General features: G+C 51.4%; 89 protein-coding genes, 3 tRNA genes and 1 pseudogene. 43 read left to right on the top strand and 50 right to left on the bottom strand.

What is annotated here, in order from left to right:
* The 4 genes from OEW58_03530 to OEW58_03515 all read right to left on the bottom strand — a co-directional run.
* The coding region (locus OEW58_03530) for an argininosuccinate synthase (protein ID MDH5300415.1) at positions 1–516 on the bottom strand (516 nt) is incomplete at its 3' end.
* Between the two features lie 99 nt (positions 517–615).
* On the bottom strand, positions 616–2,187 hold the full coding sequence (locus OEW58_03525; protein MDH5300414.1) for an ATP-binding protein: 1,572 nt from the start codon (positions 2,185–2,187) through the stop codon (positions 616–618).
* A gap of 217 nt (positions 2,188–2,404) precedes the next feature.
* Complete coding sequence (locus OEW58_03520) at positions 2,405–4,171, bottom strand: PAS domain-containing sensor histidine kinase (protein MDH5300413.1); 1,767 nt, start codon at positions 4,169–4,171, stop codon at positions 2,405–2,407.
* Between the two features lie 112 nt (positions 4,172–4,283).
* Positions 4,284–8,096 (bottom strand): glycoside hydrolase family 9 protein, encoded by a 3,813-nt coding sequence (locus OEW58_03515; GenBank protein MDH5300412.1) that lies wholly within the window; start codon positions 8,094–8,096, stop codon positions 4,284–4,286.
* Between the two features lie 226 nt (positions 8,097–8,322).
* On the opposite strand from OEW58_03515, the gene OEW58_03510 reads away from it, so the two are divergent.
* Entirely contained in the window at positions 8,323–9,057 is a 735-nt protein-coding gene (locus OEW58_03510) for a hypothetical protein (GenBank protein MDH5300411.1), read from the top strand.
* A 3-nt stretch (positions 9,058–9,060) separates the two neighbouring features.
* On the opposite strand, the gene OEW58_03505 is transcribed toward OEW58_03510, so the two are convergent.
* Positions 9,061–9,564 carry a heme-binding protein gene (locus tag OEW58_03505; protein MDH5300410.1) on the bottom strand — a complete coding sequence of 168 codons (504 nt, stop codon included), beginning with the start codon at positions 9,562–9,564 and terminating at the stop codon, positions 9,061–9,063.
* A gap of 390 nt (positions 9,565–9,954) precedes the next feature.
* Here OEW58_03505 and OEW58_03500 point away from each other — a divergent pair, with 390 nt between their 5' ends.
* Positions 9,955–10,260 carry a c-type cytochrome gene (locus OEW58_03500; GenBank protein MDH5300409.1) on the top strand — a complete coding sequence of 102 codons (306 nt, stop codon included), beginning with the start codon at positions 9,955–9,957 and terminating at the stop codon, positions 10,258–10,260.
* A gap of 179 nt (positions 10,261–10,439) precedes the next feature.
* Positions 10,440–12,098 carry a hypothetical protein gene (locus OEW58_03495; GenBank protein MDH5300408.1) on the top strand — a complete coding sequence of 553 codons (1,659 nt, stop codon included), beginning with the start codon at positions 10,440–10,442 and terminating at the stop codon, positions 12,096–12,098.
* Between the two features lie 7 nt (positions 12,099–12,105).
* Here the strand turns inward: OEW58_03495 and OEW58_03490 are convergent, their stop codons facing one another.
* Both OEW58_03490 and OEW58_03485 read right to left on the bottom strand, forming a co-directional pair.
* Positions 12,106–12,543, bottom strand: a complete 438-nt coding sequence (locus OEW58_03490) for an NUDIX hydrolase (protein ID MDH5300407.1) — start codon at positions 12,541–12,543, stop codon at positions 12,106–12,108.
* Between the two features lie 29 nt (positions 12,544–12,572).
* Positions 12,573–13,955: a hypothetical protein gene (locus tag OEW58_03485; protein ID MDH5300406.1), complete on the bottom strand. Its 1,383-nt coding sequence runs from the start codon at positions 13,953–13,955 to the stop codon at positions 12,573–12,575.
* Positions 13,956–14,153: 198 nt separating this feature from the next.
* On the opposite strand from OEW58_03485, the gene OEW58_03480 reads away from it, so the two are divergent.
* The 7 genes from OEW58_03480 to OEW58_03450 all read left to right on the top strand — a co-directional run bounded on the left by OEW58_03480 (position 14,154) and on the right by OEW58_03450 (position 22,591).
* Entirely contained in the window at positions 14,154–15,113 is a 960-nt protein-coding gene (locus tag OEW58_03480) for a MoxR family ATPase (GenBank protein MDH5300405.1), read from the top strand.
* Positions 15,110–16,069: a DUF58 domain-containing protein gene (locus tag OEW58_03475; GenBank protein ID MDH5300404.1), complete on the top strand. Its 960-nt coding sequence runs from the start codon at positions 15,110–15,112 to the stop codon at positions 16,067–16,069. Before OEW58_03480 ends, OEW58_03475 begins: the two co-directional genes overlap by 4 nt.
* Positions 16,066–16,545 carry a DUF4381 domain-containing protein gene (locus tag OEW58_03470; GenBank protein ID MDH5300403.1) on the top strand — a complete coding sequence of 160 codons (480 nt, stop codon included), beginning with the start codon at positions 16,066–16,068 and terminating at the stop codon, positions 16,543–16,545. The genes OEW58_03475 and OEW58_03470 overlap by 4 nt, the downstream gene beginning before the upstream one ends.
* A complete protein-coding gene (locus OEW58_03465) occupies positions 16,542–17,537 on the top strand; it encodes a VWA domain-containing protein (protein ID MDH5300402.1) in 996 nt (331 codons plus the stop codon). The genes OEW58_03470 and OEW58_03465 overlap by 4 nt, the downstream gene beginning before the upstream one ends.
* Positions 17,530–19,287 (top strand): VWA domain-containing protein, encoded by a 1,758-nt coding sequence (locus OEW58_03460; protein MDH5300401.1) that lies wholly within the window; start codon positions 17,530–17,532, stop codon positions 19,285–19,287. The genes OEW58_03465 and OEW58_03460 overlap by 8 nt, the downstream gene beginning before the upstream one ends.
* A complete protein-coding gene (locus OEW58_03455) occupies positions 19,281–20,981 on the top strand; it encodes a BatD family protein (GenBank protein ID MDH5300400.1) in 1,701 nt (566 codons plus the stop codon). Before OEW58_03460 ends, OEW58_03455 begins: the two co-directional genes overlap by 7 nt.
* Positions 20,982–21,100: 119 nt before the next feature.
* Positions 21,101–22,591 (top strand): DUF853 domain-containing protein, encoded by a 1,491-nt coding sequence (locus tag OEW58_03450; protein ID MDH5300399.1) that lies wholly within the window; start codon positions 21,101–21,103, stop codon positions 22,589–22,591.
* 47 nt (positions 22,592–22,638) lie between these two features.
* Here the strand turns inward: OEW58_03450 and trxA are convergent, their stop codons facing one another.
* From trxA to OEW58_03425, 5 genes are all read right to left on the bottom strand, one after another.
* On the bottom strand, positions 22,639–23,004 hold the full coding sequence (gene trxA, locus OEW58_03445; GenBank protein MDH5300398.1) for a thioredoxin: 366 nt from the start codon (positions 23,002–23,004) through the stop codon (positions 22,639–22,641).
* A gap of 62 nt (positions 23,005–23,066) precedes the next feature.
* Positions 23,067–23,942, bottom strand: coding sequence for a hypothetical protein (locus tag OEW58_03440; protein ID MDH5300397.1), 876 nt, complete (start codon positions 23,940–23,942; stop codon positions 23,067–23,069).
* A gap of 45 nt (positions 23,943–23,987) precedes the next feature.
* Positions 23,988–26,987 (bottom strand): SBBP repeat-containing protein, encoded by a 3,000-nt coding sequence (locus tag OEW58_03435; GenBank protein ID MDH5300396.1) that lies wholly within the window; start codon positions 26,985–26,987, stop codon positions 23,988–23,990.
* Between the two features lie 229 nt (positions 26,988–27,216).
* Positions 27,217–27,870 carry a thiopurine S-methyltransferase gene (locus tag OEW58_03430; protein MDH5300395.1) on the bottom strand — a complete coding sequence of 218 codons (654 nt, stop codon included), beginning with the start codon at positions 27,868–27,870 and terminating at the stop codon, positions 27,217–27,219.
* 1 nt (position 27,871) lies between these two features.
* Positions 27,872–28,690, bottom strand: a complete 819-nt coding sequence (locus OEW58_03425) for a DUF2797 domain-containing protein (protein MDH5300394.1) — start codon at positions 28,688–28,690, stop codon at positions 27,872–27,874.
* 75 nt (positions 28,691–28,765) lie between these two features.
* On the opposite strand from OEW58_03425, the gene OEW58_03420 reads away from it, so the two are divergent.
* From OEW58_03420 to OEW58_03405, 4 genes are all read left to right on the top strand, one after another.
* Positions 28,766–29,464 (top strand): SDR family oxidoreductase, encoded by a 699-nt coding sequence (locus OEW58_03420; protein MDH5300393.1) that lies wholly within the window; start codon positions 28,766–28,768, stop codon positions 29,462–29,464.
* Between the two features lie 87 nt (positions 29,465–29,551).
* Positions 29,552–30,049, top strand: a complete 498-nt coding sequence (locus OEW58_03415; GenBank protein ID MDH5300392.1) for a hypothetical protein — start codon at positions 29,552–29,554, stop codon at positions 30,047–30,049.
* Positions 30,050–30,302: 253 nt separating this feature from the next.
* A complete protein-coding gene (locus OEW58_03410; protein ID MDH5300391.1) occupies positions 30,303–31,217 on the top strand; it encodes a GGDEF domain-containing protein in 915 nt (304 codons plus the stop codon).
* A 126-nt stretch (positions 31,218–31,343) separates the two neighbouring features.
* Positions 31,344–31,940 (top strand): CBS domain-containing protein, encoded by a 597-nt coding sequence (locus OEW58_03405; GenBank protein ID MDH5300390.1) that lies wholly within the window; start codon positions 31,344–31,346, stop codon positions 31,938–31,940.
* Between the two features lie 52 nt (positions 31,941–31,992).
* Here OEW58_03405 and OEW58_03400 read toward each other — a convergent pair whose 3' ends face one another.
* The 3 genes from OEW58_03400 to djlA form a co-directional block, all read right to left on the bottom strand.
* A complete protein-coding gene (locus tag OEW58_03400) occupies positions 31,993–32,421 on the bottom strand; it encodes an Rrf2 family transcriptional regulator (protein MDH5300389.1) in 429 nt (142 codons plus the stop codon).
* Between the two features lie 240 nt (positions 32,422–32,661).
* On the bottom strand, positions 32,662–33,096 hold the full coding sequence (locus OEW58_03395) for an Rrf2 family transcriptional regulator (GenBank protein MDH5300388.1): 435 nt from the start codon (positions 33,094–33,096) through the stop codon (positions 32,662–32,664).
* Positions 33,097–33,379: 283 nt separating this feature from the next.
* On the bottom strand, positions 33,380–34,162 hold the full coding sequence (gene djlA / locus OEW58_03390; protein MDH5300387.1) for a co-chaperone DjlA: 783 nt from the start codon (positions 34,160–34,162) through the stop codon (positions 33,380–33,382).
* Between the two features lie 121 nt (positions 34,163–34,283).
* Here djlA and rimO point away from each other — a divergent pair, with 121 nt between their 5' ends.
* Positions 34,284–35,603, top strand: a complete 1,320-nt coding sequence (rimO, locus tag OEW58_03385) for a 30S ribosomal protein S12 methylthiotransferase RimO (protein MDH5300386.1) — start codon at positions 34,284–34,286, stop codon at positions 35,601–35,603.
* Positions 35,604–35,612: 9 nt separating this feature from the next.
* On the opposite strand, the gene OEW58_03380 is transcribed toward rimO, so the two are convergent.
* The 6 genes from OEW58_03380 to OEW58_03355 form a co-directional block, all read right to left on the bottom strand.
* Positions 35,613–36,848, bottom strand: a complete 1,236-nt coding sequence (locus OEW58_03380; protein MDH5300385.1) for a methyl-accepting chemotaxis protein — start codon at positions 36,846–36,848, stop codon at positions 35,613–35,615.
* 88 nt (positions 36,849–36,936) lie between these two features.
* The gene (locus OEW58_03375; GenBank protein MDH5300384.1) at positions 36,937–37,500 is read right to left on the bottom strand and encodes an LEA type 2 family protein; all 564 of its coding nucleotides are present in this window, start codon (positions 37,498–37,500) and stop codon (positions 36,937–36,939) included.
* Positions 37,501–37,522: 22 nt separating this feature from the next.
* Positions 37,523–38,476 carry a prolyl aminopeptidase gene (pip, locus tag OEW58_03370; GenBank protein MDH5300383.1) on the bottom strand — a complete coding sequence of 318 codons (954 nt, stop codon included), beginning with the start codon at positions 38,474–38,476 and terminating at the stop codon, positions 37,523–37,525.
* 18 nt (positions 38,477–38,494) lie between these two features.
* Positions 38,495–39,679 (bottom strand): iron-containing alcohol dehydrogenase, encoded by a 1,185-nt coding sequence (locus tag OEW58_03365; GenBank protein MDH5300382.1) that lies wholly within the window; start codon positions 39,677–39,679, stop codon positions 38,495–38,497.
* Positions 39,679–39,987: an antibiotic biosynthesis monooxygenase gene (locus OEW58_03360; protein ID MDH5300381.1), complete on the bottom strand. Its 309-nt coding sequence runs from the start codon at positions 39,985–39,987 to the stop codon at positions 39,679–39,681. Before OEW58_03360 ends, OEW58_03365 begins: the two co-directional genes overlap by 1 nt.
* 1 nt (position 39,988) lies before the next feature.
* Positions 39,989–40,603 (bottom strand): alpha-ketoglutarate-dependent dioxygenase AlkB, encoded by a 615-nt coding sequence (locus tag OEW58_03355; protein MDH5300380.1) that lies wholly within the window; start codon positions 40,601–40,603, stop codon positions 39,989–39,991.
* Positions 40,604–40,725: 122 nt separating this feature from the next.
* On the opposite strand from OEW58_03355, the gene OEW58_03350 reads away from it, so the two are divergent.
* Both OEW58_03350 and OEW58_03345 read left to right on the top strand, forming a co-directional pair.
* A complete protein-coding gene (locus OEW58_03350; protein ID MDH5300379.1) occupies positions 40,726–41,667 on the top strand; it encodes a carbonic anhydrase family protein in 942 nt (313 codons plus the stop codon).
* 106 nt (positions 41,668–41,773) lie between these two features.
* Positions 41,774–42,208, top strand: a complete 435-nt coding sequence (locus OEW58_03345) for a hypothetical protein (protein MDH5300378.1) — start codon at positions 41,774–41,776, stop codon at positions 42,206–42,208.
* 80 nt (positions 42,209–42,288) lie between these two features.
* Here OEW58_03345 and OEW58_03340 read toward each other — a convergent pair whose 3' ends face one another.
* Positions 42,289–43,416: a cytochrome b/b6 domain-containing protein gene (locus tag OEW58_03340; protein MDH5300377.1), complete on the bottom strand. Its 1,128-nt coding sequence runs from the start codon at positions 43,414–43,416 to the stop codon at positions 42,289–42,291.
* A 143-nt stretch (positions 43,417–43,559) separates the two neighbouring features.
* Between OEW58_03340 and OEW58_03335 the strand changes: the two genes are divergently transcribed.
* Positions 43,560–43,982: a hypothetical protein gene (locus tag OEW58_03335; protein MDH5300376.1), complete on the top strand. Its 423-nt coding sequence runs from the start codon at positions 43,560–43,562 to the stop codon at positions 43,980–43,982.
* A 63-nt stretch (positions 43,983–44,045) separates the two neighbouring features.
* On the opposite strand, the gene OEW58_03330 is transcribed toward OEW58_03335, so the two are convergent.
* The 3 genes from OEW58_03330 to OEW58_03320 form a co-directional block, all read right to left on the bottom strand.
* Positions 44,046–44,570, bottom strand: coding sequence for a Spy/CpxP family protein refolding chaperone (locus tag OEW58_03330; protein MDH5300375.1), 525 nt, complete (start codon positions 44,568–44,570; stop codon positions 44,046–44,048).
* Between the two features lie 232 nt (positions 44,571–44,802).
* On the bottom strand, positions 44,803–45,111 hold the full coding sequence (locus OEW58_03325) for a DUF2288 domain-containing protein (GenBank protein MDH5300374.1): 309 nt from the start codon (positions 45,109–45,111) through the stop codon (positions 44,803–44,805).
* Between the two features lie 15 nt (positions 45,112–45,126).
* A complete protein-coding gene (locus OEW58_03320; protein ID MDH5300373.1) occupies positions 45,127–46,068 on the bottom strand; it encodes a DUF523 domain-containing protein in 942 nt (313 codons plus the stop codon).
* A gap of 104 nt (positions 46,069–46,172) precedes the next feature.
* On the opposite strand from OEW58_03320, the gene OEW58_03315 reads away from it, so the two are divergent.
* The 7 genes from OEW58_03315 to OEW58_03285 all read left to right on the top strand — a co-directional run bounded on the left by OEW58_03315 (position 46,173) and on the right by OEW58_03285 (position 54,783).
* Positions 46,173–47,684 (top strand): DUF4080 domain-containing protein, encoded by a 1,512-nt coding sequence (locus OEW58_03315; protein ID MDH5300372.1) that lies wholly within the window; start codon positions 46,173–46,175, stop codon positions 47,682–47,684.
* Between the two features lie 8 nt (positions 47,685–47,692).
* Positions 47,693–48,184, top strand: coding sequence for a transcription elongation factor GreB (greB, locus tag OEW58_03310; protein ID MDH5300371.1), 492 nt, complete (start codon positions 47,693–47,695; stop codon positions 48,182–48,184).
* A gap of 115 nt (positions 48,185–48,299) precedes the next feature.
* A complete protein-coding gene (locus tag OEW58_03305) occupies positions 48,300–50,123 on the top strand; it encodes an ATP-binding protein (GenBank protein ID MDH5300370.1) in 1,824 nt (607 codons plus the stop codon).
* A 39-nt stretch (positions 50,124–50,162) separates the two neighbouring features.
* Positions 50,163–52,052, top strand: coding sequence for an ATP-binding cassette domain-containing protein (locus OEW58_03300; protein ID MDH5300369.1), 1,890 nt, complete (start codon positions 50,163–50,165; stop codon positions 52,050–52,052).
* A gap of 163 nt (positions 52,053–52,215) precedes the next feature.
* The gene (locus OEW58_03295) at positions 52,216–52,599 is read left to right on the top strand and encodes a response regulator (GenBank protein MDH5300368.1); all 384 of its coding nucleotides are present in this window, start codon (positions 52,216–52,218) and stop codon (positions 52,597–52,599) included.
* A complete protein-coding gene (locus OEW58_03290) occupies positions 52,583–53,203 on the top strand; it encodes a hypothetical protein (GenBank protein ID MDH5300367.1) in 621 nt (206 codons plus the stop codon). The genes OEW58_03295 and OEW58_03290 overlap by 17 nt, the downstream gene beginning before the upstream one ends.
* Positions 53,200–54,783, top strand: a complete 1,584-nt coding sequence (locus OEW58_03285; protein ID MDH5300366.1) for an ATP-binding protein — start codon at positions 53,200–53,202, stop codon at positions 54,781–54,783. The genes OEW58_03290 and OEW58_03285 overlap by 4 nt, the downstream gene beginning before the upstream one ends.
* 37 nt (positions 54,784–54,820) lie before the next feature.
* Here OEW58_03285 and OEW58_03280 read toward each other — a convergent pair whose 3' ends face one another.
* From OEW58_03280 to OEW58_03245, 8 genes are all read right to left on the bottom strand, one after another.
* Positions 54,821–55,450, bottom strand: a complete 630-nt coding sequence (locus tag OEW58_03280; protein MDH5300365.1) for an MBL fold metallo-hydrolase — start codon at positions 55,448–55,450, stop codon at positions 54,821–54,823.
* On the bottom strand, positions 55,450–55,584 hold the full coding sequence (locus OEW58_03275; protein MDH5300364.1) for a hypothetical protein: 135 nt from the start codon (positions 55,582–55,584) through the stop codon (positions 55,450–55,452). The genes OEW58_03280 and OEW58_03275 overlap by 1 nt, the downstream gene beginning before the upstream one ends.
* On the bottom strand, positions 55,584–55,862 hold the full coding sequence (locus tag OEW58_03270) for a DUF3817 domain-containing protein (GenBank protein MDH5300363.1): 279 nt from the start codon (positions 55,860–55,862) through the stop codon (positions 55,584–55,586). The genes OEW58_03275 and OEW58_03270 overlap by 1 nt, the downstream gene beginning before the upstream one ends.
* A gap of 121 nt (positions 55,863–55,983) precedes the next feature.
* A complete protein-coding gene (locus tag OEW58_03265) occupies positions 55,984–56,490 on the bottom strand; it encodes a GNAT family N-acetyltransferase (GenBank protein ID MDH5300362.1) in 507 nt (168 codons plus the stop codon).
* A 277-nt stretch (positions 56,491–56,767) separates the two neighbouring features.
* Positions 56,768–57,181 (bottom strand): alternative ribosome rescue aminoacyl-tRNA hydrolase ArfB, encoded by a 414-nt coding sequence (gene arfB, locus OEW58_03260; GenBank protein ID MDH5300361.1) that lies wholly within the window; start codon positions 57,179–57,181, stop codon positions 56,768–56,770.
* Positions 57,182–57,259: 78 nt separating this feature from the next.
* A tRNA-His gene (locus OEW58_03255) sits at positions 57,260–57,335 on the bottom strand.
* Positions 57,336–57,345: 10 nt separating this feature from the next.
* Positions 57,346–57,422 (bottom strand) — tRNA-Arg (locus tag OEW58_03250).
* A gap of 31 nt (positions 57,423–57,453) precedes the next feature.
* Positions 57,454–57,530: transfer RNA gene (locus OEW58_03245), tRNA-Pro, on the bottom strand.
* A 224-nt stretch (positions 57,531–57,754) separates the two neighbouring features.
* On the opposite strand from OEW58_03245, the gene folD reads away from it, so the two are divergent.
* Positions 57,755–58,606: a bifunctional methylenetetrahydrofolate dehydrogenase/methenyltetrahydrofolate cyclohydrolase FolD gene (folD, locus tag OEW58_03240; GenBank protein ID MDH5300360.1), complete on the top strand. Its 852-nt coding sequence runs from the start codon at positions 57,755–57,757 to the stop codon at positions 58,604–58,606.
* On the opposite strand, the gene OEW58_03235 is transcribed toward folD, so the two are convergent.
* Positions 58,601–59,437, bottom strand: coding sequence for an alpha/beta hydrolase (locus tag OEW58_03235; protein MDH5300359.1), 837 nt, complete (start codon positions 59,435–59,437; stop codon positions 58,601–58,603). The two genes, folD and OEW58_03235, sit on opposite strands and share 6 nt — an antisense overlap.
* Before the next feature lie 130 nt (positions 59,438–59,567).
* Here OEW58_03235 and fabA point away from each other — a divergent pair, with 130 nt between their 5' ends.
* The gene (gene fabA, locus OEW58_03230) at positions 59,568–60,083 is read left to right on the top strand and encodes a 3-hydroxyacyl-[acyl-carrier-protein] dehydratase FabA (GenBank protein MDH5300358.1); all 516 of its coding nucleotides are present in this window, start codon (positions 59,568–59,570) and stop codon (positions 60,081–60,083) included.
* An 11-nt stretch (positions 60,084–60,094) separates the two neighbouring features.
* Positions 60,095–61,312 carry a beta-ketoacyl-ACP synthase I gene (gene fabB / locus OEW58_03225; GenBank protein ID MDH5300357.1) on the top strand — a complete coding sequence of 406 codons (1,218 nt, stop codon included), beginning with the start codon at positions 60,095–60,097 and terminating at the stop codon, positions 61,310–61,312.
* A gap of 74 nt (positions 61,313–61,386) precedes the next feature.
* Here the strand turns inward: fabB and OEW58_03220 are convergent, their stop codons facing one another.
* From OEW58_03220 to leuC, 5 genes and pseudogenes are all read right to left on the bottom strand, one after another.
* A complete protein-coding gene (locus OEW58_03220; GenBank protein MDH5300356.1) occupies positions 61,387–64,086 on the bottom strand; it encodes a hypothetical protein in 2,700 nt (899 codons plus the stop codon).
* A gap of 29 nt (positions 64,087–64,115) precedes the next feature.
* On the bottom strand, positions 64,116–65,138 hold the full coding sequence (locus tag OEW58_03215) for an aspartate-semialdehyde dehydrogenase (protein MDH5300355.1): 1,023 nt from the start codon (positions 65,136–65,138) through the stop codon (positions 64,116–64,118).
* 123 nt (positions 65,139–65,261) lie between these two features.
* A pseudogene (leuB, locus tag OEW58_03210) lies at positions 65,262–66,335 on the bottom strand (3-isopropylmalate dehydrogenase).
* A gap of 26 nt (positions 66,336–66,361) precedes the next feature.
* On the bottom strand, positions 66,362–67,000 hold the full coding sequence (gene leuD / locus OEW58_03205; protein ID MDH5300354.1) for a 3-isopropylmalate dehydratase small subunit: 639 nt from the start codon (positions 66,998–67,000) through the stop codon (positions 66,362–66,364).
* A gap of 10 nt (positions 67,001–67,010) precedes the next feature.
* Positions 67,011–68,417 carry a 3-isopropylmalate dehydratase large subunit gene (gene leuC, locus OEW58_03200; GenBank protein MDH5300353.1) on the bottom strand — a complete coding sequence of 469 codons (1,407 nt, stop codon included), beginning with the start codon at positions 68,415–68,417 and terminating at the stop codon, positions 67,011–67,013.
* 110 nt (positions 68,418–68,527) lie between these two features.
* Here leuC and OEW58_03195 point away from each other — a divergent pair, with 110 nt between their 5' ends.
* On the top strand, positions 68,528–69,403 hold the full coding sequence (locus tag OEW58_03195; GenBank protein ID MDH5300352.1) for a LysR family transcriptional regulator: 876 nt from the start codon (positions 68,528–68,530) through the stop codon (positions 69,401–69,403).
* A 44-nt stretch (positions 69,404–69,447) separates the two neighbouring features.
* On the opposite strand, the gene OEW58_03190 is transcribed toward OEW58_03195, so the two are convergent.
* From OEW58_03190 to OEW58_03175, 4 genes are all read right to left on the bottom strand, one after another.
* Complete coding sequence (locus OEW58_03190; GenBank protein MDH5300351.1) at positions 69,448–69,630, bottom strand: hypothetical protein; 183 nt, start codon at positions 69,628–69,630, stop codon at positions 69,448–69,450.
* 135 nt (positions 69,631–69,765) lie between these two features.
* Positions 69,766–70,212: a DUF1249 domain-containing protein gene (locus OEW58_03185; protein MDH5300350.1), complete on the bottom strand. Its 447-nt coding sequence runs from the start codon at positions 70,210–70,212 to the stop codon at positions 69,766–69,768.
* 69 nt (positions 70,213–70,281) lie between these two features.
* Positions 70,282–71,004: an RNA polymerase sigma factor FliA gene (locus tag OEW58_03180; GenBank protein MDH5300349.1), complete on the bottom strand. Its 723-nt coding sequence runs from the start codon at positions 71,002–71,004 to the stop codon at positions 70,282–70,284.
* A 173-nt stretch (positions 71,005–71,177) separates the two neighbouring features.
* A complete protein-coding gene (locus OEW58_03175; GenBank protein MDH5300348.1) occupies positions 71,178–71,753 on the bottom strand; it encodes an HPF/RaiA family ribosome-associated protein in 576 nt (191 codons plus the stop codon).
* Positions 71,754–72,315: 562 nt separating this feature from the next.
* Here OEW58_03175 and OEW58_03170 point away from each other — a divergent pair.
* The 3 genes from OEW58_03170 to OEW58_03160 are packed head-to-tail and all read left to right on the top strand — an operon-like array spanning position 72,316 to position 77,035.
* Positions 72,316–74,238, top strand: coding sequence for a PrkA family serine protein kinase (locus tag OEW58_03170; GenBank protein MDH5300347.1), 1,923 nt, complete (start codon positions 72,316–72,318; stop codon positions 74,236–74,238).
* 17 nt (positions 74,239–74,255) lie between these two features.
* On the top strand, positions 74,256–75,530 hold the full coding sequence (locus OEW58_03165; protein ID MDH5300346.1) for a YeaH/YhbH family protein: 1,275 nt from the start codon (positions 74,256–74,258) through the stop codon (positions 75,528–75,530).
* A complete protein-coding gene (locus OEW58_03160) occupies positions 75,527–77,035 on the top strand; it encodes a SpoVR family protein (protein ID MDH5300345.1) in 1,509 nt (502 codons plus the stop codon). Before OEW58_03165 ends, OEW58_03160 begins: the two co-directional genes overlap by 4 nt.
* Before the next feature lie 182 nt (positions 77,036–77,217).
* On the opposite strand, the gene fur is transcribed toward OEW58_03160, so the two are convergent.
* Positions 77,218–77,631, bottom strand: coding sequence for a ferric iron uptake transcriptional regulator (fur, locus tag OEW58_03155; protein MDH5300344.1), 414 nt, complete (start codon positions 77,629–77,631; stop codon positions 77,218–77,220).
* Between the two features lie 78 nt (positions 77,632–77,709).
* Here fur and bamE point away from each other — a divergent pair, with 78 nt between their 5' ends.
* Positions 77,710–78,015 (top strand): outer membrane protein assembly factor BamE, encoded by a 306-nt coding sequence (gene bamE, locus OEW58_03150; GenBank protein ID MDH5300343.1) that lies wholly within the window; start codon positions 77,710–77,712, stop codon positions 78,013–78,015.
* A gap of 13 nt (positions 78,016–78,028) precedes the next feature.
* Here bamE and OEW58_03145 read toward each other — a convergent pair whose 3' ends face one another.
* Genes OEW58_03145 through OEW58_03135 form a run of 3 tightly spaced genes read right to left on the bottom strand, consistent with a single transcriptional unit; the run spans position 78,029 to position 80,178 of the window.
* Positions 78,029–78,373 (bottom strand): RnfH family protein, encoded by a 345-nt coding sequence (locus OEW58_03145; protein MDH5300342.1) that lies wholly within the window; start codon positions 78,371–78,373, stop codon positions 78,029–78,031.
* Positions 78,370–78,804, bottom strand: coding sequence for a type II toxin-antitoxin system RatA family toxin (locus OEW58_03140; GenBank protein MDH5300341.1), 435 nt, complete (start codon positions 78,802–78,804; stop codon positions 78,370–78,372). Before OEW58_03140 ends, OEW58_03145 begins: the two co-directional genes overlap by 4 nt.
* Before the next feature lie 12 nt (positions 78,805–78,816).
* Positions 78,817–80,178, bottom strand: coding sequence for a sodium-dependent transporter (locus OEW58_03135; protein ID MDH5300340.1), 1,362 nt, complete (start codon positions 80,176–80,178; stop codon positions 78,817–78,819).
* Positions 80,179–80,328: 150 nt separating this feature from the next.
* Here OEW58_03135 and smpB point away from each other — a divergent pair, with 150 nt between their 5' ends.
* Positions 80,329–80,811 (top strand): SsrA-binding protein SmpB, encoded by a 483-nt coding sequence (smpB, locus tag OEW58_03130; protein ID MDH5300339.1) that lies wholly within the window; start codon positions 80,329–80,331, stop codon positions 80,809–80,811.
* Here the strand turns inward: smpB and msrA are convergent.
* Positions 80,808–81,437 carry a peptide-methionine (S)-S-oxide reductase MsrA gene (gene msrA, locus OEW58_03125; protein ID MDH5300338.1) on the bottom strand — a complete coding sequence of 210 codons (630 nt, stop codon included), beginning with the start codon at positions 81,435–81,437 and terminating at the stop codon, positions 80,808–80,810. The genes smpB and msrA overlap by 4 nt on opposite strands.
* 188 nt (positions 81,438–81,625) lie before the next feature.
* Here msrA and OEW58_03120 point away from each other — a divergent pair, with 188 nt between their 5' ends.
* Positions 81,626–83,833: an EAL domain-containing protein gene (locus OEW58_03120; protein ID MDH5300337.1), complete on the top strand. Its 2,208-nt coding sequence runs from the start codon at positions 81,626–81,628 to the stop codon at positions 83,831–83,833.
* A 6-nt stretch (positions 83,834–83,839) separates the two neighbouring features.
* On the opposite strand, the gene OEW58_03115 is transcribed toward OEW58_03120, so the two are convergent.
* Positions 83,840–84,664, bottom strand: coding sequence for a LysR family transcriptional regulator (locus OEW58_03115; GenBank protein ID MDH5300336.1), 825 nt, complete (start codon positions 84,662–84,664; stop codon positions 83,840–83,842).
* A 137-nt stretch (positions 84,665–84,801) separates the two neighbouring features.
* Here OEW58_03115 and OEW58_03110 point away from each other — a divergent pair, with 137 nt between their 5' ends.
* From OEW58_03110 to OEW58_03090, 5 genes are all read left to right on the top strand, one after another.
* Positions 84,802–85,095, top strand: coding sequence for a hypothetical protein (locus tag OEW58_03110; protein MDH5300335.1), 294 nt, complete (start codon positions 84,802–84,804; stop codon positions 85,093–85,095).
* 129 nt (positions 85,096–85,224) lie between these two features.
* On the top strand, positions 85,225–85,665 hold the full coding sequence (locus OEW58_03105) for a CBS domain-containing protein (GenBank protein MDH5300334.1): 441 nt from the start codon (positions 85,225–85,227) through the stop codon (positions 85,663–85,665).
* A 235-nt stretch (positions 85,666–85,900) separates the two neighbouring features.
* A complete protein-coding gene (locus OEW58_03100; protein ID MDH5300333.1) occupies positions 85,901–88,507 on the top strand; it encodes an EAL domain-containing protein in 2,607 nt (868 codons plus the stop codon).
* A gap of 78 nt (positions 88,508–88,585) precedes the next feature.
* Positions 88,586–88,792 (top strand): acetyltransferase, encoded by a 207-nt coding sequence (locus tag OEW58_03095; GenBank protein MDH5300332.1) that lies wholly within the window; start codon positions 88,586–88,588, stop codon positions 88,790–88,792.
* 147 nt (positions 88,793–88,939) lie between these two features.
* Entirely contained in the window at positions 88,940–89,932 is a 993-nt protein-coding gene (locus OEW58_03090; protein ID MDH5300331.1) for a Fe(3+) ABC transporter substrate-binding protein, read from the top strand.
* Positions 89,933–90,129: 197 nt separating this feature from the next.
* Here the strand turns inward: OEW58_03090 and OEW58_03085 are convergent, their stop codons facing one another.
* Positions 90,130–90,753 carry a TetR/AcrR family transcriptional regulator gene (locus tag OEW58_03085; GenBank protein ID MDH5300330.1) on the bottom strand — a complete coding sequence of 208 codons (624 nt, stop codon included), beginning with the start codon at positions 90,751–90,753 and terminating at the stop codon, positions 90,130–90,132.
* A 172-nt stretch (positions 90,754–90,925) separates the two neighbouring features.
* On the opposite strand from OEW58_03085, the gene OEW58_03080 reads away from it, so the two are divergent.
* The 3 genes from OEW58_03080 to OEW58_03070 form a co-directional block, all read left to right on the top strand.
* A complete protein-coding gene (locus OEW58_03080) occupies positions 90,926–91,735 on the top strand; it encodes a CPBP family intramembrane metalloprotease (protein ID MDH5300329.1) in 810 nt (269 codons plus the stop codon).
* Positions 91,732–92,886 (top strand): beta-lactamase family protein, encoded by a 1,155-nt coding sequence (locus tag OEW58_03075; GenBank protein ID MDH5300328.1) that lies wholly within the window; start codon positions 91,732–91,734, stop codon positions 92,884–92,886. Before OEW58_03080 ends, OEW58_03075 begins: the two co-directional genes overlap by 4 nt.
* A 10-nt stretch (positions 92,887–92,896) precedes the next feature.
* On the top strand, positions 92,897–93,333 hold a 437-nt coding region (locus OEW58_03070; GenBank protein ID MDH5300327.1), incomplete at its 3' end, for a hypothetical protein.

The raw sequence follows: 93,333 nt of genomic DNA, 5'->3' as shown, positions 1-93,333 counted from the left end.
TTTCTTGTTCTCAATGGCAATGCCGTGCTTTTCAGCATAATCCAGCAGTTTTTCACGGGAAGTCAGATCCCATTCACGCCAGGGAGCAATTACACGCACGTCAGGCTTCAGTGCGTAATAACCCAGTTCAAAACGCACCTGGTCGTTACCCTTGCCGGTTGCACCGTGCGACACCGCGTCTGCGCCGGTCATTTTGGCAATTTCAATCTGGCGCTTGGCGATCAGCGGACGGGCAATGGACGTTCCCAGCAGGTACTCGCCCTCATAAACTGCATTGGCGCGGAACATGGGGTACACGAAATCACGGGCAAACTCTTCACGCAGGTCGTCAATGAAAATTTCCTTGATTCCCATGGCCTTAGCCTTGGCGCGCGCTGGTTCTACCTCTTCACCCTGGCCGATATCGGCGGTGAAGGTCACCACTTCGCAATGATATTCGTCTTGCAACCACTTCAGGATAATGGAGGTATCCAAGCCCCCGGAATAGGCTAAAACGACCTTTTTGATGTCAGACATGTTCACCTCTGGCGACGAATGCGTGATGGATAGCGATTAAAGGGCGCAGATAGTATCAAATTTGCCCCAGAAGGGTCGAGTGGCTACAACAAAAACTCTCTAGCCTTGGAGAACCGGCAGGTAAAAGTAGAAACACGCCCCCTGCCCTGGCTGACTGGTAAAACCAATTTCGCCGCCCAGCCGCTGCACGATGCCCTGAGAAATATTCAGTCCCAATCCCGTCCCGCCCCGCCCGCGGGTGGCCGAGGTGTCGGCCTGAGCGAACTTGCCAAAAATTTTGGATTGGAACTCCAGCGGAATACCCGGTCCGTTGTCAATAACTGAAATTTTGACTCGAGCATCGTTCAACTCGGTCTGTACCAGCACACATCCCTGTGGTGGCGAAAATTTAATCGCATTGGACAACAAATTCGCCATGACCTGCAAAAACCGTCCAGGATCCACCCGTACCTTCAGTGCGGTCGGCACCGCATTTTGCAGCTGCATTTCTACGTTATAGTTGGTGGCATACCCCTGATTGGCCTCCAGAGATTGCTCCAGCAATTCAACCAGAAAATGATCTGCCAGGGACATGCTCATCTTGCCAGATGCCATTTTTTCCACGTCCAGAATATCGTTAATCAGCATGGAAAGTCGTTGCGCATTTCTATCCGCCACTTCGGTCAGGCGTTCTTTATCCGCATCGGCCAGCACCACCTTCCCCTGCAGCAAACCCAATGCGCCACGAATGGCGGTTAACGGTGTACGCAGTTCATGACTCACTGTTGAAACGAATTCATTTTTCATGCGCTCGATTTTTTTACTTTCCGAAATATCATGAACATTGGCAAGAACCACATCGCCCTGCCCCAGTCTCATCCGCTGTAATGACAATTCAATATCCAGTAATTCACCCGTTTTGTGATGCTTCAGCATCCAATTGAATGTCACCGATTCATGTTTTGTAACTACCCGATGCCAATACATCGGCAAAACCATTTTGTCGTCTATCTTGGCGGTCAGTAGCTTGGACACAGAATCATTGAGCAGTTCAGCCTCATCAATACCCAACAACGAAAGCGCTCGCGGATTCGCCTGCATCAGACGCCCCTCAAGATCTATCACCAATATCCCTTCGTTTACGCCGTTAAAAATATTGATCAGGTCCTGCTTGGAGGCAATCAATTGCTGCTCCCTCTCCAATGCCTCGTAGCGCAAACTGATATTCTCAACAAACCGGAAATATATCTGCCGACCATTGCTTAACACAACAGCACCAAACGCCAACGTCATGGCAGCCATCGCAATCGCCGTCGGCGAACCCACAAATAGAAATTGAGAAAACAACGGCGTCAAACACAGCGCCACATACCAACGATAGGCAACGATCGACGCCGATAATGACGCCAGTCCACCAGCAACCATGCCTGCAATCACAAACGCCAGAAATACCTGATCACTTAACTCATTGGTGAACAGCAACAGCGAAGCGCTACCCCAGACAACACTGGTAAAAGACAGACCAACAACAAATCGCCTATGCCAATATTTGTTATCTGCACTGCCTTTATCTTGAAGGCGAAAATATTTCCAAGCAATCAGTGACCGGACAAGCACCGCAACATACATCGCCACCAGCCACAGCCATACCAACGCGTCATTTTCACTGGATGAGCTAAGAATCCAAACCAATACACTTGAATTAAACAGGGTTATAAGCAGCGAAAAAGGCAAAGCCCTATACAACATTTGAACTTGCTCGAGCAAAATCACTTGTTGTAAATTTTTTGGATCTGTCGAAACTCCAGCAGAATAAAACGTATCTGTTTTCACGATAAAATGGCAACTATAGCGGGATTAAAAAACCTATATCGAGTTCACATAAAAATGCTAAACCCCATTTTTTATATCAAACATCTGAATCTTGTGCTGACCGTAGAATGACAGTAAAGACAGTCCCTTCACCGACCTTGCTTCTGAGCGACAACTGGCCTTCCATCACTTCCACAAAGTGTTTGCTCAACATCAAACCCAACCCGGTTCCTTCTATTTTTGTTCCTTCAGCCCCCAGCCGTTCAAACGGCTTGAAGAGCTTCTTTTGCTGTTCTTCATCAATCCCCCAGCCAGTATCTCGTACAGCGATACTTACGCCATCACCAGCCAGATATTCGCAAGTCACAAATATTTTACCACCTTCGTGGTTATACTTGATCGCGTTTGACAATAAATTTAAAACAACCTGCTTTAATCGTGTAGCATCGGCATAGGCAAAAACCTGCCCTGCTTCAGGCAAGGTCGTATGCACAGCAATTTGTCTTGCCTGCGCTAGGTGCTTTACTAACGAAAGAGCATCCGTCACAGGCTTTAGGACATCGATACTCGCCATGTCCAATTTTATTTTTCCGGCCTCAATTTTTGACAGATCCAATACGTCACTAATGAGATCAATCAAATGTCCACCTGCGCGTTTTATTTCCTCAACATAGTCTTGTTGATCATCCGTCATGCGATCATCGTGATGCAGCAAATCAGCAAAACCAACGATGGCATTCATCGGCGTTCTGATCTCATGACTCAGCCCAGACAAAAACTCTGATTTGGCCCGATTGGCGTCCTGGGCCATGCGAGTTGCTGCGCGCAATTCCTTTTCGAGTTTTTGTCGCTGGGTCACATCACGCAAAATAGCCGAAAACATCCGCTGGCCGTGAATGATCATTTCTGACAGATTAACTTCCAGTGGGAAAATATCGCCGTTTTTTCGCCGCCCGTGAAGTTCGCGGGCCACGCCTAGCATTGAGGAACTTCTTCCTTTTGTGTGCGCGTGCAAATACTGATCATGCTGGGCGGCATAATTGTCTGGCATCAGCAGAACCACATTGGCTCCCAACGCTTCATCACGGGTATAGCCAAACATTCTCTCTGCCGCAGGGTTGAAAACCTTGATTGCGCCATTCACGTCAGTCATGACAATGCCGTCCAGTGCGGAGTCGATCAAGGTCTGGATACGCACCTGATTGTCCTCCAGCACTCGCTCGCGCAACATGCTGTCATAGCGTTCAGAAAAACTAATGTACTCGTTCAGATTCCAGCGTTGAGCACTGGTGAACAAACCCAACCAGAAAATAACCGTCATTAACGCCATACCGAAGCCAGTCACTGTCTGCATGGACAGCAACTCAAACCCGAGCGGCGCAAGAAGAATGGTAATGAATGCCACCAACGATGGCATATGGTACGACAGTGTGGTGGCTGCCCCGGCGCACATCCCAGCCATCACGAAGGCGATAAACATCTGGCCTTCGGTGCCAACCTTATCGAAAAACAGCAGCGGCAAACTGCTCCAGACCAGGCCAGAGACAATCACCCCCACCCTATGCAAAATTACCCACCGATTATGCTTTGGGTCGTTATCTTGGTGACGGCGAAACATCGCATAAATGGCCGTGCGAATTCCCAAAATGAAGAGCAGCACAACAATCCAGGTCGTCAACCAACCCTGATCCACTTCCCCCCAAAGCACAAAGGCAGCAATCAAGCCGTTGAGCACGCTGGCGAGCAACGCCGCCGGCAGATTGCCGTACAACATCCGCAATTGCTGCTGTTTTATGTATGCTAACTTGGACGGATCTACATGTTCCTGACCGTGACTGCCAAGTTGATTGGTCGCTATACCCACCGTTTCCCCAACAGGATGCCCGTTATGCGAGTTATAACGACCCAAAATCCAAATTACTTCAGGAGAACATCATGGCTTGATAAAATCAATAACCCCTTAAAACGCAATGAATTTATCTGGCTAACACCGCACTAGGCTGGCCACTGCCGGCGGTACAAAAACCAAAATCCTTGCGACTTTCACCCGGCAATAACGACTTAATCGCCGTCGGCAAAGCGACCAGCAACTGCGAAGCCTCACGACTAATGGTGCCATTCCAGCTATTACTGATGACGGTGGCACTGTCCAACCCCATTCCCAGATAGCGTGGTGTCGCCGTTGAGCTGCCAGTATTGGTGATGTAAATATTCACGCAATACCCTGTCGCCCACTGGCTGTAAACATCGGCATAGGCAGAAAAACTGTTCACGCTTGGTGACAACAACGCACCGCCAACATCCCGCGCAAACGACGGTGCAACAATACCACCACCGACACAAACACTCGCCACATCAGCACTGCCACCTACGGCAATACTTGGTACTGCAGTCAACGGCAGCCTGACCACCTCGCCCGATTGCGACACTTGACCACCTGTAGCAGACATCACGCTCTGCGATGAGGGCATGGCAAATTCCAGCAGCGAAGGTGTGCCTGCCACATTCCCAATGTTCTTGGCAGTAAAGTCCGCGCAATAACCGTTAAAATTGGCATTGCGAATAACCGCGCTGTATTCAAACCGCGCCTGCGACTCAGTCACCGTTGCGCCTGCGACACTCATACTGGGTGCAACGTTGGCTGCAGCGCAATAACCAAACTTGTCGTTCATCCCGCCCGGCGCAATCGTACCGAGGTTTTGCAAACGAACATCAACCACGTCACCACTGCGACTCAGCAAGCCATTCCAGGCATTGGTAATCGCCACCGATGCGGGCAAGGTAAATTGAAAACCTGCGGGTGATCCCGACACTGCACCCGTATTGGTTATCTCAAACTTCACACAGTTGCCATTCGTCCAACTGTTGTACACGTTGGGTTTAATGCTAAACGATGCCGTATTTTGCGAACTGCTTGCTACCGGTGGCATAGCCGCCACCTGGCTTTGCGACAATCCAGGAGGTGGCTCGCTGCCCCAGATTAATTGCTTGCCAGCAGGTTGATTCATGTCATACAGCGCAATCTTGTCAGTCATTACCGCGACATTGGCTACCAGTCCCTGATACGACGGATCATTACTCGGATTCCAGCCACGACTCACCCACGGCAGGCGCAACAGGAATTCAATATTTTTCTGCTTTTTATCCTTGCCCAACGGCGTGACAAACGTGCCATCGAATCGGCCTTCCACATAAAAAATGTAGGCCGAATCCTGCCAACGTTGCAGTGACACACCACCGCCCGCTTCGTCCCAATACACATCCAGAATCACGTCGTTAAGCGTGTAACCAGCCTGAAAAATTTCGGACAAATCGACAAAGTAGCGAAAACGATACGCATTGGAGTGACGCGGAGGATAGGCACTTTCATTCACCACCGTCACCAACACACCCGAGCCCAACTCGGACACTTGCTTGGTTTGCAGTTTTGCCGTCAGATAAATCTCATCGTAATGCGGCCCGGCAGGTGGAAAATTTGCATCGGGGCGATTGCCTTCAATTCCATACGCACTCACCAGCGCCGCCAATACACCGTTGAAACCGGCATTCATGTCGGTCGCCACTTCGGTCATCGCAAATGAACTGCGATCCGTGGTGTAGGTGTCTGCCTTGGAAGGACCGCCGGCCAGTCCACCATACAACACGTGCCGTGGTATCGCGGGATTGCTCAGCGAATTAGTGGTTGAACCGTGCGACGAACGATGATGGGCCACTTGTGAATAATTATCACCAAAACCCACCATGTAACTCATGCCCAGCGGATTATCGCCCAACACGTAGTTGACTTGCTCAGTGGCAAACCGCAAATAATTTTCCTGCAATTGCTGACCGACATTGAGTTGCTGCAAATGTTTGCGATACACCATCGCCAAAAATGCAGTGGCGGTGTTGTAGCGCGCAGAAGCCCAGGGCGCCAGCCAAGCCATACCGCCGGGCGTGCGATAAATACCGCCGTCGCGCAACCAGTGATTCAGAAAATTCTGCGCATGCAAATTGTAATCGTAATAACCATTATCGCGCTGACTGCCAATTAGCGAGTCTTTGACATAGTCCGCATCCGAATAAATTTCGGCCATCAGCACATAAACGCCGTAGCGCACGTCATCCCACACCAAGGTCCATCCCTTATGGCCGGTGTTATCGGCAATCGGCGTGTAGTACGCTTCAGCATCGTGCAGATAGCGAGGATCTTTGGTGGCTTTGTACAACCAAGCTGCGGCAAACGGCAAATCGTCTTTGGCACCACTGCGCGAAGCGTAATACTGCTTGGCATCTGCGATGGAATCAGAATAGTGACCTAGATTCGGCGCTGGCCCCAACGTCGCCATGCCGAACTCGTACAACTCTTTGGCATGCTGCAACAACACACGAGCGTATTCGGGTTCCTCCTGGCGAAACACCATGGAAATACTGGTCAACGCAGCAGACGTCTGCAACGCCAGATCAGGACCGGGCATTTGCATATCAATTTTCCACGCTGGACGCTGATGCGGCATCACTTCAGGCGCGCCCCAAATGGAATGATCGGTAGCGCCCATTCCCACCTGACCATAAAACACATTCGCACTGGGATGCGCCTTGACGAAATAGTCCGCCACCCAACGCAAATTATCCTTGGCCCATTTCATCTGATCTGTCGCAATCAGCGCGTCATCAAACTCCAACACGCCCCAGGCTAAGATGCTGGCAGAAAATGCCATCGGCAGGCCAAATTTGACGTGATCGCCAGCATCGTGCCAACCGCCGGTTAAATCCAGACCGACATCCGCACCATCGCGCAGATCAGAATCACCGCGCCAGGGAATGCGATTGGCCAAAAAACCATTGTGCAAACGCACGCCTGTACGTGGATCAGTCAATGGCAGATCACCGTTGAACTTGGGCAGTGGACCGGAACGCTGGGCCTCGTAAAAATACCAAGCCATTTGCAACGCCGAGCCGTAGTTGTAAATCGGCGACGTAGACGGACCATGGCCCGCGTAAACCCCCGGCATGGTCAGGGTGATGGCCGCATTAGTTGGTGCCGGTGTTGTCGAAGTATTGGGCGTGGATGGCGCAGGCGTCATGCTGCCACTGTCCGGCGACGTGGTCGTCACAGGGTTTGTCGTAGTCGGTGCTGGCTCTGCAGGTGCAGGTGCGGCTGTCGCCGTTGAATCCGTGGTTACGGCTGGCTCGACCTGCACCACGATCACCGGGTCGGCTGACACAATGGGTTCAACAACTGGCGTCGGTGCAGGTGCTGCCTCGGTAACAACCGCAGTCACCGCAGGCGTCTGCGTCGACGTCACAGGCAAATCAGGCTGAGTTTGCGGCTCTGGCGCAACCACTGGCGCGGGAATAATGGTTTCTATCGGGGCTGTCGTCGCAACAAGCACCGGTTCGACGGCGTCCGGCGCGGCCAGCGTGACCACCAAAGTCACCGGTTCATTAACCACAACAGGCGGCTCGCTGGAAGTTGTCGACGGCAAAACCGATACGGTCCGACTCACCGGTGCAGAAGCATTGCCTGCACTATCGACCGCCACGTATTGCAGCACATGGGTTCCAGGCTCGTTGACATCGACTTGACCTTCGACGGTGAAAACCGGCTGATTCACACCATCTTCGTCATCCGTCACCTGCACGCCGGGCTCTACGTAGGTTTGACCTTGCTCCAGCTCTAGCTGCGAAGGTCCCAACAACTCCACGCGCGGCGGCTGATCTGCAGTTTGCGACGTGTCATCACGATCTTCCCCTTGTCCACACGACTGCAACAACACGACAATCAACAACACTACATGACGGTACATCAACACTACTCCCGGTTAACGCTGGCAGTCATCAAACAAAACGACACTAGCCAGATATAGTCGGATTATTTAAGCCTACATATTGTAGTGTCAATAAATTATCCAAACCTTATCCCAACTTGACACTTTTGGAGTTAATCCAAGTACAATTTACTGCCATTTCGTCACCTATGTATTCGCACCACAACCGACATACAGCACGCAAACAATTTGTGAGGAACCAGCTTTGGCCATTGTTTGGAGTACGCGCTCCGCTAACAAGAAATATGAAGTTCGCACCGCAGGAAACTCCATCCGGCTCTACTGTAATGGTGTATTTCACAGCCAATTCAATCCGCAAAAACCATTTTGCGGCCAGGTGTGGGATCTGTTGTCACTGCCAGTATTTTTTTCACCACTCGAAAACTTTCAGCGAATATTGTTGCTCGGCGTAGGCGGAGGCGCAGTCATTCGCCAACTCGAACATGTACTGCATGCCCCGGAAATCGTTGGGGTGGATATTGACAGGATTCATCTGCGGGTTGCGAAAAAATTTTTCGCCATTGGCGATCATACACAGCTTGTGCATGCTGACGCGCAGCAGTGGCTGACAAATTATCAAGGCGCACCGTTTGATCTCATCATTGACGATCTCTTCGGCGACGACGACGGCGAGCCCTCGCGGGCTATCGCCGCCGATCGTTCGTGGATGTCACTGTTGCATCAACATTTGACGCCACGCGGCACGCTCATCTGCAACTTTGTTTCTCGCGAAGAATTTCGCAACTGCGGTGCTCTGTGCGACTCAAAACTATGGTCCCACTACCCCAATATTTTTCAGCTCAGCACACCACTGACCGAAAATCGAGTTGCCATTTTCCTTCGTCAACCTGCCGACAGCGTTCGTTGGCGACAGCAACTGCAATCACATCCCGCAATCAACACACGCTGGCTGCGTTACGCGCTGCGACGGGTGAAATGATGACTACTCTTCGCTGTATCGATCTGCACCTATGGATTCCAGACCAGCACGCGCACAACGCTCGTCCAGCTGCGCACCTGGCGCGCCACCAACACCAATCCCTCCAATCACCTCACCGGCCATTTTGATCGGCAAGCCACCGCCCAACAGCAAAACTTGCTCGTTCATGTGCTGCAAACTTTGTATGGCCGGCGTTTTTGCCACCAGCAGTGCCAGCTTTTGCGTCGGCTCGCGCAAACTCGCTGAGGTGTAGGCCTTGCGTTTGCTGCTATCAACCGTATGCGCGCCAGCGCGGTAGTGCCGAGTTTGTGCCACCACTACACCTGACCGATCCACCACTGCCGCGGCAACCATGTATCCGTCTTTTTCACATTGCTCTACCGCCGCAGTCACTGCCTGTTGTGCCAACGAGTGAGGCAGCAATGCCGCCTTCGGCAGCTCCACCTGCGCCCACGCTCCCCCCATGATTCCCAAACAACACACCGAACCGAACATCACACGACGCATTTTCCTTCCTCCAGATGAATAAATCTCCGCCAATTTCGCCGACTCACCATCAAAAATCAACTCTCGCATCTTAAGCAAATTATAAGACTACTCAGGGCCGTAGTTTGCACATGCCCATTTCGTCAAACAACGGCAATATGAATTGCAAAAAACACCAAATCTGAAACTAATAATTAAAACGAAATATACTTATAATTCATCAAGTTAACCAGTAGCACTCATAATGCGCCAAGTAACTCAATTTGGTTTATTTACAAAGCGATTATTTTGAGTCAGAATCGTTGTCGACCTTTCTGGAGGGGCAACGCTATTATTGTCTTCAATGACTTTAGCTATCGCTCGTGGTCATTACCCAATAACTTTTAATTCAATAATTAGAAGGTACACAAAATGAAAGTATTCTCTGCTGTTGTTGCTGCAGCTGTTATCGCTGCTCCTATGATGTTCTCTTCTGCAGCTTCTGCTGACGAAGCAACCTTTAAAGCCAAGTGCGCTGGCTGCCACGGTCCTACTGGTATGGGCACCGTTGGTCCACGTCTGGCTGGCCAACAGAAGCAGTACCTTGTTGATCAGTTCAAACTGATCCGTGATGGTCAACGCGCTTCTGGCAAATCTCCTATGATGAAGGGCGCTGTTGCTGGCGTTACTGACGCACAAGCTGCTTCTATCGCCGACTTCCTGGCTGCAATGAAGTAAGACTTGTCGTCTGAGACTTCGGTCTCTGCACGCAGGTGTTGACAACCCGGAACCAGTAATGGTTCCGGGTTGTTGCTTTTTGGAACGCATATTCTTCAAAACAAGCAGTTAGCTTGACATTTAGAACGCATCAAGCGATAAAGCACGTACCTATCACGTCCCACGGAAGGAGGTTGCCCATGTCGCAAGATACCGCCACACCCACATCATCCCGTTCCGCCGATCAGATCGAGCTGGAAAAACGTCACTCCATTTATGAACAACTGACCAACGCCGGCAGCCCTCAACGCAACAACCGCTTATGTGTCGCCATTAGCGACATCCATCTCACCGATGGTACGGTTGGACTGCAAAATCTCACCGACGAGGTCTGGGACAATTTTTTCGACCGCATTGGCGATACCGCCGAGCTATACAACATTAATGAAGTCGCACTCATTATCGACGGCGACTTTCTGGATTTCATCCGCACCCAGCGTTGGGCAGAAAACAACTTCTATCCCTGGCAGCGAGAAGAAAACCCCGCGCTGTTTGCAGACATTATTAACACCATCACCGACGACATTTTGTGCATACACCGTGGATTTTTCGATAGGCTGAAGAATTTTGACTCTCGCCTCAAACAGCAGGCCCCTGACATCAGCAGCCGCTTGATCATTCTGCTTGGCAATCATGACAAAGAGTTGATGCTGGTGAATGACGCACTGGCAAAATTTTATGCGCAAGGCCTGGGAATCAGTCTGCAAGATATTAGCGATAGTGAACGTGAATTCATCGGTCGCATGTACGGTGATCCGGAAATGTTCCGCGATAAAAGCACGGCACCCTACTTTCCGTTTTACTACGCCGACCGTGGTTTTCGTTTCTTCACCACCCATGGCCAGTGGCGCGATGCGCAAAACAACCGTGCGATTGCAGCCGACAATGGCCTGCCGGGCTGGAAAACCAAGGATGGCTGGAAACCCAAAGTCTGGGAGCAGCTACGCTACAAACCATTTCTGGAAGCCTGTTTTGGCGACAGCGTCGCTGCCGGCGTACTGTCCAGCTTCATCTACAACACCAAAAAGGATCTAAAATCCGACAACATTCACATTGATCGCCTGACGCGCATCCTGGATGAACTGGATCTGTACCGCCCATCGTACCTAGCCGTAAAACGCATCATCCTTGAAGCCAAACGCATGCGTTCGCTGGAAGATAAACAACAGCAAGATGCCGCCAAAATCATTGAGAAAAATTTGCAAAGCTCCATTCGCACCTGGCTGAGCTGGGACTTCACCGCGAAAAGCGCCTCAACCATGGGAAGAATGCTTATCCGTGTCGCGCGCACCACCTTCAGCATTATGCGCACATTACGCTTGAATTTGGAGCTGGGCACAGTACTAAATGCGTTGCGCCTGATGGATTGGATTGACAATAAATTCGGCAAAAAGACTGAAGCGCTCGACACCATGTGTAAATTTCCGGGCTTTCAGCCGCCCTACACCGATCATGGATTCCAGATTCACGGCGAAGGCCATACCCATTTCCCATTGCAGGAAGAAGCCAACATTCCCGGCGTTACCACCAATTTGACTTATGTGAATTTTGGTACCTGGCGCGACCAAATCGTTCCGCGACTGGATAATGGTTATCGACGCCGCGGCGTATTGCGCACCTTCAACATCCTCGATCTGAAATCAAACGACGAGAGCCAGCCTGACGCTCGCCGTTTTTCCTATTTCACCCAGGATATCATGCTGTGGGACGATGCCTTGGATCGCATTAATGAAAAAGCGACTGCGACGGCCAAATCCCATCGCAGTGCAACAACCGCCAAAGCTGACTGCGAACATTGATTCGCAGTCAGTTTCGCACTGAACGAGACTCGCCTGTTTGGCGGAAATGCAGGTAGTCCTGCAAAATTTGCGAATGATCAAATGCCAACAATGATGGCAATTCGTCCATCGCAAATACTGCCAAATGGCGAGCATCGTCCTGCGCCGTGGGTTCGCCAACTGCTTCAGCAACATAAACCGCACTCACCGTATGGCCTCGTGGATCACGACGAGGATCAGAGTACACACCCAATAACTGGGTAAGCGTCACCGTCAAATTTGTTTCTTCCTGCGCTTCACGCACAGCAGCATGTTCCACAGTCTCGCCAATATCCACAAAACCGCCAGGAATCGCCCAGCCAGGTGGTGGATACTTGCGCTCAATCAACACAATTGGCCGATCAGGACGATCGCGCAGTTCAATGATGATATCCACCGACAGCGCCGGCGTTACAGGTCTAGCCATAATGCCTCCTTAATGCAAAACCATCACGACTATCGAGCGCCGCCACCCGAAGCACGCAACACGAAACCAATGCCAACACTGGAATAATATTCACCAATTGTTTTTTCATAATCACCCAAAATACTGCGCCCCGCCTGGAATCGCACATACCAACGCCCCAGTTCCAAATTGGCGCGATAGGCTGCATATCCACTGGCAGTTACATCATTGCCATAGCCACCCAACACCACTTCGTGAGAAATCATGCCATCAAGCAATAATTGGGGATTCACCAATGAATTGATGGGCGCAATATAGCCTGCATCAAAACCACCAATGGAACCATCACACCATTCACCGCCCAGATAAAACCGTATGGGAACCGTATCAAATAAATCATCCATGTACACCGACACTCCAATGAACGTGGGCTGGCGATTCCAATTTGCGGCGGACACCTTGTCCGATGGCAATTGCATCCAGGTATCGATGGTCGTGTTCACAACGGCACTGGCGTTAATGTCGGCCAGATATTCGTCCTGCTCCTGTTCCTGATGACGATTACTGAAACTCGTTACCATGGTGTTAATCGTCGCATCTTTCGCGACCAATACTTTTTTGGGCATAAGCCGCCAGGCATCCATTTCCAGCTCTGCATCACGCTGACCATAGACAAATGCCTTGAGCAACGATTCCACCGCCGCTGCATTGCCATTAACCGCATGGCTACGCGTTGCCTCGTACACTTTGGGATCGGTTTGCTCACACTGTTTGTGCTTGGTCAAACAGCCGTCGCCCATAGTCAGCCAGCTTTCACCCTTGCCATTGGTTACCCGCCGCCCCTGCCGATTCCAGTAATCATGGAATGTCAGCGCCGGTGCCGATGTACTGCCCACACGATTAAATCCCATGTGACCGGCAGAAAATGCATCCTGATAAAAGTGACTTGAAAACGCGTGGACAAACATCATCCGCTCAAATGCGCGCACCTGTTCTGCTCCGACCAAACTTTGCGCATCCATCGCCAAGTGCAACGATTGATTGAAATACATACTCCATTCGTTGGTCACCAAGGGATAAAAATGATTACTATTTCGCAACGCCAATAAACCATATTCGCCCGTATTGGCCACATAGCGCTGGGCCGCACCCGTGTAAAAATCATCCGGGGTCAAGGCATGATCTCCGGCCACTGCCGCTGCCCGACCGTATACGCCGGCGTAGTAGAATTTTTCGCCCAATTTCATACACGCCAGTTCCAGCCGCTGCTGCTGGGTAGTTGAAATGGATTTTTTATCAATCGCCCCCATTCGGCTACACGCCTGCTGATAGGCTTGCGTCCCCAATAGAGCGTGTTCGTCAAACTCCCAGGCAAATGCAGAAAAGGAGGATAAAGACAAAAAAAATGTCGTCGCAATAGCGTATTTCCGCATAAAAATCACTTCCTGAGATTGGCGCACGGGGTTGCAATTCTGGTACTATTTTTCTTCGAAAGCAATGACCAATCCGCACTATCGGGAAGCAGCAAAACCGATATTGAACCACGCCAAACGCGCAGCATCCACGGAACCAGTCTGCGCGCTGAGTGTCTATCTGAAACAGTTAGTGAGTATTTAAGTTAACAGGAAGCTATGTCACACCAGTCAGAAATCAAAAATCTCGCAACCCACTTAAACCAACACATCATAGGCCAGCCAAGACTGGTAGATCGGCTACTCATCGCCCTGCTATGCGACGGCCACTTGCTCGTCGAAGGCGCCCCCGGATTGGCCAAAACCCGAGCAATCAAAGTATTAAGTGAATCCATCGAAGGTGATTTTCATCGCATTCAATTCACCCCGGATTTGTTACCTGCCGACCTTACCGGCACCGATGTTTTTCGCCCCCAGGACAGCAGTTTTCAATTTCAGCGCGGCCCGCTGTTCCATAATTTGATCCTCGCCGACGAAATCAATCGTGCGCCAGCAAAAGTTCAATCGGCCCTGCTTGAAGCCATGGCAGAACGGCAAATCACCGTCGGTGCCACCTCGCATTCGTTACCTGCGCTATTCATGGTGATGGCGACTCAAAATCCGATCGAACAAGAAGGCACCTATCCCCTGCCTGAAGCACAACTTGACCGATTTTTGCTGCACGTCGTTGTTGACTATCCAGACATAGAAGCCGAACAAAAAATCCTGCATCTGGTGCGTGGTGAGGCCAAAGCTGCGCCTACTGCACCAAAAAATAAAATTTCCCAGCAAACATTATTTGCTGCTCGTCAGGAAATTCTGGACATACACCTGGCTGACAATCTCGAACACTATCTGTTGCAACTTATCGTCAGCACACGCCAACCGCAGCGCTTCCGCAAAGAAATGGCTTCGTGGATCGAATACGGTGCCAGTCCACGCGCCACCATCGCGCTTGATCGTTGCGCCCGCGCTCACGCCTGGCTGCAGGGTCGGGATTTCGTCACCCCGGATGATATTCAAACCATGGCTTTCGACGTACTTCGTCACCGCATCATTCTGAGTTACGAGGCCGAAGCCGAAGGAATTACCCGCGATAAATTTATCCGCGAATTAATCAATATTGTTCCCGTACCATGAGCCAATCCGACATCACAACTCCGCCCCCAAGCGACGATGGTGACGGGCTGATTTATGTCTCCCAGTCCCAGCTAATCGCACTACGCGCTGCCGGCGAACGCCTGCAACTAAAACAACAACGCATTGGCTCGGTGCAAAGCGGCAACTATTCATCGCGATTCAAAGGTCGCGGCATGGAGTTTGACGAATCCCGCCAATATCAACCGGGTGACGATGTTCGAAGCCTGGATTGGCGCGTCACTGCGCGCACCGGCGTTGCACACACCAAATTATTCCGTGAAGAACGTGAGCGTCCCGTTATCGGCTGGGTAGATTTGCGACCCTCAATGTTTTTTGCCACCCGCGGAGTGTTCAAAAGTGTTGTCGCCGCCAAAGCAGCCGCGCTTATTTCATGGAGTGCGACCAAACATGGTGATCGTTTTGGCGGCATGATTTTCAGTGACACTGAACATTACGAATGCCGACCACACCACGGCAAAGACGCCACCTTGCACTGGATTAAACAATTAAGCGAGGCCAGTCGCTGGTCTCACGAGCAATCAACGTCGTCCACTGCTGAAGCCACCGACACACTCAGTGCCTTAATGCGTTTGCGTCGCGTTGCCAAGCCCGGCAGCCTGTTATTTTTATTTAGCGACTTTCGCCAACTAAACACCGCCGTGTCGCTGCAAATAGGCAAGCTCGCACGCCATAACGACATTGTGCTGTTCCACATTTTTGATTCCCTGGAGCAAAATCTGCCCAGCAGTGGTGACTACGCCATCGCCTGGCAACAACGATTCAGTCGATTCTCCAGCAATGACAAAACACGGCTACAGCATCAACTGCAATTTAAACGCTTGGTCGAGCAACTGGAACGAATCGCCCGCATTCCCGGCGTACACCTGATTCATTGCGCCACCAACGACGACATCACCCAAAAACTTGTCGATACTTTCCACGCCAAACGCTCATGAACACTGACGAACTTCCCTTGCGCGATATTCACCTGCCTGCAGAGGTGAGCGCCTGGCCGCCAGCCATCGGTTGGTATCTGCTGGCGGCGTTGGTGCTGCTGCTCATCGCAGCGGGTTGGTTGTGGCGCCGCTGGCGTCAACGGCGCGCTGTCCACCAACTGGCACAACAGGAACTGATCAACATTCGTCAGGCATTTGCACAACACAACAATGCCGCGCAACTAGCCAGCGATGTGTCTACCTTGCTACGTCGCGTTTGTCTGTTGTATTTTCCACGCGAACAGGTCGCCGGATTGCAGGGCCAGGCGTGGATCGATTTTCTCAACCAGATTCATCCCGTGTTTGAAGCTGAACTCGCACAATTTTTGTTGACCGCCCCCTATGCCAGACAAATTCCGCAATTCGACTTGCCGTTACTGGACAGCACCGAACTCTGGCTAAAGCAGTTACAGAAAAAAAATCGAGGACCAGCATGATTCACTTTGCCTGGATTTGGATTCTGGCTTTGTTGCCACTGCCGCTACTGATTCGCTGGCTGCTGCCACCAGCCAAACAGTCTCAGCAAACCGCGCTCAAAGTGCCATTCATCCACGAGTTAACCCATCTGGATGTGCAGATTCGCCCCACGGCAACATCACGATGGCCTTTGCTGCTGGCAACGCTGGCCTGGATTTGTTTAGTGCTCGCTGCCGCACGTCCACAATGGCAAGGCGATCCGATTCAATTGCCCGTCAGTGGTCGTGACCTGATGCTGGCAATTGATTTGTCTGGATCGATGGAGCAAACCGATTTCGAACTCAATGGCCAAACGGTTAATCGCCTGCAAGCCACCAAAGCCATCGCCGGTGATTTTATTCAACACCGTACTGGTGACAGACTTGGATTAATTTTGTTTGGTCGACAAGCCTATTTGCAAACGCCACTGACCTTTGACCGGCAGACGGTTTACACCCTGCTCATGGAATCAGCCATTGGTCTGGCCGGTACCGAAACGGCTATCGGCGATGCGATTGGCTTGATGGTCAAACGGCTGGAAAAAAGCAATCACAGCGAACAAGTCATGATACTGCTCACCGATGGTGCCAACACCGCCGGCGAAGTTGCCCCGCTGAAGGCCGCCGAACTGGCTGCGCAAAAAGGATTAAAAATTTACACCATTGGTATTGGCGCTGACGAAATGCTTGTACGTTCATTATTTGGTTCACGCCGGGTCAATCCGTCCGCCGATCTGGATGAAACCACCTTGCGCGGCATTGCCGAAAAAACCGGTGGCAAATATTTTCGCGCCCGCGATGTTGAAGAATTACAAAAAATTTATCAAATCATCGACAAACTTGAACCCGTAGAAAAAGAGCAGCATGTTTTCCGTCCAATTAAATCACTGTTCATTTATCCACTGAGCTTGGCGTTGCTATTCGCTACCATCTTGCTGCTTGCGCAAAGCCCCTGGGTGAGAAAATATGGATAGCTGCCATCTGTTACGCATCGAAGCACTTTGGTTGCTCATTCCGTTGGCCTTGTTGCTGTGGCTGTTTGCTCGTCGCACTCGCAGCAGCACATGGCAACGCGTTTGTGACTCTCGGTTACTACCCTTTATTCTCCAGCAACAAAACTCAAAAAACAGTTTATGGCCATTGGGATTAGTAGCTCTGGGTGGATTGCTGGCGATACTCGCTCTGGCCGGTCCAAGTTGTGAAAAAATCGAACAGCCGGTGTTTCGTGATCAATCGGCACTGGTGATTGCACTGGATCTGTCACGCTCCATGGATGCGGCTGATGTTGCGCCATCGCGACTCCAGCGCGCACGATTGAAATTGATCGACATTCTCAACGCTCGCCGCGAAGGCCAAACGGCATTGATCGTCTACGCGGCTGACGCCTACACCGTTTCGCCACTGACTGATGACACCCACACCATTATTGCCCAGGTGAACAGTTTGGAAACTGAACTGATGCCACAACAGGGTTCACGTCCTGACATTGCCGTTGCCAAAGCCAGTGAGTTACTGCAACAAGCCGGCGTCGTTCGCGGAGATATTTTGTTAATCACCGACGGCGTGCAAAAATCACAATTGCAACCCACATTAACCCAACTGACGAAGCAGGCACACGCATTGTCGGTACTCGCAGTAGGCACCGCTGCCGGCGCACCGATCAAACTCAGCAACGGTGGCTTTGTACAAAACAGTCGTGGTGAAATTGTCATCCCCAAACTGGATGAACATCCATTGCGGCAGTTGGCAAGTCAGGGAAATGGTCGATATCAACGACTCAGCGCCGATGACAGCGACATCCAGCAACTGGCCGCCGGATTTCATCAACCCTCACAGGCCAACAATGAATTACCGGAAAAAATGCGCGCCGATTTGTGGCGGGAAGACGGTCCCTGGTTATTACTGCCGCTGCTGTTGATTGCGCCACTGGTATTTCGTCGTGGCTATCTGGCGCTGGTGTTGGTCGTGCTGTTGCCACCACCTCCGGTACAGGCATCCGCCCTGTCGGATTTATTTTTGAACAATAATCAGCGCGCTGAAAAACAATTACAGCAAGGCCAGGCAGAGCAAGCCGCCAAAACATTCACCGATCCGCAATGGCAAGCGACAGCACACTATCGCGCAGGACATTATCCGCAGGCAGCGAAACTGCTCGAAGGCATCGACAATGCCGATGCCCAATACAATCGCGGCAATGCCCTGGCTAAAATGCGCCAGTACGAGCAGGCCATCGCTGCCTACGATCGTGCATTGCAACTTAATCCTCAACATCAAGATGCCAAGTTCAATCGGGATCTGGTGAAAAAACAGCACCAAAAGCAATCGCAAGATAATAACGACAAAGGCGACAAAGGCGACAAAGGCGATCAGCAGGATAAGGCCGATCAAAACCAATCGCAAAACGCTGATGCTGGCGCACAAAAAAACAAGCAAGATCAGGCAGGCAACGCGTCCCCTGACAATGCCAAACCATCTGCGGACGCGAAACAAAATAATCGAGACCAAAACAATCCCGCTCAAAATCAGCAAGAGAAAAACGCAAAGGCTCCGCAGGATGACAAGGCTACGCTGGCCGATGACCGCCAGCCCAAGGAGCAAGACATCGCCACTGAACAATGGCTGCGGCGCATTCCCGATGATCCCGGTGGTTTGTTGCGTCGTAAATTTCTCTACCAGTATCAACAGCAATCCACGGATCAACCGCAAGAGCAAGAAACATGGTAAGCATTTTGAGAAATCTGTTGCTGATTTTCAGTTTGGTCGTCGGCGTCGCTCAAGCCGCCAGCATTGAGGTAAGTGTCGATCGCAACCCGGTGCAACTCAACGAATCGTTCAGCCTCATTTTCCAGGCCAGCAGCGATGTCGATGATGATCCTGACTTCACACCACTGCAAAAAGATTTTGACATTCTGTCACAGGGTAAAAGTTCGAACGTGCAAATCATTAACGGCAGCATGTCCCGCCAAACCCGCTGGACGGTCAATGCCATGGCCAAGCGCGTGGGAACTATCACTATTCCGGTGATTCAATTTGGCAGCGATAAAAGTCGTCCTGCCCAGTTGCAAGTCGTCGATCAGGCAGCGACCAACAACAGCAATGCCGACAATCGCGCTGATCTCATTCTTGAGGCCCGCGTCGATCAAACCAGCGCATTTGTGCAAGCGCAAGTGGTTTACACCATCCGCTTTTATCGCGCGGTGAACATCAACGGTGCCAGCATGACTGAACCGAAAATCAGCGGCGCTGATGCCAGCATTGAAAAATTAGGCGACGATGCAGTGTTTGAAACTCAACGCCAAGGCCGGCGCTATATCGTAGTCGAGCGCAAATACGCCGTGTTTGCCCAGCAAAGTGGCTCGCTCAACATTGCGCCCATCGATGTGTCCGCACAAGTCATCGAAAGTCAGGGTAATTTTGGATTGTTCGATCGCAATGTTGTCAGCAAACGCGTTCGCTCCAACCCGATTGCATTGACAATCAAGCCCATTCCCGCCAATGCACACGGCCAATATTGGTTGCCGGCACGTCAGTTGACCATCAGCGAAGACTGGCCAACGCAAACGGATTTTAAAGTGGGCGAGCCCATCACCCGCACCTTGACCTTGAAAGCAACCGGTTTGACTGGCGCGCAATTGCCCGAACTGATGACCCAACCCATCGACGGTTTTAAAACTTATCCTGATCAGGCCCATGTCGACAATCTGGCCGACAACCAGGGCATCACCGGCATACGCCAACAAAAAATCGCCTTGATTCCCACTCGCGAAGGCGAGTTGGTGTTACCGGCCATCACCCTGCCTTGGTGGAACACCCAGAGCAACCGCATGGAACAGGTAACCTTGCCAGCGCGCACCCTCCACATTGGCGCCGGCAGTCTCGCCGGTTCGCCTGCGAGCATCAGCAGCACGCCCGACACGATTGCCCCCGCTATCGAATCCGCGCCCCATGCCGAGCCCCAGTCGTCCGCGCCAGCAGCCAATTCTCACTGGTTCTGGATCGCCTTGGCACTCGGTTTGGGATGGTTGATCAGTACCCTAGTGTTGCTGCGCAAACTTCGCCGTACACCTCCGCCCCAAAAGTCATCACCACAATCCGCCACGACACCAACAGCATCATTGCGTGAGGTGCTGGCCGCCTGTGAACAAAACAACGCCGCGCTGACACGGGAAACGCTGCTCCGCTGGGGACAGGCCCGTTGGCCCGAACAAGCGCCAACCAGCCTGGATGAACTGGCACAACGACTAGGACCCGATGTAAAAACGCAGTGCGATCAACTCAACCGTGCCCTGTACAGTCAGTCCGCCCATGCATGGAATAGTGCAGCGCTGGCGGAGGCCCTGCGCATGGCTGAAAAACCGCTCACCCCTGCCAGTGCCACCAGGGCAACTGCCCTGCCGCGCCTGTATCCCGAATCGTGACCGGCTCATCAACGCCAGTCGCGTCGGCAAGCACGATTTTTTTGTTTTTCCTATGCGATAAAACGCGGCTTCGCTGGTAATATTCAGCCAGCTTAGATATTTCATCTCAGGACGAAAGTATGAACCCAAACACAATTCTGGTCGGCGGTAACGACCACACCCAGGTAGGCTTGCAACTGCGGATGGGCAATCGCCACGGCTTGATCACCGGCGCCACCGGCACCGGTAAAACGGTCACACTGCAATCGCTGGTCGAAGGTTTTGCGCAGGCCGGCGTGCCGGTGTTTGTCACCGACGTGAAAGGCGATTTGTCTGGCCTGGCCAAGGCCGGCACACCCAACGAGCGCATCCAGGCACGGGTAAAACAACTCGGTCTCAGCCAGTTCCAGCCTCGCCCGTTCCCGGTGATTTTCTGGGACCTGTTCGGCAAGGCCGGCCATCCGGTACGCACCACTATTTCTGAAATGGGCCCCCTGCTGCTGAGCAACTTGATGGAGTTGAGCGAAACCCAGCAAGCCGTTCTGTACGCCTGTTTCAAACTCGCCGATGACGAAGGCTTGCTGTTGCTGGACCTGAAAGACCTGCGCGCCATGCTCGGCTGGATGGCCGACAACGCCAAGTCACTGCAAAAGGATTACGGCAATATTTCCAGCGCCAGCATCGGCGCAATCCAACGCAGCCTGTTGGTGCTAGAGCAGGAAGGTGCCGAGGCATTTTTTGCCGAACCTGCACTGCAACTGCAAGACATGATGCAGGTGGATTTTTCCGGCAACGGCGTGGTCAGCATGCTCGATGCCACCACACTGATGTCCAAGCCACGCCTGTACGCTACCTTCCTGTTGTGGCTGTTGGCCGAGCTGTTTGAACAACTGCCCGAGGTCGGCGACGCCGATCGCCCCAAGCTGGTGTTGTTCTTTGACGAAGCGCATCTGATGTTCAAAAACGCCCCTGCCGCGCTGGTCGACAAAATCGAACAAGTGGTGCGCCTGATTCGCTCCAAAGGCGTGGGCGTGTACTTCATCAGCCAGACACCTTCTGACATCCCGGTCAGCATCGCCGGTCAGCTGGGTAATCGCGTCCAGCATGCGCTGCGCGCGTTCACTCCCAAGGATCAGCAAGCCGTCCGCGCCGCCGCACAAACCCTGCGCGCCAACCCCAAACTGGATGTCGAGGCGGTTATTGCCGAGCTGGGCGTGGGTGAAGCATTGGTGTCAGTGCTGGACGAAAAGGGCTCGCCGACCGTGGTTGAGCGTGTGTTCATCGCCCCGCCGCAGTCACGCATTGGGCCGCTGAACAACGAGGAACGTCAGCAACATCTGTCCCGCTCTCCCTTGGCCAGCAAGTACAACACACCCATTGATCGCGAATCGGCGCATGAAATCCTGCAAGCCAGAGGCGAGCAACTGCTGGCCGAACAGGAAGCCGAGCAAGACATCAAACCAACGGCCAAAACAGCGCGCGGCGCCCGTGAACCAGAGTCCATCATCGGCACCATGGCCAAAAGCGCTGCCCGCGCCGTCGGCAGCCAGATTGGCCGGCAGATAGTGCGTGGTTTGTTGGGATCGCTGCTGGGTGGGTCCGGTGGTGGTGGCAGACGTCGCCGCTACTGACCCGGCCTCAACCCCGAAAAAAAACGGTCCCTGCTGGGACCGTTTTTTTATGCACGTTGTTGCTGTTCTATGGATTTGCGGACGTCGTCCATATCCAGCTCGCGCACTTTACCGAGGATTTCATCAATCGCACTGGATGGCAGAGCGCCGGCCTCGGAGAACACAAAGATCTGTTCGCGGGCAATCATCACGGTCGGGATGGAACGCACCTGGAAGTACTGCGCCAGTTCCTGCTCAACTTCAGTGTTGACCTTGGCAAATGCCACGTCGGGATGACGCTCGGCCGCTTTCTCAAACACCGGTCCAAACATTTTACAAGGCGCGCACCAGGAAGCCCAAAAATCGATGATCACAATCTTGTTGTCGCTGATCACCTCTTCAAAGTTGTCTTTACCCAGGGTTATAACCGCCATAACAGCCTCCTGTACCGGCTTAATATTAGTAATTAATAATATAGCGGTTTTCTCAGCTTTTTTCAAGTCATCATGTTGTAGTCAGCCCACATCAAATACAGCACGGGGGCGGCCGCCAACAGCAGGGACAAGACATAAATCAATGAACTCTTTAGCTTTTTAATGGCCGTGTACACGCCCATAATGAACACAATGGCGGTTAAAGCCAGAGAAAAATACAGGGAAAGAGCAAACACCAAAGCCGAAACCAGCGATATATCCAGCCCCATTTCCACCACCGCCGAGGAGTTTATCGCCCAATGGCTGAAGAAAAACACCGCCGCCGTCGCCCCACAAACCGAGCAAACCATCCAGGCAATGTAGTCCAGGGTTTCGCCGCCAATACCGCGCGGCTGGGATTCCATGTAGCGGTTCAGGCTGTATAGGGCTTCGCCGTACTGTTCTTCCAGTATGGGCACTTCTTCGTACAGCTTATCCGTTTCCACCTTGAGCTGCGCCAGATTCACCGGCTCGGCCCGTATCAAGCGGGTTCGCCGTTTGAGCAAATCTGCCACGTCGAGAAAGCGCTGCTCCACATCGATCATTTCGTTTAGCAGCTCGACCGAATCCTGCTCAAACAAACCCGGTAGCTGTGGCATATCCAGCCGGGGAAAATCGTCATGCAGTTGAATTGGCGGCATCATTTCCGCACGGCGCGAACTGGCGGCATAGGGTTGCAGCGCATTTTTTTGCAGGCGCTGCAAACGGTGCCGCTGACTGGAAAGAACAAAATAGACCAGCTTGAGCCTGGCAAAACGCTGCTCCAGTTCGCGACGATGTTCGTGCCGACGAATGTACTGAAACGCCAGCCAGCCACCAACAAACGTCGATACCACCAAGGGCCAGACGGTGTTGAAAAACTGGATAAGCCAATCCAAAGCGGCGTTGATGTGTCCCATGAGTAAAGCCAATTCCTTGTGTTTTTCCGCACCGGGCGGAAGCAACTAGACAGAACGCGGCTTCAGTAGGGTTCGGGTAATCAGTAACAGCAGTCCCAGCAACAAAATAAAACCGGTTTGCAGGCGGGCCGTGGCGTAATACTCCGGCTCGGCTACCCGCATGGTGGTTTGTACGCTGCTATCGTCGAGATTGGCATCCACCAAGTTGCTCAGTACCGACACACGCACCCGCAATACACCACCAACCAACGGTTTAAAACCAAAACTCACTGTATTGCTATTCAGACCGCCAACGGCGTCCAGAGTCCCCAAATCGCAAAACAAAATCCGCTTGTCTTCTAGCAGGCAAGTACTGGGCCTGTTAGTGACAATCACGCTGGGAGGAAGATTAATCGACACCCGCACCTGCTCGGCCGGCAAACTGCCTTCGTTGGTCACCTGGTAAACGAATTCTGCCAAGTCGCCCACGTTCACCGGCAAGCGATAACCGGCCGGCGTCAGTTTAAGATTGGTCGAAAACGTCTCATCGGTCACATAAGTGATAAAACCGTCATCCGGTCCGCCAATGGCATTTGGGTTGGTGGCATTGGCGGTGGTGGGAAAGCGCCGCGATGAGGTCTTGCCGACAATCACCACGCCTTTATTGATGCCGGCTTCCACCACCAGCGCCATGGCCTTGGGCGAATCCAGGCCCTCCGCCCCCAGCAGGGTCGCATAACGCGTTCGCGGATTTTTAGTCGCCGCCGGATCGGCACTTTCGTTTTGTTCCATCTTGATCAGAAAAATATCTTCGCTGTCCGCCGCCGATTTAAACGCGTCGCTCATCGGCTTAAAATCCTGCGACAACGTCTGGCCAACCAGATAGATATTGTTTTTCTTGACCGACATGCCGTTCTCTAGCGTCTGTACCGTGTGAACCACCACACCAGTTGCTTTGTCGACGTCAGATCCGCCCACGAAGGTCGAAAACTGTACGGAATCATAGCCAGCAACCGCATCAAATTTGGTCAAAAATGCTTTGGGAGCCGTGCCGTCATAAAACGACACATTGGTTTCCAGGCCAGAGCTGTTCCACACCTGGTTAACCAAAGGAAATCTCACAAAAATTTCCCGATCAGGATCGGTGGCGATCAGTTTCGGATTCTCGATATTTCCCGGACCCGCAGGACCGACAATTGCTCCCTCAGACGTGCTGTAGCCGGTCAGGTAGATGTTGTTGGTGGTATCCACCGCCACCCCCGTTACCACGTCGTCACCCGCCCCGCCTATCATCGTGGTGTACAACAGTTGTTCGCCCATGCTGTCCATCACCACCACAAACCCATCACGACAGGGATGCTTGTCGTTGACGAAATCCACGCCGCTATCACCGCAATTACCCGGCACGTAGTACTTGTACGGCGGCCGCCCGTCCTTCAGTGGGAAGCCATGCCTGTAGGCTGGATCATTGGGGTCAGCCATGGTCGCGGCGGTTGTTCCGGCAACGTAAATTTTCACCGCCGCCCCTGTGGCGTTGCTCAGCACCAAGTCAGCCGCCCAGTCGGTGCCATAACCACCGATGTAGGTGCCATGCGTAGTCACCGTACCGCTGGGATGAATCCGTGCCATGAACGCATCGGTTTGCCCCTGGTAGCAGCTGTCGCCCTCAAAACCTGGGTCTACCCGGCCAAAGCAGGTGAACTGTCCCTGAGCGCTGATCATGTACGGTGAGCTGGTATTGCCCACGATGTAGGCATAGCCCTCAATGTCTACCTTGATAGCACGGCCATAATCATCCGCCGAACCGCCAACATAGCGGCCATAAACCAATTGGCCATTGGTATCGAATTTGGCAACGAACGCATCCACCTCGTAGGTGTTACTGCCCGGCGAGGTAGGTGTCAACTGGCTCTGTATGCCATTGGTAGGCAAATCGGTCGACTTGGTGGTGCCAACAATGTAAACATTGCCTGCCGCATCAAGCGCAAGATCTCGGGCCTGCTCGTTTTCGCAGCCGCCGTAATAGGTGGCATACAGCACATCGCCGGTCTGCAAATCCACTTTGGCAACGAATGCATCATAAGCAGGAAAATGTTGTACCGTACCGTTGCCGCGGGCGGGATCATAATTCAGGGTGCAGGTGGTGGCCTCAACACCGGACACTGCCTGATAGGGCGTGCCCTGCTGCCCACCGCTTAACAGCCCACTGTTGACGACGGTGTAGCTGTCATTGGTCGCAATGTCCGCCTGCGTGGAGGTACCACCGGTCAGGTACAAGCTGCCATCGGCCTCGCGCCAGGCCACGCCCTGAACGACATCACGATCACTGCCGCCAAAGTAGCTGGAAAACTTCAGAACCGGGTCCACCACCAGCGTGCGGGCTGTGTCATATCTGGCCAGCGTCATCGTCAACTGATTACCCGGCAGCAAACGATAGCGTGCAGCCACCGGGATAGTCTTGCCGTCTTTGTGCTGAAACACGACCGGAGCCTGGTGCTCGACCACGCCCTGGGGTGTTTTCACCTGCAAGGCACCATTGGCAGCCAGACTCAGTGGTGAGGGATCATCCAGTTGCAGTCGAATCTGCCGGGGATCGGCACCGGGCGACACCAGCAGGTCGTATTCCAATTGATGCTGGGCATTGAAGCGGTACACCAAATCAATGCCTGGATAGATCTGCGGCTGCCGTAACTGGGAAAAGGTGGAAATGTTGCGTGTCCAGTCTGCCGGGCGCTTACCGACGAAGTAATTCACCTTGGTGCGCAGCGGCTGTTCGCCTTTCACCGGGCCAGTGGCCTTGGCCCCCAGAAAACGAAACCGCAACGGCTGGCTCCCGGCTACCCGAGGCAATAAGGTAAATTCTGCGTCACCAATGCTGACCAGATAGTCGCTGGTTTTGGCCTGAAACTGCGTTTCCTTACCGGCCTGACCTCGATTTTGTTCGAAAAACTGCGGCATGGCCCAGCCATTGGCCTTTGACTGGACGTGCGCAGGCAGCGCCGAGGCAGTTGCTCCCGCGCCCCCGACCACACTCCACATCAACACGCCCCATATCCAACGCCGCATGGTCACATCCACACTTCAGTCTAATCTGTCCATACTATCAAAAAGTTATGCCGGATATACGCTCGCATCCGCCGCAGCGACGAATGCGCACATTATTAGCCTGATTCTAATGGGGTATCGGCACTTTTGCCCAACCGCTTTCGGTCATACCCCCATTACTGGATCGGCCCCAACGGAGCTGGGCATGACCCGAATTGTAGGGCGTGATTCACCGAAATGGAAAATGGGGCTATTGGCGGACGAGCAGATACACCCGCTCATGCATGGCGCTGATGCCACGATCGCGGAATCGGGCATTGGCAGCCAACACGTCGTAACTCGCCACCGGCTCGATACTGAAGCAACGACTGTAGAGTCGCTCCACCTCGTCCTGGGACACACTGAACGGAGGCCCCTGCATTTCGTGTTGCGGGTATTCCATCGTCACCAGCAACACTTGAGTGCCCTTGACCAGCAACTCGCACATTTTGGCCGCGTAGCGCTGACGCAAATCCGGTGGCATGGCGATGAACGACGCGCGGTCATAAACCGCCGTCACGCCCTTGAGGTCCAGTGGATGCAAATCAAAAAAATCCCCGCACCACAACTCCAAATCCGACGCGCCGTATTTATCAAAACCAGCCGAGGCAGATGTCACCGGTTCCAGATCGTTTTCCTGAAAGAACGCCTCAACGGCAATCGGGCTGATTTCCACACCCAACACCGGATGGCCATGAGCATGCAGCCACAGCATATCCTTACTTTTGCCGCACAGTGGCACAAAGACTTTACCCGGGGTCTTTTCCAATTCGTGCCAATACTGCAAAAGATATGGATTCACTTCGTGCTGGTGAAAACCGATCTGTCCCTCTTTCCAACGATCCTGCCAAAATTCGATTTGCATATTATTCTGTTCCAAACCTGAGACGATACCCGCCAAATTTGCGCAAATTAATCACGCCCGTATCGAGCATCAAATACTGTCCCTTGATACCCTGCAGCACACCGGAAACCTCGGCGGTTTTATCAAAATCCAGTGAACTGACCTTGTGTGGGTATTCATTGACCGGATACGTAATCGTGGTGACTGCTTCAGCGCGCAGTGGTTCAATTTCTCCCGGAAACTGCGCCAGCAACGCATCAATCTCCATTCCAGATTGTTCAAATATCCGGTCACGGCAAGCAGGCAAGTCCAGTGCCAGCGCATCGCCCTTGAGCATCTTGCGCCAATCGGTTTTGTCGGCGACCTGTTTTTTGAGCAGTTCTTCCAGCATACCAACTTTAAAACGCGACGACGCACGGAAAATCGGCAGGGCCTGGGTCGCTCCCTGGTCAATCCAGCGGGTTGGGATTTGACTGCCGCGAGTAATCCCCACCTTCAGTCCCGATGAATTGGCCAGATAGACATAATGCGGAATAAAACAATGCTGTTGCGCCCAGTCGGGTTCGCGGCAGGTGCCGGCGGCAAAATGGCATTTTTCGGGACGGACGATACAAATATCGCATTGCGCCAGCTTTTGGGTGCAGGGATAACAGTAACCCTGGCTAAAGCTTTTTTTGGTCTTACGACCACAGGCCACACAGAATATTTCGCCGGTGTGCTGCAAATGAATCCGCTGCCCCAGATAGGGGTTCAGTTCCAGACGTTCCTCATCCAGACACAACTGGTAGCGAACAGGCTCGGCCAGCGAAACGGCCATTTTGCGCAAATTTCCTTCGATCATCGCCAGTCCACAAGGCAAAAAACAGCGGCGATGATACCATATGCCCGGCGAAATCTCAGACGGAGTCAACGGAAAATGCAATATCGAGTACTCATCACCGGCACCTCGCGTGGCATTGGCCTGGAAATGGTAAAACAAGCCGTGCGCAAGCAATGGCGGGTGTTTGCCTGTGTCCGTGATCCGCACACCCCACAAAAACTGTTTGAGGTTGCTCGCATGTCCGGCGGACTGGTCAGTGTGCACCTGCTGGATGTCGCCGATCCCGCCCAGATCCAGGCATTGGCCTATGAACTCAAGCACGAGCCTCTGGACATCCTGATCAACAACGCCGGCACCTATGGTCCCGACGAGCAGGAGTTTGGCACCCTGGATGTTCAAAGCTGGCTGGATACCTTCAGCATCAACACCATCGCGCCGCTGAAAATCGCCGAGACCTTGCATGCCAATCTCAGTCGCGGCCAACGCAAGCTCATCGTCAACCTCACCAGCAAAATGGGCAGCATTGACGACAACCACTCTGGTGGCTGTTATGCCTATCGCAGTTCCAAATGCGCACTGAACATGATCATGAAAAGCATGGCCATTGATCTGGCACCGCAAGGCTTTACCTGTGTCAATTTGCATCCCGGCTGGGTCAAAACCGAAATGGGTGGACCACACGCAGAAATCACCACTGCCCAAAGTGTCAAAGCCATGTTTGACATCCTGGACAACGTCACCCATGCTGACAATGGTAAGTATTACGACATCGATGGCAGTCTTATCCCTTGGTAAGCGGATGCGATCGATAACTGACTGATCGAGGTAAAGGTCTGGCAGCACCTCCCGATATAACCCCTAGATTAACCAGAGGGAACCAATATGGGCCTGAGTGTTGTACAAAACAAAGTCACGACGCCGTTCGTGACCCACATCATTGCTCACCTGAAAAAAGTCGCTGGATACCAGGCAAAAGCCAACGCAGGTTTTGAAGAAAACCTGGCCACTTTCGGTTGCGAGGGCTATGCCTTGGTCTGCAACACCAAAGGGGTGATTACCGGTCGTATCGTTGTGCATCATTACCCGGAAACGGCGTTGCCAATCGGCAACAAATTGCTGGGAACCAAGCACACCAAGATGAACGACGACATCATCAACGCACTGGCGGATTTTTCCCAGCAGGCTATTGCCCCGGCCATCGCAGAATTGGAAAAATCTGACATCGAAATTGATTTCTCGCCTACCTACTTCGTTTCTGACACCAAGAAGCTGGGCGGCATTCTGGAAGATGCCAAGCAAATGCTGACCATCCCCATCGAAATCGAAAATCTGGGGCGGTTCTATTTCAACTTCCTCATCAATAGCCAGATCCAGAAATAACCCACAACGGCAGCCTAGGCTGCCGTTTCTTTTACGGGCAGTTTCATGCCGGCAAACCCTTGCCGCTCATCATCTCCCCCCAGACTATTTGTTCAGCAGCACTGCCAACATTTCAGCAAATCGATACCCAACAAAGTCATTTTACCTTTAATAAACAACAAATTACCGCACAACACCCGCATTCGCCAAAAACATGACGCGCTTGGCACATTTGTCGCAATTCTCCAACCAAGCCACTTTGGAGAAACATGTTATGCAAGGTATCCCAGCTCTCGTCCCAACCTCCGCCGGTGCCGACACCTACCGCGTTTCAACCGCCTCCCGCACTGTCGAAAAATACAGCCAGGAAAATCTGCTGAAGCTGACCCAAAGTCTGCAGACCACACTGGACATCGACAGGCTGTTGCTCATGTTCTCCAATGAATTGAGCCGTCTTGTCCCCCATGACGGTCTCAGTTTTACCTGTACTGAAGGTATCAAACATCAGGCTGGGCGCGAGGCTGACAAACATTACGTCATGACGTTAAAAGTTCCCGGAAAAAGCGAAATAATAGGCGTACTGCGTTTCGATCGTGATCCCACGCCATTTAATCTGCTTGAACTGGAAAACATCCATCGCCTGTCGAGCAATCTGGCCTACCCGATTCGCAACGCATTGATGTATGAAAAAGCCCTGCTCAACGCCGCCAAAGACCCACTGACCGGCGTCAACAACCGCAGCATGATGGAATCAACCATTCAACGGGAAATCGATCTGGCACGACGCCATGGCACACCACTGACCCTGCTGTGCGCCGACGTGGATTTTTTCAAACGCGTCAATGATCGCTTTGGACACAGTGCCGGTGACAAGATACTGCGCTCCGTCGCCAACAGCATCAGTCGCTGCATTCGATCCTCGGACGTTATTTTCCGCTACGGTGGCGAAGAGTTCGTGATTCTCCTGCCCAACACCGATGCAAGCGGCAGCCAGCTTCTTGCCGAACGCATTCGCACCAGCATCGCCAATTCCGAAAACAGACATCTGGACTACCACATCAATGTCACTATCAGCATCGGCGTACATACCCTGTCCATCGAAGACAGTCCTGGCAACTTATTTAACAAAGCCGATCAGGCGCTCTACCAGGCCAAGCGTTCTGGCCGCAACCGTGTCTGTATTCTGTAGGTCGATACACCTCCCTGGGCGATAACGCCCAGGGAAAAACCCAATTATTTTCCTCAGAAAATATTTATTCGTCCGCAGTAAAATCAGGTCTCTCCGAAAACAACGACACCGCCGAGGGAGACCCCCATGAACCACTCATTTCATCCTCTGCCCTATTCGTATCTACCGCCTGGGATACGCATCTGTACTGCGCTACATCAGCTACCAGGCATTGTCAGCTTGCAAGATCCTGCGATCAAAACCATGACCGATCTGGCATTTACCCAGGCACACTGCATTTCACCGCTATCAACCATGTCCCAGGCAAATGAAAAAATGATTTACTGCGGCGTGCGCATGTTGCTTGTCAGCGAACGCGCAGACGAAATATCCGGGCTGATTACCTCAACCGACATTTCGGGAGAACGCCCAGTACGGTATTTGCAAAAACATGCGGGGCGCAGAGAAGATATTCTGGTGCGTGACGTGATGACGCCACTTTCCCAGCTAGACGCGCTGAATATGAGTGATGTCAAAAAATCGCATGTGGGGGATATTGTCCAAACACTGGAATTTCATGGCCGACAGCACTTGCTGGTATACGAACAAACCAGTATTAATGGCAATTGTCACTTGCGCGGTATTTTTTCATCCAGCCAAATTGAAAGGCAGCTCGGCTACAAAATATCCTCACTGCCACGTGCACTAACTTTCGCCGAAATTGAGATGTCACTGACAAACTAGTTGGAAAACAAACAGAGGTCACTCTGTGCTTGCAGAGTGACCCATCAAAGACTTATGCGGCCTCAGTGTGCTCTTTTGACAGCATCAACTGCTCGACCATCACCACATCATCAATACATTCCTGTAACGAAATATGGTGTAAAAATTCATGCATACGCCGACTCAGGTGTGCCCAAAGCTGATAGGGCTGATAGCGCTCATCTTCAATATCCAGTCGTGGCCGCTTCTCATCCAACACGTCAATAATCTGCGCTATGCTGATCTCGGCGGCATCCCTGGCCAAGCGATAACCTCCACCGGGACCACGAGTTCCGCGAACCAAGTTGCCCTTTCGCAGATCTGCGAAAATCTGTTCCAAATAGGACAAGGAAATATTCTGTTTTTCTGAAATGTCAGAAATAGTCAACGGACCTTTATTTTCATGCAGCGCTAAATCCATCATTGCCGCGACTGCATACCGTCCTTTTGATGAAATCTTCATAGCGTAGTCCCCTTGTTTCGTTATTTGAATCTTCCTCTGACAGGTCAACGAAGGATTACTCCATTCGCCATATGTCAAACATTATGTATATCTGGGGATTTTTCCATGGGTATTTTGTATACAAATGTAAATTATTAGTGTTTTACTAGGAATTCACCATTTTTCGATCATTTATTGACCACCGCAAAAATCAAAAGGCGCCCCTGGAGGCGCCTTTCGTTATCGTCTGCGATATCCAAATCAGGCTGCGCGTTTCTGTTCCGCATCGGCAGAGAAACCAACATCACCGGGCAAGCCACCATTTTGCAGACATTCCTGCAAGCTGATTTCAGCCAGAAAATCATGCATGCGGTGACTCAAGCGCGCCCACAACTGGTAGGGCTCATAACGTTCATCTTCGGTGCTAAGACGAGGACGCTTTTCGTTGAGCACATCAATGATTTCCGCCACGCTGATATTTTCAGGATGACGCGCCAAACGATAGCCGCCACCTGGACCACGCGTACCACGCACCAATCCACCCTTGCGCAGATCGGCAAAAATCTGCTCCAGGTAAGACAACGAAATGTTTTGCTTTTCAGAAATGTCAGCAATGGTAATGGGTCCTTTGTTTTCATTCAGAGCCAGATCCATCATAGCTGCAACTGCGTAACGACCTTTGGAAGAAATTTTCATGGCTAGTCCCTCAAGAGTAATCAAACACAATCCTGTTAGCGTTTAAATCTGATTTTTTTTTCGTGCATTTCTGTAAAGCTGTGTAACGATAATCAGGTTATTTGTGCCGATTTGTATCTCAAGGTAAAAAAACAAGGGAAAAATGGAATTTTTATAAAACAACGTAAACTAAAAGCCAAATTCTCCAGCAATCAAGTCAAGCCATAACATTCAAAAAACTAATCTTGAGCGCAAAAAAAGTCTATAAAACCGGTTTATTTCCTGAAGAATTCAGCTTTAAATTTTATGAGACAGACTCTCTTGCTTTGCGAATAACATCATATGCCGCTTTTATTTCCTGGGTTTTCTGCTTGGCAATTTCCATCATTTCTTCTGGCAACCCTTTGGACACCAGCTTGTCAGGATGATGCTGGCTCATCAAACGGCGATAGGACTTTTTCACCTCATCATTTGTCGCGCTGCTCGGCACCGCCAACACACCATAGGCAGCTTCCAGTGCTCGCTTGTCATCGTGATAGGCTTCATATCGGGTATACGCCTGCTCTGCTCTCAAGCGCTGAATCATCTCTGCGAGGATGGCTTCGCTCATCCCCAGTTCGTGAGCAATGTGGTGGAGGATTTTTTCTTCCGCTTTGTCCAGATGACCATCTGCCATGGCCGTCATTACCTGGATTTCCATAAACATGATCAACAAAGTAATACGACGCCGGCATTCACTGCGAAACTGTTCCAGCACCTGATCCAGAGGAAAATCTTCCGCCTTACCCTGACGGAACAACCCGCGCGCTGCCTCAGTTTGTTCTGGCGACAGCCGCATTTGCCGCATCACGTGATGGGCAATTTCGATTTCGCGTTCAGAGACCCGGCCATCCGCCTTGGCGAGATGGCCCATGATGGAAAAGGTTGCCGTAAAAAAAGCCGATTGAATGCGTTCATTGCTGTCCGCACTGCCACTACGGAGTTTTTGATCAATCTTGTAGCCCAGCGCCACCCCAAGCAGACCGCCCAGCACCCCGCCCAGCATGTATCCCAAACCTGCGCCTACGACTTTTCCCCACCAACTCATCCATCACTCCTCAACAAATTCATCACAATCGGCTAAAATACGCGTTTTGCCGGCAAAGCACAAAAGGTTGGTCCGTCCCGCCCCCTCTGCCCCGAAGATTTTCAAACAATTTGAGTACCTTATGAGCAAGACATCCGACCCGAAGGTGGGTTTTATCAGCCTAGGCTGCCCCAAAGCACTGGTCGATTCCGAGCAGATCATCACCCAGCTGCGCGCCGAGGGCTATCAAATCAGCCCCACCTACGAGGACGCCGATCTGGTCGTCGTCAATACCTGTGGCTTCATTGACGCCGCAGTGAAAGAGTCGCTGGACACCATCGGCGAGGCTCTGGCAGAAAATGGCAAGGTCATCGTCACCGGCTGCCTGGGAGCCAAGGATGACAGCGTGCAGAAAAACTATCCGCAGGTTCTGGCAGTCACCGGCCCGCACGCCAAGGACGAAGTCATGGCTGCGGTGCACAAGCACCTGCCGCCAAAACATGATCCGTACACCAGCCTGATTCCCAATACAGGCATCAAGCTGACCCCGTCACACTACGCCTACCTGAAAATTTCCGAAGGCTGTAACCACCGCTGCAGCTTCTGCATCATTCCCTCGCTGCGCGGCGATCTGGTCAGCCGCCCCATTGGCGAGGTGATGCAGGAAGCAGAAAATCTGGTGAAGGCTGGCGTAAAAGAGCTGATGGTCATCTCCCAGGACACCAGCGCCTACGGCGTGGACGTGAAATACCGTACCGGCTTCTGGGGCGGCAAGCCGATGAAAACCCGCTTCAAGGAGCTGGCCGAAGGTCTGGGCGAACTGGATGCCTGGGTGCGCATGCACTACGTCTACCCCTATCCGCACGTGGACGAGATCATCCCGCTGATGGCTGAAAACAAAATCATCCCCTACCTGGACGTGCCATTCCAGCACGCCAGCCCGAAAATCCTCAAATCCATGAAGCGCCCGGCGAGCAGCGAAAACACCCTGGCGCGCATCCAGCGCTGGCGTGAGCTGTGCCCGGACATCACTTTGCGTTCGACTTTCATCGTCGGTTTCCCCGGTGAGACCGATGACGACTTTGAATACCTGCTGGACTTCCTGCAGGAAGCACAACTGGATCGCGTCGGTTGTTTTGCCTACTCCAACGTTGAGGGCGCCGCTGCACGCGATCTGCTCGGCCACGTGGACGAAGATACCAAACAGGAGCGCCTGGAGCGTTTCATGGAGGTACAGGCGGCAATCAGTGCCGACAAACTGGCTGCCAAGGTCGGTCAGCGCATGACGGTAATTGTCGATGACATGGAAGGTGAATACATCATTGGCCGCACCCGCGCCGATGCGCCTGAAGTGGACGGTGAAGTAATTATCACCTCAGATCGCCCGGCCAAGCCTGGCGAATTTATCGAAGTGGAAATCACCGGCTCGGATTTGCATGATCTGTATGCGGATCGGATATAACACCAAATATCAAAACAAGTCGGCGCTATTTTCCAAAGACTCCCCGTTTTCCTTATCGTAACGGGGAGCACTTCTCAGATTCGAATTCCAGCGATGCTCTGGCAGTACGAATACATCCAGTTTGCTTTTCAACACTTCACTCAGTTTCAGCAAGTCTTCTCTGGTCACACCTTGCAACTTGGTATTTTCCAGCGCATCACTGTTGAGACTCACCAGACCATTCATGGCCTGGCGGGTTTGCTCTGACAGCTCCGACTGTTCGGCGACTGACTGGCTGATGGTATCGGTGAAATTTACAATCTTGGCAATTTCCTCCTCGATCACGGACAGACTGTGGGATACCGCCTGCGCCTGACCTGCAGCCTGTTCGGTGATAGTAGTGCCCTGCGACAATTCCTCCACCATCGCATCAATCCCCTGCTGCACCCCTTGCAGGGCGCCATGAATTTCCGCCGTGGAATTTCGCGTGTGATGCGCCAGTTTCTTCACCTCATCGGCAACAATCGCAAAGCCGCGGCCCTGCTCACCGGCTCGAGCCGCCTCTATGGTCGCATTCAACGCCAGCAGACTGATCTGCTCGGCAATGCTGTTAATCAATTTGATTACATCAAAAATCTGCTTCCCCTGCGCCGCCAATACCTGCAATTTTTCCATACTGCGCTGCATTTGCTCACTGAGGATCATGGTGATTTTTGCCGAGTCATTGACCTTGTCGCGACACTCGTCCACCTCACTGGTGCTTTGTCTGACCAAATTCAGAATGCTTGTCGAATCATCTTTCACCCGATGACTGGAAATCGCCATGGACTCCACCGCATTGGAAAGCTGATTACCGTACTGTTTCTGCATCATCGCCTTCTGGGTAAAATTGCCGTAGGTATCAGCCAATTCATGCGACATGGGCACGAGGCGAGCGGCGGAACCCTCAATATCGGAGATCGCAGTTGCCAACTTCTGATAAAACAGCTCCAGCGCCGAAGCCAGCTCTGGCGAATTGGATCGCAGCGGCGAGATTGATTCGCGCGTTAAATTAATTTCATTATTTTTCAAACCGGAAAAAAACAGATGGAGAAAATTTTCTTTCCTGCTTTTTTGGTACCAGAGCATGCACGAAATCACTGCAGGTATCAGTGCCGCCAACAACAAACTGACGTGGGAATTCCAGCCAGCCTCACGTTCCAAAAACGGCAACGTCCCTACCAACAAGCCAATTACAACTGTTTGAGATATAATGAGCCATAGCATATGTGCAGTTTCGTCCTTCCCTCGTCAAAACCGCTTTCGACATGCTAAATATAAATATTTATCGCAATTTGGCTACGGGTTTATTCACCTAGAACCACTGTTTTAGCCGATTCTTCAGTTCCTGCCCCACATCTTTCAGAGTGACCTCTGGAACATCAATGGGAATATCAGCCTCACTTTCATAGAAGTAATCACGCTTGTAGCTTTTGCCAAACCAGCTCCATACTTCGTACTCACCAAAGATGCGATATTTCACCTTGGCCTGCAGTTTCCGATCCTGCTTGTTGAGTTTTTCCAGAACCTTATCCAGGCTATTCATTAAATTGCTGTAGCTGACGACAACAGGCACCGTGATTTCGGAAGTACCTTCAGGAATCAGCGCAACCGGAATATGCCTGCCTTCGGCAAGCAGTTTTCCTTCAAGATAAAAATCATAGCTGACAAAAAATGTGTCGATCTGATAGTGATTGGGATTGTGCGCTTTAAAAAGCAAATCCACGTGCGCACGCTGCAGACCAACATCCTGAACTTTATAATCCAGAAATTCCAGTTCCGGTTTTTTCATGGTCCCCAAAACGTAGAGCCGCGAACTGGCGCAGCCTTGCAGCATCAGCACGCTCAACAGTAAAACGGCGATCCACGTTGTTCTCATCCCAACCTCCTAAGGCATTTTTTCAAGATTCCATTTCAATTTTTTGCAGCATTGCATCGGCAGCCGCTACCAGGGCTTTGGCAATGCCTGGTTCAGAAGCTGCGTGGCCGGCATCCGAAATAATCTGCAGCTCAGCTTCAGGCCAGGCTTTGTGTAATTCCCAGGCACTTTCAATCGGACACACTACATCATAGCGGCCATGGATAATGACGCCAGGAATATCCTGCAAACGCCAGGCATCCCGAATCAACTGATTGTCTTCCAGAAACGCGTTGTTCATAAAATAATGACATTCGATACGCGCCAAAGACAGCGCGGTATGTGGATCGGCAAAGTGTGCCACCGTCGCGGCATCGCCCAACAAGGTCGCAGTACGACCTTCCCAGACCGACCACGCGGTCGCTGCCGCCAAGCGTGTTTGCTCGTTGTCACTGGTCAATAATTTGTAATAGGCGCTCACCATGTCGTGTCTATCTGCTGGTGCAACAGGGGCGATGTAATCTTCCCAATAATCTGGAAAAATCCGATGCGCACCTTCCTGATAAAACCAGTGAATTTCCTTGGGACGACACAGAAAAATACCGCGCAAAATCAAACCCAGCACTTTTTGCGGAAAAGCCTGCGCATAGGCCAACGCCAGCGTTGATCCCCACGAACCACCAAACACCACCCATTGCTTGATGCTCAACTTGCTGCGTATTGCTTCCATGTCGGCAATCAATGCCTGGGTGGTATTATTTTGCAAACTGGCGTGCGGTGTGGACTTGCCCGAACCACGCTGATCAAACAGCACGATGCGATAGCGCTGCGGATCAAAAAAACGACGGTGATAATCCTGACAGCCTGAACCAGGGCCGCCGTGCAAAAACACCACGGGCACACCGTTTGGATTGCCGCTTTCTTCTACATAAATTTCGTGTGGCGCTTCCAACGCGAAGCGATGCGTTTTATACGGTTGAATCTCGGGATAATACATTGCCTGAATCCTGAAAATTTAATTTAAACGGGCGCGCAATAATTGCGTCACTTCATCATCGGTTAACACAATAGGATTGGTGCGCATACTGCTGCCACGACAATTTTTCACAATGTGCGGGAAATCTGACTCGCTAATGCCGAAATTCGCTAATCCCGGCAATTGCAGTTGCTGCACCCAGCCATTCAAACAATTGACCAGCGCTTCAAGCGACTGCGGTGTTGACGAAAATGTTTGCTGACACAACACTTCCGCCAAATGCGCATAACGCTGCAATGCCGGATTGTGCGGCTCACGCGTCTGCAGCGCACGGATATTTATCTCGGTTGCAGCCCCAAGCAGCGTGCCACACACCACGCCATGCGGAATGGGAAAAAACGCACCCAAGGGTGACGCCAAACCATGCACCGAACCCAACCCCACCTGCGCCAGAGTAATTCCTGACAGCCACGACGCATACAACATCTCTGCCTGTGCCTGTTTGGCGCCTGCCCCCTGATGATACCAATCAAACAAGGCCGTGCGGGCGAGTTGCAAACCGCTGAGTGCCAACGCATCGGTGAACGGATTGGCTTTAGTCGACACGTACGATTCCAGCAATTGAGTTATCGCATCCATGCCGTTGGCCGCAATCAAATCCGGCGGACAACTACTCAGTAAGTCCGGGTCCAGAACGGCGTATTGCGCGACCAGTTTGTCGTCGCGAAATGATTTTTTAAAACCGGCCTTGCCCTGAATACTGAGCACCGCGTTTTTGGTCGCTTCGCTGCCGGTGCCCGCCGTGGTTGGCACTGCGATAAACGGCACCGACGGGCCGTGATAAGGCAATTCCGGGCCAACACCTTCCAGATAATCCATCACTGAATTGCCAATGCGCAGCAAACCGGCAATGGCTTTAGCTGCATCCAGCGCACTGCCACCACCTAATCCCACCACCACATCAAAACCAGCGGACGCATGCATCGCCACTGCCTGATCTATCATTTGCGGTGAGGGCTCGCCACTGATCACGATGATTTCGTAACGAATACCCCGTGACTCAAACGCTGCAGATAATCCCGGCCAAACCGCACTGTCACGCAGCGAACGCTGGCCTGTCACCAACAACATCCGCGAGCCAAATTGGTTTATCAATTCAGGCAATTTATGCACACTGCCAGCACCAAATTCCACCCGTGGCAATCGGGCAACTGAAAACTGCATTACATTTCCTCAAACACTTCGGGAAACACACCGGCGTACACCGTTCCCTGACGTGGCTCAGCCATCCAATCGGCAACCGTATCCCGCCAAATCAGATAATGTTTTGTCGTTTTGTGCGCCTTGGCGGCGCGCTCTGACACGTACGATTCATACAACACAAATTTGCAGGGATCGTCCGCTGATTGCAGAACATCAAATGCCAGATTGCCTGATTCCAAAATGGAGCTTTCATGATTCAAGCGACTGGCGCGCATAAAATCTTCTATGTGTTCCGGCTTCACCGTAACGTTGACGATGGTGACGTACATCTCATCCTCCCGACACTATTTTTCTAAACGTAAGATTGATTCTGGCCTGCAATACTCTTTTGCTTTTGGCCACACTGTGCTTCCAGTGATGTTGCAATGCGCCGTGCATCAGCAACAAACTCCCCGTGCCCAGCGGAATATCCAGGGTCTGACCAGTGCGATTGTGGCGCAATTTGAAACTGCGCACCTCCCCCAGGCTCAGCGAGGCAATCACCGGATTGATGCCCAGCTCCGGCTCGGCGTCTGCGTGCCAGCCCATAGAGTCCTGACCATCGCGATAGAGGTTCAATAACACACTATTGAATGAAGTCTGACAAGCGCGTTCAATCTGTGTTTTCAACTCCATCAGGCCGGGAGTCCACGGCAAAGGTTGGTGGCGGATTCCCGAATAGGTATAAACCGCGTCCGCATCGCCATACCATGCCACCCGGCGCGGCGCAGTCACGTCCTTACCGTAGATCTGGTAAGTTTCGGTTTGCCACGCAACGTCTCGCAATAACTGGTCGAACCAGCGCTGCGCTGCGATCTCCGACATAAAATGTGGCCAATAATCAACCAACCCATCCTGATTCAGCAACGACAAGCGTCGCGACGGATCATCAAACAAGTCTGCCATCGGCCTCTCCTGGTTCGGCGAAAAACTATATCATTTTTGTAACAGCCGCGACGGCTACTTGACTTTCCACCAGCCTCAGGTCGTAATTAGCGCACGCATTTTTCTGCCAAGGATTCCCCTCAATGCTGTGTTTCCGCGCCTCTGTTTCTACCTGGTACAAACTGTCAGTTTGCCTGCTGACGCTCGCCGTCACCGCATGCAGCCAAGGGGTACGGGAATCCAGCACCGAGGCTGCGGTCAAGACTCAGCCCGGCATCATGCTGGCCATGGCCGACGATGACTATGCCTATCTTGGCGAGGCTCCACTCAAAGATGCACTGGCACGACCCGCCGACGATTTACCGACGCTGCCAACCGTGCGCCCGATCCAGGCCCAAACAATTGCAGCGTTGGATAATCATGGCTGGAGCTATGCGGGTCCAACCGGACCGGAGCACTGGGCAGACCTGCACCCCGAATTTTCGCTGTGTCGCCAGGGACTGTCGCAATCGCCCATCGACATCAGCGCCATCATCAAGCCTCGGGGAACGCCACTGGATTTTCATTACCAGACCAGCCCCCTGCACCTGATCAATGACGGTCGGAATATTAAGGTGGCTTACAATCCGGGTAGCTACATTGTGCAGAATGGCAAGCGGTTTGACCTGAGCCACATTTCTTTCCACGCCCCCAGCGAACACACCATCAGCGGCCGCGCCGCCGATCTGTCCGCCGATCTGGTGCACAAGGCCAGCGACGGCCAACTGGCCATCATATCGGTCCTGTTCAACGAAGGTGAAAACAACGAAGCACTGTCGGCCATCTGGGAATACATGCCCAACAGTCCAGGCGAACACCGCCCGTCCGCCAACATCAACGCATTGGATCTGTTGCCAAAAAAACGTAATTATTACCATTATTTAGGCTCGCTGACCCAGCCACCGTGCACCGAAAATGTCAGCTGGAACATCATGGCCAGCCGTGGCAGTGTCTCTGCCGAGCAGGTCTCACAATACGCCTTTTTATTCCCCAACAGCGCCAGACCAATTCAGCCCATCCGTAACCGGTATGTGCAGCAGTACTGATTGTCGCGGAGCTCGAACAAAAACGAAAAGCAGTTTACTCAGGAATTTATTATAATTTCGTCCATCTTCCCCCTGAACTGACATTACACCAACGCAAGAGGACAACATGGGCATTATTGTTCAACGTGGTCAAATTAGCGCCATTAGCGCTCCGGACAAAGATGGCTCCATCTCGTGTCGCCTGGGCGAACAGGCCGTCAAGGTACATCGAGACCTGGCAGACAAGGTCGCCAATGGCGACGATGTGATGGTCGCTGGTGAAATGAAAGACCAGACACTGCACGCCATGGCCCTGAACAACTTCAGCCAAGGCATGAGTGAACAAATAGATTGCACCAACAACATCCTGTTGATGGGCATAGGCAATATATTGTTCGTGTTTCTGGGCATCATCGGCCTTCAAGGTATCAGCGGCAGCAATATCATCGATAGCGTCGAACTGGTCATTGCTGTCGCCGGATTGGTGTTAGCCGTCATCGCTTATCGCCGTATGGTGCGCATTATTCGCTCAAACAACATTGTGAAATACGTCGAGCTCTAACCGCATCCCAAACGATGAGTTCCATAAAAAAGGGTTAGCCGACGCGGCTAACCCTTTCTGTTTTTTTCAAATGCGGCCCGCTATGGCTTTATGTCAGGCAAGCGCATGTTGGAGTCCTCATACCAGCCGTCATTTGCGTCCAGATGGCAGGCGGCACAATTGCTCTTGCTGCCCACCCTCTTGCTCTTCCAGTACTCGTCTCCGATCTCACTGTGCTTGTGCTTCCAATAGCGCGTTTCAGTAATGGCAATGGGAGCCTGATCCGCCGAAATACTGCGAATCATCTTGTTGGCCGCCTCGGTTTCACCCTTGTCTGCCGAATTGTTCAGCAGAAAATCGGTCACTTCCTGCAACGTCTCACCTTCCAAGGCCAGATCATCACCAAAGTGATCTGATTGCTGCGCCATCAACTTTTGCCAACTACGCGCGGGCAACAGGCTGGGATGAAACGCCATGTGACAATCACCACACTCAGTGCGCCAGGTAGCGTTGTCCGCCAGTTTTTCGTGCGAATAGGGGCGGAATGGCGTTTCTTTGGTTTCCTGCACATAGCCGCGGAAATAATAGGCCGCGCTGGAAAAAACGATGGCCAGCATCAACACCGCCAGTATGCCGAAACGGCTCACGCCCAATTCAGGGGCAGCGTTTTTAACCCCCGTGACCATGGACCAGATCAGGTTTTCTTTGTGCAGGAAACTCTCGACAATCACGCCAGCAATATGCACAAACACCAACAGCAGCATAAATGTGGCAAAGCCTTCGTGCAGTTCTTTGCTGGCAGAACCAACATCGTACGACACCAGATGACGCAACGGCCCGTGACCTTCCTCGCCCCCCAACACCAACATGCCGGTGATGCCTATTCCCAATCCCAAAAAAATCAGCAGGAAAATCGCCCAGCCTCCTGCGGGATTGTGTCCCACATAGCGCTGCGCCTCGCCGTTAAGCAAACCCTTGAGATACGCCGTTACCGATGGCCAGTCGTGAGCGAACGAACGAAACCTCGCAAAACGACTGCCCACCGCGCCCCAAACCAAGCGAAACACCAGCAAACCAAAAAACACATATCCCGCATAGACATGCAGATAAACCAGACGATCATTTTCCGACGATATCCAACCAACGGCGAATCCCAGCACCAGCAGCCAATGAAATACACGTGTCGGCAAATCCCAGATCAGCGCCTTGTGTTGCCCGTGTCCAGCCATGTGTCAGCCTCCGTATTGGCAAATCTTGTCGTCTATTATCGACAGCACAGATAAATTAAATATGAAATTCTCTGCATAATTCCCATAGAAAATTTCCATAAAGTAAGCATAGAATAACTGTACCGTTTTATTTGATGATATCTATGACCTATTCGATACAGTGGTTTAATGATGGAGCCTATCGGTGCTTTTCCGGATTTGTTAGTGGCGATGAATATGTCAAATGCAGTTTCAATCTACATCAGGATCTGCGCTACACCAAAGCTGATTACATCATTAACGATTATCGCCAAGTCATCGCTCATAATCTCGATGAGGTGCATGTGGAGGCCATCAGCACTGCCAACCGGGTTCTGGCCAAAACCAAATCGCAGCTACGCATTGCGCTAATTATTCCACCGAACAATCCGGCCATGCTCGCGCTAGCCAATATTTACATCCAACAAACTGTTGATCTTGCATTTGAATGCCGTGTATTTTTCACCCTGCCGCAAGCCATCGACTGGGCGAGGTATCAGGTTGCCACTGACAGCGTCATTCAGCCACGACAATCTGTCGCCTCATAATTCACGAACAAAAAAGCCGGTGTATGCACCGGCTTTTCAGATCGATCGTTCACTGAACGCTTATTACCAGGAAGAACCCCAACGTGGCTTAGGCATGTACTTGTGCATCGCCTGGCGTTGTTCGGGTGTCAAAATGGCTTCAACACGGTTGCCCGCATCGATAGACAGTTCAATAATTTGGCGACGATAATCAAAGATTTTGGCGTAAACCTTTCCGATCTCCTGAGGGTTACGCACCTTACCACCGTACAGGGTAAACAGTTCGTCAGAGGTGTCTTCAATCTTGTCATCAAGACCCTGAGTTTTCTCGCGCAATTCGCGAGTAATAGCACGAATTTCTTTTTTCTGTCTGTCGTTCAAATCCAGATTCCACACCATACGCAAACGCATGGTCATGTGGCCTTCAGACTCCATTCCACCTTTGTTATCCCAATCACCGCCACCAGACTTATGCGCCGAATGATGGCCGCCCCCCTTACCGCCTTCGGCTCCCCAGCCTTGAGCCGCCATGGCCATCGGGGCACTGACCGTCAGCACCAGCGCAGCCAACATCCCTTTATAGGTAGAACTTTTCAGCTTGCCATTCATTGAAATCCATCCTCCAACATGCCTGTGAAATTAAAATTGTCGTGTTGATCACCAGGGCTATTATCGTGGTTATTGCGCAATTACTTTAATCACAATGTACATTTTTTGCGCAACGGCGAACATACCAATCGATCATCGCCCATCAGTCTATTTAAACACACACCACGCAGCATAGTTCACCAGACACGCCAGCGCCAGTCATCCGCACATTTCTACCAATACACAATCAATCTTAATCAGCTTCGTAAACTTCCTGCACCAACACCCAAGGTGCTACGACGACAGCCCAAAATACCGTGTCGTTATCCACCCAGCGGCGCGCATCTTCTTCACTGGCGCGTACCACTTTGCCTGCACTGGCCCAGACTCCAAGCTGTTTGGCGTCATCACGCACCATCGCTTCGCCGACGACGACCAGATCCAGTTCTGCCGCCACCTTCACCAGCACACCACGCGCAAAATGGCGCTCTAATTCTTTCCAGCCAATTTTGGCTGTTTGTTCATTCAATTCTTGTCGCACTAATTGCTGATGATCACTCATGATCGTTCCTCACCATTACACAGGATAACGTAGACGCTGTTCCACACCGTCCGGAAATAAGCACACACAGTCTTGCCACAACGCCAATTGATGCTTCACCACCAACTGCCGAAGTGCTCCCAGCACAAAGCTCAATGGCACAATGCCTGCGCCGTACTCGCTCAACAATTCCTGCAAGGCAGCCCAATCGGCGGCCTCAATCTCAGATGCCAGCGGTTGCGCGTAGACGTTCAACGCTAGGCTGCGCTGCAACACATCAGCCTGTCCATTCAACGCTGTCATAAACAACAAAAAATATTGCGCGAGATCCGACTCGCCCAGCGATTCCCGCTCATCAAGCCAGGCATCCAAATCGTATTTCGCCTGTGGATCGCGCAACAGCAGGCTCAGCGCAAAACGCTGGTGAAATTGGCGCAACGCCGCCAAATCCGGCGAAGTGCGAATCCATTTCAGCCATTGCCAACGGGCCAAGACACGCTGGATAAATTGGTCATATTGCTGCGAATCGGCCAGTTGCCATTCGTCGATCATCGGCAAGGTCGGGCAAAGTTGCTGTAGATGCTGGGCAAATTTACCCTGCCCGGACTCCAGTTGTTGCTGACCACTGGCATCCATGATGCGCACGCCATGCATCCCGCAACTGGGCGAACCCTTTTTCAGGATATAGCCACTCCACTGATCGCAACGCGTACTGATCTGCCGGGCAAAATCCAGCAGCGCGTCGGTCACATCAAGCTGGGGATTATCGACCCCCTGGACGCGAACATCTTCACCGTGGCGACGCAATTGGATAGGCTTGCGTGGTACACCCAGGCCAATCGCCATTTCCGGGCAAATGACCTCGAACGTCGCCCACTCGCCTATTTCCCGCATGATCTTTGGGTTGTAGCTGTCATCGCCGTCGTAGCGAACCGCATTTCCAGCCAAACAACTGCTTAATCCCAGCGTTAGTTCCATATCTCCCCCAATTTCGGGGCGAAAGTATAGCATGAGCCAACGCCATGACAGCCGGCGGCTGCATGACATATAATCCGTGGCCACCTTAACGCCGACCAAACCTGATGCCCGCCATTGTCCTGAGTACGTTTAACGCCCGCTACATCCACACCGCCATGGGGTTACGCTACCTGCACGCCAATCTGGGCGCACTCAGCAATGACTGCTGCATCCGCGAGTTCACCATCCAGCAACAGCCCACCGACATCGTCGAAGCCCTGCTGGCGTTAAATCCCAAGATCATTGGCCTGGGCACCTATATATGGAATATTGAGCTGACCACCCAGGTTGCCGGCATGCTCAAGCAAGTTCGCCCCGATATCCAGTTGATTCTGGGGGGACCCGAAATCAGTTTTGAGACCGAGCAGCAAACCATATTTCGTTATGCCGATTACGTGCTGTGCGGTGCCGCAGACCATTTATTCCGCGAAGTCTGTGAAGCGATTTTGCTGGAGAACAATCCGCCCACGCAAAAAATCCAGCACGCGCTGCCTGCGGCGCTGGACACCCTGGCCTTACCCTACGCGCTGTATTCGGATGAGGACATTGCCCACCGCATCATCTACGTCGAGGCATCGCGTGGTTGCCCGTTCAAATGTGAATTCTGTCTGTCCGCATTGGACAAAACCGCCAAACCGTTCGACCTGGATTTATTTCTGCGCGAAATGGAACAGTTGTTTGAGCGCGGCGCACGGCATTTTAAATTTGTCGATCGCACCTTTAATCTCAAAATCGCTGCCAGCATCCGCATCATGGAATTTTTTCTGCAGCGGATTGATCAAGGCGTGTTTCTGCATTTTGAACTCATTCCCGATCATCTGCCGGAAGCACTGAAAGAAGTCATCGCCCGCTTCCCCGAAGGCAGTCTGCAATTTGAAATAGGCATTCAGAGCTTTGATCCCAACGTGCAGCAGTTGATCAGCCGCCGTCAGGACAACTCCATGTCCATGGAAAATATCCGCTGGCTGCGCAATCACACCCAGGCACATTTGCATACCGACCTGATCGCCGGCCTTCCTGGAGAAACGTTGCAAAGTTTTGCGAAAAGTTTTGATTTGCTCGCCGGACTCAACCCGCACGAAATTCAGGTCGGCATTTTGAAACGACTGCGCGGTACACCGCTGATCCGCCACACCCAGGAATTTGCATTAAAATTTAATCCCAGTCCGCCCTACAATATTCTGGCAACCAGGGACATGAATTTTGCCACGATGCAGCGCCTCAACCGCTTTGCGCGCTATTGGGACATGATCGCCAATTCAGGCCGGTTTTCGTGTGTCAAACCCATCATCCTGGGTGATGCGCCGTTCGAACGCTTCATGCAACTCGCAGACTGGCTGTTTGCCACCAGCGAGCAAACGCATAAAATCAGCTTGAAACGATTGTTCACCCTTGTCTATCAAGGGCTCACCGAATCACTCAATTTATCCGCAGACGTTGTCTTGCCAGCGATGCTGCAGGATTATGCCAACAGCGGTGAAAAAGGCCTGGCACCTTTCGGTGAGTCACTGCAAAACAACATTAAAAACAAAAAAAGCGCTGGCACATTACAACGCCAAAGCCGACACCTGAACTGAGCAGCACTATGTCACGCTACCGCCCACCACAACCCAAAGCCTCGCCCTACATCACTCGCGACGGCTATCTTGCGCTGGAGCAAGAAGCCAAACAACTCTGGCAACGCCGCACCGAAGTGACCAAAGCCCTGGCCGCCGCCGCTGCCGAAGGTGATCGCTCAGAAAACGCCGAATACATTTATCGCAAAAAAGAATTACGCGAAATTGATCGCCGCATTCGCTATCTGCAAAAGCGCATGCCCGAATTAACCATCGTCGACCGCCAACCGGACAACACCCAGCAGGTATTTTTTGGCGCGTGGGTTACGCTGGAAGATCAGCAAGGCGAGGAAAAAACCTATCGCATTGTCGGCAGCGATGAAATTGATCGCGCCGAAGAAAACATCAGCCTGGATTCCCCCATGGCAAAAGCCCTGCTAAAAAAAATGTTGGATGACGAAGTCAGCGTGCAAACGCCCAGCGGAATTATTCATTTTATTATTGTTGAAATTCGATATTGATCTTGCATAAAAATTTTCCTCGCAGCTAAAACCTTAACTTCCACAATTTTTTCACTCCGTAAAACCGCAGATTTAATTCCAGCTTTGTATATTTTTGTATCAGTCGATCGCCTTTATGGCCTTCGTCATTATGCTGGATTTATACAAGCCGATACTTCTTCTGTTATGCCGCCAAGAAGGCAGGCATGCCCAGCAGAGGTTTCCTATGGACCCAACAAGCAATGAACTGCGACCTATCACTCTTGGCCAGAGTCGATTCCTGGCCATAAATACAATCTTTGCACTATTTGCCTTTAGCTGGCTGCTTAATAACGAACTTGTTCAAGAGGCAACAGCCTGGGTTTCCCTGTTAGCCATTGCCTCCCTACAGCATCTCATTATTAATCATCATGGAAGAAAAAATAATCCTGAAGTTTCGAATTACTACAATCGGGTGTGGCCCATCAGTTACACCGTTATTTCATCTCTTTGGGGAGGACTTATCTGGACCATCTACCCTGCACAGATCACATTGACAACTGAAGTTTCATTACTGGTTTCACTGTCTGCAGTGTCTGTGATGACAATGCAAACCCGTAATATAAAAAATGTATCTTCCATTACCTTGGTCAGTGGACTTCTACCAATCATGGCTTGGCTAGCATCCATAGCAACTCCATCATCCATCGTAATGGTCTGTGGAGTTTTTGGATTTTGCGCACTCATGCTCTGGAACATCAGGGCATCTGCAGAAACATCCATACCCAATGAAAATTATATTGAGAACTTCAACCCAACATCCAAATCAAGTACGGCCAGAACTGATGATCATGTGATTATCAATACTATCCCCGACCTGGTTTTCAAGATCAACCATGCAGGCGACGTGTTATGGGGTAATCTTGCTTTCAATAAATTTATCAATACCAGCGGCTCAGTTAAAAAAGTCAACATTCGAGACCTCCTGACACCTACGGATTCCGCCATTTTTGAAAACGTTGTATCGCGAGCAAAAACATTAGGAAGAACCCGACACGACACTATGCTCAGCAGTAATGACTCCAGCATCCCCTACAACATCACACTGGTATCTGTTGGCAATCATAATGAAAAATCATTCGTCTGTGTTGGCAGAAATCTTTCTGAACGACTTGCGGCAGAAAAAGAACGGACCGAACTTTACATAAAACTTCAACAAGCGCAAAAAATGGAATCCATCGGCCACCTCACTGGTGGAATTGCCCATGACTTCAACAATATTCTCACCAGCATCATCGGCTACTCTCAATTGACCATCCAAAAATCCCAGGTTTTCCAGGACAAAAAACTGGATTTTTATCACAAGCAGATTCTCGAATCCGGACTGAGAGCCAAAGATCTGATTGCGCAACTGCTGTCTTTTAGTCGAAACCAGGAACAAAAACTCGATGAACTCAATCTCAACAAACTGCTAGTAGAAGTCGTGGACATGTTGCGTCCTGTCATCCCTAGCAGCATAGAAATCGATTTTGAGATGGACGACATTCCTTTGTTCGTAAAAGCCAATCCGGTGCAATTCCACCAGGTCATCATGAATCTGTGCATCAATGCCCGGGATGCCATGGATAACAAAGGCAGAATGCACATCGCACTGGCCCAGGTTCGGCATCAGGGAGGATATTGCCAGGCCTGCCATACCCCCTTTGGCGGTGAATACATCGAGTTGAGCATTAGCGATACTGGCCACGGCATCAAGCCCGAACTGATGGAGCACATTTTTGAGCCATTCATTTCCACCAAGGAAATTGGCAAAGGTACCGGCATGGGACTTTCCACTGTTCACGGCATTGTTCACAGCCATAACGGTCACATTGCCGTTGAAAGCACACCCAATGTGGGCACGACATTCCGCATTTACCTGCCCACTCTGGATTCCATTGCAACCTCTCAACCCAACCAAGTATTACGCAAAGCCTCATAGCCCCTAGTGATCGTCGTCGGGCGCTGGTAAAATCCGCCCATGATTTCACTAAACCAACTATCGCTGCGTCGCGGCACCAAGCTGCTGCTGGATAAAACCAGCCTCGTCATCCACAAGGGTTACCATGTCGGTGTTACCGGCGCCAATGGTACGGGTAAGTCCAGCCTGTTCTCACTGGTTTTAGGCAAACTTGAGCCGGACTCCGGCGAATTGACCTTGCCCACCGGATTGAGTATCGCGCATGTAGCGCAGGAAACGCCGGCCACGGACTTTACTGCCCTGGATTACGTGCTTATGGGCGATACCGAATTGGTAAAGTTGCGTCAACAAATTCGTGATGCCGAACAACACGGCAATGCCTCGACGGTCGCCCTGCTCTATCAGCAACTGGAAAATATTGACGGCTACACCGCCGATAGCCGCGCGGCGCAGTTACTTCATGGTTTAGGATTTAACAACGCGCAACTGTCGCAACCCACGCGTGCTTTTTCCGGTGGCTGGCGAATGCGATTAAATCTGGCGCAGGCGCTCATGTGCCGTTCTGATATTTTGTTGCTCGACGAACCCACCAACCACCTGGACCTTGATGCGGTCATGTGGCTGGAGACCTGGCTGAAACAATATCCTGGCACGCTGCTGCTGATTTCACATGACCGCGATTTTCTTGATAGCCTTTGCAGTCACATCGCGCACATTGAACAGCAGCAAATCACGCTATACACCGGCAATTACAGCGCGTTTGAACAAACCCGAGCCACCCGACTGGCGCAGCAACAATCGGCACATGAAAAACAACAAAAAGAAATTGCCCACATTCAAAATTTCGTGCGCCGCTTTGGTGCCAAAGCCACCAAAGCCAAACAGGGACAAAGCCGCTTGAAAGCGCTGGCCCGCATGGAGCTCATCGCTGCAGCCCATGTGGATTCACCCTTTCATTTTGCATTTCGCGAACCCATCAAACTGCCGCAGCCATTACTGCGACTGGACCAGGTTTGCGTTGGCTATGCGAACCAACCGGCGCTGATCAATACGCTCAATCTCACGATTCAACCCGGCGATCATCTGGGACTGCTCGGTGCCAATGGTGCGGGAAAATCTACATTGATCAAAACCATCGCCGGTGATTTGGCCGCCATCAGTGGCAACATCATTCGCGCACAAGATCTGAAGATTGGTTATTTCGCCCAGCATCAGCTCGAACAACTTCGTGCCGATCAAACACCGCTGTGGCACCTGCAACAAATTGACTCGCAGGCGAGAGAACAAGATTTGCGCAATTTCCTCGGTGGCTTTGACTTTATTGGCGACAAAGTGTCCGAGCCAATCGCGCCATTATCCGGCGGTGAGAAAGCCCGTCTCGCGCTGGCACTGCTGGTCTACCAACGCCCCAATCTGTTGCTGCTGGACGAGCCTACCAATCACCTCGATCTGGAGATGCGTCACGCCCTTAATGTGGCTTTACAAGAATTCGAAGGAGCGATGCTCATCGTATCGCACGACCGACATTTGCTGCGCACTCTCACCGACAGCTTTATCCTGGTCGCCGATGGCCGCGCCCAGGCTTTTGAGGGAGATCTGGACGATTACCACAAGCTGCTGCAGAGCCAAAATCGTCAAGCCAATACCGACTCAACCTCACCAGCGGCGGGCAGCAACAGTGCCGCCGCACGCAAAGAACAGAAGCGCCAGGATGCTGAACAACGGCAAAAGCAAAAGCCGCTCAGAGACAAACTACGCGCGATTGAACAAAAATTAAGCAAGCTGCAACAAAAGAAACTGGAACTGGAGCAACAGCTCGCGCAACCAGAAATCTACGACAGCGCCAATAAAAACCGGCTGAAAACCACACTCGCGGAACAAAACCAGTTACTACAGGAAGTTTCAGAATTGGAAAATCAATGGTTGGAAATCAGCGAAGCACTTGAGTAGGATAAGCCATACCACACAAAATCAAATGTAATAGAAGTAATGACAAGTTTTTTTTCTTATGCGACTATTTATTGGCGCTGGGAGCACGTCTGACACATCCGCAGTTTGATGCTTAGGATTAGCATATTGGCACAATTGTTCAGATCAACAATACAGGGACCCCATGATGCAAAAAACGATCTTGATCACCGATGACAGCCTTGTCCTCCGCACCATGCTCGAAGCCATCATTTTAGCGCGCTGGCCAGATTGGAGAGTCTTGCACGCAGAAACCGGGCTTGAGGCACTAGCGATACTGAAAGAACAACCTGTCGATTGTGTTACCGTTGATTTTCACATGCCGGAAATGAATGGCATTACCTTCTTGCAAACAGCCAAAGCCCAATATCCCGACACTGACTTCATTTTTATTACTGCCAATTTGCAAGAAAATCTAACTGAAGCCCTGGAGAGCATGGGGGTAAGCTGGATTCACAAACCAATTACTGCTGGAAATGTCATTAATGCCATAGAAAAACTTGAGCTGAACCATGCAGCAATTGAATGAGATAGAACAGGATCTTCTTGCCGAGCTATTCAACCTGGGTATGGGGCGAGCCGCCAAGTCCTTGTCCATACTCGCCAAACAACCCGTGCAAAGCAGCATCCCCCGCATCACCCTAGAACCTCATCAGAGTTTCATACAAAACCTGCATAACACATCCATGATGTGCTGTGTTAGCCAGGAAGTAAGAGGGTTCTTCAATACCAATTCCATGCTCTTTTTTCCTAAAGAGCAGAGCTACGAACTAGTACGTCTGATGCTGAATCAAGACTTTGCCCGTGAAATGCTGGTTGCGTTACACGAAGATGCTATCACCGAAATTGGCAATGTCATCATCAACGCTTGCATTGGTACTATTTCCAATTATCTAAAAACCAGTTTTGACATCGATATGCCCGTACTAACCTATGACGGACCAGAGAAATTCCTAGACGACTCTGTGAAAAACGGAGTTTTATTAAATGTCGGCATCGAATTATCGCTGCAACACAGTAATATTACAGGTTACCTGCTATTTGCTTTTGGACCTTTCTCCATTGGCGACCTCAAGCAGGCACTTGGCAACACAGTATTAAAAATGGCCCCCTCTTTGGTGTCAAATGTATGACCTCCTCTTCTGCAATTTTCGATAAAGTTTTTCATTCCATCAACGTGGGATTACTCATCGTTGATCATAACTGCTCCATTCGGTACGCCAACCAGTGGTTCAAAAAACATTATCCGTATTCACTCGATGATGCATTGGGAAAACATTTATTAGAGTTATTTCCAGAAGCCAATGACAGCAGGCTCTACTCTGCCATACAAGAATCCCTGAAATCCTCAACGCCGATTTTTTTATCCACGGTCTTTCACGGCTCTCCATTGATGCTCTATCGACACAAAAGCGCACCGCAAGACCCCATCCAACAAGACATTTCCATCCTGCCACTTCACCAGGAAGGAGAGCCCATGTGTCTAGTTCAAATTATTGATGTTAGCTCCAGAACCAATCGGGAAGTTGCGTTACAAAATGAAATCGACAAACGTCTCACTACTGAAAAATCGCTGCAGCAAAGCGAGACTCGACTTAAATCCATTTTGGACAATGCCCCTCTGCTCATTTCACTCAAGGATACCGATGGCAACCTCATATTAACCAACAAGCAATATGACGCGGCTATGAAACTAAGACCCAATACTGCCACTGAAGAACCTGATGGCTCCGGTTTAACCCGCACTGAGAAATGTGCCATCAATTTTCTACAGCCGGTCGAAATAGAGGAAACCGTAGAGCTAAACAACAGCATTACCCGGACTTATCACTCCATTAAGTTCCCAATCCTTGAAGAGGATAGTGTCTCTGCGGTTGGTTCTATCGCCCTTGATATTACCGAACGAAAAGAATCCGAACTGCAGCATCAGATGCTCATCCGGCAGTTGCAGCAAGCACAAAAAATGGAATCCATCGGTCAGCTCACCGGTGGCATCGCACACGACTTCAACAACATCCTCACTTCGGTCCTGGGATACACCCAGCTTAGCCAGGATTGTTTGCGAAGAGGGGGCATCAATAAAATTGAGGATTACCTCACTGAAGTCTACAGTGCGGCAACCAAAGCACAAAAATTGGTCAAACAAATGCTCGCTTTTAGTCGTGGCCAGGAAATACGGTCAGAAAAAACCGACGCTGGTGCAGTATTGGATGATGCTATCTCACTGTTAAAACCCACGCTTCCTGCCAGTATCATACTGAATACAACTGTCACAGAAGGCCCGCATACGGTTCAGGCTCACTCGGTTGCCCTTGGCCAAGCAATATTAAATTTAGCCATCAACGCCCGCGATGCTTTGCACAACAAGGGAAACATTTCCATCGAATTGAAGCATACCGTCATCGAAAACCAGTATTGCGCTTCCTGCCACGAACATATCGGCCGAAGAAATTACGTTAGCATCCAGATTAGTGACAATGGTCCCGGCATTGATGCAGCACAAAAAGATCGGATTTTTGAACCCTTTTACACCACCAAACCGGTAGGCAAAGGTTCGGGCATGGGCCTGTCCATGGTTCATGGCATTATTCATAATTTTGGTGGACACATTCTGTTGCACACGCCACCAGAGGGCGGAACCAGCTTCCAGTTGCTGTTGCCGATGATCGAAGCCAGCCAGGAAATCGATGTCGAAAATGCTGTTGTTGTGTAGCGCTGCCGCGAAAAGCGCCGAGCAGACGATGATATGACTATTTTAGAAATGGATTGTGCAGGCGTTCTTTACCGAACGTAGACATTGGACCATGGCCCGGCACGAATGACACGTCATCACCCAGTGGCAACAATTTGTGCTTGATACTGTGAATCAGCGTATCGTAGTCGCCACCGGGAAAATCGGTACGACCGATGGAGCTTTGAAACAGCACGTCACCGACAAACGCGAGTTGATTTTCTCGATGATAAAAAACCACATGCCCCGGCGTATGACCCGGCGTGTGCAGTACCGACAACACCTGCTCACCCACTTGCACCGTGTCGCCATCATTTAACCATTGGTCCGGCAGAAACGGCGCGAGATCCTCAAAACCAAACATCTGCGCCTGTTGCCCCAGTGCTTGCAGCCAATAGGCATCCGCCGAATGAGGACCTATAATCGGCACACCAAATCGATCCGCCAGCAATCGCGCAGCGCCCACATGATCCAGATGACCATGTGTCAGCAAAATTTTTTGTAAGTTCGTCGCAGACTTTTGCAGCGCATCTACCAAGCGATCAATATCCCCACCGGGGTCGACAAACGCCGACACAGCCGTTTGTGGACACGAAATCAACGAACAGTTTTGCTGATAAGGGGTAACAGGAATAATTTGGTATTGCATCAGGCGTCAGTTTGTTTCGAGCGTTTTTTTACTTTGCGCTTGAGCAGAAACATCGCAATAAACAATCCCGCGATAAAAACAAACCCAATCACCTCGACCAGCATCAAAATGCTGCCCAGCCCCGAATTCTGCATCAGGGCATGGCCTTGAGCTTGCGATCCATGAAGAACGTAGCGAAGGGCACGATTCCGGACACAAACACCAGGAACGAAAACTTGTCAGACCACTGCCGCTCGTTGCTCACCTTCACCAGCAGAAACGCAAATGCAATAAACAGTAAACCATGGACCCAGCCGGCCAGCTTGACCGCCTCAGGTATGCCATAGATATGCTTCATCGGCATTGCCACGAACAGCAGCAACAAAAAAGAAATCCCTTCGAGCAGAGCAATCTTGCGGAACAACCCAAGCATAAAAACACCCGTAACTGTTTGATTTGACTACTTCCCATCGCAAAAACCGCGCATCCATGGGAACACCGCCGACCATTCTACTCCTGCCTTGGCAGATGTCCAACCGCTTCATTCCGCAGCGTCATTGATCGCCAACTGCCGTCAAAGGCAGCTGATAGATCGCGTACTCCACCCCTTCGGTTTCATCGTCATTGGCTGCCTCGTCAAACTCCATTCCGGTGCGCCGGGCAATGCGCGTGCTCACACTCATCATGGAACTGATATGAAGAGCAATACTGTCGCATCCTTCTCGCAGCGCACGACACATGCATTCTTTGGCCAGCGCCTTGTCGACGCCACTGCCAAGCTGCTCTGGGTCCACCACCAGCATTCGCACAATCGGGGTTCTGGTCGAAAAAATTCCGGTTCGCTCCATGTTAGCGGGCACATACCCCACCGTCCCGACGATCCGCTGCTGTTTGGTCGCAACGACAATCTGCATGCTGTCAGACAGCGAGGAGTAGTGCTTCATCTTGTCTGCACCTTCAGGTAACTCGTGGTAAATCGCTTGGTGTTGCTCAATCGCCCTGACCGCCAAGGCATCCAGCTGCAAGGCGTCATCCCGATGATAGTCTCTGATTTCAAACATATTTTTGCCCAATCCGTTGAGATTTGAGTAAGCGTCCAGGCTGTGCCGATCAAACTTCCATCGTTCTGATCTGCGTCAACCGACACCGCCTGCAACGCCACTTGAGCAGTGACCGCTGCGACAACACCTCAAACCCTTTGAAATAACCATGCCAATAAAAGGCGTATATTGAACAGGTGTTTAATCCCGGATGCAAGCCAACCCCGTGAGCTTGGCTAGTTTTTGTGCTCGCCTTGATTCGGCAACGCGACAGATGGCTTGTTGAAGCAGAGAAAAATCAGTCGTCCACCCTCCCGCGCATTTTTTTCACTTCTCCCCGCTTGCTCTTGCTGTCCATTCGCCGTTTCTGCGAACTGCGGGTGGGCTTGGTTGCCCTACGGGTTTTCTGCACCACCGTTGCCTGCTCGATTAACTCTTTGAGCCGCAGCAGCGCATCCTCTTTATTCTGCAACTGACTGCGATGCTCCTGCGCCTTGATGACGATAACGCCATCCTTGGTGATGCGCTGATCACTGAACGCCAGCAATCGCTGCTTATACAATTCTGGCAAAGAGGAGTGAACGATATTGAAGTGTAATTGCACCGCGCTGGAGGTTTTATTGACGTGCTGACCACCCGCCCCCTGGGCGCGAATGAAGCTCCACTCCAGTTCGTGGTCAAAGATCATCACTTTGTTGGAGATTTTCAGCACGGATTGGACACTTCGATCAGATTACGGAAATTTTGCGGACATAAAAAAAGCCGACCTAGAGGTCGGCTTTTCAGAAAATGGGGTGGCTAATGGGGCTCGAACCCACGACAACCGGAATCACAATCCGGGGCTCTACCGACTGAGCTATAGCCACCATAAACTTATGGCGCGCCCGGCAGGATTCGAACCTGCTACCCTCGGCTTAGAAGGCCGATGCTCTATCCGAGTGAGCTACGGGCGCAATGTTTAAACCTGCGAGGTGTAAAAAAAAGTGGTCGGGGTAGAGAGATTCGAACTCCCGACATTCTGCTCCCAAAGCAGACGCGCTACCAGACTGCGCTATACCCCGACGTTTTCGGCCTACCGGCCTGTGCTGTAAAGCGGGGCAAATGATAGGTCGCATTCGGGTTGAGGTCAATGAAAATATTCGCCTTTTTTCACAAAATCAGCGCGTTCGATCAAAACAGCGTCAATTTTTTGTTTAGAGTCTTGGCCTTAGGTCATTGCCATGCGAAACTATGGGCCTTTTCGCCCATCCACCGTTACAATCGCACTTTTTATCCAGGATACACCATGGCAAAACTTATTGATGGCAAAGCAATTTCTCAAAAAATCCGGGAACAATTGGCAGAGCGGGTACGCGCTCGCATTGCGGCCGGCAAATCAGCCCCTGGCCTGGCCGTCATTCTGATCGGTGAAGATCCTGCCTCCAAGGTTTATGTCCACAATAAGGAAAATGCCTGCAAAGACGTCGGCATCATTTCCACCTCGTATCGCTTGCCCGCCAGCACCAGCGAAGCGGAATTGCTCAAGCTAATTGATGAACTGAATCTGGACAACTCCGTCCACGGCATTCTGGTTCAGGCACCGCTGCCCGCGCACATCAATTTTGAGAAAGTAATCGAGACCATCCGCCCCGAAAAGGATGTCGATGGTTTCCATCCCTATAACATTGGCCGACTGGCCACCCGTTCGCCAACCCTGCGCTCGTGCACACCGTTTGGCGTGATGAAGCTGCTCGAATTTGCCGGCATCACTGCCAAGGGCAAACATGCCGTGGTGGTGGGTGCCTCCAACCACGTCGGCCGCCCTGTGTCGCTGGAATTGTTGCTGGCAGGCGCCACAGTCACGACCTGTCACCGCTTCACCACCGACCTGGCTGGGCACGTGGCACAGGCCGATATTCTGGTCGCCGCCGCCGGCAAACACCGCCTGATCAAAGGTGAATGGATCAAGGAAGGCGCGGTCGTGATCGACATCGGCATTCATCGCCTGGAATCTGGCAAGCTGGAAGGTGACGTGGATTTTGCGACTGCCGAAAAGCGCGCCGGCTGGATTACCCCCGTCCCTGGCGGCGTCGGCCCGATGACCGTCGCCATGTTGATGTACAACACGGTTGAAACCGCCGAAGCCAATTTTTCATAAAAATTCCCGTATGGTCTGCGCCACCACTGGCGCAGACAAAATCCGAATATGCCCCAAGCCATCGGTTTGCACCAACTGCGAACCAGGCCAATGCTGCTGCAAGGCACTGGCTTCGGCCAGGGGCACAATACCGTCCTGTCTGTCGTGAATAATCAGCCCTTGCGCCTGACACTGGGCCACGTTATTCAGTGGCGCAATCCGCTGCCACCAGTGCGCCCCCATGCGTCGTGCCAGTAATTTTTCAAACGCCTGCAAGGTTGCTTCACTGAGCGCCAGTGGTCGCACAAACTCGTCAAATCGCGCAAGTGGATAGGCCGAAGGGCTGATCGCCACCATTTTGTCGAACCGAACCCCAAACTCTTTGTGCGCCAGCAACACCGCGCCCACGCTGTACGAGTGCGTCACCACCGCCCGAATGCCGCCGACGCTGGCCGCAACATTCGCAAACGCCTGCGCCATCTGTAACACCGTGCTGTGACGGCCACCGGCATCGCCATGAGCCGGCGCGTCAAACGCCAGACTTGGAATGTCCGCAGCAGACAATTGCTGACCAATAAATGCCATCTGACTGGCGCGCCCACCCCAACCGTGTAGCAGCAACACGGGCTGACCTATCCCCGGCCAGCAATATCCCGGAAGCTGACCACAAGGCGTATCCCACACGCACCGATCAGCCTCCGTCAGCCACGGCAGTTCGTGCGATTTGATACTCAACGAGGCCACCTTGAACCACCTCGCCATCATCAATCGCGCGGCGCGATCGGGGTTGCGAACGTCCAGTTTGGCCAAACAATCTCGCCAACGGAAAGCCGAAAGGCTTTTTTTGCTCATTTTCTGACCTTTACCGCGACAAATTGCGCCTTCTATTTAAAAAAATTGCCGTTTTGTGGTAGCTTATCCGCTTTTGCCACCGCCGCATATTTTTGCGCGGCAGACCCTATCGATATTTGAAGTGATGACAATGGAAAAGAAAAGCAGCTACACCCGGGAAGAGCTTTTACAATGTGGGCATGGGGAGCTGTTTGGCCCTGGTAACGCACAACTGCCACTACCGCCGATGCTTATGTTTGATCGCATTACCGTCATCAACGAGGACGGTGGCAAATACGGCAAAGGCGAAATCGTTGCCGAATTGGACATAACTCCCGATCTGTGGTTTTTTGCCTGCCACTTTGAAAACGACCCAGTTATGCCCGGCTGTTTGGGACTGGATGCCATGTGGCAGCTGGTCGGCTTCTATCTGGGTTGGATCGGCGGCCCAGGCCGTGGTCGCGCCCTAGGTTCAGACGAAGTAAAATTTACAGGTCAGGTTACCCCCAAAGTTAAAACGGTTACCTACCGAATCAATCTCAAACGCGTTATCATGCGTAAACTTGTGATGGGTATTGCCGACGCCAGCCTGGAAGCAGATGGTAAAGAAATTTATACCGCCAACGGCTTGCGCGTAGGGCTGTTTACCTCCACTGATGACTTCTAAAGGGGATCAAGTTGAGACGTGTAGTAGTCACCGGAATCGGAATTGTTTCCAGCATTGGCAATAATGCCAGTGAAGTCGCCGATTCCCTCAAAAATGGTAAATCCGGCATCGAGTTTTCGGAAACCTATGCAGAAATGGGTTTTCGCAGCCATGTGCATGCACCGGTCAAAATAAACGTTGAAGAACTCGTTGATCGCAAACTATTGCGCTTCATGGGGGACGCAGCGGCCTACGCATATATTGCGATGGATCAGGCGGTCAAGGACTCAGGTCTGGGCGAGGATCAAGTGTCCAACGTCCGTACAGGTTTGATTGTCGGCTCTGGCGGTGGTTCCACCTCCAACACCGTGGTGTGTGCCGATACCCTGCGTGAAAAAGGCATTCGTCGCGTAGGTCCGTACATGGTGACCCGGACGATGGGTTCGACAACCTCGGCTTGTCTGGCCACGCCATTCAAAATCAAGGGCGTTAACTACTCCATCAGCTCCGCGTGTTCAACCAGTGCTCACTGCATTGGCAACGCAATGGAACTGATCCAGATGGGCAAACAGGACGTGATTTTTGCCGGTGGCGGCGAAGAACTGGACTGGAGCATGTCGGCCATGTTTGACGGCATGGGTGCGCTATCTTCCAAGTACAACGAGGCTCCCGCAACCGCATCACGCGCATACGACGCCAATCGCGATGGTTTTGTGATCGCCGGTGGCGGTGGCATGTTGGTTCTTGAGGAACTGGAACACGCCAAAGCCCGTGGCGCGAAAATCTACGCTGAACTGGTAGGCTACGGCGCAACGTCCGATGGTTACGACATGGTTCAACCCTCCGGCGAGGGCGCGGTGCGCTGCATGCAGCAGGCGCTGGCTACGGTCGACACCCCGGTGGATTACATCAATGCCCATGGCACGTCCACACCTGCTGGCGACATGAAAGAACTTCAGGCCGTGCGCGAAGTTTTCGGCAACAAGGTTCCGAAGATTTCCTCCACCAAGTCACTGAGCGGTCATTCGCTGGGCGCAGCGGGTGTGCACGAAGCCATCTACTGCTTGCTGATGATGGCAGGTGATTTTATCGCTGCGTCCGCCAACATCACCGAGCTGGATCCCGAAGCTGCTGGTGTGCCCGTGGTTCGCGAAACCATCACCAACGCACGACTGAACACCGTGTTGTCCAACAGCTTTGGCTTTGGCGGTACCAATGCCAGCCTGGTCTTCCGTCGCTTCGAGGCATAAACGCCTCGTGTGACAGACCAACAAAAAAGCCCGGCAAATGCCGGGCTTTTTTATGCGGGTTCGTATCGCAACAATCAAGAATGCTGCGATCCCTTGCCAATCAGCTGCAACAAATCAGTCGCTTCCTGTTGTTGCTTTTCAGTGCCGTCTTCCAGCACCGCTCTCAGTAAATCTTCGGCGCGTTTGTCCTCGTCCATTTCCAGATACGCTCGCGCCAAGTCCAATTTACTACCTACTTCATCATCTAACAAATACACGGAATCTACATCCTGCTTGAGTGGCTCAAGATTATCCGAATCCTGAAGTTCGGCCACACCAGTTTTTCTATGCGGTTCGTCGTCCAGACCAACCTCTTCCAAGGCTTCGCGAATCGCGCGAAAATCCTCATCACGTGCCTGCGCAACTTCGCTCTGCGGCTGACCAGGAACCAGTTCGGTCACCACATCCGGCCGCCACTCCAGCTCCTCATAGTCCGATGCCGCTGGCGTCTCCGACTCCTGAGCCACAGGCTCTGAAACAGGCTGCTCAAATGCTTCGACCGGGAACTGGGTCGTTGCCGATCCTGGCGAAACCATATCCACAGGGATATAGCCTGTGCTGCGTTCTTCCTGCAGCACTTCATCCAAGGCGGACGCGATGGACTCCAGCTCACTCAGCAAGGCAACGCTGTCTTCTTCTTGCAGCACGGCGACGTCGCCCTTATCGCGCAAGTCACCCAATGACAAATCCGCAATGTGGCTGTCCGCTTGTGAATGATGATCCACCAATGCCATTGCCGGATCCACAAATTGACTACGCTGCTGCGACGGCTCAGACTCGTGATCATCAAACAACGGGTTGCTGCTGTGCAGGTGGCGACTGTATTCCAGCACCGCCTGCCACATGGGGTGATGTTCATTGCCACCCAGCGCAGCAAACATCTCCTCGGCTTCTTCCTCAAACGCATCGGCATTTCGCAACAAGGCCAACACTTCCAGTCGTTTCAAGCGCAAGGTCAGCGCATCGGGCTCACGCTCCAATGCGGCATTCAGCACTTCCTTGGCCTTATCGTATTTTTCGTAGGCAATGTACAAATCGGCTTCGGTCAAGGCATCCACAGCAGAGGTTTTCACCTCGCCCACTTCAACCATTTTGCCTTGGGCAAAATCGCCTAATGGTTCACTGTCAGCCGCATTGCTGGCAGCAATCGTTGAATGCTCAAGTTCGGAATCCTGCGCAACCTCTGTCAGCGCACCCTCGGGAACAAACTTGCTGTCCTGCGGGCGAAAATCGCTGTCTTGCTCATCGCTGGCAAGCTTGGCAACTTGTTTGTCAAAATCATCCAGGGATTGCTCACGCTTGCGATTGCGGCCCAACATCCAAGCCAACAACATCACCAAAAACACGACCCCGCCGAGCGTCGCCAGAACCAGCGGGTCACGCCAGATACTGGGTTCTGCCACTTTCTCGTTGGCAGCCTTGTCTGACAGTGGCTGATCCTGTTGCGGCGTATCCAGACTCAGCAGCGGGTCTCCCGCTTGTGCATCCGGTGCAGGCTGGGCACGCAACATTTCCAGTTCCTGATCCTTCAGCGCAATCAGGCTTTGCATCGCCGTCATCTGTTCCTTGAGCGCATCCAGGCGAGTCCGCAGCTCTTTGTTTTCTTCTTTGGCGGCCGTCACACTTTCGCGCGACATAGCCAACTGATTGGTCAGCTCATTAATTTGTTTTTCCAGGTGCTGGATTTCACTGGCAACCGCCGCACGGGATGCATCGTCACCTTCGGGGGCCACCAATTCCAGGCGTTTTTGCTGTACCGGAGCTGCCCCAGTGCCCTGCCCACTGCCCGACTGATCGCCAAGCAATTTGCCACTGGCCGAGCCACTGGCAACGGCAGAGTTCGCCTGCAACTGACGGCGATATTCCAACCAGGTTTTGTTCTGTTTGGCAATCTCTAGCATCGCTTCGCGCGAACCAAACATCCGCACCGCGTCCTCGCTGCTCAGGCGAAGGATCGAACCTTCCTTGAGCATGTTGACGTTGTCACCGAAAAACGCGTCGGGATTTTCCTTAAGCAACGCCAGCATCATCTGATTCACCGACACGTCGCTGGGTCGCGCATCGTTGGCAATATTCCAAAGCATCTGGCCTTTTTTGACCGGACCTTTTTGCAGACGGAATTGACCAGCGCCAGATGCTGCAGCTGTTTGCGCCGACGTTGGTGCAACCGCGACCACCGGCGAAGACGCAACTGGCTCAGCCGCCGCTGGAGCGGAAGGTGCAACATCAGCGGCTGGCGGAGGCGTCGTCACTACGCGCGACGGTACAACCTCTGGTGCCACCACTGGTGCAGTCGCAGAACCACTTTGAAACACCGGCGGATCGAGCAGCACGGTAAATTCGCGGAAGCTGCGCCCTGTACCCCAATCCACATCAATCAGAAAATTTAAAAAGGGTTCAGCAACCGGTTTCTCCGTGCTGACCACGATGACGTAACGTCCATCCTTGAGCTTTTGCACATTGAATTTCAACTGCTCCAGCAACTCGGTACGTTGCAACCCCATGCGGGTAAACAACGCACGATCAGCCAGATTCACCCGCACATAATCCAGTTGCTGTGGATCAATATCCAACAATTCAATTTGTGCCTGCAGCGGTTGCTGCAGGGTGGATTTCACCTGAATATTGCCCATGCCCAAAGCAGAAGCTGCTCCAGGCAACAGCAACGCAGAAAGCGCAAATCCCACCAGGGATTTGCGCCACAAAAATTTCTTGCGAGTTTTAAAACAATCCATGCAGCTGTTTACGTCCTCAAACAAACCTACTAAAGGTATTTGTCGATCAGCAGCTCCGCAATCTGAATACTGTTGAGCGCCGCACCTTTACGAACATTATCTGCAACAACCCAAAGATTCAAACCTTTTGGATGAGAAATATCTTCGCGAATACGTCCGACGTAGACCGGATCATTGCCCGCTGCCTCAGTCACTGGCGTGGGATAACCACCCGCTTCACGCTTGTCCATCAACACGATGCCAGGAGCGGCCTCGAGCAGATCGCGCGCCATCAGCGTAGTGATTTTTTCACGGGTCTCAATGTGTACCGCTTCCGAGTGGCCAAAAAATACCGGCACGCGCACTGCGGTCGGATTCACCTGAATCTGGTCGTCTTCCAGAATTTTTCTGGTTTCCCACACCATCTTCATTTCTTCGCGGGTGTAACCATTATCTTGGAAGACATCAATGTGCGGCAAGCAGTTAAACGCAATTTGCTTGGGGTAGACTTCGCAGGTAATGCTCTTGCCGTTGAGCAAAGTAGCTGTTTGCGAGGCCAGTTCTTCAATCGCTTCCTTGCCGGTACCAGACACCGCCTGATAGGTCGCCACGTTGATGCGAGTGATACCCACGGCATCGTAAATTGGCTTCAACGCCACCAGCATTTGGATGGTGGAGCAATTTGGATTGGCGATAATGTTGCGATTGGTGTACTGCGCCACCGCATGAGGATTCACCTCGGGCACCACCAGCGGAATATCGTCTTCCATGCGGAATTCGGACGTGTTGTCGATGACCACACAACCTGCTTCAGCCGCCTTGGGCGCAAACTCGCGAGAGATTGAACCACCCGCAGAAAACAAACCAATTTGTACCTTGCTGAAATCAAAATCCGCCAGATTTTCCACGGAAACGTATTTGCCTTTGAACTCAACGCGTTTACCCGCAGAGCGCTCGCTGGCCAACAAATACAATTTGCCCACGGGGAAATTGCGCTGTTCCAGGATGGAAATCATCGCCTCGCCTACCGCTCCGGTCGCGCCGACGACAGCCACATCGTATGTCTTCGCCATGTTACTTTTTCCTTTTTGCGTTACAGCAAATCAATCTTTGTCGTTTGAAAAATTACCGCCGCGTGCGCAGCTGGCACTGTGCTCATCATGTAAACCGGACGAAATATCTTTCCACATGTCGCGTTTAAGGTGGGACACCACTGCATCACCCATAGCGGAGGTATTCACTTTTTGCGTACCTTCGGTGTAAATGTCCGCAGTACGAATGCCGGCATCCAGCACTTCTGACACCGCGCGATCCACTCGATCTGCCAAATCGCCGCGATCCAGCGAATAACGCAACATCATCGACACGGACAAAATCGTCGCCAGCGGATTGGCAATGCCCTTGCCAGCGATGTCTGGCGCAGAACCGTGAATCGGTTCGTACATGCCCTTGCCTTCTGCATTCAGCGACGCCGATGGCAGCATACCAATCGAGCCGGTCAGCATCGCCGCGCAATCGGACAAAATATCACCGAACATATTGGTGGTAACCACCACGTCGAACTGCTTTGGCCAACGCACCAACTGCATCGCGGCGTTGTCCACGTACATGTGGCTCAACTGAACTTCCGGGTAATCCTTGGCCACTTCAGTCATGACTTCACGCCACAACTCGGTACACTCCAGTACGTTGGCCTTGTCGATGGAGCACACTTTCTTGTTGCGCTTCATCGCAATTTCAAACGCAGAACGACCGATGCGACGGATTTCTGATTCGCTGTAAACCAGTGTGTTGTAGCCTTGGCGCTCACCATTTTCCAGGGTGCGCACACCGCGTGGCTGACCAAAATAAATACCGCCGGTCAATTCACGCACAATCATGATGTCCAAGCCAGCAACTACTTCAGGCTTCAGCGTGGAAGCACTGGCCAGTTGTGGATACAAAATCGCCGGACGCAGGTTGGAAAACAACTGCAGATTGGAGCGCAGTCCCAGCAGACCTTTTTCAGGGCGCACGGAAATATCCAGCGACTCCCACTTGTAACCACCGACCGCACCCAGCAGGATTGCGTCAGAAGCCTTGGCCATTTTCAGCGTTTCTTCGGGCAGTGGCGTGCCCGTCGCGTCGTACGCCGCACCACCTACCAAACCGTGGGTCAATTCCACATCCAGACCAAAATCCGCCTGCAGGCAGTGAATCACCTTCACGGCCTCGTCGACAATCTCGGTACCAATGCCGTCACCGGGCAATACTAAAATCTTCTTTGTCATCTGTGCTACCTGTTACTGTAATACGCTTATGCAAACAACCACGGCGCGACGACCTTGCGGCGCTGCTCGTAAGCTTTGATGTCATCCACATGCTGCAAGGTCAAACCGATATCGTCCAAGCCATTGAGCAAACAATGTTTACGGAATGGATCAACCTCAAACGGAATGGCGTCACCATTGGGTCTGACAATGGTCTGTGCCGCCAAATCGATATTCAACCGATACCCTTCGCTGGCATAGGTTTCCTTGAACAAACTGTCCACGGTTGCTGCATCCAATTTAATCGGCAGAATACCATTTTTGAAACAGTTGTTATAGAAAATGTCCGCAAAACTCGGGGCGATAATCGCGCGAAAACCGAAGTCTTCCAAGGCCCAGGGCGCGTGTTCGCGACTGGAGCCACAGCCGAAGTTTTCCCGGGCAAGCAAAATGCTCACGCCCTGGTAACGAGGCTGATTCAACACGAAATCCGGGTTTTTGGGACGGCCGCTGTTGTCAGCGTCAGGCTCGCCACGATCCAGATAACGCCACTCGTCAAACAAGTTAGGTCCAAAGCCACTGCGCTTGATGGACTTCAAAAACTGCTTGGGAATAATGGCATCCGTATCCACGTTGGCGCGATCCATGGGCGCCACCAAACCATTTAACTGGGTAAACGCTTTCATCCGATTTCTCCTAGTTCATCTTGCGCACGTCAACAAAGTGCCCAGCAATCGCTGCGGCAGCGGCCATCGCCGGACTCACCAGATGCGTGCGTCCGCCCTGCCCCTGACGGCCTTCGAAGTTGCGGTTGGAGGTAGAGGCACAACGCTCACCCGGTTCCAGACGGTCGGCGTTCATCGCCAGGCACATGGAGCAACCCGGCTCACGCCATTCAAAACCGGCCTCGACGAAGATTTTGTCCAAACCTTCTTTTTCCGCCTGCGCTTTCACCAAACCAGAACCTGGTACCACCAGCGCCTGTTTGATATTGCCCGCGACCTTGCGCCCCTTGGCCACTTGCGCCGCGGCGCGTAAATCTTCAATCCGCGAGTTGGTGCAAGAACCTATGAAGACTTTGTCTACCGAAATCTGCTCGATCGGCGTGTTAGCCTGCAAACCCATGTAGGTCAGCGCCTTTTCCATACCATCGCGCTTGACTGGATCGGCTTCTTTGCTGGGATCGGGCACCTTGTCATCCACGTAGACAACCATCTCAGGCGACGTTCCCCAGGTCACTGCGGGGCGAATGCTGGCCGCGTCGATGCGAACCACCGCGTCAAATCTGGCATCGGCGTCAGAGTGCAATTCGCGCCACAATGCCTCTGCAGCAGGCCATTGTTGTTCGGTAGGCGCATAGGGGCGACCTTTAACGTATGCCAAGGTTTTGTCATCAACCGCCACCAAACCTGCGCGCGCTCCGGCTTCGATGGCCATGTTGCACACGGTCATGCGACCTTCCACGCTCAACGAACGAATGGCACTGCCGGCAAATTCGATGGTGTAACCAGTGCCGCCTGCAGTGCCAATTTCACGAATAATTGCCAACACCACGTCCTTGGCGGTCACACCCGCGCCAAGCTCGCCATCGACGCTCACCAACATGTTCTTGGCTTTTTTCTGAATCAAACACTGGGTGGCCATGACGTGTTCGACCTCGGACGTGCCTATACCAAACGCCAATGCACCAAACGCCCCGTGGGTCGCGGTATGGGAATCACCACACACCACCGTCATGCCCGGCAAGGTAGCACCCTGCTCCGGTCCGACAACGTGTACAATCCCCTGGCGGATGTCATCCATCTTGAATTCGGTAATACCGAACTCAGCGCAGTTGGCGCCCAGGGTCTCTACCTGGGTGCGCGATACCGGATCGGCAATACCCACGCTACGGTCGGTCGTCGGCACATTGTGATCTGGGGTCGCCAAATTGGCGCTCACCCGCCAGGGTTTGCGACCTGCCAAACGCAAGCCCTCGAAAGCCTGCGGCGAGGTCACTTCGTGAACCAACTGACGATCGATGTACAGCAACGCAGTTCCATCCGCGTCAGTGCGCACCACGTGAGCGTCCCATAACTTGTCGTATAAGGTTTTACCAGCCACGGCGTTCTCCTGTATTCAGTTCCAAATTAGATGGAGACAGCATAATCGCTTGACATCCATTACACAAATTCATATTTTTCATAAAACCAATTCCATTATGGAATACATGAATGGACATCCACTCCCTGCAGGCTTTTATCAAGGTCGCTGAAACCGGCTCGTTTTCCGAAGGTGCCAAGGCGCTGTTTCTTACCCAGTCTGCGGTCAGCAAACGGGTGTCGCAATTAGAGGATGAACTGGGCCGGCGGCTGTTCGATCGCATTAATCGCCAGGTAGTGCTCACCCAGGCTGGCAGCGTCCTGCTACCCTACGCACGCGGCATTTTGACGCAACTGGGCGACAGCAAACGCGCCCTGGAGCAGCTTTCCAACCAGGTCAGTGGCTGGCTAAGTCTGGCCACCAGTCATCACGTGGGTCTGCATATTCTCCCCCCCATCCTGCGCCAGTACACCCAACGCTACCCGCTGGTGGAGCTGGATTTACACTTTCTGGATTCGGAATCCGCCTGTCAGGCCGTGGAAGACAACCGCATAGAGCTGGCCGTGGTAACTTTGCCATTGCAGGCACCGCCAGCGCTCATCACCACCCCGCTATGGGACGACACCTTGCACATTGTGGTCGCCAAAGACCATCCCCTGGCGCGAGAGGCTTTCACACCCGAGCAACTCAGCCTCTACCCGGCAATCCTGCCCCCACGTACCAGCTATACCCATACGGTAGTCGAACGCGCCCTGTTGCCACTGGGCATCAGCCTCAACACCCGCCTGTCGAGCAATTATCTAGAAACGATTAAAATGATGGTCAGCGTCGGCCTGGGTTGGAGCGCCTTGCCGCAGCGCATGCTCAGCGATGATCTGCAGGTACTATCCATTCCCCAATTTGATGCTCATCGCCAATTGGGTGTCGTACAACACCACCAGCGCACGCCAACCAATGCGGGGCATTGTCTGCTACAACTGCTGCGCGAGTTTTCCGAGCACACATAAAAAAACCGCCATTTGGCGGTTTTTTTATGTGGATGGAACAAGTCTTAAAATGAATCCGATTCACCGAAGTCCTGAAAATCATCCATATACTCGTCCATCATGGTGTCCCACTCATCCGTAATTTGTACGGATTCTGGCTCACGATATGTCAAATCCGCATGCAATTTATCTTCTAGCTCATCAGCCATCCGTTCTTCTTGCTCAATAATTTCTCTCAGCGCTCCCATAACTCTCCTCTTTGCAACTCATATTAACTTTGACATAGGTGGGAATCGGCCAATGAGATGTGGTTTTTAGGATTTTCTTTCAAAAAACGTGATCGGACTCTCACGTAAAACCTCCTGCCACTGAATGCATAGCCTTCAGGTTGGCTGAACACAGGATTCCAAAAGATGAAACCGCATCCGCTGACAAAAAATAAGCAAGTCCCGCAACAACTGATTAATCTGATATTTTTCGTTGCGTTGATACATTTTGCTATTTGGATAGTCGTACTGAGGAAGGAACCGATACTCTCCTTGGCACGCAATGACTTCGACCAAATGCGCATCGTGATACATCCGCAGCTGTAAATCGCAAGCAGGCATACCGAGGATTTTTCGAGTAGGAACAAGGCTAAGAGAAATAATGCTTGTGTATTTAAAACTTTCTTCCAGTTGATAGCGTAAAACCAGCGTATTATTTTCACTGACCGCTTCAGCGTAGCTCAGACGGCTCAAGGTTGGAAAGCAGGCTTTAAGCCGCTGATAATTTTCTTCGTACAGCGGCGTCGAATTCGTTAGTACCTTTCGTTGTATTGTCGCAGACATATGCAAACCTAACTTTCACTACATATTCGTTGTATCGGCTTGCCAAGGATGTTATTACACGATGGTAAGCTATTCTATTACCCAATCTTTCAAGCGAGCACGCAAGCGTATCATCGCCTGACTCAACAACTGGCTGATCCGGGACTCACTCACACCAACCACTGAACCAATCTCACGCAAATTTAGTTCCGAATCATAATACAACGTCACTACCATTTTTTCACGCTCTGGCAAACTGGCAATGGCCTCGATCAAACGAGCGCGAAAACGTTCGTCCTGCATGTCATCCAGTGGACCATTAATCCGTGCTGCAATACTGTTTTCCAGAGCCTCTTCATCAACGCCCAATTCCTCGAATGCAAACATTCTGGCACTGCTGGAATCCTGAAGAATTTTGTAGTAATCATCCAGCGAAATGCCCATTTCCTGAGCAACTTCACTGTCACGCGCATCCCTTCCGGTACGCGCCTCAATCTGACGTACCACTTCTGCCAGCTCGCGCGTCTTGCGATGCACCGACTTGGGCGCCCAGTCATTGCGACGCAATTCGTCTAACATGGAGCCACGAATACGAATGCCTGCGTATGTCTCAAAACTGGCACCCAGCTCGGAGCGATAGTTCTTTGAGGCTTCCAACAAACCAACCATCCCGGCCTGAATCAAGTCATCTACCACCACCGATGATGGCAAGCGCGCCATTAGGTGATAAGCGATCCGCTTCACCAAGGGCGAATATTTAGCGATCAGACTATTCTCATCCGAATCCGGAATGTTCGTATAGGGGCTTGCCATAAAGGTTCCTTTTCCAACCAGGGACTCCAAGCCATGTCGCCGGAAACAAACATGTGCATGCCGGGATTTCGACACTCGTCAAACAAACCTTTAATCATCCCGGAACTGGTTGCCCCCCGCCCAACGAAAACGGGCCCGTATCGGGCCCGTTTTAATCCGAACATCCGCCAGTATTAGCGCATGCTAACTTCCAACGCTCGACCAGGAGTGGTTGCGAAGTTCTCGGCAAACCGCACCGGCATACCAACTTCCATCTCATCCAACGCTCCATCCAGCAAAATACTGCCGCTGAAATATATTTCCCGACCGTCTTCAGCCTCCAAATAGCCAAATCCCTGATCAGCAAACAATTCCCTGACCCGACCAACGTGATTAACCCTAGAGGAAGGCCCTGCCAGCAACTGCGTTGCATGCACACCGTTATGGTGATTTTTTACATCGCCTCGACGACGACGAACAAACTCTTTCAACTGACGCTGTGCCGCATCGAATGTGTCACGAATGGCAACGTAGATATCCTCGTTAGGTTCCCGCTTCACTACCAATTCAGCACCGGGGACCGTTAAATCGACGCGTACGTTGTACAAAAGGCCTTGTTGCTTATGGCGATGCGGCGTCTCCACCATCACCCGACAACTGATAATCTGATCAAAGAACTGCTCCAGTTTCTGAGCTTTTTTCTGAATGGCTCCAAATGCATTCTTGGAGAGGGACATTTTTCTGGTAGTAATTTGTAACGGCAATTTCACTACTATTTCCTCCTATTTCATACGCTTGTGCATCCCCACCGTCACAACTAAACAACGATGATCGTACACAAAGAACATGAGGTGTTCACCGCAAAAGAACACCGTCAATAAAGATGGATAAAAGTATGACGTCAGTCAGCCACGATGGTTCGCAGTAACCCCGGAAAAACGGCTATTTTTTTACATCCTCAACACAATCGACACAACATTCCGGATGCTGACCGTCCTCTCATTATGACCAATAACCCCCTCAGGGCAACTCGGAATTTTTTATGGACATAGCATCGTCATTAAATTTATTTAAGCCATGACCTGCGTCTATAGATTAATCAATCCAACAGCCGATACTTTATACTGTCATAGGTGCGATACGGCGTTTTGCCGTTTTTTTGGCTCGTTTGTCAGAAATCGCTGGGAAACACGCCGAACGGCGTCAAGTGTTCGACATTGTTTTTGTTCAATTTTTCCTGGCTTGCTTCTTGCTCCCCATCACTTAAGGAAAGGGAGAAATATCACCAAATATCCCACACAGTGTTAGCATAACCATCCGGAGGTAAAGGTCATGAGCATTTTTAAACATTACATGACGCGCTATGAAAAATCCCAGGAAGAAGAATTCACGCTACAAGAATATCTCGACCTGTGCAAAAAAGATCCAATGGTCTATGCCAGCTCTGCGGAGCGCATGTTGGCCGCCATCGGCGAACCTGAGCAAATTGACACACGCAATGACCAACGCCTGAGTCGACTTTTCTCAAACCGCGTCATAAACATCTACCCTGCTTTCAGAGATTTTTACGGCATGGAAGACACCGTAGAAAAAATCGTCGCCTACTTCAAACACGCGGCGCAAGGATTGGAAGAAGCCAAACAAATTCTATATCTACTGGGTCCAGTAGGTGGCGGCAAATCCTCCTTGGCTGAAAAATTAAAATCACTGATGGAAAAATATCCGGTTTACGCCTTAAAGGGTTCACCGGTCAACGAATCTCCGCTGGGATTATTCAATCCTGCCGAAGACGGAAAGATTTTGCAGGAAGAGTACGGCATCAACTCGCGCTACCTCAGCACCATTCTGTCGCCATGGGCAGTAAAACGCCTGCATGAATACGGCGGTGATATTTCAAAATTCAAAGTCGTTAAACTATGGCCTTCCATTCTTCAACAAAAATGCATTGCCAAAACTGAACCTGGCGATGAGAACAATCAAGACATTTCCTCACTGGTCGGAAAAATAGACATTCGGAAATTGGAAATGTTTGCCCAAGACGATCCAGACGCGTACAGCTACTCGGGTGGCCTGTGCCAAGCAAACCAGGGTTTGCTGGAATTCGTGGAAATGTTTAAAGCGCCTATCAAAGTATTGCATCCATTACTGACTGCAACCCAGGAACACAACTACAAAGGAACCGAGGGCTTAGGTGCTATACCGTTTGATGGTGTCGTACTTGCCCACTCCAACGAATCCGAGTGGGTTGCATTCCGCAACAATAAAAATAACGAGGCATTCCTCGATCGGATATACATTGTCAAAGTGCCTTACTGTTTGCGGTACTCTGAAGAAATCAGAATTTACGAAAAACTGCTGCGCAATAGCTCACTGGCCAATTCGCCATGCGCACCAGACACGTTGAAAATGCTAGCGCAATTCTCTGTGCTAACACGACTGAAAGAGCCAGAGAATTCCAGCATTTTCTCGAAAATGAAAGTCTATGATGGTGAAAGCCTGAAAGACACCGACCCAAATGCCAAATCCTATCAGGAATACCGGGATTTCGCCGGCGTCGACGAGGGAATGAATGGGTTGTCTACCCGTTTTTCATTCAAAATACTGTCCCGCGTATTCAACTATGACAATACTGAAGTAGCTGCCAACCCTGTGCATCTGCTGTATGTTCTAGAACAACAAATTGAGCAGGAACAGTTCCCCAGCGAAGTTGAGGAACGCTACCTATCCTACATCAAGGGCATGCTGGTTCCTGAATACATTGGATTCATCGGCAAAGAAATTCAGACCGCCTATCTTGAGTCCTATTCCGAATACGGTCAGAATATTTTCGACCGCTACGTCACCTATGCGGATTACTGGATTCAAGATGAAGAATACCGGGATCCTGACACTGGCGAAATCTTCAACCGCTCGGCTCTCAATGAAGAACTTGAAAAAATTGAGAAACCCGCTGGAATTTCCAATCCGAAAGATTTCCGCAATGAAATTGTTAACTTTGTGCTTCGCGCCAGAGCCAACAACAACGGAAAGAATCCGAAATGGACCAGCTACGAGAAACTTCGTAATGTCATCGAGAAGAAAATGTTCTCGAACACCGAAGATTTGCTTCCTGTCATTTCGTTCAATCCCAAATCATCGGGAGAAGACAAGAGGAAGCACGAGGATTTTGTTAACCGCATGACAGAAAAAGGCTACACAGCCAAACAGGTCCGTCTGCTTTGCGAATGGTATCTGCGTGTACGTAAATCCTCCTAAACAAATCGAGGTGTCCCTTGTCTCGCATTATAGACAGACGACTAAACGGCAAAAACAAAAGCGCTGTGAATCGGCAGCGCTTTCTCCGCCGCTTCAAGACTCAGATTAAAAAGGCTGTCAGCAACGCTATATCTGGCAGAAAAATATCTGATATTGAGGGCGGAGAAACCATCACCATTCCTTCAAAAGACATCTCTGAACCTGTCATCCATCACGGTCAGGGCGGCGATAGAACTATCGTCAGCCCTGGCAACAAACAGTTTTCCACTGGTGACAAAATAAAGCGCCCTAGCGGCGGCAGTGGTCAAGGCCAGGGAAACAAGGCCAGCAATGACGGCAGCGGTGAGGATGATTTTGTTTTCGAGCTAAGCAAAGAAGAATTCATGGAATTTTTCTTTGAGGATCTTGAACTACCCAATCTCGTCAAAACAAAACTAGCCACCATTTACGACAAAAACAGGGTTCGCGCCGGTTACACCCAAAACGGCGTTCCAACAAACATCAATGTGGTTAGATCCCTGCGAGGCGCAAAGGCCAGACGCATCGCCCTTCGTGGCCCGCACAAAAGAAAACTGAAAGAACTGGAGGACAAGCTCGAAGAACTACTGCTGTCCCACGCTGAAACTGATCCTATTATTATCGATCTAAAGCGCGAGATAGAAATTGTTAAGAAGAAAATATCAGCAATACCTTTCATCGATACTTTTGATCTTAGATATAACAACAGAATTGAAGTCCCAAAGCCAACGACACAAGCAGCCATGATATGCATCATGGACGTGTCAGGCTCCATGGATCAGCTTAAAAAAGAATTGGCGAAGCGGTTCTTTATCCTGCTGTATCTGTTCTTAACCAGGAACTATGAAAAAATAGAGATCGTTTTTGTTTGCCATCACACCACCGCACGTGAAGTTGACGAACAGGAATTCTTCTATTCTCGTGAAACAGGCGGAACCGTGGTTTCTAGCGCTCTCAACCTGGCGCACGACATTATCAGTGATCGTTACACCAGCGATGACTGGAATGTGTACGTCGCGCAAGCTTCGGATGGCGACAACTGGCATGATGATTCTTCACTCTGCCACAACATCATGGACAGCAAACTTCTTCCCTTGGTGCAATACTTTGCCTATGTCGAAATAACACCGGATCAGCATCAAAGTCTCTGGCATCAATACCAGCGACTACGTAGCAGTCACCCACATTTCGCCATGCAGCAAATTGATTCTGCGGCAGACATATACCCTGTCTTCCGCGAGCTGTTCAAAAGACAAACTGAGGTGAAGTCATGAGCGAGAAGCGCAAGCTGCTCTCTGAGGGTTCAGAATGGACTTTTGACCTACTTGACGAATACGAGCGTGAAATAGGCCGTATCGCCAAGCTCTACCGCCTGCAAACCTATCCCAATCAGATAGAAGTCATCAGCGCGGAACAAATGATGGATGCATACTCTTCGGTGGGTATGCCGGTAGGCTACAACCATTGGTCCTACGGCAAACAATTCCTCGACACCGAAAAAAAATACAAGCGTGGCCGAATGGGTCTGGCTTACGAGATCGTAATCAACTCTGATCCGTGCATATCGTATCTCATGGAAGAAAACACCATGACGATGCAAGCACTGGTTATTGCCCATGCCTGCTATGGTCACAATTCATTTTTCAAAAACAACTACCTTTTCAAACAATGGACTTCCGCCGACGCCATTATTGACTATCTGGTTTTCTCCAAAAAATACATCGCAGAATGCGAGAAGCGTTATGGCATTGATGCCGTTGAGGAAATACTCGACTCTTGCCATGCATTGATGAATTTTGGCGTCGATCGTTACAAGCGTCCTCAGCGTTTGTCACTGCGAAACGAGCAAGCCAGACAAAAAGAACGTGAAGAATATCTGCAAAGCCAAGTCAATGAACTGTGGCGAACCATCCCCACGCCAGACAAAGAAAATAAGGAAAATGCCGAGCGGTTCCCCAAAGAACCCCAGGAAAACATTCTGTATTTCATCGAAAAAAATGCACCACTACTTCAACCCTGGCAACGTGAAATTGTGCGTATTGTGCGAAAAATCGCACAATATTTTTATCCTCAGCGACAAACCAAAGTCATGAATGAAGGGTGGGCAACCTTCTGGCACTATACGCTGCTTAACCACATGTATGATGAAGGTTTGGTCGACGAGGGTTTCATGGTCGAGTTTCTGAAATCACACACCAATGTGGTATATCAACCGGAATTCGACAGCAAATATTATTCTGGAATCAACCCCTACGCACTGGGGTTTGCGATGATGACGGACATTCGCCGTATTTGTGAGCATCCCACGGACGAAGATCGTCGCTGGTTTCCTGAGTTGGCAGGTAGTGACTGGATCAGCAGCTTGGATTTCGCCATGCGAAACTTCAAGGATGAGAGCTTCATTGCCCAATACCTGTCCCCAAAAGTTATTCGCGATATGAAACTATTCTCTATTCGTGATGACGACAAAGATCAGTTTATGATGGTCGATGCGATCCACAATGACGAAGGATATCGCACGGTTCGTCAACATCTGGCAGATCAATACAATCTGGGCAATATTGAACCTAATATCCAGGTTTATAACGTCAATCGCTGGGGTGACCGCAGCCTGACACTACGACACTATCAGTACAACCGCAGACCATTACATGACTCCAGTTTGCACGAAGTCATGAAGCATTTGTCTCGTCTTTGGGGATTTGGTGTGCGCCTGGAAAATGTCGATCAGGATAATAAAATTTCGCTGGTACATGAGGTCGCGGCCAGCAAAAACTAAACCCCCACGGTGCATGACGCACACCGCGGGGGCCATGTGAGAAGAGTTGCTATACCTTCCATAAATGCCGTCTCGAGAGAGACGGTTCCCACGGGTCCCTTTTGTACCGGACCCTGATTAAATTATAGTGCAGTTTTTTAAAGGCAACGGCGAAGTTGCCCAAAAGTTTTTTATTGCGCTAATTAACGGCAATTAGCGCAAAGGCCGTAGATATACAAACAGTGATCGGTCATTTGAAATCCGGCTTTTTCCGCAATTTCTTTCTGCCGCTGCTCGATGACGTTATCGACAAACTCTTTCACTTTGCCACAGCCCACGCAAACGATATGATCGTGATGACCGCCGCTGTCCAGCTCAAACACCGCACGACCATCTTCAAATTTGTGGCGCACCACCAGCCCTGCTGACTCAAACTGGGTCAACACGCGATATACCGTTGCCAGACCAACATCCTCGCCGGTCTCGGTCAACATCCGGTAAATATCCTCGGCACTTAAGTGGGCATTGTCGCCCTGTTCCAGCAATTCCAAAATTTTAATGCGGGGACCGGTTGCCTTCAGACCGGCGTTTTTCAAATCCTGACTATCCAAAGCGATAATCCTTTTCTATAAGGTGTTATATTTTTGTCGGCTTTCAGGTAACATTAGCCTTGGTTTCAACAATGAATTTCACCCATGGGCAAGATCCTCAGAAATTTAGTCATTGTAAGCGCATTCCTGCCGGCTTGCACCATACACACCATCGATATCCAGCAAGGTAACGTCATCGAAGCGGATGCCGTCGCCCAGCTGCAAACGGGCATGACCCAGGACCGGGTCCGCTTCATCATGGGCACCCCGCTGCTGCAAGATCCGTTTCACGCCAATCGCTGGGATTACATCTACACCAAACAAGACGGCGCGGCACCCTACAGTCGGGAGCACAGCCGGGTCACGGTATTTTTCGAAGACGGAAAAGTCACAAAAATCGACAAGCAATAACGCCAGCTAGGCGTTATTCACTTACCGCGTCACCACTAGCAACATCACCACCGCCCTTTTTCATGCGTTTGCCCTCGGCGGCGCGACGACGGCGAACTTCTTTTGGGTCCGCCAGCAATGGCCGGTAAATCTCCACCCGATCACCGGCGATCAATGGTTGCTGCAATTTGGTCAACTTGCCAAAAATCCCTACTTTATTGTTGGCCAAATCAATTTCTGGAAATTTTTCCAGCACCCCCGAGCGCACGATGGCCTGCTCGGCATTGGTACCGGCTTCCACTTCCAGCGCAAAAATTTCCTGCACATCCGGACGGGCATAAGCCACTTCCACCCGAATCATTTCCTGTTGCTGCGTCATGCGCTGTACACTTCCCGAGCACGTTTCACAAAGACCTCCACCATGGTATTGCAGATTTGGGAAAACACCGGCCCCAACGTCATGCTCAACACCTTGCTGGAAAATTCAAATTCCAAATCCAATGACACCTTGCACGCATTTTCGTTCAACGCCTGAAATCGCCAGTAGCCGTGCAACGCCTGAAACGGGCCATCCACCAACTGCATTTCAATAACCTCGCCTTGGGTATTGAGGTTACGCGTCGTAAACGTTTGCTGAATACCTGCTTTGGCAATCTCGATACTGGCAGTCACTTGCAGCGCATCGCGGCTATGCACACTTGCTGATTTGCACCACGGCAAAAATTGCGGATACGCCTCTATATCATCGACCAAATCAAACATCTGTTGTGCACTAAACGGCACCAGAGCATTACGTTTTACCGCTGTCATCGCGCGCCTCGATTAGATCAGACCAACCACATTAAGAAACACGCAGAAAATCGCCACCGGTGTCACATAACGAATCAAAAATAACCATATCCGAAAACCCAGTTGCTCTTTCATTTCCAATTCGTCACGGCAAATCTGGCGCGGCAATACCCATCCCGCAAAAATGGCGATCAGCAAACCACCCAGCGGGAGCAAAATATTTGTTGTCAGAAAATCCAGCGAGTCAAAAAACGTTTTGCCAAAAAGCTTGATCTCGGACCACTCATTGAACGACAGTACCGTACCCACACCCAGCAGCCAAGCCGACATTCCCAAGAAAAGACATGCTTTTATCCGGGTCATGCCGCGCTTTTCCACCAGCCAAGTAACCGCAGGCTCGATCAGCGAAATAGACGATGTCCACGCTGCAAACACCAGCAGCACAAAAAACAAGGTGCCCACTATCGTCCCACCGGGCATATGCGCGAACGCCAGCGGCAAGGTTTCAAAGACCAACCCCGGACCCGCTCCCGGCTCCAGACCGTTGGAAAATACTATGGGGAAAATGGCCAAGCCTGCCAGCAAAGCCACGGTGGTATCAGCGATCGCGATTATGAACGTTGTCCGCGCAATCGAAACTCGCTTGGGCAGATAGGAACCGTAGATCATGATCGCTCCCATTCCCAGACTCAGCGTGAAAAAGGAATGCCCCATGGCAATCAAAATACCGGTGCCAGTAATCTTGGAAAAATCTGGTGTGAACAAAAATTCCACCGCTCGCGCAAAGTGGCCCATGCTCATCGCATACCCCACCAAGATGAGCATCAGCACAAACAGTCCCGGCATCAGCACATACACGGCCTTTTCCAGACCTCCGCGAACGCCGCGCGCGACCACCGCCATGGTCAGAACCATAAACAAGGTGTGCCAAGCCAGTAGCGTCAGCGGCGACCCCAGCAAGCTGGCGAATTGATCGCCAACAAATGCCGCATCCTGACCGGCAAACGCCCCAGAGCCCAGCGCCGGCACATACGCCAGCGCCCAACCGCCAATGACACTATAGAATGATAGAATCAGAAAGCCAGCCAGCATCCCCATCCAGCCCAGCCACTTCCAGGCAGAACTGCCACCGGCTTCTGCAGCCAGGCGGGTCATGGTGTTCACTGGCGTACTCCGGCCACGACGACCGAGCATAATTTCGGCAACCATGATGGGAATACCTATCGCCGCCACGCACAACAAATACACCAGCACGAACGCACCGCCGCCATTTTCGCCGGTAATATACGGGAACTTCCAAATATTGCCCAAGCCTACCGCCGAGCCCGTCGCAGCCAGGATGAACGCCAAGCGACCGGACCATTCGCCATGGATAGACTGCCTTGATTCGCTCATTACCTTAGCCAGCTCCGAAAAATTTTGCTTGGCATTTTGCGTAAATTTGCCGCATAACACAACCCACGCCAGGCCTCCCGCCATTACAAACAAGGACATAACCGCAAAGCTATGCCAATTGGCCGCGCTTGTGGCTATAATAGCCGCCCTATGAACAAGCCCAAAAACAAAAACGGCAATACCTCGTCAACCATCGCGCTCAACAAAAAAGCGCGCCATGACTATTTCATAGAAAAGACCTTCGAGTCTGGCTTAGTGCTGGAGGGCTGGGAAGTCAAAAGCCTGCGCGCAGGCAAGTGCCAGATCAGCGATGCCTATGTGTTCGTGAAAAACGGCGAAACCTTCGTCTCCAACGTGCTGATCACGCCGCTGTTGACCGCATCCACCCACATCGTTCCCCAGTCCAACCGTATTCGCAAGCTGTTGCTTAACCGCCACGAAATTGATCAGCTCACCGGTGCCATTGAGCGCAAGGGCTACACGCTGATCCCCTTGGCGATGTACTGGAAAGGTTCGCGCGCCAAACTGGAAATCGGCTTGGCCAAGGGCAAGAAACTGCACGACAAACGCGCCACCGAAAAAGACCGTGACTGGCAGCGCGAAAAACAGCGCGTCATGAGCCGCGCTCGTTAATCCACCCCGGGACAGGGCACTCCCGTCCCAGCCAAGCCACAATAACCACCGGGATTTTTGGCCAAATACTGCTGATGGTAAGCCTCGGCATAGTAAAATGGGCCTGCCGGTAAAATTTCGGTGGTAATCGCTCCCCTGCCGAACTTTAGTAGCTCCCGCTGATAGATTTCCCGACTGCGCAATGCCAGTTGCTGCTGCGACTCATCCATAAAATAGATGCCCGATCGGTACTGCGTCCCCACATCGTTGCCCTGGCGCATGCCCTGAGTCGGATCATGAGCCTGCCAAAATATTTGCAGCAGTTGCACGTAACTGATTTGCTGAGGATCAAAAACCACCATCACCAGTTCAGTATGCCCCGTCAGCCCGGAACAGACTTCCCGATAAGTAGGATTGGGCGTATACCCACCACCGTAGCCCACCGCCGTCGTCCACACCCCCGCTTGGGTCCAAAACAACCGCTCTGCCCCCCAAAAACACCCCAATCCAAAATATGCCTGCGCCAACCCCACCGGAAACGGGGCCAGTATCGGCTGTCCCGTCACGGCGTGGGGTTCGGTCACTGCCATCACCTCGACCCTGCCGGGCAACGCCTGGCTGGATGCCAGAAAACTTAATTCCACCATTATTTATCCTTACCCCTAATGTATTTGCCCCTGTTGACCGACACTGTCCTGTAGCTCTCATTCACTAGTTTGAAGGCATATGTGTGCGGATATTTCATGGTTCCTGCCAAGGCGCTTAGGCCGCCCCCAGCGCCTGCAGACCCTGCTTTATTATCACGTAACCATCTGTAAATTCTGGAATTACATTAATGCTCAGCAGTAAGAAAAAAAAACTGTGGTCCATGGGGCGCATTTATACCATTGCCCTCGTCGTGGGGCTGGGCATGTCGTTGGTTATTGGCATTGGGATAAACCACACCTTCGTGTCTCAGCAGCAGACCGAAACCACCATACACCATCAAGTACAGCAGACGCTGCAACAAACAAATTTCGCCCTAAATAAACTGCTGCCCTACGAGCTAGCTGTCAACCAACTCTCGTCTGCGATATATAACTACCATTTTCAATTGGAATCACAGTCCCCCGATCAAAAGAGCATTTCAGAAGCTTCACAAAATGTCAGTACCCAGTTAACGCTGGCCTACCAACAGTTGCGTCAAACAGACTCCAGTGCCATTAATCCAAAATTACGCGCACAAATTGCCGCGGGCACTGAATCACTGATCGCGTTGCACAATCGCCTTGGCGAAGCCAAAACCCCTGCGGAACAACAACGGCTTTACCTGCAAGTCTCTACTCAAATTCATCAGATAGAGCATTTATTCAACCAGTCAGCACTTTTTCTCCGCGTCCAAAACAACGAATTACGGCAGCGGTTACTTGCCAATAACAATCAAACCATCAATCAGCTACAGCAACTCAACACCGATGAAAGCAATCTGATTACGATATTCATCGTTTTACTGATCGCTCTGCCATTGCTGATCACGCTCGCCATTGCTTATATTCTCGATCAACGCTTACGTTGGCTAATCAAGTACGCCAATGCCATCACAAACGATAGCAGTACTCCTGTTCCATTTCGAGCCAACGACCGACTGGGGTTATTGGCCATGGCACTGTACCGTCTGGGACGCCAGGTCAAACGCCATATCAACCAAGTCGTTGAACAAACAGTCCACGTGGAAAATGCTCGTGTCGTCGCTGAGAAAATGGCCAATTACGACCCATTAACCGCACTGCCCAATCGCCGCCATTTTACCCAGCTGCTGGAAAAACAATTGCAAAACAACAATGACGACGCCAACAGTCGCTACCTGATGTTTTTGGATCTGGATAATTTTAAACCAATCAACGACTTTTATGGTCATGACGCGGGCGATCGTCTGCTGCGCATTATCGCCGCCCGGCTCGCCAACTTGTTACGCCCAGATGACGTCATTGCCCGTCTGGGAGGAGATGAGTTTGCCATGATCATCCGTTGTGACACGGCACAAGTTGACAGCATCGCCCAAAAAATACTCAATCACATCGCTCAACCCATTGCCTTAAATGACAAACGCATAGACATTTCCATCAGCGTTGGCATTGCCCTCATGAACGAGGAATCTACCGTCAGCAAACTACTAAAACAGGCCGACATGGCAATGTATCAGGCCAAAGCACTGGGTAAAAATAATTTCAGTTTTTATTCACCCGAATTGGAAACCGAAGTACTGCATCATCAACGCCTGCTCAACGATGCCAAACATGGTTTAGCCAATAATGAATTCGTACTGTACTACCAGCCAAAAATCGATCTAAAAACCCTAAAGCCTATCGGCTGCGAAGCACTAATCCGTTGGCAACACCATGAAAAGGGCCTGCTGCTGCCAGGCGCATTTTTACCACAACTGGAAAACAGCGCCTTCATGCTGGAAATTGAAGGCTGGGTATTGCGAACGGCCTGCGAGCAAGCCAGCTACTGGATCAACTTAGGACACCCCATTTCACTGGCGGTCAATGTCACCATTAAACAATTTTTTGCCGAAAACTTTGTTTCCATGGTGCAGCAGATTTTGCGCGATACCGGTTTTCCACCTCATATGCTGGAACTTGAAATCACCGAAACCATGCTGATGGACGATATAAAGCGCGGCGAACAAATTCTTGCCGCCTTGCGCGAACAAAATATCAGTGTGGCCGTTGATGACTTTGGTACGGGATATTCGTCACTGGGCTACCTACATGACTTGCCACTGGATTGTCTCAAGCTTGATCGACGTTTTGTCAGTGCCATCACACCAGGACACGACCCCTCCATCATCGACGCCATCATCAGCCTGGGACATCGATTGAATTTAAAAATTGTCGCCGAAGGCATAGAAACTGACGCCCAATTGCGCAGCCTGCAACAATTGGGGTGTGATGTGGGTCAAGGGTATCTGTTCTCGCCAGCACTGCCGTACAACGAGTTTTTGCAATACATCAACCTGCCTCGAGCCAAACTCATCTCGCTATCGCGAACAGCTCGCTGAGCGAGATCAGAGCGTGGACATCATCCATTCCAGCAACGCAACATTTGCACAATCAGTCCGGTACAGAGCGTAACAGTCCCGTTGCATGACAGGCGCCTCCTCCACCAACGTCAGTCCGTTTGCCCGGTCTGGCGTCAATGACAAATAGGCACTTCCCCCTTGTTGATTGAGCAGATTGTGCGCCAAACGACCGTGACTCACCTGCAGCATGGCCGGCGGCGCCTGAGTAAACATCTGCAAATGCTGACTGCGAAACGCTTCACCCCAATCCACGTAAATGTAATCTTCTCTGGCCACCAGTTCAGCCGCAGGCAAATCTGGCAGCGTGCTGTAAAGACGCAGCTGTAGCTGGTTGAGTTCCTGCACCTTGAACGAGCCGCGAATCGGCAAATCAAACACGAATGCCGCGTCCAAAATACCTTCGTGCAGCAATTTTAGCAGCGTATCCCGACCATGAACTTCAACTTGCAATGCCAACTGAGGCCGCTCCTTGCGCCACATCAGCAAGTTGTCCTGCAAGGTAGTGTCCCAAATGCTGGGTAATGCACCCAACACCAGAAATTCCTTGTTTTCTTCCTGAAGCGCGGTGTCGTGGCGCGCCTGATTCCACAGCAACAACATTCGCTCTGCGTAAACCAAAAACTTCTGCCCCGCCGCCGTCAGATGAATATTGTTACGATCACGACTCAGCAGACAAACACCCACACTCTGCTCCAGCGCCTTAATCCGCGCACTAACCGCCGACTGGGTCAAAAACAGTGCCTTTGCCGTTTTGCCAAAATGGCGACTCCGGCTTAATTCCACAAACGTCTTCAGCAACGCGACATCCACGAATGCCCACTCCTCACTCAAACACAATTATTTATCGCATCAACAAAAATTTATTGTTTTACTGCGCTGATTGTCAAACGTTAAATACTTGAACCAATTAGCAATTGGTAGATAGCAGACCACGATGGAGAGTCTCAATGAAAAAAATTTTAGTCCTTGCTACCAGCCTCATGCTTGGTGGAATGTTCGCTGCCCAAAACAGCTTCGCCGCTGGCGAGCACAATGCTCATGACGCTTGCCGCGCAGAAGCTGCCGATGCCGGCATTGTCGACAAAGACGAGTTGGAAAACTATATTGCCGACTGCATTGACATGATGGATCAGGGCGCCCAGGATGAAGGCGACGTCCAACCCGAAAGCGACAACCAACCCGAAGGCGATGAGCCTGCTCAGGAAGATCAGGGCGCAGAAGCCAGCCCATCAGCTTCCTAAATCCAAGCTTTTCCACGTGGCCGGAATTATATACCGGCCACGTTAAACATTACTGTTACTGCTAAATATCTTTTTCACTGACGACCGATACTACCCATAGGACTTCCCCGACCAACCACGGAGGTTAATATGAGTACGGTTGCCACACTGCTCAAACAGAAAAACAGCGACATCTGGCGCATCAGCCCGGAAAAGAGCGTGTTCGACGCGATTAAGCTTATGGACGAAAAAGGCGTTGGCGCCTTGCTGGTCGTCCAAAATAACAGCCTGGTCGGCATCGTTTCCGAAAGAGATTACGCCCGCAAGGTCATCCTCAAAGGAAAAACCTCAAAGGAAACACGCGTAACCGAAATTATGACCCGGCAAGTGCTATACGTCACCCCCGACCATACCATCAATGACTGCATGGTATTGATGACTGGCAAACGCATCCGCCACCTCCCGGTGTTGCAGGAAGACGACTTGGTCGGGATCATCTCACTCGGTGACGTCGTCGAAGAAATCATTCGCGAACAAAAAAGCAAAATCAAAGAACTCGAAAACTATATCAGCTGGGAAGAAAACTACTAGGGTCTGAGCCTCCCAGATTAACAGCCATATACTACCGCCGCACCAAATTTCGCCTCCGGGAAAATATTGAAGACGGTGGCCTTAAGCTATAGTTAAAATACGCGATTTAGCATGTTGTGGCCCGGCAGTTCGGCAACCTTTGCCATTCCAGGTTCCGCCGAGGCAGTTCCACCACACATGGAAAACTAGACGAGATTTTAGTTTTACGGCTGCATTACGTTTTCCGGAGGTGTTCGTGACTCTCCCTGAGTCTTTCGAAAACAAGCCGCATTTTTTGGCGGTCATCAATCAGATCAGTGAAATATCACTGCGCCACAGTGATATCAATGACGCGTTGAAAAATATTCTTGATGCTGTGCTCGACATTTTTGATTGCGAGCGCGCCTTTTTCTACTATCCATCTCGTCAGCAAACTGGCCGCTGGCATGTACCCATGGAGCGTACCCGCCCTTCCTGGCCCTCAAGTTTCAATCCCAATACGTCACACCCCGAAAACGCCGAACTTCGAGCCTACCTGCAGCAAATCAATAATCCTAGTGGCAAGACCTGCGCAGCGGGGGCAGAAAATGAAATACGCATTCCTCCTGTGGTCATCACCCTGCTGGGCATTCAGTCGGAAATGCGTTGCGCCATTTTTCCACGGGGTAGCCACACTTGGAATTTTGCCATTCAACACTGCCAGATCGCGCACACCTACGGCGATTATGAACGCCATCTGTTCGAAGCCATTGGCCACCGCATCGCTGATGCATTAAGCAGTCTCATTATGCTGCGCAATTTGCGCAGCAGTGAAGAAAAACAACGGTTACTTTTTGAACACGCCCCCAATGCCATTTTTATTCTCGATGCGCAAAATGGAAAAATCACCGACGTCAATCAGCATGCCCAGGAACTCATCGCCCAGCCTCGTAGCACCCTTGTCGGCCAATATTTCGATACGCTATTCGTCCATCAGGCTGCCTCGGCAGACAAGCTGGCCAATGCATTGGTCAAAATATTTCCTCCGCAAAAAAATGCTGGCAAAAAATCCGTCGTCGAATGCGATATCCGCCACGCCACCGGTCATGCCATCAGCTGCGAAATTCATCTTGTTTATCTGCCGCTGGGCGAACAAACACTGATTTATGCCAGTATCATTGATATCCAGGAGCGCCGTTCAGCCGCTTCGCAACAAAAACTGCTCTCCAACGCACTGGAAAAAACCGCCGACTCCGTCATTATCACTGACGATGATGGCAAAATTATTTTCGTCAATAAAGCGTTCGAACACACCACCGGCTACAACAAAAAAGAAGCCATTGGCCAATACCCGTCAATCATCAAATCAGAAAAACAAGATGAGAAATACTATCGACGGATGTGGGCCACCATTTCTTCCGGCGTGGTGTTTAACGACATTATTGTAAACCGCCGCAAGGATGGTTCGTTGTATTCCGAAGAAAAAACCATCACTCCGCTGTACGACGAAGAACACCGAATCACCCACTACATATCTACAGGCAAAGACATCACTGAACGCATAGAAACCCAGGAGCGCCTGAATTTTCTTGCCCACCATGATGCGCTGACAAAGTTGCCCAATCGCACACTGTTTACCGACCGCCTTGACCAGGCGCTCAAACGTGCCGAGCGCAATCGCATGTCGGTTGCCGTGTTTTTTATCGACCTGGATCACTTCAAAAATATCAATGACTCCAGCGGTCACGATACCGGCGATACCGTACTCATCACCGCAGCACAGCGTTTTATCCGCTGTGTGCGCAAAGGCGATACCGTCGCCCGTCTGGCGGGGGATGAATTTGCCATTTTGCTGGAAGACATCACCGACGAAAACGTCGTACCACGCATTGCCGATAACATCATTGAAAATTTTTCTGCGCCGATCGAAGTCGGTATCAACCAGTTTTATGTCACACCCAGCATCGGTATCAGCATGTCACCCAATGACGGCGATGATGGTCGCGGCCTGTTGAAAAATGCCGATCTGGCGATGTATCGCGCCAAGGAACAAGGCCGCAACAACTATCAGTTTTACGCGATGGAAATGCGCCAGAAAGCATTGAATCGCCACCTGATGGAAAGCAATTTGCGTCACGCGTTAGACCGCAATGAGCTGTTCCTGTTGTACCAGCCACAAATCAGCCCCGACAGCGGCAATATTGTCGCTGCCGAAGCGCTGCTGCGCTGGAAGCATCCGGGAATGGGATTAGTGTTGCCGATTGATTTTATTCCTGTACTGGAAGAAACCGGCATGATTGTCCGTATCGGTGAATGGATTATTCACCAGGTCTGCCAACAACTCAGCGAATGGCGTGATCAAGGTATGCGCAAAATTCGCATCGCCGTCAACATCAGTGCTCGCCAATTCGATCACGGCGACCTGCTGAAAGTGGTTAAGGAGGCGCTGGCCAAATACCACATCCCTGCTGAACAGTTGGAATTGGAAGTCACCGAAAGTGTATTGATGCGCAATGAAATTCGCGCGCGTGAAACCCTAGAGGAAATCGAGAATCTGGGAGTCAGCCTGGCGCTGGATGACTTTGGCACCGGCTTTTCGTCTTTGATTTATCTCAAACGTTTCCCCATTCACACCATTAAAATCGACCGATCCTTTGTTATGGATATCGGCCACGACAAAGACGACGAAGCCATCGTCCGCGGCGTGGTCGGCATGGCCAAAAGCCTGGGGCTGGACGTGGTCGCCGAAGGTGTTGAACAGCCTCAGCAAATTGAGTTTTTGCGTCAGTTACGCTGCGAAATGCTGCAGGGCTTTGCCATCAGCGAACCCGTCAACGCCCAACGACTGCAGCAATTGGTACAAGCCGGAATACATACCCTGTAGCAGCACGCTCGCCCCAAATCATCTACACTTAAACGAGTCCACACCGACTTTGTGGACATATCAAGTGAGGAGAAATTTATGTACCTGAAAGACAGACAATCCGGTGATTTGGTGGAAGTTTTGGACGTCGGTGCTGCAGCCAATCCGTGCGAGAACAAAATCGCCGGTCGCTTCCACAGTGGTGAGGAATTGCAGCCTCCAGCGTATTTTGACAAGGCCAACCTGAGCTTTCCTTCCGGTGAAGCCTTGCCCACCTGCTGGACCAATCCTCATTATCGGCAGTAACAACCTGCCGGCCAGAGTCGGGAGCCCACCCGACTCTGTCGCAATAAAAAAGCAACTAGCCCTTGTTTTTGTAAATGAGAATAATTATCATTCCTAAAGAATCAATCCCATTTGCGATACAAGGAAACGCTCATGTCTGCCAAACCAATGCTTGCCCTGCTGACCGGCGCTGCCGCTTTGCTGGCCTCCAACCTGCTGTATGCCGCTGACGAAGTGGTGGTGTATTCCGCACGTAACGAACAGCTTATCAAGCCGTTGTTCGACAGCTACACCGCCGAAACCGGCGTAAAAGTCCAGTTCATCACCGACAAGGAAGGCCCGCTGATGCAGCGGCTGAAGGCCGAGGGCAGCAACACCCCGGCGGACCTGTTCATCACCGTCGACGCCGGCAATCTGTGGCAAGCTGGCAAAGAAGGTTTGCTGCAACCGGTCAAATCCGCCACCCTGGACAAAAACATTCCAGCCCATTTGCGCGACCCGCAAAATCAGTGGGTTGGCCTGTCGATTCGGGCCCGCACTATCGTCTACAACACCGCCAAACTCAAGCCGTCTGACCTTTCCAGCTATGAAGACCTGGCCAATCCCAAGTGGAAAGGTCGCCTGTGTCTGCGCACGTCGCAAAAGGTCTACAACCAGTCCCTGGTTGCGATGATGATTGAAGAACACGGCCAGAAAAAGACCGAAGAAATTGTCAAAGGCTGGGTAGCCAATCTGGCCACTGAGCCCTTTGCCAACGACACCAAAATGATGGAAGCCGTGGCTGCTGGTCAGTGTGATGTCGGCATTGGCAACACCTATTACTTTGCCCGCCTGATGACAGAAAAATCCAACCTGCCGATCAAATTGTTCTGGCCCAATCAGAAAACCAGTGGCGTACACGTCAATATTTCCGGCGCCGGTGTAACCAAACACGCGGACAATGCCAAGGGCGCGATCAAGCTGCTGGAATGGTTGTCTTCCGGCAAGGCCCAGGGACAATTTGCCGAAGCCAACCACGAATATCCAGTTAATCCGAACGTAGCACCGTCTGACATCGTTGCCAGCTGGGGCAAATTCAAGCAAAACCAGATCAACGTTTCGCGTGCCGGCGAACTGCAAGTTGAAGCGGTCAAGCTGATGGATCGCGCTGGCTACCGCTAACGCGCCCGCTGTTCACATCACGCCCGCTGCGCACATCGCCAGCGGGCGTTTTTTTCGACGGCAACTTGGGAGCAGAGTAGAAATCCATCATTCTCGACTTTGGATCGTGCCTTACATTCGACTTTGCTTGCGCCCGAGGACGCAGACCGATAATACTGACCAGCACCAACATTACCTTCCTGACAGCTGGAAAAACTCTATCCCTCCCCCCTGCCGCTGCTAAAAATCAAATCCAGACTGTTTGAATAGAGCATGCCGAGATCCAAGTCGGCGGTATGCGCAACGATAATATCGCCATAAAAACATGAAGCCAGCTGCAGCAGCTTCGCTGTGGGATCGTGATTGGGATCAATTTCGATAAGGTGTTGCATTAACATCTCATTGCCACTGGGAATCCGCAGTGTGTACAGCTCCGGCGAATCGGGATATAGCAAAAACCGGTCTGCGGCCTCAATATCATTCGCCGTAGGATCAAGCTCACTGGTCAGCAGCGAGGCAACAAAATTGACGACTAGGCGCGGATGCTTTTTCATCTGCGTTGCGCTGTGATTGAAGATACGACGTATCGCCACCTCACCAGTCAACGGTTGCTGGTGTTGCAACACCAGCAGATCCAGCGCCCAGATTCCCATCATGTACTTGAGAATATCTTCCTTCTTCTGAAAGTAATTGAAAAAGGTCATTTCCGTAATACCAATCTCCTCGGCAATAGATTTGACCTTCAAGTCCTTGAAATTCGTCGAATTACTTAACCGGTATACCGTGTCGAGGATGTCCAGACGGGTTTGCGCTTTGTTGAGGGTTCGCTTGCCAAAGTCCATTATTTGCCCAGTGATTCGCCTATAACCAGTTGAAATAAATAATAAATATAAATTTTTATAGTCAACTAAATTAATTTTGACTAACAGCCAATCTTTCGCTATTATTTTAGTTAACTAAATTATTTTATCACGCATTTGCCAAAACTCAGTCCTCCATCCGAAAGGAGAAATTATGGTGCCAACCACCTCATCCGATCTGTCCAGCAGAGCACTGATTCCATTTCTGGCGATCAGCTTCGGTTTGACATGGAGTATAGCCGCCCTGCTTATTCTGTTCACCGAGCCATTGGTGGCCATGTTCGGCGAAATCCGCCCAAGCAATCCGCTGTTTATTCTGGCAGTGTATTCACCCGGATTCGCCGCACTGTTTCTAGTGTGGCGCGCACATGGCATCGCGGGCCTGGGCCGACTCCTGCGTCGGCTGACATTGTGGCGCGTGTCTGCCAGTTGGTGGCTGTTTCTGATCCTGGGTATCCCGGCAGTGGTTTATCTTGGCGCAGCCATCAAAGGCTCGATCAGCGATCCCCTTCCATTCTCCCCCTGGTTTGCTGCCTTCCCGGCGTTGGCGCTGGCGTTTTTTCTTGGACCTATCGAAGAATTTGGCTGGCGCGGACTCGCGCTACCTTTGCTGCAACGCAAACTGGCACCATTCTGGGCCGGATTGATCCTAGGCATTGTCTGGGCTATCTGGCACATTCCCGCGTTTCTGCTCAGTGGAACAGCCCACAGCACTTGGGCATTCGTCCCTTTTTTTGTCGGAGTAGTGGCGATTTCGGTGATTCTAACATCACTGTTCAACAGTGCTCGCGGTAGTCTTTTACTCGCCTATCTTTACCACTTTCAAATGATGAATCCTATCTGGCCGGATGCCCAACCCTATGATGAATGGCTGTTCGTAGTCATTGCCATCATAGTGGTGTGGTTCAATCGTGCAGACATGTTTGCGCGCGAAGGTTCCGTCACCGAGGTACTGCCAAAATGATAAACATTCTGTGGATTAGTGGCATTTTGTTGTTGATCGCGTGCGCCTACCAGCCGGTTACCCGCACCGACAACTTACAAACCAGAGTCGATAGCATTCGCGAACAATATCAATTGCCCGGCATCAGTGTCGCTTATGTTTTAAGCGACGGCAGCAGCACTACGATCACATCCGGTGTTGCTAATATCGAAACAAAAAAAGCCATGACCGACAAAACGCGGTTGCTTGGTGCAAGCACAGGAAAAAGTTTTGTTGCCGCATTAACGCTGGCGTTTGTGCAGGAAAGCCGCCTGACACTGGATGATCCAGTATCCAAGTGGTTGGGTAAATATGCGTGGTTTGATCGCGTCCCCAATCACGAATCAATCACTGTCCGCCATTTGCTCACGCACAGCGCCGGACTGCCTGATCATGTGCACATGAAAAAATTTCATGACGCCTTCGCCAAGGAAAAAAACACACTTGAACCCTCATTTCCGCCCGTTCGGCTGATCGGATTCATATTGGACGAAGCTCCTTTGTTCGCCGCAGGCCATGGTTGGGCCTATTCCGACACGGGTTATTTACTGCTGGGAATGGTGCTGGAAGAAGCCAGCGAAAAACCATACTACGTTGAAATTCGCGAACGATTCCTGATTCCCTTGCAGCTTCGAGATACCACCTCCGCTGATCGCCGCGATCTGAAAAACCTGGCTGCAGGATACATGAACTCAGCCAACCCATTTGGCCTTCCCGCCAAGACACTGGACAAACACGGCCAGTTGCACTGGCATCCCGCCATCGAATGGACCGGCGGAGGATTGGCCACCACGGCTCACGATCTGGCCCATTGGGGATCGGCACTTTTTACTGGTCGCGCCATGTCCGGCGAATATTTACCAGAACTGCTTACTGGAGTTGCCATCCAGCCAAATGCTGCCGACATTCGCTACGCTGCCGGCATCGTTGTCGCTAGCGATCCGAGATTCGGCCCAGTCTATGGCCACAGTGGCTGGATTCCCGGTTATGTCAGCAGCTTTCGATATTATCCAAAATACGGTGTCACCATCGCATTTCAGATCAATACCGACCAACGAATCATAGATAGTGATGACAATGCTGTTAAGGCAATTGAAGACAGTCTGATCCAGGCTGTGGCACAAACAGACTGAGGTCATAGAAATGAACCACAAATTCATCACTTCATTTTACTATGTCATCGTCGCCTTGATTTGTACACAAACAGCACAAGCCAAAAACGATGACACTCAATACATCCCACTATTGCAGTATGATGATGTACACCTGCGCACGCATAACATTCAATCCTCCAGCATTGGCCTGCTGACACAAAATGCGGATATCATGTTTATCGGGCTGTACACCAAACACGATTTCAACGCTCCACTGGCCTATAATTTTCCGCAGCAATATCACACCATTGACACTTTGCTCGATGCAAAAAATGGCCGGGATCAATATCTTGGTATTTTCAAAAGCCAGTCTGACCAACCCATTGGCGGCGGCATAAACACATTTCACGCCGGTGTAGTTTATGGCTACGAATTTATCCGCAGAAAAGATTTTTCGCTGGTTCTTGGTGGCGGCATAGCTGCAGG

The sequence above is a fragment of the Gammaproteobacteria bacterium genome (assembly GCA_029884425.1).
Taxonomy (GTDB): Bacteria; Pseudomonadota; Gammaproteobacteria; order S012-40; family S012-40; genus JAOUHV01.
The sequence above is the reverse complement of the archived record's forward strand: the minus strand, read 5'-3'. Positions and strand labels throughout refer to the sequence as shown.

Coding starts and splice junctions, on each gene's coding strand:
- OEW58_03420 (MDH5300393.1), top strand. CDS start 28,766: ATGCAATATCGAGTACTCATCACCGGCACCTCGCGTGGCATTGGCCTG.
- OEW58_03095 (MDH5300332.1), top strand. CDS start 88,586: ATGTACCTGAAAGACAGACAATCCGGTGATTTGGTGGAAGTTTTGGAC.
- OEW58_03410 (MDH5300391.1), top strand. CDS start 30,303: ATGCAAGGTATCCCAGCTCTCGTCCCAACCTCCGCCGGTGCCGACACC.
- OEW58_03190 (MDH5300351.1), bottom strand. CDS start 69,630: ATGGGAGCGCTGAGAGAAATTATTGAGCAAGAAGAACGGATGGCTGAT.
- fabA (MDH5300358.1), top strand. CDS start 59,568: ATGGAAAAGAAAAGCAGCTACACCCGGGAAGAGCTTTTACAATGTGGG.
- OEW58_03475 (MDH5300404.1), top strand. CDS start 15,110: ATGAGCCAATCCGACATCACAACTCCGCCCCCAAGCGACGATGGTGAC.
- OEW58_03355 (MDH5300380.1), bottom strand. CDS start 40,603: ATGGCAGACTTGTTTGATGATCCGTCGCGACGCTTGTCGTTGCTGAAT.
- OEW58_03345 (MDH5300378.1), top strand. CDS start 41,774: ATGGGCATTATTGTTCAACGTGGTCAAATTAGCGCCATTAGCGCTCCG.
- OEW58_03365 (MDH5300382.1), bottom strand. CDS start 39,679: ATGCAGTTTTCAGTTGCCCGATTGCCACGGGTGGAATTTGGTGCTGGC.
- OEW58_03300 (MDH5300369.1), top strand. CDS start 50,163: ATGATTTCACTAAACCAACTATCGCTGCGTCGCGGCACCAAGCTGCTG.
- OEW58_03185 (MDH5300350.1), bottom strand. CDS start 70,212: ATGTCTGCGACAATACAACGAAAGGTACTAACGAATTCGACGCCGCTG.
- OEW58_03305 (MDH5300370.1), top strand. CDS start 48,300: ATGGCCTTCGTCATTATGCTGGATTTATACAAGCCGATACTTCTTCTG.
- OEW58_03330 (MDH5300375.1), bottom strand. CDS start 44,570: ATGAATGGCAAGCTGAAAAGTTCTACCTATAAAGGGATGTTGGCTGCG.
- OEW58_03375 (MDH5300384.1), bottom strand. CDS start 37,500: ATGAGAACAACGTGGATCGCCGTTTTACTGTTGAGCGTGCTGATGCTG.
- OEW58_03360 (MDH5300381.1), bottom strand. CDS start 39,987: ATGTACGTCACCATCGTCAACGTTACGGTGAAGCCGGAACACATAGAA.
- OEW58_03340 (MDH5300377.1), bottom strand. CDS start 43,416: ATGGCTGGACACGGGCAACACAAGGCGCTGATCTGGGATTTGCCGACA.
- OEW58_03335 (MDH5300376.1), top strand. CDS start 43,560: ATGACCTATTCGATACAGTGGTTTAATGATGGAGCCTATCGGTGCTTT.
- OEW58_03120 (MDH5300337.1), top strand. CDS start 81,626: ATGCTCAGCAGTAAGAAAAAAAAACTGTGGTCCATGGGGCGCATTTAT.
- OEW58_03140 (MDH5300341.1), bottom strand. CDS start 78,804: ATGACAGCGGTAAAACGTAATGCTCTGGTGCCGTTTAGTGCACAACAG.
- OEW58_03500 (MDH5300409.1), top strand. CDS start 9,955: ATGAAAGTATTCTCTGCTGTTGTTGCTGCAGCTGTTATCGCTGCTCCT.
- OEW58_03350 (MDH5300379.1), top strand. CDS start 40,726: ATGCTGTGTTTCCGCGCCTCTGTTTCTACCTGGTACAAACTGTCAGTT.
- OEW58_03320 (MDH5300373.1), bottom strand. CDS start 46,068: ATGGAACTAACGCTGGGATTAAGCAGTTGTTTGGCTGGAAATGCGGTT.
- OEW58_03110 (MDH5300335.1), top strand. CDS start 84,802: ATGAAAAAAATTTTAGTCCTTGCTACCAGCCTCATGCTTGGTGGAATG.
- OEW58_03170 (MDH5300347.1), top strand. CDS start 72,316: ATGAGCATTTTTAAACATTACATGACGCGCTATGAAAAATCCCAGGAA.
- OEW58_03465 (MDH5300402.1), top strand. CDS start 16,542: ATGATTCACTTTGCCTGGATTTGGATTCTGGCTTTGTTGCCACTGCCG.
- OEW58_03295 (MDH5300368.1), top strand. CDS start 52,216: ATGATGCAAAAAACGATCTTGATCACCGATGACAGCCTTGTCCTCCGC.
- OEW58_03490 (MDH5300407.1), bottom strand. CDS start 12,543: ATGGCTAGACCTGTAACGCCGGCGCTGTCGGTGGATATCATCATTGAA.
- OEW58_03285 (MDH5300366.1), top strand. CDS start 53,200: ATGACCTCCTCTTCTGCAATTTTCGATAAAGTTTTTCATTCCATCAAC.
- OEW58_03405 (MDH5300390.1), top strand. CDS start 31,344: ATGAACCACTCATTTCATCCTCTGCCCTATTCGTATCTACCGCCTGGG.
- OEW58_03505 (MDH5300410.1), bottom strand. CDS start 9,564: ATGCGTCGTGTGATGTTCGGTTCGGTGTGTTGTTTGGGAATCATGGGG.
- OEW58_03480 (MDH5300405.1), top strand. CDS start 14,154: ATGTCACACCAGTCAGAAATCAAAAATCTCGCAACCCACTTAAACCAA.
- OEW58_03325 (MDH5300374.1), bottom strand. CDS start 45,111: ATGAGTGATCATCAGCAATTAGTGCGACAAGAATTGAATGAACAAACA.
- OEW58_03265 (MDH5300362.1), bottom strand. CDS start 56,490: ATGTTTGAAATCAGAGACTATCATCGGGATGACGCCTTGCAGCTGGAT.
- OEW58_03105 (MDH5300334.1), top strand. CDS start 85,225: ATGAGTACGGTTGCCACACTGCTCAAACAGAAAAACAGCGACATCTGG.
- OEW58_03280 (MDH5300365.1), bottom strand. CDS start 55,450: ATGCAATACCAAATTATTCCTGTTACCCCTTATCAGCAAAACTGTTCG.
- OEW58_03460 (MDH5300401.1), top strand. CDS start 17,530: ATGGATAGCTGCCATCTGTTACGCATCGAAGCACTTTGGTTGCTCATT.
- OEW58_03430 (MDH5300395.1), bottom strand. CDS start 27,870: ATGCAAATCGAATTTTGGCAGGATCGTTGGAAAGAGGGACAGATCGGT.
- OEW58_03495 (MDH5300408.1), top strand. CDS start 10,440: ATGTCGCAAGATACCGCCACACCCACATCATCCCGTTCCGCCGATCAG.
- OEW58_03220 (MDH5300356.1), bottom strand. CDS start 64,086: ATGGATTGTTTTAAAACTCGCAAGAAATTTTTGTGGCGCAAATCCCTG.
- OEW58_03395 (MDH5300388.1), bottom strand. CDS start 33,096: ATGAAAATTTCTTCCAAAGGTCGTTACGCAGTTGCAGCTATGATGGAT.
- OEW58_03515 (MDH5300412.1), bottom strand. CDS start 8,096: ATGTACCGTCATGTAGTGTTGTTGATTGTCGTGTTGTTGCAGTCGTGT.
- djlA (MDH5300387.1), bottom strand. CDS start 34,162: ATGAGTTGGTGGGGAAAAGTCGTAGGCGCAGGTTTGGGATACATGCTG.
- OEW58_03075 (MDH5300328.1), top strand. CDS start 91,732: ATGATAAACATTCTGTGGATTAGTGGCATTTTGTTGTTGATCGCGTGC.
- OEW58_03180 (MDH5300349.1), bottom strand. CDS start 71,004: ATGGCAAGCCCCTATACGAACATTCCGGATTCGGATGAGAATAGTCTG.
- OEW58_03135 (MDH5300340.1), bottom strand. CDS start 80,178: ATGAGCGAATCAAGGCAGTCTATCCATGGCGAATGGTCCGGTCGCTTG.
- msrA (MDH5300338.1), bottom strand. CDS start 81,437: ATGGTGGAATTAAGTTTTCTGGCATCCAGCCAGGCGTTGCCCGGCAGG.
- OEW58_03235 (MDH5300359.1), bottom strand. CDS start 59,437: ATGAGCAAAAAAAGCCTTTCGGCTTTCCGTTGGCGAGATTGTTTGGCC.
- OEW58_03315 (MDH5300372.1), top strand. CDS start 46,173: ATGCCCGCCATTGTCCTGAGTACGTTTAACGCCCGCTACATCCACACC.
- bamE (MDH5300343.1), top strand. CDS start 77,710: ATGGGCAAGATCCTCAGAAATTTAGTCATTGTAAGCGCATTCCTGCCG.
- OEW58_03455 (MDH5300400.1), top strand. CDS start 19,281: ATGGTAAGCATTTTGAGAAATCTGTTGCTGATTTTCAGTTTGGTCGTC.
- smpB (MDH5300339.1), top strand. CDS start 80,329: ATGAACAAGCCCAAAAACAAAAACGGCAATACCTCGTCAACCATCGCG.
- leuD (MDH5300354.1), bottom strand. CDS start 67,000: ATGAAAGCGTTTACCCAGTTAAATGGTTTGGTGGCGCCCATGGATCGC.
- OEW58_03470 (MDH5300403.1), top strand. CDS start 16,066: ATGAACACTGACGAACTTCCCTTGCGCGATATTCACCTGCCTGCAGAG.
- OEW58_03270 (MDH5300363.1), bottom strand. CDS start 55,862: ATGCTTGGGTTGTTCCGCAAGATTGCTCTGCTCGAAGGGATTTCTTTT.
- OEW58_03080 (MDH5300329.1), top strand. CDS start 90,926: ATGGTGCCAACCACCTCATCCGATCTGTCCAGCAGAGCACTGATTCCA.
- OEW58_03085 (MDH5300330.1), bottom strand. CDS start 90,753: ATGGACTTTGGCAAGCGAACCCTCAACAAAGCGCAAACCCGTCTGGAC.
- OEW58_03195 (MDH5300352.1), top strand. CDS start 68,528: ATGGACATCCACTCCCTGCAGGCTTTTATCAAGGTCGCTGAAACCGGC.
- OEW58_03145 (MDH5300342.1), bottom strand. CDS start 78,373: ATGACGCAGCAACAGGAAATGATTCGGGTGGAAGTGGCTTATGCCCGT.
- OEW58_03275 (MDH5300364.1), bottom strand. CDS start 55,584: ATGCAGAATTCGGGGCTGGGCAGCATTTTGATGCTGGTCGAGGTGATT.
- OEW58_03400 (MDH5300389.1), bottom strand. CDS start 32,421: ATGAAGATTTCATCAAAAGGACGGTATGCAGTCGCGGCAATGATGGAT.
- trxA (MDH5300398.1), bottom strand. CDS start 23,004: ATGGCGGTTATAACCCTGGGTAAAGACAACTTTGAAGAGGTGATCAGC.
- OEW58_03485 (MDH5300406.1), bottom strand. CDS start 13,955: ATGCGGAAATACGCTATTGCGACGACATTTTTTTTGTCTTTATCCTCC.
- rimO (MDH5300386.1), top strand. CDS start 34,284: ATGAGCAAGACATCCGACCCGAAGGTGGGTTTTATCAGCCTAGGCTGC.
- OEW58_03380 (MDH5300385.1), bottom strand. CDS start 36,848: ATGCTATGGCTCATTATATCTCAAACAGTTGTAATTGGCTTGTTGGTA.
- OEW58_03425 (MDH5300394.1), bottom strand. CDS start 28,690: ATGATCGAAGGAAATTTGCGCAAAATGGCCGTTTCGCTGGCCGAGCCT.
- folD (MDH5300360.1), top strand. CDS start 57,755: ATGGCAAAACTTATTGATGGCAAAGCAATTTCTCAAAAAATCCGGGAA.
- OEW58_03435 (MDH5300396.1), bottom strand. CDS start 26,987: ATGCGGCGTTGGATATGGGGCGTGTTGATGTGGAGTGTGGTCGGGGGC.
- pip (MDH5300383.1), bottom strand. CDS start 38,476: ATGTATTATCCCGAGATTCAACCGTATAAAACGCATCGCTTCGCGTTG.
- greB (MDH5300371.1), top strand. CDS start 47,693: ATGTCACGCTACCGCCCACCACAACCCAAAGCCTCGCCCTACATCACT.
- OEW58_03160 (MDH5300345.1), top strand. CDS start 75,527: ATGAGCGAGAAGCGCAAGCTGCTCTCTGAGGGTTCAGAATGGACTTTT.
- OEW58_03450 (MDH5300399.1), top strand. CDS start 21,101: ATGAACCCAAACACAATTCTGGTCGGCGGTAACGACCACACCCAGGTA.
- OEW58_03090 (MDH5300331.1), top strand. CDS start 88,940: ATGCTTGCCCTGCTGACCGGCGCTGCCGCTTTGCTGGCCTCCAACCTG.
- OEW58_03290 (MDH5300367.1), top strand. CDS start 52,583: ATGCAGCAATTGAATGAGATAGAACAGGATCTTCTTGCCGAGCTATTC.
- OEW58_03215 (MDH5300355.1), bottom strand. CDS start 65,138: ATGGCGAAGACATACGATGTGGCTGTCGTCGGCGCGACCGGAGCGGTA.
- OEW58_03415 (MDH5300392.1), top strand. CDS start 29,552: ATGGGCCTGAGTGTTGTACAAAACAAAGTCACGACGCCGTTCGTGACC.
- OEW58_03440 (MDH5300397.1), bottom strand. CDS start 23,942: ATGGGACACATCAACGCCGCTTTGGATTGGCTTATCCAGTTTTTCAAC.